Origin of the sequence: Pseudoalteromonas sp. PAB 2.2, from assembly GCF_001938575.1 — a bacterium.
Taxonomy (GTDB): domain Bacteria; phylum Pseudomonadota; class Gammaproteobacteria; order Enterobacterales; family Alteromonadaceae; genus Pseudoalteromonas; species Pseudoalteromonas lipolytica.
The window spans coordinates 1-92,276 of record NZ_LYPI01000021.1; the positions used below are offsets into that span (position 1 = coordinate 1).

A 92,276-nucleotide genomic window follows, 5' to 3' on the forward strand; every position below is an offset into this window, starting at 1 on the left:
ACATCTTTCGATGTTGAATTGACTGTGCTGAAATAAGTAAACTTATTTCCGTTGGTCACTCAGTTTAAATTGAGACTCTAAATTTGTTTGTCTTACTACCTAAGTAGCTCGACTGTTAGAACTCAATCTGTACGAGTGCCCACACAGATGATTGCTTTATATTGTTAAAGAACGTTGCGATTAAAGCGTTTCACTTTAACTCGCTAGGGCTGCGTATATTACGCTTTCCTATTTTTTTGTCAACACTTAATTTTGAGAAAATTTAATTTTTCGAAACTAAGTTTTACTTAACACTCTGAGTTGCTCTTGCCTCGCTAAGCGTTGCAGTCTGCCGTCTCAGTGGGGTCGCATTATAGGGAGATCCGAATTCAGATCAACTGTTTTTTTTACGTTTTTATGAAAAAAATGACTGTTCGTGCAAAATACGAACGAAACGGGTAAAAACAATACTAAAAAAGGCCCTGAAGGGCCTTTTTTAGTTATTTGATTATGAGCTTCCAACCAACTTTCGCTTGTAACTTGGACTCTAGTTGTAGCTCACTTGCCATTAGTGGGTGATATTTTAACCAATCACTATCAAATGTCAGTATAAGCGCATTTTTATCTACACTTAGACCTAGCGCTGGTAATACATCGTCTTGGCGACGCATCGATAAGATCACTGCGATCCGAATGATACGTGTTAAGCATTCAGCTAATTGCTCATTACACCCTAGATATGCAAAGCTATTTTTTGCAAGATCAGCCCTGTGTCCATTCGCTACTGCTGTAATAAGTTTATGCTCTGACTGTGAAAAGCCAGGCATGTCTGTGTTTTCTAATATATAGGCCGTATGTTTATGGTAAAGCTTATATTCGATTAGCAAACCAATCTCATGCAATTTAGCCACAGTCTTTAACAGTGCAATCGCATTACTATCCATTGATTGCCATTGGTTCATTACACTTATTGCCAGTTGTTCCGCAAGTTGCGCTACTCGGCACGCTTGTTTTTGATCAACATGGTAACGATTCATTAAACCATCAACGGTGCGTTTGCGAATATCATGATTATGTAGCTCAGGCACCATGCTATATAACACACCTTCACGCAATGCACCGCGCGCAAGCCCCATTTGCTTTATTTCTAACGATTCAAATAAAGCAATAAGAATTGCAAGTCCAGATACAAACACCAAACGACGCTCTTCACTAAGACCAGGTAATTCAAGATCAGCAATGGTGTCAAACGTGACTGACTGTTCTTTAATTGCTAACAGTTTATCTAGCGTTAGTAACTCATCCTGGTTTTGCGCAACCATAATCTCTTGAATGGCTTGAACTGTACCGGATGCACCACTGGCAATCTCCCATCCAGCAGCTTTATATTCAGGTACAATATCTTCAACAACATCTCGCGCTGCTTTAATAGCGGTATTGAAATTTTTGTTACTCAGCTTTTGATCTTTGAAATAGCGCTCAAGGAAAGTGACACACCCCATGTTGAGGCTCTTATAATGCAACGCGTCAAAACCTTTTCCAATGACAACCTCAGTGCTTGCTCCACCAATATCAATAACCAGCTGTCGACCACCACATGAAGACGTATGAGCAACCCCTTTATAGATAGTCTTTGCTTCTAACTCGCCACTTATAACATTGATTTTATGGCCAAGGATTTTCTCAGCTTTTTGTTGAAATACATCGGCATTAATAGCAAGGCGCAGTGTTGCGGTTGCAACAATGGTGATATTTTTCTTTGGTATATCTTGTAAACGTTCAGCGAACAAGGCGAGGCATTCCCAGCCTCGTTGCATGGCTTCAGTACTTAGAACATTGTTTTCATCAAGTCCTGCTGCTAGCCTTACTTTGCGTTTGACTCGGCCAATAGTTTGTAGGCCGCCAGCCATCGATTTGGCAATCAGCATATGGAAGCTGTTTGATCCTAAATCGATAACTGCATACACATTTTTTTGCGGTTGAAGTTGCCCCACCGTTCAAAAACCTCTAGTTACTACTACGTCTTAAACAACGGCCAGTTATGATGACCGTGATTTTTGGTAACTATTATTTGGTCGACGTCCGTTGTTATTACGATTACGTGGGCCTGTTGAATAGTTCCGCTTTTTCTGAATAGTAGGCTTTGTTAAATCATCAAGCAATGCACTTTTATCATAATGTGATAATGGAATGCTGTGCTCTATGTATTCTTCGATTTCGTGAAGATTATAAGCATACTGTTCGCAGGCAAAGCTGATTGCATGGCCTGATGCGCCAGCACGTCCTGTACGTCCAATTCGGTGTACATAGTCTTCACAATCATCTGGCAAATCAAAATTAAATACGTGACTTACTTCTGGAATATGTAAACCACGCGCTGCAACATCGGTCGCAACTAAAAAGTCTAAATCACCTTTGGTAAATTGCGCCAGAATTGACTGACGTTTTTTCTGGTTAACATCACCAGTCAATAACCCAACGCGATGCCCATCCGCCTTCATCCACGCATATACGTTTTCACAACTGTGTTTGGTATTTGCAAACACAATGGCTTTTTCAGGCCATTCTTCTTCAATTAAGGTTAACAACAACTTAATTTTATCATCTTGTGATGGATGAAAGAGCTCTTCCTGAATGCGCTTACCTGTTTTCACATCCGGTTCAATTTGTACATGCTCAGGATTAGTCATATGTTCAAATGCTAATTCCTGTACACGATACGATAAGGTCGCTGAAAACAATAAATTTAAACGCTCAGATGCTTCCGGCATACGTCTGAACATATAACGAATGTCTTTAATGAAGCCTAAATCAAACATGCGATCCGCTTCATCAAGCACAACAACCTCAATTTCGTTCAGGGTATAACAGCCCTGCTTATAAAGGTCGATAAGGCGTCCAGTCGTCCCAATTAAAATATCAACGCCTTTTTCTAGTTGTGCACGTTGTTTTTCATAATCTTCGCCACCATATACTAATCCTAAGTTAAGATTACAATGTGGCGCTAAAATTTTTGCATCTTTGTGTATCTGAATCGCCAGCTCCCGCGTAGGGGCCATGATCAGGGCTCTTGGATGTTTACTAGGTGCTTTGCTAGATTGTAATAACCGATGGCACGTGGCCGTTAAAAACGCCAACGTTTTGCCCGTACCTGTTTGTGCTTGACCCGCAATATCACGGCCCTCACAAATAAAAGGTAGGCATTTAGCTTGTATGGGTGTGCAATATTCAAACCCATTTTCGGTTAAACCGGCAACCACTTCCGGTGCGATAGCAAAGTCTGAAAACTTTTTATCGGTCAAATGTGTCTTAGTCATAGCGTTTAAGCATAACGTTTAAACTTGCAATAAGAAACAAGAGTGTTTAAATACGCATTAAATATTTCGCCTAACTTATCGGAGATCGCAATGAGCGAGAAAATTATTCAATTAACTGACGATAGCTTTGAAGCTGACGTACTTCAATCAGACAAACCTGTACTTGTTGATTTTTGGGCAGAATGGTGCGGACCTTGTAAGATGATCGCCCCAATTCTTGACGAAGTAGCAGGCGATTTTGATGGTCGTGTTACCGTTGCAAAACTGAATATTGACCAAAATGCAGGCACACCACCTAAATTTGGTATTCGTGGTATCCCTACACTTCTTCTTTTCAAAGATGGTCAAGTTGCAGCCACTAAAGTAGGTGCCCTTTCTAAGACTCAATTAGTTGAGTTTTTAGAAAACAACATCTAATGAAATAATAAAAAAAGGGCTTTTTGCCCTTTTTTTAGCTTTATTTTGTTTAAAGACTGGACGCCTTGCTAGTGACCTGCTAGTTTATAAAGCCAACTAATCCTTAGTTATACCAACAAACCTCACTCATGTATCAAACGACGATTTTGAGTATGACAATTGTAATAAAGAACCCACCAATATGCATTTACGCGAATTAAAAGACAAGTCTATCAAAGAGCTTGTAAACTTAGCTGAGTCCATGGGGCTCGAAAACGTAGCCCGTTTAAGAAAACAAGACATTATTTTCGCCATTCTTAAAGCACACGCAAAAAGCGGTGAGAACATTTATGGCGGCGGTGTATTAGAAATCTTACAAGATGGTTTTGGTTTCTTGAGATCATCTGAAGCATCTTACTTAGCCGGTCCTGACGATATTTATGTATCTCCGAGTCAAATCCGTCGATTCAGCATGCGTACTGGTGACTCTATTTCCGGTTTGATTCGTCCACCGAAAGATGGTGAACGTTACTTCGCTTTACTGAAAGTAAATGAAGTAAACTTCGATAAACCTGAAAACTCACGCACTAAAATCCTTTTTGAAAACCTTACTCCACTCCACGCAAATGAACGTTTACGTATGGAGCGCGGTAATGGTAGTACAGAAGACATCACAGCGCGTGTACTCGATTTAGCCTCGCCAATTGGTAAAGGTCAGCGCGCACTTATCGTTGCACCACCGAAAGCAGGTAAAACGATGCTTCTGCAAAATATCGCCCAATCGATCAGTTATAACCAACCAGACTGTGAGCTGATGGTATTACTTATCGATGAGCGTCCTGAAGAAGTAACCGAAATGCAGCGCCTTGTAAAAGGTGAAGTGATTGCTTCAACATTCGATGAGCCTGCAAGCCGTCACGTTCAGGTTGCTGAAATGGTAATCGAGAAAGCAAAACGCCTTGTAGAGCACAGAAAAGACGTGGTTATCTTACTTGACTCAATTACACGTCTTGCTCGTGCATACAACACGGTAATTCCTTCATCGGGTAAAGTACTAACCGGTGGTGTTGATGCAAACGCATTACATAAGCCTAAGCGTTTCTTCGGTGCGGCACGTAACGTTGAAGAAGGCGGAAGCCTGACAATCATCGCGACAGCGCTTATTGATACTGGTTCGAAAATGGACGAAGTTATCTACGAAGAGTTTAAGGGCACTGGTAATATGGAATTACACTTAAATCGTAAGATTGCTGAAAGACGTGTATTCCCTGCCATTGACTTTAACCGCTCTGGTACACGTCGCGAAGAGTTGCTGACTAAACCTGATGAGCTACAAAAAATGTGGATCTTACGTAAGATCGTACATGACATGTCAGAAATTGATGCGATGGAATTTTTAATTGATAAACTGTCAATGAGCAAAACCAATGACGAGTTTTTCGATTCAATGAAACGTCAATAATCACATTTGAATGTTTTAAGTAAATGCCTGTATTAAACAGGCATTTTTTTTGCCCAAAAGAAGCCCCTTTGATACCATTCGCTGCATTCAATACTCTATTTGAAGCAAGTAATACCCCTGCCTACTCTTTTGTTATTTTGTTGTTCTAAATAAGAAATATCTATCACTGATAACAACCACTGTCACTTAGCCACGTGGGTAAGTGTTATTTCAGGTTAATATAAGTTCATAATATAAATGGAATTTCATTGAAAGCTGTTCTATAAATAATGAGATGAAATGCTTAGGAACACTCAATGACGCGCATTAAAATAGCAATCGCTCTGTTTTTAACAAGCTTACTGGGGTGTATTGCTAGTTTTGCTGTGTTTGATTTCTCTACTTCGGCTCTACTTATACTCAGTCTCTTTATCTGTGGACCGTGGGCAGTAATGATTTATAGTCTCTATTCGACAGACAAGCAGCAGCTGGACTTCTTAAATGACTTTGCGACGAATATGACCGCAGAGCAAGGTATTAACTTCTCCTTTCGTTTTGATGAAAATAACCCTAATTTACCGCAAGCATGCCATGCATTAAATGAAAGTTTAACCACAGTAGAGCACTTGCTCGGAGAGATTTATTTTTCTTCTGCGCGATTGCTCCCTATGGCGGATGCACTAAGAGACACTTATGCCTCTATGACCCAAAAAGCCACGATTCAAGATGCTCACGGTGTCGATCTCGCCATTACAATAAAGCGTACCATTGACGTATCAAGAGAGCTCGATCGAAGTTTAGAGCAAATTTATCACGCGGTTTCTAATGCCACGAATTCCGTAAAACAAACCCGTTTAGACACTGATAAGAGTCAATCAAGTTTATTAAAACTCGCCGATAATATTAATCAAACAAGCCAACAAATTGTTTTGCTCAAGCAAGATAGCGACGCAATAGGTTCTGTGATTGAGGTCATTAATAGTATTGCCGAACAAACTAACTTATTGGCTCTTAATGCCGCCATTGAAGCAGCCCGAGCAGGCGAGCAAGGAAGAGGGTTTGCAGTAGTGGCTGATGAGGTTCGAAACTTAGCTGCACGCACAAGCAAATCAACACAAGAAGTTCGAAATATGGTTGCTAAAATTCAGCATAATACTGAGCAAGCGAATCAGTTGATGCAAAAGGCATTAAAAGAAACAGAGCACACCGTTAAGCTATCTGACGAATCAACACGTGAAACAAATAAAATAGAACAAGCGATGTTAGCCATCGATGCTTTATCAGAAAGTATTCACGCACAAGTTGCACTGCAAAGCCAAATGTCTGATGAAGCACAAGCAAGTATTGACTCTATGGTTGAAATTAACTCAGATGCATTATCCAGCACACAAATTCAAGCCGTTTCAAGTAAGGATCTCGTTAATCTCGCACATTCAATAGATAATAAGTTGTCGATGTTTAAAGTGACCTACCCTAGCATTGATTTAAAAAAGCGAGTAGACCGCTCACGATTCATCAATGACGAAGAAATAAAACAAGCTCAAGATGGTGATATTGAGCTATTTTGAGCTAAACGTGTGCAGTGCATAAGCTCGAGTAGTTGCGTTACTAAGTGATTAATTTCAAACGCTGTCTTGTTTTTTATGGCCAGCTCGAGTGCTAAAGCACTGTGTGCAATATCATCTAAGGCAAACATTTTTGCAGCCCCTCCAATTCGATGAGCATCTTGTTGTAAGCTCATTAAATCATCCGCTGAGAAATGCTGCTGAATCAAGTCCGCTTCGTAGGCAAAACTATTAATAAAGCTAGTGACAAGATCACGCGTATCGGGCATTGAATTAGCTAGTTGAGAGGTACTTTTACAATGCTTTGCAAGCTGCGTGTAAAACACTTTTTTATCGATTGGCTTAGCAAGATACCCAGTAAAACCCGCTTCTAAATAACCTTCAATTTGGTGGCTAATCGCATTCGCAGTTAATGCGTATACAGGTTGAGTAAAGCCACATTTTTGTAATAGCTTCAATGCGCTTAAACCATCAAGTACTGGCATTTGAATATCGAGTAACACCACATCTGGGAACTCTTTTAAACATTGCTCAACAGCCTGCTCACCATTTTCTGCTGTAATGACTTCTAGCCCCATAGATTCTAAATAACGGCAAATTAAGCGTCTGTTATCTGGGTGATCTTCGGCAAGTAATACTTTGCCTGACAATCCTTTAGAAGCTGAGTGTGTAATCGCTTGATTGTCATCAATATACGCCGCAGGCTCAAGTTCTTTACAGGGTAAGTAAAAAGAGAACTCACTGCCTTTATTCGCCTCGCTCTCAACACTGATGTACCCGCCCATCATCATCGCCAATTGCTGCGACAAGCTAAGTCCAAGCCCAGTACCACCAAAACGACGACTAATACTGTTATCACCCTGACTAAAGCAATCAAAAATTAGTTTCAATTGCTCAGCATTCATGCCAATGCCGGTATCTCTAATGCGAAACACAATGCCTTGCTCGACGCGCGATACATGTAACTCAACTTCTCCTTGCTGAGTAAACTTGATGGCATTCGCGCATAAGTTTATTAATATCTGTTTTACACGCGTAAAATCTAAGTAGCTGAAAAACTGCTCACCAAGTTGATTTTGAAACGCAAATTTTAATCCTTTCTCTTTCGCCTGACCGCTCAGCATAGAATGCACATCTGTCAGTAATTCCACTAAGTTGCCCTCTTCTAAGTTCAACTCAAGTTTATTCGCCTCAATCTTACTAATATCAAGTACATCATTAATAAGCTCTTTTAAGTGATCACTTTGTTTTTGAATAACCGCAAGTTCTTCATTCAACTTCTCAGGCTTATAAAGACCATTCATTAAATGATCGGTTTGACCAAGAATAGCAGTCAGTGGAGTGCGGATTTCATGGCTAATATTGGCAAGAAACTGACTTTTGATATCATTTGCACTACGCAACTGCTCTGCAATTTCTTCAAGTTCTTGGGTGCGCTTAGCCACCATTAAAGAGAGTTGCTCCTTCGCCTCTTTTTCAATCTTGCGTCGGTAAATAGTAATTCCTGTCACAACAATCATTACAAACAAAATGAACAGCATGATCGTTAGCTGGCGTTGTTTAGACATTTCGAGCGCTTGCACATGCTGATGTTGCTTAAGATCGACAATTTCTTGATTTAACTGACTGGCTTGAATTTGGCTTTGTAGTTTACCCAATGATTTTAAAAGCTGTTCATTTTTAGATGCATTCATTTTGCGAACAAAGCTATCAAAGTATGACACTGCACTTTCAAAGTCTCCTTGACCCGCTTTTATCAATGCATGCATACCCAAACCATCGAGTACTCTGAGCTCATCTTTATACTCTTTCGCCATACTAACAGATGTGTTAAGCGTGACTTCTGCTTCAGGTAACTTCCCTTGTAACAGCTCGATTTTCGCTTGTGATAATAATCCCGCTAACTCGAGCCCCTTATTATCAATTTGCTTTGCGAATTTTATCGCTTTTTCCGTGTGACTTAAGGCCATCTCAAGATCACCCGTTCGCAAGTACACGTTAGCAATGTTACCGTGTCGAGAGGACAGGTAGTATGCATCATTCATTTCTTGGTAATGGCGCAAAGCACGCTGGTAGTAATGCAATGACAGTTGATACTCACCAAGCTCTGAGTAAGCCACTCCCATATTGCCATAAGATTGAGCGATACCATCTTCATCATTAAGCTTTTGAAAAATAGCCAGTGCTTCTCGATACATATCCAGTGCAATATCGTAGCTAGACAAACGGATATAAATACCCGCTATATTGTGCAAAATATCCGCTTTATCTTGTGCTGTTCCATATTTATCGTAAATCGTTTTCGCTTGTTTATAATAATCAAGCGCTTGATTCATATTAAACATATTGAAGTAAGCAAGACCAATATTACTCAAAAGATTAGCTTCAGAAATTGGCTGCTCCATATTTCTTGCAACACTCAAGGCTCGCATATACGCACTCACGGCTTGCTGCATTAACCCTTGATAATAATAGGTCACACCTTGCATTTTAAGAGCTTGAAAATAACGTTGTGGATGCTCTTCAAAAGAGGTTGATGTTGCAGCCAGTTGATAGTGTTCCACTGCAGCAGAGAAATTATCTTTCTCCAGTGCAAAGTCAGCTAACTGTAGATAAACCTCTAATTTTTCATCGGATGTGATATTAGGTGCGGCTAGCAGCTTTATTGAAAGTTGTTTTTTCTCATCCCATTGCTGTGATTGCGTAAACTGCTCAAACAATGAGTGAGATGAAAAACTAGGAGACGTAAAAAACAAACAGACACACGCGAGCGTTGAATAAAGCAAGCTGAGGCGCAATGTGATGTACATATGTTTATATCCCTAAAAATCAACCAAGCGTGCATTAGCAGAACTCGCTAAAGCATCGCCAAATGCATTCCTTTAAACCTAAAACATGATCGTAGTTTCAATAACGCAGCTGTGTTAGCGTATATACTTTAAGATTACACTAAACATTGGCCTACGAACAATGGTTAACCCACTGATTGATGAGATTTTTTACCTTCTTCTACGACAGTCTACTTGGAAGGTGCATACGCTAGCCAGCGCGCTGGGAGAGACGAATTATCTTAAGCAACTCGATGAAGACCCGCAAAAAGACCTCTTTAAACGTAATTTTCTAATTATGAACGGATTGTATCAGTTACAAGCACAGCTAGCCCCGACCCAGCGATTAGAGATTGCATCGCTTCATATAGAGCTTATAGATACATACCCTACAGACCGTCCAGAAAAAGACGATCCGCTAAGAGCATATTATTTAGATTGGCAAAACTATGACACGTCACGAGACGCCATTGATGCATTACTTGACCAATTTTGGCAGCGTTTTAGCACACACAATCGCTTCTGTCTTACTCAAGTATCAGCTGAGCAACTTTACCCGATCATACAACACTGGCAACTCCCTGCAGATTATTCATATAGAGAGCTGCAAAAACGGTGGCGACAACTCGCCTTAAAGTATCACCCTGATCGACAAGGTTCTGCTACCAAGTTCAAAAAAATACGGCAAGAATATGAGCAACTCAAGGCGAATTGCTCACATTAATTTTAGCGCGTTAATCGACGAGCTCGTATTTTACGCTTTTTAATATTACCTTCTGTTAATTTACGCAGAGCAGGCTTAACAGCAGCACGCTCAACAGCAATAAAGGCAACATTATCAAGTACATTTATTTTACCAACTTGGTGTCCCGCGACCCCTTCTTTACCCGTTAGCGCCCCTAAAATATCACCCGCACGAATTTTCTGCTTTTTACCTGCATCAATCATAAGCGTTGCCATTGTAGGCTTATAAGCTGGCTTTTCTAATAAACTAAACGGCGGAATAGGCTCTGGTTCAAAATCTTTTTCATAGTGATCACCTATTTGTGCCACTTTAAACTGCTCAGCTTCACCATAAATTGAACAGGCAATCCCTTTTTTACCTGCACGCCCGGTGCGGCCCACACGATGCACATGTGTTTGAGGGTCATGTGCTAAGTGGTAATTCACCACCATATCCATATCATTAATATCAAGCCCGCGTGCAGCAACATCCGTCGCGACTAAAATTGAGGCGCTTTTATTAGAAAAACGAATTAATGTACGTTCTCGTTCTCGCTGTTCTAAATCACCATGTAATGCGACGGCACTAAATCCTTCAGCAAAAAGGTCATCACAAATTTGCTGAGTCTCAACTTTCGTGTTGCAGAACACCACACAACTTTCTGGCTGAAACTTTAACAGTAAAAGTTTTAAAGTATTAAAGCGCTGCTTGTTATTATCAAGTTTGTAAAAGTACTGTTTTATTGTGCTCTTTGCCTGCTCTTCTTCAACTTTGATCGTCTCAGGATTGCTCAATACACGCTCTGCAATTGCTGCTATTGATTTCGGATACGTCGCACTAAACAATAATGTTTGACGCTGGGCTGGAATGCATTCAACAATCGCATCTAAGGTATCTTGAAAACCCATGTCGAGCATTTGATCGGCTTCATCAAGCACTAAAGTTTCAACATCATCTAAGCGCAATGTTCCTTTACGAATATGGTCATCGACCCGCCCTGGTGTACCTACGATAATATGTGCACCATGTTCAAGCGAACCAATTTGCGGTCCAATTGATACGCCACCACACAAAGTAAGTACTTTAATATTGTGAATACTACGCGCTAACTTACGGACTTCTTCTGCAACCTGCTCAGCTAATTCACGCGTTGGGCAGAGAATTAATGATTGGATTCGAAAACGTTTAACATTTAATTTAGCCAGCACGCCTAAACTGAATGCAGCAGTCTTCCCTGAGCCAGTTTTAGCTTGGGCAATAATATCTTTTCCTTGCAAAATGACCGGCAAACTTTGCGCTTGCACTGGCGTCATTTGTGAATAACCTAAGGTCGATAAATTATCGATTAACTCTTGCGGCAAAGCCAACGATGAAAAAGCAGTAGCAGTCACAGTAACATTCCAAACTTGATAGTGGAGGGATATCCTCGAAGATTCAGAGGATCATAGCAGAGAATGGGTTTATTCTCTAAGTGAAAAGCCTTTCATACTGAAATTCATATTTGGTTACAGTTTGCAACTTTATAACTTGCTGCATTTGTTCTAGTTTGTAGTTATTACCAAGGAAGACACTATGCTACTTTTTAATACTGCTGCTGCTGATGTTTTTTACAAACAACCTAAAACATGCCCCCACTGTCAAAGCGAGCATTATTCATTAACCAATCACAGCAAGATACTGCGTTTTACTATTTTGCCAGTTATCCCACTATCAATCAGTTATCAGCGCCAGTGTGATGATTGTGGCTATATGACTCCCGTGTCTTGGTACGCACTTCCTACTTTAGAAATGCTCTCGATTATTAAGTACTTTGCCGGCGTGTTACTTTTAGGCTATTTTTTAATTCAAACTGTGCTTGGTGTTCATCAACAAACTACGAACGAAGTTAGTTATATAAATAAGCCAAAACTGTTCGACACGTATTTTGTCCACGCTGACAAATTTACCGACACCCCAAAACGGATTAATAATTTAAAAGTGGCGCAACTGGTTGAATTTGATAATGACAACATGACCTTTCGTGTCGGTAATTACACCTACAAATATAATAAAGACATTGAAATTGCTATGCGCACAAGCATGTTGGTCCAAGATAATTATTTCTCAAGTAAAACCATGACCTTTCGCAAAGAACAAATACAGCAATTTTATGAAGACAACAGCATTTACAAAATCATGCGCCCTGAGCTTTATAGCTTATTCGGAGGCTTTGTAATGCACCCACCAAAGCCGAAACCCTTATATACCGGCGTAAAACTTGATAAGCACAATCAAGAAGGTATCACTTATTTTAAAGATGGGCTTTACACAGAAGCGCTAGACAGTTTTACGCTTTCTGCAGAGGGGGGTTATTCGTGGGGGCAACTTAACTTAGGGCAAATGTATCGCGATGGTCAAGGCACTCAAAAAAGTCTAGAAAAAGCGGCCGATTGGCTCAATAAAGCCACACAACAAGGCAACCTTAAAGCTAAAATTGAACTTGCTGAATTATGCCTAAGCTACGACTGCAGTAATTTAAACACAGATTAAATCCACTTTTTATAACATCCAATAAAGTAAACCAATGAATAACAAACGCATTGGATATTTACACCAGAAAGGTTATGTTATAACATACTTTAACTAATGCATAATGAAGTGTAGATAGAAAGAGCAAAATAACTCTCCTGCTTTGTTTTAGGGGTTCTATGAGTGCCAGAAGACAAACACCTTTGGGTTTATATAGCTTAAAGGAACACCCTGCACATTAGCACGCTTACGTTCCCGTGCTAACTTCTTGCCGGCGAGGTTTCTCGCCGGCACTTTTTATTTAATTTCTCACTTTGTGCCACAACTCAACCACTAGCACCACCACAATCCCCGCAGCGACGCCAAGCAAACCATCAAATAAAATCGGTGTTACAACTTCCCCTGTTTTACCAAGATAAGTAAGTGCAAACTCACTCGCGCCTTGCTGAGCGTGATGCAACACAGGTATGCCGTGAACGAGTATGCCACCGCCAACCAAAAACATTGCAACTGTACCTGCGAACGCTAAAAAACGCATCAACTGAGGGGCTGCCGCGACTAAAAAGGTGCCTAATAACTGTTTAAATTTCCCGCCTGTTTGCTGGGCTTTTTGCAGCAAATACAAACCGGCATCATCAAGTTTTACAATGCCTGCAACGAGACCATAAACGCCGATAGTCATAATGATTGCAATAACCGTTAACACCAATGCTTGATTAACCAGTGTTGCACCGGCAACAGTGCCCAAGGTTATAACAATAATTTCGGCTGAGAGGATAAAGTCCGTGCGAATAGCCCCTTTCACTTTCTGTTTTTCGTATTCGTGCAAGTCTTGATGTTCGATGGCAGATTCATCTTCAGCTTTTGTGTGATCAAACAGCTTTTCAATAATTTTTTCAGCACCTTCAAAGCACAAAAATAAGCCACCTATCATTAAAAGCGGCGTAATAAGCCAAGGTAACCACACACTAATCAATAATGCGGCAGGCACCAGTATCGCTTTATTGATAAACGATCCCTTTGCAACAGCCCAGACTACGGGTAATTCTCTATCAGCCGTGACCCCAGTTACTTGTTGCGCATTGAGTGCTAGGTCGTCACCCAATACCCCTGCTGTTTTTTTAGTTGCGACTTTACTCATTGTCGCAATATCATCTAAAAGCGTTGTAATATCATCAAGTAAGGTTAATAAGTTAGTCCCAGCCATAGCAGCTCCTTGCCCATTAATTTCAATAACAACATAACTTATCCTGGTATTTTCACCAACGGTTAATTTTTCTTTGTTAGGCTTATAAATCCACACCATCTGAAGAAACACATTTCCAATGGTTTGGGTAGATTCATTAAAACAGGGGTGTTTCCATGATTAAGCCACTTACTTTAGGGCTCGCTTTAGTCACCTTGTGTGCTTGTGCCGAGCAAAGTGCGCCAAACAATTATAAGTGCGATGAAGAAATCGCGAGTATTACCGACATCAATGAAGAGCAAGCAACACTTTCATTTCAACAAGAGTCTTTTTTACTAAGCCGACAAGTCAGCGCCTCGGGTGTAAAGTACAGTAATGACACCGTACTTTTTTGGTCTAAAGGTCCTGAGGCTATGCTCATTTTGAGAGGTAAAAAATACCACTGTGCTCTCGCCCAATAAAACAGCGAATTCTCCCTGCTAAATTAGCTTAAAGATTGATTTTGAGTATAATAGCGACAGTTTTTTCAGCGTTTAAGCGACCAAAATGAAATACAAAGATCTTCGCGAATTTATCGAGTTATTAGAACAAAAGGGTGAACTAAAGCGGATCAAACAAGAGATTGATCCCTACCTAGAAATGACCGAAATAGCCGATCGCACCTTACGTGCTGAAGGCCCTGCCCTATTATTCGAAAATCCAAAAGGCCACTCAATTCCTGTACTTGCCAACTTATTCGGAACACCCAAGCGTGTTGCGATGGGTATGGGGCAAAATGATGTGAGTGAACTGCGCGAAGTCGGTAAGTTACTGGCCTTTTTAAAAGAGCCAGAGCCACCAAAAGGAATTAAAGAGGCGCTAGGTCAAATCCCCGTATTTAAACAAGTGTTAAATATGCCAGCTAAGGAAGTTAAAAAAGCAGCGTGCCAACAAGTGATTCTTGAAGGCGATGACGTTGATTTAACAAAACTGCCTATTCAACACTGTTGGCCGGGTGATGCAGCACCACTTATCACATGGGGTCTGACGGTCACCAAAGGACCTTATAAAAAGCGCCAAAACCTAGGTATCTACCGTCAGCAATTATTAGGTAAGAATAAAATCATTATGCGCTGGTTATCTCACCGTGGTGGCGCGCTTGATTTCCGTGAGTGGTGCAAAGAACACCCGAACGAGCCATACCCAGTGTCGGTAGCCCTTGGCGCAGACCCTGCCACTATTCTTGGCGCGGTAACACCTGTACCAGATACACTCAGTGAATACGCATTCGCAGGCCTGTTACGCGGTAGTAAAACCGAAGTGGTTAAATCTATTTCCAATGACTTGCAAGTGCCTGCAACAGCTGAGTTTATCTTAGAAGGCTATATTATGCCGGGTGAAACAGCCCCAGAGGGCCCCTACGGTGACCATACAGGCTATTACAATGAGGTAGATGAGTTTCCTGTTATGACAGTGACGCACATCACGCATCGTGAAAATCCAATCTACCATAGTACTTATACAGGTCGTCCACCTGATGAACCCGCGGTATTAGGCGTGGCATTAAACGAAGTCTTTGTGCCTATTTTACAAAAGCAATTTCCAGAAATTGTCGACTTCTATTTGCCCCCAGAAGGCTGTTCATATCGTATGGCTGTCGTGACCATGAAAAAACAATACCCAGGCCACGCAAAACGCGTAATGATGGGTGTATGGTCATTTCTTCGCCAGTTCATGTATACAAAGTTTGTCATTGTCTGTGATGACGATGTAAATGCACGTGATTGGAATGACGTGATCTGGGCGATAACCACACGCATGGATCCTGCCCGTGATACCACACTGATTGAAAATACACCGATTGACTATTTAGACTTTGCATCACCCGTCTCTGGCCTAGGCTCAAAAATGGGAATGGATGCGACAAATAAATGGCCTGGAGAAACCGATCGGGAATGGGGTGAGCCCATTGTAATGGACCCAAAAATTAAAGATCGTGTTGATGAAATATGGGACAGCTTAGATATTCTCTAAGCTGTGTCTGTGATAAACTGCTCAAAAATTAACGGTTGTGAGCGCACTCACAATCGGTTATGCGTCTCTGCTTTATAAAGGTAAACTATGCAAACATTACTCGCTGACGTTGTTGCGATCAGCCCGCTTACAGACCACGTACATAAGGTCATTTTGAAACCACAGCAACCTGTGTCATTCGAGGCAGGCCAATATATGCAACTTGTATTAGGCGAAAAAGATAAGCGTGCCTTTTCAATTGCTAGTCGCCCATCGCAAACTGAGCAAATTGAATTACACATAGGCGCATCAGGTGCGGATTCATATGCAATGCAGGCACTTGAACACTTACGTCACGCTCATACAGAACAACAACAGGTTAACGTTGAAGTTGGTTTAGGTGTGTCACAACTTCGCACTGAAGGCGAACGCCCTATCATTTTATTAGCGGGCGGTACGGGCTTTTCGTATGCAAAATCGATGGCTGATCACCTAGCTGAAATAGGCTGTGATCGCCCCGTGTTGTTTTACTGGGGTGTGCGTGAAGAATCGGCTCTTTATGCCCATGACGAAATGCAAGCTTGGGCAGAGAGTAACCCTCACTTTCAATACATTCCCGTTGTTGAAAATGCCCCTGCAAGTTGGTCTGGCAAAACAGGCTTTGTTCACAAAGCGGTCATGGCTGATATAGTGTCTCTTGAGCCATACGATATATATATGGCTGGCCGTTTTGACATGATTGGCATTGTGCGTGATGACTTTATTGCACATGGTGCAGTTCGTGAAAACATGTACGCAGATGCATTTGCATTTATAAAGTAAGTGCTCCTTTCTTGCTATGAAGGCACCCAGTTTACTGGGTGCCTTTTTTATTTGTTTTAACTCACACTTAAATCCATATAACGATTTCACAAACTGCATTTCCTTGACCATACTTTATGTAGAATAATGATGGGGAGAGACCCAAATGCTAAATACAAAAGTACAAGATTTTATGCAACGAAAGTTGCCACATATTACACCCGAAACCGAAATGACCACCGCCATTAGCGAGCTGCAAAAGTTTAAACTATTAGGCGCGCCGGTGTTTGATGATAATAAAGCTTTGGTTGGCTTTATTTCTGAGCAAGAATTACTACAACCACTAATGCAAAACAGTTATTTCTGCGATGGTGTGGTAAAGGTGAAACAGTTAATGCGAACAGATGTCGTCACCGTGAGTATTGATCAAAATATCATTGAGCTTGCCGACGGCATGAAGACCGGCAAACCCAAAAACTACCCAGTTGTTGAAGGTAACAAAGTGGTTGGCATGATCAGCCGTGGCGATGTGCTCAAAGCACTTTATGAGAACTATGTCTCGTGCCAAGAGCATCAAGTGTAAGTTTTGTAGCTAGCTGCTGCTCATTAGCGGTTTGCAGCTAACTCTCTTAAAGTGGCTTTATCGGCATTACTCAAATAAGCAATTTCAAGCGCATTCGCTTGTGCTTTTTCTATGTCTGTTTGGGTTAAGCCCGCGGCGGGCGCAGCGACACGATACTCATGTTCAATTTCAATGCCTTCTACGGCGGGATCATCCGTATTAATTGACGCCAAAATACCGTGATCTAAAAATGTTTTTAAAGGATGACTTGCCAATTCAGCCACTGTGCTGGTTTGAATATTACTGGTTAAACAAGATTCAATTCCGATGCGTTTATCGCGTAAATAGTCCATAAGTTTTGGATCTTCAATGGCTTTTACGCCATGCCCAATACGCGTCGCACCCAGCTGATTTATTGCCTGCCAAATACTGTCACTGCCTCGCGCTTCACCAGCATGAATCGTCGCGGCCAAATAAGCATCGTGTACTTGCTTAAAATGGTTAACAAACAACTCTCCGGGAAACCCCATTTCATCTCCAGCTAAATCAACCGCAACAAGATCGTTTTTAGATGCAAGCAGTGCATCCAGTTCTTGTTGGCAAATTTCAGTCCCGTACGTACGTGACATAATACCAATCAAATTCACTTTAATCGGGGCACCTTGGCAAGCACTTTTTACACCATCAACAACCGCTTCCACAACACCTTGTGGATGTAAGCCTTGGCTTTGCGCCATGTAATAAGGGCTAAAACGCAGCTCAGCATAATCAAGCTTTTGTGCTAATGCATCTTCAACATTTTCGACTGCGATACGACGACACGCATCATAATCTCCCAGCACTTTTACACCCCAATCAAGCTTTTGTAAAAACGCCACTAAATTAGGTTCAGGGTCAATCACCTGTACGTGCGGAATAAGTGCGTCAATATGGTCTGCCGGTAGCGCAAGATTAAACTGTCGACCCAAGTCTAAAATTGTCTGTGGTCGAACATTACCATCTAGGTGGCGATGAATATCAAGCAAAGGAAGTGTGATGTTGATCATAATTGGCACTCAGTTCAGTCAGTTTTCGCGGATCATACGTACCCGCGTTGATATTTCAAGTTTAGATGATTTTATTTACTTTATTGAGGTCAATTGTCTGCATTAATTCACTGATTTATTTTGTAAGTGATACCACAAGGTTTTAAACAGTTTATCGGCATCAATGGGTTTCGTTAAATATCCATCCATGCCACTGGCCAATCCTTTTTTCAAATCATCATCATGCGCATTCGCTGATAAGCCGATAATTGGTAGGTCATTTATTAATAATTCATTACGAATAACTTGCGTTGCTTGCAAGCCATCCATATTCGGCATCTGAATATCCATGAGTACTAAATCATAACTCTTTTCGCTAATCATCTTAATTGCTTCGTGACCGTCTTTGGCAACATCGGGAAGGCACCCTTTTGTTTTTAAAATAGCGCACGCAACATGCTGGTTGAGCGGGTTATCTTCCACTAATAAAATAGCCACATTCGCAAATGATATCGCCGAAATGTCAATTTCTGATAGCACGTCATCCGTGTGGATAACAGCCTCTAAAGGCGACTCAAACGGCACTGTGAATGTAAAGGTAGAGCCTTGCCCTTCAACACTCGTTAGGCTTATGTCTCCGCCCATTAAATCAATAAGCTTCTTACAAATGCTTAAACCGAGTCCCGTACCGCCAAAGCGGCGAGATGTCGAACTATCGGCTTGAGAGAATGGTTGAAATAGCTGCTCCTGCACCTCTTTTTTAATCCCAATGCCCGTATCAATGACGCTAAAATAAGTCATCTTATTTTCTTGCCAAATTCGTAACGTGATCTCGCCTTCAGGGGTGAACTTAACGGCATTATTAAGTAAATTAAGCAGAATTTGTTTCAACCGAATAGCATCTGTTTGAATCACTAATGATTCACTTCGGTCGTAATCAACCACAAAATTAAGTGAGCGTGAGTTCAGTTCAAACTGCATTAAATTACTGATCTCATTAATTAAGCTATTAATATCGACAGGTTCTTGGTGCAGCTCTAATCGCCCAGCTTCGATTTTCGAAAAATCTAGCACATCATTAAGAACGCGCAGTAACACGTTTAGCGCACCATCTGCTTGTTCGATATAAGCGCGGGCTTGCTGCCAATCTTGCTCTTGTAACGCCAAATAATGTAACCCTTTGATACCATTAATTGGGGTGCGGATTTCATGGCTCATATTAGCCAAGAACTCACTTTTAATTTGACTGGCTTTATCGGCTTTTAATTTTTCTTCTCGTAAGCTTTGTGTCTGTTTTGCCACTTGCTGTCGAATTTGAATATTCGTGCCCGTCACCGAGATTAAAAACGTAATCAGCAACCATACGAATAGCATGCCCACTATTTGCGCAAACCAATACACAAGCCATGAGGATTGCTTAACCGGCTCCCACAGCTTTACTTGCCAAACACGCTCACCAACAATGAAATTAAAATGCGCTATTACCTTTGTACCAACCCGCTGCGGACTGAATATTTCGGTGGGATTATCTCCATCCGTCATATCATAAAAACTGGCATCAATATCGGTGTTTTGGTTGTAGTTAAGCGTTTGTGCCAAAACCTCTAAGTTAACGACAGCCACAACATAACCTTTAAAACCAACTTGGTGATGTAAATCCGCATACACAGGGTTGAAAAACAACACTCCCCGTTCATTCCCGCCCCCTTGCATGAGCGAAATAGGTTCACTGACGGTGACACTTTTACTCAAGCGCGAATTGGTCAGCGCCTCAAAGCGGACCGCACTTGAGGCCAAGTCAAAGCCTTTCACTGCTTCATTTCCAATCAAGGGATGAATGTACTGCACTGGAAAATAAATATCGCGTTTGCTGACAGCTTGCCATTCACCTTCAGTATTTTTTTCTTTTACGTAATAGTCGTCACCTAACTCATCGCGCAGTAAGTTTTCGTAATTACTCAACTGTGAGTGAATGACTTTGGGTGCCCACTCAAATGCCGCTATTTCGCTGCTATCTTGCAATTGTCGAGAGGTAAAGCGCTTAAACTCTCTAAAATCAACGTCATCGCTGCTAGCAAAAAATGTCGCCAGTAACGCTAGATGAGACTGTATTTCACCAACACGGTGTTCTAAATTAGTCTTAATGGCACTTACTTTAGTCTGTTGACGTTGCTCGTCCTTGGCTTTTTTTACACTTGATGCACCATAAAAGCTGACACAAATAATCATGTAAATCACCAGGGACGGCACAATAATTTGAACACGTTGCTGAATGTGATTGTAACTAAACGCAGCCAGTACCAATGGAGTAAAAATCAGTACACCAATGCTGTCACCAATCCACCAAGCAACAAAATTGTTTAACGCCATATAATGGGGGATCACATCATTGATAACCAATAATGCAGTGCCTGCAGAGGCAGCTATTAAGCTACACAATGGACCGCCAATAATCAGCCCTTGTACGCTTTGTCTTAGTGAAGAAAGTTCGAGTGGATTTTTTACTAAATGGATAATAATGTAATACGCAAGCCAAGCTTGAAAAGTTGAGGCAAGGGTTACACCGATTGCTTGCAGCATTATCTGCCAATGCAAAATGTCGGATACGTTATCTAAATGAATTAAGTTAACCAGAAATGCACCCAGCAAAACCCCAGGGAGTGCTCGGTTTCGGCTGAGTAAAATACTGGCAAGAGCAATACCCGATGGAGGCCAAGCTGCAACAGCATAGCCATCGATTGCCAGTAAAGAATTGCTTAAATACCCCGTAAAAAAGTAGGCCAGAGCGATACTTATTGTTAGCGTAAACGCATTTTTCAAGCCATCACTCCTTAACTGGCAGTCATAAAATTACTGATACAGAACCAATGCTTTGTCTGGTTGCCCACTCTTACTGTAACTCAATACAGCTTGCTGTAAGTAGTCGTCACGATTCGTTGCGTTCAGTGCTTTATCAAACACACGTGCAGCTAAATCGTATTCGCCATGCGCATTGGCTAAACACGCAAGCGCAAGAAGAAGGTCGGTATTTTCGGTGTCTTTCTTCAATACGTCTTGCAAACTGGCCTGCAGTTTTAGCGCATCACCTGCTGCACTAGTGCGAAGAATACGAGCTAAGTCTTTATGTTGCAGAGGCTTTTTAATCATTTTAATTAAGCTTAGCTCTATTTTATTTAGTTTTCCTGCGCGCGCCATAGCTTTTAAGTAACTTACTTCTGCCATTGGTTTTAAGTTCTTTGTAAGTTGCTCAAAACGCTCGGTTAACGAGGTGTCAGCCTGCGCTGCAAAATAACGGTCAAACACCTGTTGCCATTCTTTTTCTGTGAGCACTTTTTTACGCAGTAATCGTGGCATAAAGTCATCAAGCGCAGACCATTTCTGCTCTTGAACTAAGACCTGAGCATACATTTTGAGCTCTAGGTTTGTTGCTTTTTTGCGCTCGGCTAACGTTTTTAATTCCGCAAAGATCGTGCTGCATTCACCGCTAGCAAGCCATAAATTAGCCACTTTTAATTGATTTGCTTGGTTGATTTTATCAAGATAGCTAATCGCTTTTTCACTGTTATTATTCGCCAGTGCAGCTTTGGCAAGCAGTGCATAACGTATATCGGTCCACGGCTCTGCGACACTGTTGTTATCCAGTGCTAATTCAAGCTCTGCGTAGTCGTTATTAATCAAACTCCATACGCCTTGTTCAATAGCCGCTTGTTTGCGCTCTTCACTGCGGGCAAAAAAACGATGGCGTGTATGGCTATATAACGACCATAAATAACGCACCAACTTATACCCTAAGTAAGCAATACCACACCCCAGCACAATAAGGGCTGCAACCCCCCATATAGTGCCCTCGATGGTCGTTTTATTGAACGCAATCAGTACATAGCCTTTTTGATCTATAAAAAAAGGAGCAATGCCTAAACAGACTGCAATCGCAATTATCAGCAATAAAAAGCGGATCATTGTGCCCACTCCTTCACCTGCTCCGTACTTTGCAATGACACGTTAGGATTAAAATCGAGTTGCTCTTTAGAAAGCTCAGTTAAATTCTTTAATGCAGCTTTAGTCACGGCATCATCTTGCTTAAAGTAGTCTTTCACAAGCGCATGTGCCGCTTCAACCGCTGTAAAGTACACACTACTTTGCTTGGTTAAAATCGCATCCTGTGCTTGTGCTAAATAGAGCCTTAAACGCTGTTTAACTAAATGACGCTCTTGTTCACTTAAAAACGGCGCCACAACCATGTCTTCTCGCGTACGAACCGTGACAAAAAAATCTTTGAATTGCAGCCACGACTTTGCAAGATTCTGACGCCATTCGCTGACATTTTCACTTAATTGATTAGGATCGTCCTGGCTGACTTCTTCAGGTAATGAAATCGCGTTAAATACCAACTCATCGACTTTTTGATTGATGCCATGCAGCTTTAAATAAATCGCTTCAACAGCCACTGGGTCAATGCCGTTCAAAGTTTGTAAGTCCTGATGAATTGCTTGGCGAATAGCCCCCGTACCAGGATGCTCTGCTAATAAGCTGTCTAATCGTGATAAAACAGCAGCCGCTCCCCGAAAGTCATGCTCAGCCCACAACTTAAACTCAGCCATACGCTGCAGACTGGTCACTTCTTGTGGGTTTAACGTATAGCTTTGTTGCTCAGCACGCTTTAAAGCGGCTTGCAGTTGTTGCTGAGTTTGTTCGGCATTTTCACGCAACGTATCCGCGACTTTTTGCTCGCTATTATACAAAGCTTGTTGCAGAGTTTGCTGAGCATTCTTGATGGCATCGAGTTGTTGCTTTAGACGTTGGTTTTCAGTTGTCAGCTCGTTAAATGCCAGAGTAGACTGCTGATCACTATTCAGTTTATGGTAAAACTCATAACCGACCGCTGAAGCAACGATAAGTGAAATCAACAGTGCCAAACTACCGGTTTTACTTATCCCTTTTTTATGCTGAACCACTTGGTTTGATGCAGGCTTAGCCGCTGCTGCCTTTTTTGCTGGTTCAGCCGCAGCAGGTTTGGCTGACTGTTTTAGATCTGATTCACTCATTTTGCTACCTTGCTGATTAATGCAGGCGAACATAGCGCTATCACTAGCCCCTGCAGCAATATGTATATGTGTTCTAATGACATTTTTTTGTTGTAGGTATTCAGCGATACGTTCACTAGCAACATAAAACTGACACCCCTTCAACCATGCCAACTGTGACTCATTTAAGCCATTAAAAATGGCATCAACAGCCGCATTACTTGTAATGACTATACCCTCTACACCCGCTGTTTGCCAGTGGTCCATCCACTTACCTGATTCGCTTTCTATGGCACGTCGCTTATAAACAACAAGTTGATTTAACACGGCACCACGTTGTTTTAATGTTTTTGCTATTGTGGTACGCCCACCTTCTCCTTTCACTAAAACAATATTGCTAAGCTCTACATCTTGCAGTGTTTTTAGTGCAAGTAAGCCCTCGGAGTCGTGTTTTTTAGGAACTGCTGCGCGTCGCCCAAATGCCTCATGTATCGCATCTGCCGTCTGTTGGCCAACCGCATAAAGCTGCGCAGTTTTGTTAATTGTGGGGGTAAGCTTTAATAATGCGTGAACGGCATCTTGTGAGATAAAAATAATTTTGTCGGCATTTTCAAGCGGCGCGAGTGCTTGACTACTTGGCGTAAGATAATCAAGCGTCAATACTGGGCACAGGGTCGTTTGATAACCCGCCTGCTGAAGCTCAAGTGCAAGCTCAGTGCCTTTTCCTTCTGGACGAGTTATCAAAATATGCATATTACGCGTCTCTGTATACGTCAGCTAAAATTTTGTCTGCACCTTGCGCCAATAACTTTTCAGCGAGTTCAATGCCTAACTTCTCAGCATCAGCTACTGGGCCTGTAACGTCGTCGCGCAGCATTTGACTACCATCAACCGCGCCAACTAAACCACGCAAATAAACGTGATCATCATTCACGAGTGCAAAAGCACCAATTGGCACCTGACAACCGCCTTCTAAGCGGCGATTCATAGCGCGTTCGGCATTAACACGAATACGCGTTTCTGTATGCTCAAGCGGAGCCAGTAACGCTTTAGTTACTTCGTCATCAATACGGCATTCGATACCAACTGCACCTTGACCATTTGCAGGTAAAGAGACTTCTGGCTCGATGAACGCAGTGATTCGTTCTGGCATTTCAAGGCGAATTAAACCTGCAGCGGCAAGGATAATTGCATCGTATTGGCCATCATCGAGTTTCGCTAGGCGAGTATTCACATTACCGCGTAAATCACGGATATCTAAGTCTGGTCGCGCTTCTCGAATTTGACATTGACGGCGTAAACTTGACGTACCGACGATTGCACCCTGTGGTAACGCATCTAAACTCTTAAAGTTGTTTGATACAAATGCGTCTCGTGGGTCTTCACGCTCACAAATAGTATGCAACGCTAACCCTTCAGGGAACTCAACCGGTACATCTTTCATTGAATGAACAGCAATATCAGCGCGGCCGTCAAGCATCGCTTGCTCAAGTTCTTTTACAAATAAGCCTTTACCGCCAATTTTAGCCAAAGGGGTATCAAGAATAATATCGCCTTGCGTTGACATTGGAACGAGTTCAACTGTCACATCGTCATGAAAGTGTTCTAGTTGGGCTTTTACAAATTCTGCTTGCCATAGCGCTAGCGCACTTTTACGAGTGGCAATTCGAACGCGTTTGATTGTCTGTGTCATGAAAAATCCAATTATTTATCTGGCTGAACTTAATCAGCTAAAATTCTAAATTCTTTTTGTGCTAGTAAAGTGCCTTGTGCGTCAACGACTTCAACACGCCACTCACCAAGCTGTTCTGGCATAATATTTTTTGTCGAGTAAGTGCGATAACGCGGACTGCTTACTGCTAATTCAATAGAGGCTAGCTGCTCATCTTGGTAATACCATTGATGACGAACCGTTTGCCCTTGCATATTTCTAAGCTCACTAAAGAAGCTCAAACTATGCGTAATGTCCGCTAATCTTACATCGTTTTTTAGAACATTGACTGGTTCTCGATCAACAACATCGGTGGTTAATACCGCACGGCTTACTTTATCTGTATCTATTTTAGCGCCAATGGCCACGCTGGCAACATGAGCTGATTGTGAAAACTGCTGCACTTTATTATTAGGTGCTAAAGCGAGCTGCTGTTCATCGTTATTTTCAGGCTTCGCTTCACTGTCTGTGGTCGTTTTAGCCGGTAATTGAGTGTCTTGAGAAGTAACGGTGTCAAGTGATTGCACGTGTGTTTTGGGCTTGAGAGACTCAGTTTCTGGCTCATTGGCCACACTATTAGGCACAAGGTCAGGGGTATTCACATCGGGCTGCTCTGCACTGTCCTCTGTGTTCTCGTTAACGTGCTCTGCTGCAAGATTATTATCAGGAGCTTGTAATACAGCGGTAGTCAACTCAGTGTGCGGCTCATCTTGTTCACTTTGCTCAGCACTCACAGCACCTACGAAGCTATATATTACAGTCGCCAGGGCCACTAAAATCACGCCACTGAACATAAAAATACGTCGCCAATGCCATTGGTACGTTACCGCTGTGGGTGATGTGCTTGCAGGCTCCGCCGAATTCATATTTGCTGTTATTACAAGTTTGTTTGTCATGTTGGCCTCTTCACAACCAAAAATTAACTTAAGCGAGCAATTAACCACGCTCGAATAGCCATCAGTTCTTCACCACACACCTGATGTGCCATCGGATAGTCTTGCCAGCTAACTTCCATGTTATTTGCGCTCAGTACGTCAAATGCTTGCCTGCCCGCGCTATGCGGTACAACATCATCCATACGCCCATGCGCCATAAATATATTTAACGCCTGTTGCTTAGCTTCGTCAGCCAACTTATCGGGTGCGCACATATACGTTGATAACGCCATGACACCTGCTAACTTATAATCAAGACGTGGAGCCAAATGCAGTGACACGACTCCCCCTTGCGAAAACCCTGCTAAAATAATTTTACTCGCGGGGATGCCTTTCGCTATTTCTTGATCAATGAGCTCAGCCACTTTAGCAGCAGACTCTCGTACGCCTTGTTCGTCGGCACGCTTATCTAAATCCATCGATTTAATGTCGTACCATGAGCGCATCGCCATGCCCCCATTAATGGTGACCGGTTGCACTGGCGCATGAGGAAACACAAACCGCACACCGAGCTCTTTCGGTATCGCTAACTGCGGAGCAACAGGGGCAAACCCCTCCCCCGAGTCACCCAAGCCATGCAACCAAATAACGGTTGCCTTATGCTCACCTTGCGCGGGGTATTCTACAAACCCTAAACTCATAACTCAGAACGCCACTCGATTGGTTGACCCGCTTGGCGCGAAGCCGCATCGCACATAAATTGCCAGAACTCAGCACCAGAACGATTATCAATCCACTTATCGTCTCGCAATTCAAAGTGATGACCATTGAATTTAGTTGCCACCCACACTTGGTGCAATGGCGCTTGTTTATTGATCACTATTTTGCTGCGATCTGGGAAGATGATTTCTAAAATACCTGATGCAGACTCGTAGTCTAAATCAGCATCACATTCATCGATTTGCTCTTCAATTGTTAGCATCAACGCATCGGCTAGTGTGTGGTATTCATGATCAGTCATTTTAGTGTCCTTTAACGGGCTTTAAGCCTAGATCTGGAGGCAGATTGTGTACATCAAGTGTAACAGGAATAAATTCATCCGCGAATAGCTGCATTTTTTAAATATTCTGTTACTCTGCGATTATAAAGCCAGCAACCGTATTAATCTAATGAAAGAGACTCATAGCCAAAAATTTAAAACAATTTTACCTCTTAGTGCCCTACTTATGCTCACTCTGGTGGGCTGTGGACAAAGCGGTGCGCTTTATCTTCCAGATGATACTGCAAAGCCAGCAGAATCTCAGCCACAGGCTGATCCATCCGAACAACCAGAGCAAAAACAGGACCAATAGATGGACTTTTTTAACTACAATAATAATCAGCTGTTCGCTGAAGACATCGCTGTCAAAGAGCTTGCCGACCAATACGGTACGCCCTGCTATATCTATTCACGTAAAACCTTTGAGCGCCATTATCTCGCTTTCGCCGAGGCAGCTAAATCACACAAAAGTTTAGTCTGTTACGCCGTTAAAGCGAATTCAAACATTGCTGTATTAAATATTTTAGCGCGCTTAGGCTCTGGTTTTGACATTGTTTCTAAAGGCGAGTTAGCTCGCGTTATTGCAGCCGGTGGCGATGCCAGTAAAGTGGTATTTTCTGGCGTTGCAAAAACTGCTGACGAAATTGCCTACGCGCTTGAATTGGGGATCAAGTGTTTTAACGTTGAGTCGGTTGCTGAGCTAGACCGTATATCAGAAGTAGCAACTTCACTAAACCGTGTTGCACCTATCTCGATTCGCGTGAACCCGGATATCGATGCCAAAACACACCCGTATATCTCAACCGGTTTAAAAGAAAATAAATTTGGTATTGATATTCAAACAGCGGTCAGCGTTTATCAATATGCAGCATCGCTTCCAGGTTTAAACATTACTGGGGTTGACTGTCACATTGGCTCACAGCTTACAGAAATTAAGCCTTTCTTAGCGGCTCTGGAAAAAGTGCTGACCTTAATCGAAGAATTAAAAGCCGTGAATATCACACTTACCCACCTAGATATTGGTGGAGGATTAGGCGTGCCTTATAATGGTGAAACACCGCCTCACCCAAGTGAATACGTTGATAAAATCACATCTCGCTTAGCTAATTATCAAGACTTAGAGCTTATTTTTGAGCCCGGTCGGGCCATTGCAGCTAATGCGGGTATTTTAGTGACCAAAGTTGAGTTTATTAAACAAAATCAAGACAAATATTTTGCCATTGTTGATGCCGGTATGAACGATATGCTGCGCCCATCTCTTTACCAAGCATGGCAAAAAATTGTGCCTGTCGAACCGCGCGAAGATGGCACGCCACGTCAAAACTACGACATTGTTGGCCCAGTGTGTGAAACGGGTGACTTTTTAGGAAAAGACCGTGAGCTTGCGCTACATGCTGGTGACCTACTGGCGCAACGCAGTGCTGGTGCATACGGCTTTACCATGAGCTCAAATTACAACTCACGTCCACGCGTCGCTGAGATCATGGTCGATGGCAAGCAAAGCCACTTAATCCGCCAACGTGAAACCTTAGAAAGCCTTTGGCAAGGTGAGAAAATTTTACCATAAACGTTTTTATAACCGCCCTGCTCTGTGGCATGATTAGCTCAGAGCAAATCCGAATTAGAGCGCTATGTTAGTTAATTTCTCAAAAATGCACGGCCTAGGTAACGACTTTGTTGTTATTGATAACATCACGCAGAATGTTTTCTTGTCACGTGATCAAATAAAGAAACTGGCAGATCGCCACTTTGGTATCGGCTTCGATCAATTACTTATGGTTGAAGCCCCTTACTCTCCTGATTTAGATTTTCACTATCGTATTTTTAATGCTGACGGCAACGAAGTGGAACAATGTGGCAATGGTGCTCGCTGTTTTGCGCGTTTTGTGCGCATGAAAGGCTTGACCAACAAACATAAAATTACCGTATCAACCAAGTCGGGAAACTTAACCTTATACATTGAAAAAGATGGTCAAGTAACCGTAAACATGGGCCACCCAGTCTTTGAGCCAAACAAAATTCCTCTCAAGGCAAGTAAACGCGAGTTAACTTACATTATTCGCACTGAAGAGCACACTATTTTTAGCGGTGCCGTGTCGATGGGGAATCCGCACTGCGTGTTAGAAGTCGACGACATTCAAACCGCAGAAGTCGCAACCTTAGGTCCACTACTTGAAAACCATGAACGCTTTCCACAGCGCGCAAATGTAGGATTTATGCAGGTTATTTCACAAGACCACATAAAACTAAGAGTGTGGGAGCGAGGCGTAAATGAAACATTAGCCTGTGGTACAGGGGCGTGCGCAGCGGTGGTGATTGGTCAAATACAAAGTAAACTGGCAAGCACTGTACAAGTTGACTTACCAGGAGGAAGCTTACAAGTGCGCTGGCAAGGTGAAGGTCATCCAGTAAGAATGACAGGGCCTGCAGAGCATGTATTCGACGGACAAGTGGCATTATGAGTAAACTAACAGAACAACATGTAGCTGAGTATTTAAAAGCACATCCCGACTTTTTAATAAATAATCCAGATGTTCTTGCGACACTTGAGTTGCAACAGCAAACGGCTGCTGCGACATCATTAGTGCACATTCAGCAGCGTCAGTTGCGTGAACACAACACCTTATTAAAAAATAAAATTGAGCAGTTAGTTGCACAAGCAAAAGAAAATGAATTGATTCATCGTTTGTTTAGCGAATGCCATCGCCAACTGTGGACTAACTACGACTTCAAAACGCTGGCAAATAATCTGCGCAATATTATTTGCACAAACCCGCTAATCAATGAATGTCAGTTAGTAAAGTATGAAAAAAAATACGATGATTTAATTGCTCACCGTTTACAAAATGACGGCATCTACTTAGGACGAGTGAATCAGCAAGAACGCGATTTATTATTTTCAGAATCAACCCAATCAACTGCCTTGTATTTGATTGGAAATAGCAACCACCCTGTCGCTATTTTGGCGTTTGGCAGTGATGATGTTAACCACTTTGAACCTGCTAAAGACAGTTTTTTTGTGCTTGAGTTCGTTCGCTCATTACAGCTACGGTTATTGGAACTTGCATGAGCGACGTAACAACGCCAGACCTCAATGAATTAAGCGATGCATGGCGTACGCCCATCCAGCTTTTTGCTGACTACTTACGTTACGAAAAACAATATTCGATACACACCATAAACCAATACACCAGCCAGCTCGGCTTTGCCGCTTTATATTTTAGTAAGCTCAGTGAGAACTGGTTTACGGTTCAAGGTGAGCATATTCGCCGCTACAGTATGCAGCTGCGCAGTAAACAGTTAAGTGGCCGCACCATTAGTTTAAAGCTCAGCTGTATTCGCAGCTTGTATAAATTTTTAAAAGCAAAGAACATTGCCAATCAGGCACATTACCATAACCCTGCTGAAGCTATTAAAGGGCCTAAATTCTCAAAACCCTTGCCGAAAAATTTAGACGTTGATCAAATGGCAAAATTGCTAGAATTACCCGATGACGATCCTCTCGCTATTCGTGATAAAGCGATGATGGAGTTAATGTACTCATCGGGCTTGCGTATTAGCGAGTTAGTTGGTGCCAACATACAAGATATCAATCCCCGAGAAGGCGAAATTTTAGTACGGGGTAAGGGCAACAAAGAGCGTTTACTGCCCGTGGGGAGTAAAGCGTTAAGTGCGTTAAAAGCATGGCTAAAAATTCGCCCACAATTTGCACACCCTGATGAAATAGCCATATTCGTCAGCAGCCAAAAGAAACGCATTTCAATACGTCATGTACGGTTGCGCATGCAAGAGTGGGGGATCAAGCAAGGTATCAGCTCACAAGTACATCCGCACAAGTTACGTCACTCATTTGCATCACATATCTTAGAATCGTCGGGTGACCTGCGTGCTGTACAAGAGTTATTGGGACACACTAGTTTGTCTGCGACTCAAGTTTATACACACCTTGATTTTCAACATTTAGCCAAAGTATACGACAACACCCACCCACGCGCTAAAAAGCGCTCAACACCCGAGTAATCCTGTAATTATGATCCGATTTAATCGTGCCTTATCGCCCGTTTCTGTTCTAAGTTTTGATTTAGATGACACCTTATACAACAATCATCCAATCATAAAATCAGCCTTACAAGCCCAAGCTGACTACTTAGCAAATATTGAGCAATGGCCTGCCGACAGTATGAACTACTGGCTGACATGTCGCGATAATGCATTAAAACAAGACGCAACCTTGGTTGACGATGTCACTCGTTGGCGACAAGCAGCCCTGTTATATGCAATGCAGGATCTTGGCTTTGAACACGACCTTGCCAAGCACCATGCCGAACAAGCATATCAGGCCTTTGCAGATGCTCGTAGTCAAATAACCGTTGCTGATGATGTGCTTGAATTACTTGAAAAGCTTGGCAGGCATTTTCGCTTAATCGCGATTACTAATGGCAATGTCGAGGTTGAAAAGTTTAATCTAAATGGGGTATTTGAGTTAGTGCTTCAAGCAGGCCCACATGGTAAAGCAAAGCCTCACGCTGCTTTATTTAATAACGCAGCGCAGTTATTAAATGTCGCTCACAGTGAAATTTTGCATATTGGTGATAGCTTAGACACTGATGTACAAGGCGCTAATAATGCGGGCTGTCAGAGTGTTTGGTTAAATAACCAAGCGACTAATTATCAATACAAAGGGCTGGCGGATATTGAAATTGAAGATATTTTTGCATTAAATCACTTAATTAAAGAGTAACTATTTTTACACGGTCTCGGTTGTTGCTAAAGTAACCCTCTAATCGTTGAGATTTTTAGGCAAAATAAATGAATACTCTGCTGAAACTTTTACTACTGTGCTCATTAAGCATTAATGGCTACTTTATTTGGCAGCTCAGTCGTCAAGAGACCACGGTGATAGCAGATAAACAGCAATTTACAGCAACTCAGGTTAATAGCGCTGTTCAACCTAAGCTATTTGAGCACGCCATCACATTGTTTAATAACCAACAATTCGATAAGGCTGTTGCCGCATACACGCAGCTCAAGGACAATTCACCGCAATACGCACAGCAACTTAAACATGCATGGCAACAAACCGTTGAAACATGGCTGCTAGAGCAGCACGAGCATATCAGCGAGCAATTTCTAAGCGCCTTTTTAAACAGTCATCCATACGATGCCGCCATGTTAAAGCTCGATGCAAAACGGTTAATTAATCAAGGTTATGTACAACAGGGTATTGTTAATTTGATGGCGCTAAGTGATCAATTAGACAGTAATCCGCACAGTGACCTCACTCAGCAAATAGAAGAGCTCACTACTTTACACAGCAATCACTTAATTAACACACAACATTGGCAGCAATTGCTCGAACACAGCCAGCAATGGTTAGAATACGCGCCCTATCATGCCTACTACTTATATATTCATGCATTGGCTTACTACCACTTAGGTGACTATGTGGCGAGTCAAATAAGTTTAGAGCAGTTACCTAATAACCATGCCTTTAAAACACAATCCGACCAACTTAGGCAAAAAATACAACATGCTTTGGCAGGCATTGAGAAAATAAAATTAACTCCCCGAGGGGCGCATTACCTTGTTAGTAGCGTTATTAATAATGAGATTGAGGCCACGCTCATGATTGATACGGGAGCAAGCTTTACCGTTATTGACCAAGCGCTATTGAATACACTCAGCGAACCGGCCCGCTATATTGACACCTTACACGTAAATACGGCGAATGGGCTCGTTGAAGCACAACGCTATCGAGTACAATCGTTTCGCATTGGCCAGCAAAAAGTTGATGATTTTGATATTTTGGTCATCAACAATCACACGGGCTTCGGCCTACTTGGTATGAACTTTTTAGAGAAATTTAAGTTTAATATCAATCAGCAACTGGATGAGTTAGAGTTAACAAAGACTATTTATTAAGGACGAAACATGACACTCAATGACTTCTTACAAAAATTAGCTGAAACACCCCATTTAATCGAGTTTACCGATACAATGGCGGTAATTGATCGTCATTATGACTTTACGCCCAGTGGTTTCAATAATCACGGACTCATTAGTTCAGCCAATGAGAATAATGGATCATGTAAAATCTTCGCGTTTGCCAAACTTAATCAACTCAGCAAACAAAACACCCTCGATTGTTTTGGCGCGTTTTACCGTGAAGACGTTGTTAAACACCCTGATGGCCAAGATCACATGAATATACGCACATTTATGCTCGCACCTGAGACTACGCCGTTTTTGGGGATCACCTTTAGCGAAGAAAATGTACTAAAAGCAAAATAATACCATTCCGCTTAATTAAGTGGTCTATTTTGAGGCAATAAAACCGCGTTGATAACAAGGCAAAAATTTAGTTATTTAGTTGTTCTAAATCAGAAATTTTTAACGCAGGTAGCGACTGGTTTGATCACTCAAAATGATTAAGTATTTTTGCGGATTGGTATAACTACAGCTTTTTTTCCATAAAATAACGGCAGCCGTTGAGTGGATAATTTGCCATTTGGTACACCACTTGGTAGCCGTTTTTTTCGTAGAAAGGTTTAGCTTGGAAATCAAGCGTATCGAGTTGAGCGACCGTTGCCCCAAGCGCAATAGCTTTGGTTTCTAACTCATGGAGCAAACGCGTTGCAAGCCCTTTACCTCGTGTAAAGTCGTCGCACCACAGCCAACTTATCAGCAGCCAGTTACCAAATACATAACCATGAATACCCGCAACAGTATCACAATTTTTATTTACGTATTTAAAACCTAACGGCACGCGTTCAGCATTAAAGTGCTGCTTATTAAATGCAACAACATGCGCCCTTAGCTCATCGTTTAGCTCTACCGAGTCATCACTTTTTAATTGATACATAGCATACCTATAAATGTTATGACTCAGTATAAGCGTTTAACGTATTCAGTATAAATGATTTTTTCCGTATGGGACTTCTAGCATGTTGCTCGCAAGTTTTCCTGGCTGGCCACACATTTCATCGTACGCACTGGTATGACGTAACACCATCTCACCATAGCTCAAATGATCAAGTCGCTTTTGAATATGCAGCGGGCTCAAATCACGGATAAACTCGCCTTTCTCGTCAGTAACATAGTACTCCACATTATTGATAACCACAGACACTTGATAAAGTGCCATTTCCAATGAGTGCACAATAACTTTTTGCAGTGGTTGGTGCGCTGCAAGTTCAGATAACTTAATCGCCATGTGAAATCCTCTTTGTGTATAGAGTTATCTATACGTGAATTTGGTATACTGTGATCAAATTAATTGTGCAAAAATCATCCATGGTAGAAAAAGTACGGCTTGCTAAATATATTGCTCATGCTGGCATATGCTCTCGTAAACAAGCCTCACGCTTAATTGACCAAGGCGTTGTAAGGGTTAATGGCCAAGCGGCAAATCATATTGACCATGTAAACGACGAAGATGAAGTGATTGTTGAAGGACAGACGATCACAGGAAAAGCACCAATGGTTTATTTTGCTTACCATAAACCCGTAGGCATTGATTGCAAACTCAATCGTAGCGATGCACAGAGCCTTATCCATTTTTTACCGAGCGAAACCCGCGTTTACCCCATTGGCCGCTTAGATAAAGACTCCCGCGGACTGTTAATACTGACCAATGATGGTGAGTTTTGTAACCAATTAATCCACCCAGACTTTCATCAGCCAAAACGCTACCTGGTCACGGTCGATAAACCGTTAAATCACACTTTCTGCCAAACAATGGCACATGGCGTGCCTGTCGATAAACACATCACTCTTCCGTGTGAAGTAACGCAAGTAAATGAGCAGCAGTTTATGATTATCTTAAGGCAAGGGCTTAACCGTCAAATTCGCAAAATGGCGCACTATTGTGGCTACAAGGTTATTGATCTTTATAGAATTGAAATTGCCAATTTATCTATCGAACAGCTCGGCCTTGCAGAAGGGCAAACAACCCGTATCGAAAAAACAGACATCATCTAACAAAAAAAGTTTGCATTATTTGACTACAGGTGTAATCTTTAATTAAAGATTACATATGTAGGCAATAAAATGATTGAACTTTCAAAAGCAGAATTCGAAGTATTAGATGCCGTGTGGCTCGATTATCCTGCGACAGCCAGCCAAGTTATTGAGCGTTTAAGTGACGATAAAGAGTGGCACGAAAAAACCATAAAAACCTTACTCAGCCGCTTAGTTAAAAAAGGCGCACTCAGCTTTGAAAAACAAGGGCGACTGTATAACTACACGCCTTGCATTGCGCGTGAAGAGTACACACTAAAAGAAAGCCAAAGCTTTGTTGAACGTTTCTTTAATGGCCGTATAGCCCCGCTGGTTAGCGGCTTTGCAAAGTCTGAACAACTTTCTCAAAACGACATTGATGAGCTTAAAAAAGTCATTAATGATTGGGAAAAGCAGCAAAAGTAAGGTGATGTCATGTTCGAAACGTTTTTTAATTGGCTATTAGAGCAGCAACTCTTTATCTCTTGCGCTATTTTATTTCTTATCCTTCTTGAGCGAAAGCTCCTCAGCCACGTATCTGCTCGCCTTGTTTATGCGTTATGGGCATTACTCCCTGCGTGTTTAATGTTGGCAAATTTGCCTGATCATTTAAAACCAATACACAATCAGTTCATTAGTCAGTTTACCATTACCCCATCTAATCCAGTGACGCCACAGCTATCACTGAGCTGGTTCGCTATTTATAGCCTAATAACAATTACACTTATGCTCTGTGCCGTGTACTTTCATTATCAGTTTCTCACTCGCTTAAAATTAAAGCCAATAGCGACCCCTAATGACAACTATAAAGGATTACGTTTTTATCAAAGTGAAAAAGTCAGTTCACCCTTAGTCATTGGGCTGATAAAAACCAAATTAGTCCTGCCATCTAATTACAACATTAATTACGACCAGCATGCTTTAGCCCTTATTTTGGAGCATGAGTGTGTCCACATTCATCGTAAAGATAATTTAATTAACGCGTTGGCGCTCATGGGCACCTTGTTAATTTGGTTTAACCCACTCGCCTGGTTGGGCTATGCCAGCCTGCGTCGATTGCAAGAGCTTTCATGCGATGAACACGTACTAAAAGATAAATCAACGGAACAACGAATTCTATACAGCAAGGCATTAGTGCATTGTGCAAGCTTTAGCACCGTGGGACTCATGGCTTACTCACAATACGGAGATAAAAACACCATGTTACAAAGACTCAACCAAATTAAACAACTCGATAATAGCTCGTTTATTGCAAAAACAGCACTTGTTATTTTTGCGGCCGGTATGCTTAGTAGCTTTGCAATTGCAAAACAGCCTGTGAATGCAGAGAAAGAAAAAGACTACCAAGCTGTGATGCGTGTAGAGCCTATCTATCCAGTGCAGGCAGTAGAGCAAGGAATAAGCGGCTCAGTTGTATTGAAATACGACATTTCACCCAGCGGGGCCACCAGCAATATCAGTGTTGTGAGTGCTGAGCCTGAGGATGTATTTAACCGAGAGGCTAAGCGCGCACTAAAAAAATGGCAATACGCGCCAACTGAATCAGGCTATAAAAATGTCCTCGTGCAGCTCGACTTTGCTTTGGATGAAAACGTTAAAGCGAAGGATTTAATTGAGAAAATTAAAGTGAGCTCTAAGTAATTAACGAGCACCAAAGACCCTAAAGCAAGCGCCTTTTTTAAGCCGCTTGCTTTGTGGTTTTTATAAACAGACTGCAATCATCGCCACGGCACAAACATAACCAACGAGCCAAACCAATGAACGCAGAATATCTTGGTTTATATAGTAAAAAATGCAGTACATAACACGTGAAACAACATGCATAACAGCCAATGTTTCGGTAACGTGATACACATTGTTAGTACTCATAACGACCGCTAAAGCAACACCAAAAACAATCAAAGATTCAAAACTGTTTTGGTGTGCAGCCAACGCGCGAGCGCCAAATCCTGTTAGTTTGCTCTGCTGCTCTCTTGGGTGTTTATTGTCGTATCCCGCAAGCTTATTTTGTGCAAATGCGACGGGCGCTTTCGCTAAATAAGGCAATAATACAGCAATGAGTGCACACAGTATTAATGTTGTCATAACGCTTCCCTATTCTGTTGTATACACCTACCCTAACGTAAACAGAAAAAAGCCGCTACCTTTAACGACACCGTCTAACACAGCTGATTTTTTCTCAAGTTGATCGATAAGCTAATGCGCTTATAACACGGCTTTGTTACTCTAACAGCCTCTCCCCATTAATTTATTTTCAATATGACTTGGATTTTCTTAACCATTTTTGCCGCCTTTATGCAGTCGTGGCGAAATGCATTACAAAGTAAACTCAGCGCACATGTCAGTGTAGCAGGGGTCACTTTGGCACGTTTTATTGTTGCAAGTCCTATTGCAGCGCTGTATTTATTGAGCCTTTATCGTTATCAAGCAACCGCACTCCCCGACTTCAACCCTGCTTTTATTGGTTATATTGTTGGTGCAAGTGTTGTACAAATTGTCGCAACCGGCTTAATGGTTAAACTGTTTAAAATGAACAACTTTGCTGTTGGAGCAGGGCTTGCTAAAAGTGAAGCTTTAATGGCCGCCATTTTAGGAGTGCTATTCTTTGGTTCTGCGCTGTCTTTGTTAGGTTGGTTTGGTGTATTTATTGGTGCCATTGCCGTCTTACTGCTCAGTGGGATTGCCAATGTCAAACACTTCAACTTAGGTACCGCGTTATTGGGATTGGCTTGTGGTACTTCATTTGCGCTTTCATCATCTTGGATCCGCGAAGCAAGTCTTAACTCAGGACTGAGTTTTCCGCATTCTGCAGCATGGGTTTTAGTACTTATTATTAGTCTGCAAACTGTTATGTTGTGTTTTTATATCGCGCTAAAAGAACGCGACACCTTTGCAAAAATGTGGCAACACAAAGGCACGACAACTGCCGTCAGTGTGTGTAGTTGTTTGGGGTCTATAGGGTGGTTTAGTGCCATGAGTTTACAGCATGTTGCGTATGTGAAAACGCTAGGGCAAATTGAGGTGTTCTTTACCATAATGGTATCAATACTGTGGCTTAAACAGCCGCTAAAACGCCAAGACACGGCAGGGCTCGTGTTAATTGCGCTCGCGGCTATACTCGTTATGCTTCCTTAAAAGAGCGGCAATAGCCGCTTTTTTAATGACTGATTTTAAGCGTGATCACACCACTTATAATCAGTAATACACCCGCGATGCGACCAAATGTGGCTGCATCGCCGTAAAACAAAATACCCACTAAAAAAGTACCTGCAGCACCAATGCCTGTCCATACTGCATAAGATGTCCCCATGGGTATTTGTTTTTGTGCAAGCCATAACATGAACCCGCTGGCGACCATAAACGCCACGGCAATCGAAATACCTAACCAGCGGCTTTCTTGATCTTGCGACATTTTAAGCCCAACAGGCCAGCCTATTTCTAATAACCCCGCCACAATTAAGTATAGCCATGCCATTAGTCGTCTCTCTTTTTCAGTATCACATCGTACAAGTCTTCACGACGGTCTTTTAAGTTACGCACGGTTCCTTCGCTGTGAAGAATCTTCAACTTATCCATGTCTAAATCACTGAATAACAGCATTTCGGTATTTGGGGTTGCTTCGTTTAATGTCGCATCGTGTGGAAATGAAAAATCTGACGGCGTTAATACTGCCGATTGTGAATACTGTACATCAAGGCTTTCAACTTCAGGTAAATTACCAACAGAGCCAGCAATAACCACGTAGCACTCATTTTCAATAGCACGCGCTTGTGCACAATGGCGCACACGTAAATAACTGTTTTTAGTGTCTGTCCAAAAAGGCACAAACAAAATATCTAGGCCTTGTTTTGCTAAAATACGCGACAACTCTGGAAATTCAACGTCATAACAAATTTGGATCCCCACACGCCCCGCGTCGGTTTCGAATACCGCAATTTTATCGCCGCCTTGAATAACCCAGTCGTTTTGTTCATGAGGCGTAATATGTATTTTACGCTGCTCATCAATTTTACCGCTTCGATGACACAAGTAGCTGACATTATAAATCTTATCGCCCTCTGCCAGTGGCATTGAACCGGTAATAATATTGGCATTGTATTCAACAGCCATACGTGACATCGCATCGCGAAAAGTTTCGGTGTACTCAGCTAAGTAACGGATCGCTTCTGTTTGATTGCTTTGCTCAGTTAAGCCCATTATTGGCGCATTAAAGAACTCTGGAAATAAAATAAAGTCGCTTTTATAGTCAGACACTGTATCCACAAAATATTCAACTTGTTTTAGCAGTTCTTCTACCGAGTCAACACAGCGCATTTGCCATTGTACAGCCCCTACACGCACTATAGATTTAGTTGATTCAAGCACAGTATCAGTGGGTTCAAACATAATGTTATTCCACTCTAACAACGTAGCGTAGCCCACTGACTCTTGGTCTTCAGGTAGGTATTTTTTTAGCAGTCGCTTTACCTGAAAATCATTCGAAAGCTGGAAACTGAGAATCGGATCATATAATTCTTTGTGATCAACTTTCTCAATGTATTCCATTGGTGACATATCACTGCTGTGATTGTAATAACGTGGAATACGCCCGCCCGCTAAAATAGCGCGTAAGTTATACTGACGACAAAGCTCTTTACGTGCGTCATATAAACGACGACCGAGTCGCATACCTCGGTGGGTCGATGAAATAACCACATCTAATCCGTATAACGCATCGCCTTCTGGATCACTAAAGACACGGTCATGACCATCAACAATATCTTCATAAGTATGGGGGTTAGAAAAACGCGCATAATCAACTTGCACACTCAGTGCTATCCCTACTAAAACGCCATCATCCACAATCCCGATTTGACCTTCAGGAAATTGATCAATCAGTCTGAAAATCGTATGGCTTGGCCACGCGCCCCCCAGCCCAGGATAGGCTTGATCCATTAAAGTTTTTATTTGTGGATACTGCTCTTTCGTTAAATTACAGATCGCTAAATGCGTTTTTTCTGCCGGCATACATACTCCTTTTAGGCACGAGAGGACAAACCAAGCGGCAATGTGCATACTATTCTCTCAACTAATTGATTCTAGTCTGCATCTTTTGCTTGTTATGCTAAACCCTAAGCTTAGCAAATATCAGGTGAACACGTGTTTAATCCTGCGCCCAAATTGTGAACTTTTTTACTGTTATCTATGTGAATAACCTAGAATAGCTGATCACTGCTGAAATTATCATCTATACTTACATTCTCCCTGTCTGTATCTATGAGGTTGGTTTGATAAAACATCTACTTAAACAACCTACGCAGACTGGATTAGAAGAAATTGAACATGTAAAGTTTCTCATCATTTCTAGAATTGCTTATTTTGCGTTAGCAGTTCATGCCTTATTAATACCAGCCTTTGCCCACATTGGAGCCAATACGCTTGCCATAGTAAACGTATTAAGTGTTTTTGCTTGGGGCGGTGGCATCTTTCTTATAAACCAAGGATTAACCTCATTAGCGCTGAGAGTATTTTGCCTCGAAGTGCTCATTCATGCAGTGGTGGTATGTGCAACACTGGGACTCAGCGCAGGGTTTCAATTTTATTTATGGACAATTTCTTGTATTTTAATGATCGACTATCAATTGCCGTTAAAACGCGCTGCTATTTATAGCTTTTTAATGATCATTACCTTTGCTTTGTTATACGTCTTTTTTGCCGAAGTAACCTATACCTTTTCCTACCCTGAACTCATTCCTCATATCAATGTGATCAACATCATTATCGCTGGATTACCCATGGTATATGGCATTGGCTTAATTAGAGAAATAACGATATCACAGCGAATAGAGCTGACAGAAATGGCCTCTCGTGACCCACTTACAAAATTGTATAACCGTCGTTTTGCAAAAAAACTCATCCTAGCAGCCCATAAAAAAAGCATTGAGAACGCTGATAACCTCTGCTTAGTTATGGCTGATATTGATCACTTTAAAAATATAAATGACAGCTACGGCCATGATAAAGGCGACACCATATTGTTGAATATTTCTGCCGCTATTCGTGCTTTTTTAACTGAAAATGATATTGCGGTACGCTGGGGAGGAGAAGAGTTTTTGTTACTACTAGGGCACACCAATCAACAACAAGCCTTTGCCAAAGTCGAAGCATTACGCCAGCAAATTGCAGCCATTAAACCGCATCAAGACTTTCCTGAATTAACCGTCACGATGAGTTTTGGCCTTATTGAATGGCAACCGTTAGCGTCGCTTGAGTGCATGCTGCAACAAGCAGATGCCGCATTGTATAAAAGCAAGCACTCAGGACGAAATAAAACCACCATCGCGACCGGACAAAGTAGCGTATTTAATAACATTGACGCCGTTAGTTAATCGCGTTAATCGTAATACTGTGTACGATATTTTGCGGCAACAGTGGCGTCAACTCGCTAGACACATAATCATTAAACCCTGCACGGTAAAACTCCGATAAAGGATGACCTGACTGACCTCCAGGAATCGCCATAATCGCATTTTCTAGATAACCTGGCTGTACGATAAAGCGCTGTGATGCGCCAAAACTTCGACCTTGTACTGCGGGCATAAAAGTATCGCCAAACCCCGGAGCCGTTGGCATATTCAACAGCTTTTTAAGCACTGGGATCTGCTTAGCGAATGGGTGTTCAATCACCAATTGATTCACTTTTCCCCACTCCCAACTATGTAAATTATTGCCATACTGCTTCGTTAATTTAGCGACGGTGTGATCGAATACTGCCAACATTTGCTGCTGCCAATCGCTGTACTTTGGATTTAACCAGTGTGCCGGTTTTTCCTCAATCAGTTGCCAAAGCGCAGGCTCTAAATCACGCTTTACATATTTCAAGCTACCGCCGTCTAACTTAAGTGTGTTTTCAAGAGGACTAAATAGGCTATTAATAACTTCGTCTCGATAACGTTTCACTAAGGTATAGCCTATTGAATCGCTACAAGCACAGGCTTGCCAGTTGTTAAGCGCTGTTAAGTAAACAGTATATTTATCACCGGCAGCAGTTAATTGATTAACAAGTAAATTATGCCAATCTTTTAAAAAGCGCGCTTCGTTATCGTGTTGTAAGTCATAAAAGTCTTGTTCGTTAAACTGTTGTTTTTCAAATAAGCGATCGCGAATTTGCGCTGAACGAGCCCCCATCGCATACGCTCCATTACCAAAACGCGCATGGTCTGCTGCAGAAACAACACGTGAATTACCCGTCCAAAGGCGACCACTCTCAGGGTTTTTAACAAAGGGGCGATCAGTTTCATTATCATGCCATTTGGGTGAGTAATCTTGCTCCGATACCGCAAGCTGATGAGGCACTTTACGTGCCGGAATAGCCCCCATATTTTTCCATGCCGCACTGCCCTTATCATCAACCACCATGAGGTTTTGCACCGGAATACCAACATACTCTGCAAGCGCTAAAGCGTCATCGACATTGCGCGCTTGCTCAAGCTTTAAAAGCGCCATGTTTACAGCATAATCATGATGGGCAACCCAGCTTAAGGCGTATGGCTTACCGTTAATCTCTGTCACAGGGCCATATTCACTCATCGTTAATGCATAATGCTCAGTGCTGCCATCATTTAAGAGTATGGGTTCGTCGATTTGCCATGTTTTTTCTTTTCCATCCAGTGCAATCCAGTCAGCAGTGTCGAGGTACCCATTGGTAAACCCCCAAGCGATTTTATTATTAGTGCCCACAACAATAGCGGGCGCTCCCGGTAATGATACCCCTGTAATTTGCTGCATTTCTCCCTTTAATGGGTAATTCAATTGCGCGCGATACCAAATGATTGGCACAGCAAACGACAAATGCATATCATCCGATAACATGGCCGACCCTGTGGCGGTTAAATCGCCTGTTACTGCCCAGTTATTACTGCCTACTTCTTGGTTTTCATCAATGTGAGTCATCGCCCACAGCGGCTCATTTAATGCGGGAATCTTGCCTGAATATGGGACTAATTTACTATTATCTAGCGCGGCTTGATAGGGACTCGGTTGAGTTATAAATTCAACCATTGCATTACCGTACCGTTGTTCAATTTCAATCAGTGTTTTATCACGCTCAAAGGTTGCCGTTTGCAAATCTAAGTACATACTAAAAATAATCAGTAAACTGTCTTCACTTTGCCAAGGCTTGGCCTCTGCGCCCGTTAAAATATACTCAAAACTGTCGAAACCAACTTGTGCATGCCCTTCATTGACTCCCGCTGTATAGGCTTTTAATAAAGCCTGATCTTTATCCGGTAACTGTGCGAGCATAATTTGGCTGCGTTGTCGCAATTGATGAAAGCGCATTTTTTTATCAAGGCCTAGAGCTGCTTTTCCAAATAGCTCACTGAGTTCACCCGCAGCATTTCGACGCAATAAATCCATTTGAAAAAAGCGATCTTGCCCATGCGCAAAGCCAAGTGCATAAGCAGCATCTAAACGGTTTTGAGCATGAATTACGGCTTGCCCCAGCTTATCGCGCTCAATTTTTACTGAGTGGGTAATTGCCGAGCTGGTTCCCCGACCATCTAAAGCAGGTAAACTTAAATTCAACACACCATAAGTGATCCCCGTAGCGAGTAGCCCCACTATAAGTAAGCTTATTAGTAACCATTTGATTATCTTAAACATGCCCAAATTCCTTGCGCGAAAGTAACAAATACATGGGTATAGTAACCCGTGCTTTGTGAAAAAATAGTGTTACGATACAAATAATTAAATTTAACGTGGACAGCTCAATTGTCCATTGTTAATTACGACAGAAATTGTCTATAGTAGGAAGATAGTATAATACGCAATAAGACTTATGCCGCTAGCGACTGAAAACGACAATAAAAAGCTAAGAAAACTCAGGCTCGCTTTCTGGTTTTCGCTCGCGCTAATTGTATTCATTGGTTTTGTATTAGATCACATTAATTACAACCGCGGAAAAGACGCCTTTCGCTCTCAAGAACTGGCTAAATTAAGCGCCTACCGTGCTGAACTTGAATCAATCCTCATTTCAAATATCCAGCTTGTTCGTGGCCTTGCGGTCGCGGTTGCTGCCGAGCCCAACCTTGATCAAACACGCTTTGCACAAATTGCAGCCCCTCTATTTGAGACCTCTTCAGAGCTTAGAAATATTGGTGGCGCGCCCGATATGGTTATTCGTATGGCCTACCCATTAGAAGGTAACGAAAAGTCGATTGGCCTTAACTTTTTAGAGAATGCAGCACAGCGCGATGATGCCATTAAAGCACGTGACGAGAATACCATTGTCATGGCGGGCCCATTAGAATTGGTGCAAGGTGGCCACGCATTAGTCGCCCGAATGCCTGTTTTTATGCCACCTGACCATAAATTTTGGGGCTTACTCTCGGTGGTGCTTGATATTAATAAGATCTACACCAACTCTGGCTTGGTCTCATTAGGTAATCATTACGACGTAGCACTACAAGGGCGAAACGGCAAAGGCCAACACGGTGAATTCTTTTATGGTCAAAAGCATATTTTAGAAAACACGCCACTCAGTTTCAGTATTACATTTCCGGGTGGTGAATGGCGCATGTATGCGGCGCCAAAAGCCGGTTGGAGCCCTCCTAGTTCAACAATATGGCCACTTAGGATAGCCATAATTTTGGTTTGTGCGTTATTTGCTAGCGCATCGCTATTTTTCTTAAAAATGCTAGAACGACAATACAAAAGCGAACGAATGCTTGAAACCATGAGCAGTCTTGCCAAAATCGGCGCGTGGTCTTTTAATCTTGAAACCAAAAGCATGTATTGGTCAGATATGACCAAGCAAATATTTAACTATCCGATAAATAAACAACCTGAATGGCCTACCAATTTTAACGGCTTTAAAGCGGGCTTTAGCCGCGACAAAATTCGCCACCTTTACGAGCAGGCGCTTAAACATGGCAAGAGTTTTGAAACACAAATTCAAATTATTAATGCAAAAGGTGATGCGGTTTGGGTTTTAGTCCACTGTGAGGCTGAGCATAAGAATGGTCGATGCATCAAGCTATTTGGCTCAATTCAAGATATAGATGCGCGCAAACTAATTGAACTTGAAAACCAGAAAATAGCACTACACAACGAAATTTTAGCATCTTTAACCGTGAATGATGCAGTCCTGACTGGCAACTTAAACCTGTCTAAGCATGTAATTGTGCAAGCAATTTGCCATGCGCTCAATGTCGACCGTGCAAGCATTTGGTTGTTTAGCGACGATAGGCAGTCACTCAACACTTTTGCTATTCATGATCAGAGCAACCCACAATTTAGTGACCCCATCTGTTTGCAGCAGGTTGAGGTGCAAAACTATTTTGATGCCATTAACAATAATGCCGTTATTAACGCCAGCGATGCTCAACAACATCCCTTTACTAAAGACTTATACACGGATTACCTTGATAAGTTTGATATTCGCTCTCTGCTTACGGTGATTATTCCTACAGGCAGTAAAACTATGGGGGTGGTATGTGCTGAAAAGTGCCATAGTCGCCAGCAATGGAGTAAAAACGAAGAAAGCTTTTTAATTGCCGTGGCTGCACTGATTGGTAGCCTACATGCCAGCCAACGTCGTATAGAAACCGAGCAACAACTGGTGCAAGCGAAAGAAGCCGCAGAGCAGGCTGTTAAAGCTAAAAGTGAGTTTTTAGCCAGTATGAGTCATGAGATACGCACGCCCATGAATGGCGTAATTGGGATGCTTAATATCATCAAGCAAACCAAGTTAGATAGCCAACAAAATCATCATATTCAATTAGCACAATCATCTGCTGAGTCGTTATTGCATATTATCAACGATATTTTAGATTTCTCGAAAATTGAAGCAGGCAAATTAGATATTGAAAATATTAGCTTTAATGTATCAAAACTACTGGGTGACACCGTTGAGTCATTTGCGATTAAAGCAGAGCAAAACAATACCAAGCTTGTGCTTGATGCCACCCAAATTACCCATGAATTTATTGTTAGCGATCCTAATCGTATTCGACAAATTATTAATAACCTACTCGGAAATGCGATTAAATTTACAAAAGATGGCGAAATAATCGTCATTGCGACGGTCAAACAGATTGACGATGCGATGTATTTAGATTGCTCTGTCGTTGATTCTGGGGTTGGTATTAAACCTGAAAAACAAGCCACATTATTTGATTCATTTACCCAAGCCGATGCTTCAACCACGCGCCGATACGGTGGCACGGGCTTGGGTCTTGCTATTGTAAAGCAGCTGTGTAAGTTGATGCAGGGTGATGTCAATGTGGTTAGTTCTTATGGCGAAGGCAGCACCTTTAACTTTTCCATTAAGGTAAAATTAGATTATAAAAAACAGTCCCTCGAGCCTAGCCATATCATTGATAAAAAACAGATATTAATTGCCGACAGCTGTACTCTAAGCAGTAATATTGCCAAAAAGCAGCTGCAATTATGGGGCGCAGAAGTCGAAGAAATAAACGACATGGCCAGTTTATTAAATCGCGCCAAACAACAAAATGGTCAACGTTGCGACGCCATTTTTGTTGATTATCAACTGTATATGCAAGCAAGTGCAGCCGAAAAACAGGCCTTTAAAACACATTTTAATGCAACCCGCTGTAAACGCATTTTAATGGCCCCGATGAGTCTGACAGAAAAACAAACAAGACAAACACTGAAAGTTGAGAGTATTATCTTTAAGCCATTAACGCCCTCTGATTTGTTTAACTCTCTTGCTAACGATAAATATATCGAGCAGCAACAAATCAATAAAGAAACCTTAGTAAAAAAAGTAGCAACGTACACTGTAAATTCGGCATCGCAAATATTGTTAGTTGAAGATAATAAAGTAAATCAGATGGTTGCAGGCGCGCTGCTAAAACAAGCCGGTATTAGCTTTGACATTGCCGAAAATGGCCTTGAGGCAATTGCAAAAATAGCAAACCGAGAACATATGCCCTACGAATTAATTTTAATGGATTGTCAAATGCCTGAAATGGACGGTTACCAAGCGACACGGGCAATTCGTAACGGCGATGCAGGCACAGCACATCGCGAAGTTAGTATTGTTGCGCTTACAGCTAATGCGATGCAAGGCGATAAAGAGCGCTGTTTAAACGCCGGTATGAATGATTATTTAACCAAGCCGCTAAACTTTGATTCACTTAATAAAAAACTATCCGTGTGGTTAGACACCCACCAAGAAAGAGAGTAAAACAATGCAATTATCTCCTAATCAACAACGCGTTATTGGCTGTTTACTCGAAAAACAAAGTACAACACCCGAACATTATCCACTGTCTTTAAATTCATTAACCAATGCCTGTAATCAAAAATCAAATCGGGAGCCTGTGCTCTCTCTTACTGAAGCCGATGTGCAAGACACGCTTGATGAGTTAATTGCATTACGCCTTGTCACTGTTGATGAGGGGCTGTCGGGTCGCGTGAATAAGTACGCGCACCGTTTTTGTAATACTGAATTCGGCAGCTTGCAATTTACCGAGCAGCAACGCGCCATTATTTGCTTGTTATTACTACGCGGCGCACAGACGCCGGGCGAATTAAGAACGCGCAGTAATCGCCTTGCTGAGTTTGCAAGCGTCAATGAGGTCGAAAGCGCTTTAAACTCTCTAATTGAGCAAGAGTATGTTACTCGCTTAGCGCGTGAGCCCGGTAAACGCGAAAGCCGTTATCAACATCTATTTGTTGATCCACAAAGTGTACATGAAATAACGCATTCAGCAGAGCCTGAACACGATCGTGTCGATGAAGTTGAGCAATTACGGGCTGAGATCGACGAACTTAAGCGACATATAGACACTATAAAAGCACATTTAGGGCTTTAATAAAAAGCAGACCCGTAACATAATACCCCTAGATTCAACGCCAAAAATAACATAAATAGGAGCTCTACCATGCGTGCCGATATTCTGGCAGAAATGAAAGTCCAACCCACGATTGACGTAAAAGCGGAGATCACTCGACGCGTCAACTTTCTTAAAAGCCGACTGCTTGCTGCGCACTCGCGCTCGCTAGTATTAGGTATTAGTGGCGGTGTGGACTCTTCAACCTGTGGCCGTTTATGTCAATTAGCCGTGAATGAATTGAACCAAGAGCATAACACCAACGAGTATCAATTTATTGCTGTGCGCTTACCGTACGGTATTCAAGCCGATGAAGACGAAGCGCAAATGGCCGTTGACTTTATTCAACCCAGCAAGCGCATGACCGTTAATATTAAAGCCGCTGTGGATGGCATGCATGAGCAAGCTATGGCGGCTGTCATCGGCGCTGGGGGTGAATTGCCTGAACAAGCAAAAATCGACTTCATTAAAGGTAACGTTAAAGCTCGCCAACGTATGGTCGCGCAATACGAAATTGCTGGTTTTTGCCAAGGCCTCGTTGTAGGCACAGATCACAGTGCTGAAAATATCACAGGGTTTTACACTAAATTTGGTGATGGTGCATGCGACCTTGCGCCATTGTTTGGTCTGTCGAAACGTCAAGTTAGAGCGCTTGCCGAGCACTTAGGTGCCCCAGCACTGCTCGTGCACAAAGCACCAACAGCCGACCTAGAATGTGACCGCCCAGGTTTAACCGACGAAGAGGCGCTCGGCTTAACGTATGAGCAAATTGATGACTTTTTAGAAGGGAGAGATGTGAGCAGTGAAGTAGAGCAAAAACTAACGGCGATTTACCTGCGTACACAGCACAAACGCCAAGCTATCCCCACTGTTTACGACGCGCTTTAAACTGCATTTAACAGCTCATAAACCGTAAATGACACTTCAAGGGCAATTAACAGCAATAAAAAGCCTATTAATTGCCCGCTTTTGACCCGCGCACACACATACGCCCCCAATGGCGCACCAAGCACAACCACAGGGATCGCGGCTAATAAATACGCTTCAATCTGCGCAGTAACTACGTTAAGAAAGAAATAGTTTACACAACTGGCCACCACCGAAGTCAACGCCATTATAATCACCGTGGTTGCTGTCGCACGTTGAATATTCGCATTGTATGCAATGACGAGCAGTGCAAATATGGCAATATCAGCCCCTGAACCAACTAACCCCGATGCAATGCCACCAATAACAGCCACCAGCGCCACTCGCGCTTTATTCACGGTAATATCAGTTTGACTGCAAATATGCTGGGCTCGTCGGTAAATACGCCACGCTAATGTGAGCGCAAAACACAACAGTAGTGAACTAAATACCCCTTTCACGACTAAGCGAGGCACGTAATCTGCAATAAACAGTAAGCTAAAAATAGCGCCCACAATTGCCAAAGGCGCAGCAATCAACACCACGTGCTTGTAATAGGCAATACGACCAAAAATAATTGTTAAAGCCGCGGCTGTCATACCAAAACTTTGAATCGCTAGAGAGAAAACTTTAGCTGTTGCAGGCTCTATTGCTAATACTTTGGTCATCACAGGAAACGCCACCGCCCCGCCCCCTAATGCAGTACCTCCGGCAACAAAGGATCCGAGAGCCATCGTGGCGGCAATACTCACTTGCGCCATAAAGTGACCCATTAGCCCGGTGGCTCCTTGAGAAAATAATAAGGAACAGTACACACTGATAATGAACAGCCATGGCATAAACCGTAACCAATGCCATGACCTTAAAAAAGCAAACATAAGCAGCTAGAAGAACCTCGAGTGCGATTATTATGCCTGACTCTTGAAGTTCAGCAAATGATCTATATAGAGATTAGATACGTAAAAGTTTGCTTACATGATTGCAGTAAAGATGAAATAGTTCTGTAATTTGGTTTATAGTTGTTACAGTAACGTACTCTTAATGCATACCTTATCGCATTAAAAAGTCTAAGGATTTATATTAATTTATGTCATCGCCCATTTTAATTACTGGTGCAGGTCAACGTATAGGACTTGCTTTAGCAGAGCACTTTTTAGCACAAGGGCAAGCAATCATTGTCACTTATCGCACACGTCATGAAGCGATTGATACACTTGCTGGAAAAGGGGCAACCTGCATTCATGCAGATTTTAATAACGACGAAGCAATTGCGCACTTTATTGAACAATTAAAAAGTCACACAAACCAGCTTAAAGCAATTATTCACAATGCTTCAAGCTGGGACTGCGAAGCAAATAATCACGATTATGCTGCCCTGTTCGACAACATGATGCGCATTCACGCGAAAGCCCCCTATTTAATAAATCTCGCTTCGGCAGACTTATTACTTAATTATCAAAAAAACACAGGACACCCTGCCGATATTATTCATCTTACTGATTACGTAGTTGAAAAAGGCAGTCCTAAACACCTTGCTTATTCTGCGAGTAAAGCCGCGCTTGATAACCTAACAAAGTCATTTGCTGCAAAATTTGCCCCAGCAATCAAGGTCAATGCTATCGCCCCTTCACTCATCATTTTTAATGAACACGATAGCGACGAATACAAAGCCAAAACATTGAAAAAATCGTTGATGGGTATTGAGCCCGGCTGCGCCGAAATTATTAACAGTGTAGAGCTACTACTTAACAGTCATTACATCACAGGCCGTTCGATGCCCGTTGATGGTGGCAGACATTTAAAATAACGAATTATTGAGAAACCTATGCACGATGATTTAAAAAAGAGTTACCAAGGCATTATTAGCGCTGTAGGCGAAGACCCTCAACGCGAAGGCTTACTAGATACACCTAAGCGTGCCGCAAAGGCGATGGAATATTTAACAAAAGGCTATCGTCAAACGTTAGATGAAATTACCAACAACGCGGTGTTTACCTCAGATGCTGATGACATGGTATTAATTCAAGATATTGAACTTTACTCAATGTGTGAGCATCACTTGCTACCCTTTGTTGGTCGTTGCCACATTGCTTATATTCCAAATGGTAAAGTACTTGGTTTATCAAAGTTTGCACGTATTGTTGATATGTTTGCGCGTCGCTTTCAAATCCAAGAGCAACTTACTCATCAAATAGCGAAAGCAGTTGAAGAAGTCACTGGAGCAAAAGGCGTGGGGGTGATTGTTGAAGCGAAACACATGTGCATGATGATGCGTGGCGTTGAAAAGCAAAACTCAAGCATGCGCACCTCAGTGATGCTTGGCAACTTTAGGGCTGATCCAAAAACCCGTAACGAGTTTTTACAACTAGTTAGAGGGTAATTATGGCCAATGCAATTATTAATGTAACGAATTTAAGACTGAGAACCTTTATTGGTTTTAACCCAGACGAGCGGGAAAAAAAGCAGGATGTGGTGATCAACTTAGAAATTCACTACCCGGCTGACCAAGCATGTGAAACAGATGCCGTTGATAAAGCGCTCAACTATAAAACCATCACTAAAGAGGTGATCAGTCTTGTGGAGCAAGGGCATTTTTTACTCTTAGAAAAACTCGTTGCAGAGATACTGGCAATTTGCCATGAGCATCAGAGCGTTCATTACGCTAAAGTGCGCGTTGATAAACCTCATGCTCTTCGTTTTGCTGACTCTGTGTCACTCACACTTGACTGGCAAAAAGACTAAAGCAACCCTTCTAGCCCAACCGCAAAGGCAAGCACGGCTAAATAACGTGCGCCTTTGCCAAGGGCAACTAATATCAAAAACACAGAAAATTTAACTCTAAATATTCCCCCAACCACTGTCAGAGGGTCGCCCACAACAGGCAGCCATGCAAACAACAAACTGTATATGCCGTACTTGTTAAATTGCGTTTCTGCTTTTTTAATTGATTTTTCAGACACCGGAAACCATTTACGGTTTTTAAAACGTAAAACTTGTGTTCCTAACCAATAGTTTACACAGCTCCCTAACACATTGCCTAAGGTGGCACTAAGCCACAGTAACCATAAAACGTAGTTGCCTTTGGCTACCATCGCGGTCATGACTAATTCTGAGGAACTCGGTAATAAGGTGGCTGAAATAAAAGCAGTAAAAAAAAGTGATAAATAGGCCATTGCACACCAAAAAAGACAAGCTCAGCACGGTTACTGAGCTTTAACAGTATATTGCAATCCCATTATTTTATAAATTCAATACTCAACGGGTAGTTAACGTCTTTACCATCATTGGCCTTAATTGCACTGACCACCACCATGATAAAAGCAAACACCGCAATCACAGGCAGTAAAATCACGCCAATCACTACAAAGATAAGTAAAAAACTCACGATGTAGGCGATCATCATGGTTAATTGAAAATTAAGTGATTTACGGCCATGCTCGGCGACTAATGGCATTTCATCCTTTTTAGCAAGCCACACTATAAGCGGACCAATCACGGAACCAAAGGGGATCAACAGCCCTGCAAACGAGCTTAAGTGGCATAACATCGCCCAAGTGCGTTGCTCTTTATTACATTCCACTAATTCAACTTTTTGATTATCTTCCATTTTATCTCCTTGTTGTATTGTTTTCGTTTTTCATTTGCCTATATTATGAGGGCAGATTAAAAATTAAACGCTCACGATGCAAATGAAAAAAACACGCATAACACTGATACTCTGTAGTTTTCTAGCAACCGCTTGTTCTTCAAACGGAGCAAAGCAAGCTACGACCCCAGCGTTACCTCAAAACGATTACGTCACGTTTATTAAACCAGGCGGATCATTTAAACATAGCCAATTTACTGATATTGAAAACTATATCGTACAACTTAAGAATAAGAAAAAACTAATTATTTTATTTGCCACCTGGTGCGCTGATTCTCAGCGTACTATTGAGCAATTACAAGCAAGTCCATGGGTCAATAATTCTGAACTGCAAATTATTGCGATTGGCCGTGAAGAAAATTCCACGTCGTTGGCACAGTTTAAACGTGACTACCATCTTAACTATCCGCTTATCAGTGATGAAAATCGCACAATTTATAATGCCTATGCAAACAAAGGGATTCCTCGCCTATTGCTACTCGATGAAGATAACCGACTGATTCAAGAAGAAAATGGCGAAGATGTATACGCCCTTGAACGGCTACTTAATTTGCTGTGATAAAAAAGTGATAACTTCGTGAGGCTTTCTTGATATTGCGCTTTGATACTGTTTTTAAATCATCAAAAACAGGAAAGAACAATGAAAGCTTTACCTTTATCAATGTTAGCAGCCAGCGCTTTGACTAGTTTTTTAGGCCAAGCGGCTGAACTGGACATTAAACTGACCAACCTCACCCAAGGGTTACATTTTACCCCAGTGCTCATTGCAGCCCACAACAGTGAACATAAGTTATTTAACGTAGCAATGCCTGCCTCAACGGCATTACAAACAATGGCTGAAGGCGGAAATTTAGAGCCTTTAATTAATGAAGCGACTGCTGCAAGTAGTGACATGGTTGCGAATCCTGCAGAAGGCTTATTAGCGCCTACCAGTTCCACTATGGCCACATTAACCACCAGCGATGGCAACAATTATTTATCGCTAACTGCAATGTTACTCCCCACCAATGATGGTTTTGTCGGCTTAGATAGCTGGATGATTCCATCGCAAGCAGGAACTTACACCGTGTATTTAAATGCTTATGATGCGGGTACAGAAGCCAATGATGAACGTGTTGTTGAGGGTGCGGGTGCGTTAGGTGTTTTAGGTATTCCTGCGGCACCTGGTGGGAATGCTGGTAGTGGAGCAAGTGGTGTAACAAGTAACGAAAACAATACCATGGTACACATTCATCCAGGTAACTTAGGTGATGACGACCTCGAAGCGGGTATCAGTGATCTTAATAATACAGTACACAGATGGCTTAACCCTGTTGCGATGTTAACTGTAACCGTGAAGTAGGAGGCCGTTATGCGCTTTTCAAAAAGCTTAATTATACTCGCGCTGGGTGTAAGCCTCGCAGCATGCAGTGATTCAGATAACAATGATGTGGAAGTAAAACCTCCCGTGGTTGTCACTCCGACAAGCTACGAATTTACTGTGACAATAACCAATTTAACCGCCGCACAACCTTTTTCTCCTGTTGCCCTTATCGCTCACACAGAGGGTATGCTATGGCAAATAGGAAACTCTGCTTCAGAGGCATTAGAAAGAATGGCCGAGGGCGGTGATAACAGCCAACTATTAACCGTTGATTTTGCAACACACGCTCAGAGTGCTGAAAGCCCACTACCTCCGGGAGAGCAACTTACTCTTACACTCACCACGGAGCAGCTTGAATCATTAAAGATTAGCTTAGCGACAATGTTGGTGAATACAAATGACGCTTTTACCGGTCTTAATGCTATAGACGTGTCTTCGTTAGCTGTTAATGAATCACTTTCTCGCCATAGTCATGCTTATGATGCTGGTACAGAGACCAACTCAGAAGCACATGGTACGATCCCAGGTCCTGCTGACTCAGGAGAAGGTTTTAACGAAAGCCGAGATGATATCAACAGTGTAGCAATGCACCCTGGTGTTGTTAGCCAAGATGATGGTTTACGAAGTTCAGTGCTAACGAACCAACATAAATTTGATAACCCTGTTGCTCAGATAATCATAACGCGGACGCAATAATAATAGCACCCACTTACGCTGAGGGCATAGGGAGGTGCCTTAGCGATTTGGATATGACTATGCGCACAGAAAAAGTATTAATTGTTGAAGATGACCGAACTATACGACACTTGATCGCCACCCAGTTACAAAGCTTAAACCTACACATTGATGAAGCATGCAGTGCTGAATCAGCGATTAAAAAGCTTGCTAGCAATCACTATGGGCTTGTATTACTAGATATAAACTTGCCGCAGATGGATGGATTAAGTTTATGTCGAAAAGTTAAGGAACATTACCCAACTATCGCAGTAATTTTACTAACCGCTCTTAGCAGCGATATGGATAGAGTTATAGGGTTAGAAATGGGAGCAGATGATTATATTTGCAAACCTTTTTTCGCCAGAGAGTTACAGGCACGTATAAAAACCCAACTACGCCATCGCGCACAGCTTCTTATGGCACAATCAAGTAACGAGCAAACTGAGAAACAACCCATAATACAACTAGGCAAACTGCACATAGAATTTGCCAGCCACCAAGCAATTAACTTAACCGCCACCGAGTTTGATTTACTGGTGTATTTTGCCAAGCACCCGAACCACGTATTTAGCCGACAACAATTACTCGACCAAGTGTGGGGTTATCAACACAGTGGTTATGAGCATACAGTGAATTCACATATCAACCGTCTGCGGAGTAAATTTGAGCAATACCATCAAACACCATTTATAGAAACCGTCTGGGGTGTTGGCTATAAACTAAACCCTCGTCAGTTGAGTGCCAATTAATGCACTCGATGACCTTATATCAAAAGCTCGCATGGTCGTTCATATTTATTTTTAGCCTGTTGTGTGCACTGGTATTCAACTGGAGTAAACAGCTGGAGCAAAGCGCCCAAGATCATGCACAACAAAACCTGCATTTACAGTTAGCTGAGCACCTAGTGAATGACAATCCATTAATTAAACAAGGTGTCTATGACTATAAAGCTTTGGAGAACTTATTTCATACCTTGATGATCCTCGGCCCGGCTTTTGAATTCTACTTTGTTGATTCAACCGGTAAGTTACTGACCTATTCGGCTAAACCTGGGCAAGTAATTAAACAAAAAATAAATCTCGTCCCTATCAAAGAACTAATTAATAAAACGAGTACAACACCGATTTACGGTGATGATCCTCGCAGTAATACCCAAAAAATATTCTCTGCCGCGCCGGTTTATAACCAACAACAATTGCAAGGTTATTTGTACGTGATTATTGGTGGTCAAACCTTTGATACTTTACTTAATAATATTAAAAGTAATGACATTCTTAAGATTGGTGCAATAGGGTTTGTAGTTGCAGTCATTACGTTACTTATTATCATGCTTATTCTCTTTCGATTTTTTACCTTACCCCTCACGCAGCTAAATAACGAGATTTGCCAAATTAGAGCGGCAAATTACAGCTTAACAAAAATGACACAAAGCCCACGCTATTCGGGTAACAATGAAATAGGTAACTTAAGCAAAGGAGTTCATGGCATGTTGTCTCGCATTGATGATCAATTAAAATCGTTACAACAGGCAGATAAACAGCGCCGCGAGTTACTCACTCACCTTTCGCATGATTTAAGAACACCGCTTGCTTCATTGCACGGATTTATTGAAGTAATAAAAAAACCCAAAAGTCATTTGAATGAACACGAAAAACAGCACTACTTAAGCCTTGCTATGGATAACTGCCAGCAGTTAAAACTGTTAATAGAACAAATTTTCGAACTAGCGCACTTAGAAAGTGGCCAAGTAAAAATAAACACAGAAACCTTTAATCTAGGAGAGCTTATTTATGATTGCCTGGCCAAGCTAGCATTAACTGCACAAAAAGCCGGCATAACTCTCCAGGTTATCCCTGAAATCTGCGATTTCACCGTGACCACGGATATTGCCAAACTAGAACGTATATTAACCAACCTGATCGAAAATGCTATTCGCCATACTCCGGAAAAGGGCACTGTCTCAATTAGCGTGTCACAGCAAAGTGAGCAACTTTACGTCACAGTATCAGACACGGGTATCGGCATACACGAAGACGAGTTACACGCGATCTTTGAGCCACATTATCAAGCACGAAACAGTATAAAACGAGGAACATTAGGGCTAGGGTTAGCAATATGCAAGCACTTACTAACCCTAATGGACAGTAATATCGAAGTGAAGAGTACCTTAGGGAAAGGCAGCCAGTTTCGCTTTAACTTATCAAAATAGGCATCAATAAAAGCGCATTGATGCCTTTTTGCTTATTGTTGATAACCCGCTAAATCAAGCATAAAGGCATAGTACAAGGCGGTGTCTTGTAAGCTTTTAAAGCGTCCCGACGCCCCTCCATGCCCGGCTTCCATATCTGTTTTAAACAGTACTAAATTGTTATCTGTTTTGTATTCGCGCAGTTTAGCAACCCACTTTGCAGGTTCGAAATATTGCACCTGCGAATCATGTAACCCTGTAGTGACCAACATATGAGGATAGGCTTGTTTTTTTACTTGATCATACGGTGAATATGACAGCATATAATCGTAAAATACTTTTTCATTCGGATTACCCCACTCGTCATATTCGTTGGTTGTTAGTGGTAAACTTGTGTCTAACATCGTGGTGACTACATCAACAAATGGCACTGCAGCAATCACCCCGCTATAAAGCTCTGGCGCTTGATTAACGACCGCCCCCATTAATAACCCTCCGGCACTGCCTCCCATGGCAAATATGCGTTCTTTGTCACCATACTTTTGTGCAACTAAAGATTTAGTTACATCAATAAAGTCATTAAACGTATTTTTCTTATGAAGTAATTTGCCATCTTCATACCAAGGGCGACCAAGCATTTGAGAGCCACGAATATGTGCAATCGCAAACACAAAACCGCGGTCGAGTAAGCTCAAACGCGAGCTCGAAAAACGCGGATCCATCGTCGCACCATACGAACCATATCCGTATTGTAAAAGAGGGTTACTGCCATCTTTTTTAAACTTATCTTTACGATAAACAAGGCTGACCGGTACATCAACACCATCACGGGTTGTTACATAGATACGCTCAGATGCATAGTTACTTGGCGTAAAGTCACCCAAAACGTTGCGCTGCTTAAGCACTGTTTTTTCGCCGCTTATAAGGTCGATATCGTAATGGGTATCTGGGGTTGTCATACTTGAGTAGTAAACACGTAAACGAGGATTATCCAGCTCAAAATTTCCATAGCTATCAACCATATAAGTTGGATCATTAAAAACAATCACTTGTTCATTTTGGTTTCGTAAGTCACGAATAGTTAAACGGGTTTGCCCCATTTCACGTTCCTTGTATACCAAATGATTCTTAAATAACTCGATATCTTCAAGTTTAACGTTATCCCTACCCGCAATCACCGTTTGCCAATGGCCTTTATCATGCGCTTGTGATTGATGTACCTTCATTAATTGAAAATTAACGGCATGTAGATTGGTGACTATGTAGTACCAATCCCCGTGCTTTTTAATACTATATTCAAGTTCTGGTTCACGCTCAATGAACCGCTTCGGCAAAGTACCTGTGTCATTTGCATCAATAACAGAGACACCAGAAGCACTAGTACTTTCATGATAAATATAGATTTTTTGATGGTCTTTACTCTTACCTATGCTGGTGTAATAGCGAGTATCTTTTTCTTCGTAAACCAGTTCATCATCAGCTTGTGGGGTGCCTAATGTATGGCGATAAACCTGATAACCTAATAACGTTTGTGGATCTTTTTTAATGTAGTAAAAAGTGCGGTTGTCATTTGCCCAAACAACATCTCCCTCACTCCCTTCTATCGTATCTTCCAGTCGCTCACCACTGACCAAGTCTTTCACTCTAATGGTATAAATACGCCGACTTAAAGTATCTTCACCGTATGCCAATAAATGCCCATTAGGGCTTACCTCTAAGCCTGTTACAGCAAAGTAGTCATGCTCTTTAGCAAGCTCATTAACATCCAATATGACTTGTTGGTTGTTACCATCACTGGATTTGCTTCGCACATAAATTGGATACTCATCATCACCTCGCGTCTGCGATGAGTAATAATAGTCTCCCTTTTTGGTAGCCACAGAGTTATCGTCTTTCTCTATACGACTTTTAAGCTCATTAAAAAGTGTATCTTGCAGCGCTTTTGTATGCGCCATCGTGCGATCTACGTAAGTATTTTCAGCAGTGAGGTGGGCAATTACCGCCTCATTTTTACGCGCATCATCACGCATCCAGTAATAGTTATCGACACGCGTATCACCATGAATACTCATTTCATGGCGAATTTTTTTTGCAATAGGTGCCGCTATACCTGCATTTTCTGTGATACGTGATTGCTCAATATTATGTGCGGTATCAGGGACTTTATTACACGCCGTTAAAACGGCAAATGAGAGTGCTGCAAAGCAGAGAGAGTAACCAACGTTCATGAGATTCCTGTTGTATTTTTTATTATTCATCCTCCAATATAAGTAAAAACAGAGCAAGATATAAGCATGCTTTGTGAAGCAATGTAAAAAGGGAGCCGAAGCTCCCTTTATTAATTACAAATCAAGTCATTACTTTTGCTTGCGACGGCGCATAAATGCAAACGGTGCAGCTAGTAAAGTTAACCATGCTAATGAACCTGAATCATCTTTATCATCATCGTCATTACTACGAATGTCATTCACTTCAACTTCAACGTTTACTGCGTCTGACATATTGCCGGCAGAATCAACAGCAATTACAGAGAATGTAAATTCACTTTGGAATTCATAATCAAGCTCGCTCGCAACACTAATAACACCATTAGTATTAACAGTAACTAAGTTGCTACCCGATACGATAAATTCAACAACTGGCGTTTCATCTGAATCAGGATCAGAGAACTCTAACGTGCCAATCACAGTACCTAAAGCAACATTCTCATCAACAGAGAAGCGTTGTCCTGAAGCTATAACAGGCTTAGATTCTGCTGGGTCTTCTGTAACTTCAATAGTAACTAGAACAGCCTCAGACATATTTTCAGCACTGTCTATCGCAGTAACCATTAATTCGATAACTGGTGTTGTATCAAAATCAATTTCACCTACAACAGTCAGGCTGCCCATTTCATCAATAGCAATACCATCATGACCTTCTACTGAGTAAGAAACAATTGGCGTAGTTTCAGCGTCTGGATCAGATGCCAAAACAGTACCAATCACTGTTCCTGACACTGCATTTTCTTGAACAGTAAACATTTGACCCGCTTCCACAACTGGCATCATTTCAGCGGCTTCATCTGCTAAGTTATTAACCATTACTGTAACCATAGCCGGTTCAGAAATATTGCCAGCAGAGTCAGTTACCACAACTTCTATCTCTATAGACACAAGTCCTGCGTCGAAATCAAGCATTGCTTCATCCATTACAACAACATCACCTTCAGAAGTTACTGAAACAGCTGTTGAATTGGAACTGAGTACAATAAACTCAGAGATAGGGTTTGCAAGATCTGCACTGTATGTTGCTTCAAGTGTGCCAATAACAGTACCTGTCGATGTATTTTCATCAACGCTAAACATTGCATCAGAAAGAACTGGGGCTGAATTTGCGTCATCACGAGGTGTTGCTACAAATGCTTTAGAACCTGAATCAGACAGGATCATGAAGTCTGCACCTGCGTTTAATAGCGTTGCTGATGCACCAGGCTCAACTGAGCTTACTGCTTCACCAGCTTCATTCACAAGTACAGCATATACATCATTAGAAGCATCAGTAAACGTATATGTTCCCATTGCAACATCGCCTGCACCTGTAGCGATTGGTGTCCATGTTTCTTCCTCTGTACGGAAGCGAACATTTGCTGAGACTTTACCAATATCTTCAGCAGTTAAACCAAAATCACCCAAGCAGCTTTGCATTGTTAAGTGATTATTACCAATGATTTGATAGATATTATTCAGCGCGCCAGAGCTGCTTCCATAACCATGTGTAAAGGTAATTGCAGTACCAGGCTCAACATCATAGAACCACTCAAGTTTACCATTTTGAACTGTTACATCGTATGTACCATCTTGGTCTATATCGAAGTCAGCCATAAAGCCACCCACATAAGAGTGAGTGATACCTTCATTCATCACTACCGTAGTTAAAGTAACAAAACCGCTTGCACAGACTTCTGTTGGCACAGCAAACGTCTCAATTGACGCGCCCACTAAATCAAAGCGTTGGTCTTCATCTATTTCATCAGTCATTACTGTTGGTGCAAATACTGGTTCAAGTGCCACTGCACCAGTATTGGTTAACGTATGAGCAAGGCCATCTTCTGTCATCACAGGGGTAAAGCTCATTGCAGCGTTTGCTTTTGGTAATACGTGATACACAAGGTGGAATGCTCTTTCACTACCATCAGAGAAGACTAACGCACCATCAAGCTCTAAGTTTGTTAAATCAGCAGTGACTGCTTGCGAGCCAATGTTATCATCAGTCAATGTCCACTCTGGTAACGTAGTAGGGTCAATCGTTGCTGTCACATCAAATGATAGCGTTTGACCTGCAGGAACAGTGATTGTCTCTGGGTAATCTAATGAGAATGAACCACGGTCAATATCGTTTTGATAACGCTGTTCTAAAGAAAGCGAATACACTTTGACTTCATTCGAGAAGTTCTTAACTTGTACCGTTTTTGTTAATTTAACTGTTTCTGATGCATTCACTAAACCAAACGAAAGAGCCGCTTGTTTGGTATCTGCTGCCCAAGCAGCAACAGGTAAGTTTGCAGCTTTATTAACATCAACTAAACCCGCACCGATGTAACTAATTGGCGCAAGTTCAGCATCTGGGTTAAGTGCTAATGGCTCCATTGTTACGTTTAAGTTAGCGGTATTCATTAACGTTGCTTTAATTTCAAGTGCATTGCGCTCTGGTAATGCTTCTTTCAGTAAACTCACTGCACCAGCCGTGATAGGACCAGAAAACGAAGTACCTGTAGCGCCTGTTAAACCATCACCAAGACCTGGGTGAGCCGTCATAATGTTCACGCCCGGCGCGGTAATTTCTGGTTTTAATAAACCGCCCATTGATGGACCACGTGATGTAAAGTCTGCAATTGCACCAGACAATACTAAACGCTCAACAGTTAAGTTAAATGTTCCACCCGCTTTAAGCGCAGCACCTGCTGTAAATGTTACACCTACAGAAGGAATTGTGACTGCTGCATCGGCACCGCCCATAGGTGCTGGCGTGCCATCATCTGTATTATTTGCAATGACAACGAACTCTGCACCTTTTGCTTGAGCTGCTAATACTTTAACTGTGAATGCACACGCACCACGGTCAATAATCACACCTTTGCCAGTAAAATCAACGTCATCAGCAAATGCTTCACACGCTGTTTGATTTGCTTCTGGGTAAACTAATTCAATGTTGTCATTTGTGTAACTAAATGCAGTTTGTGGACCGAAGCTAGCTGGTTGAACAATGGTTTCTTCATCGTTAACTGTACCGCTAGCAACTGACTGCTCTTCTGTAGGGTGAGTCATTGCTCCAACAGACAACGCATTCTCTGTTGTACTCGGACCACCAACAATAAATGGGTATGCACCATCATTACCCGCTGAAATAACCACGTTAGTGCCTAGCTTTACAGCCTCATTAATGAAAAGTCCAACCGCGTCGTTAGCAATGTCACCATAGTCACCACCTAAAGACATATTAATGACATCTACACGATCAGAAATATCACCATCACCATCAGGGTCCATCGCATTCTCTAACGCAAGTAATTGCGCCAATCCTGGACAGTTAGCAGCACACACTGAATAAACAAATAAATCAACATTTGGTGCAATGCCATTCACAGAGTGAGATACATGCGTACCATGGTTTGTCGTTACATCTATTGGATCCGCATCATTATTAATGTAATCGAAACCACCAAGCACTTTTCCTTGCGGCCAATCAACAGTTGTAGGGTCTGCAATGGCTGCTTCATAGGCAGCTTCAGTGCCTTCACCACCAAATGCAGTGTGCGTATAATCAATACCTGTATCTAGTACAGCAACACGTACACCTTGACCCGTCGCTAAGCCATTCGCTACAAGTGGAGTCGCTTCAATATAGTCAGCACTATCAGCTACATGTAATTTGTAATCATAGACGGGATAAATACCTTCAACTTGCGAGTTTGAAAGTAATTTTGCGATATCTTGTTTGTTACCATTCAGTACAACCGAGCTTACAAGTGTTGATGTCTTAGCTACAACTTGAACGGGTAAGTCCATACTCTGAATAGCTTGCTCTACACTGGCTTGTGCTAATTTGGCTTGTGCTTGAACTGAGGCAACATCTGCCCCTAAACTTTTTGCATTAATAGTTGCTGGCACATTTAATTTAACTAACCAACTAGTCACTTCACTGCGAGTATTTTGTTCTTTTTTACTTACCGCACTCGGTTTAATTAATTCTTTACCTGCTAGATTATATTTTGAAAAATCATTCGCTTGCGCGCTGGCACATAGTGCACTAGTCACAGCTAAAGCAACGGCTGTTCTTTTTATTAGATTATTAGACATGGGTTCCCCTGGGATATGTTATGTTATCGTCTAAATAGTGATTGAAACTACGTTTCAGTACCAATATAAAACGTAAACACAAACCAGAACAACATCTCGATTACATTATGGTTACATTACAACCTACAAAAGGTGCCAATGTTAGTCTACCCCATTGTTTTAATTGAGCTTTGACATCATAAATTTGATGTAAACGTTTGTAAACGAAAGTAGTATTTTTAGAGTAGAGTAAGGCACAATGAACTCAGAAGTCATTAACATACTAACGATGGCAAAGGTTATACAAACCGCTGTCGCTCCAGTCTTTTTAATCACCGGTATTGCGGCAACCTTAGGTGTTTTATCAAATCGTTTAGCGCGTATTACAGACCGCGCTAGGCAGTTAGAGCGAAAGCTAAAAGTCAGTACCGACGAAGAGTTCAATAAGTCACTGACCACAGAGTTAAGAGCCCTGCTAAAACGTTCTCGCTGTATTCATATTGCATTTAGTGCAAGTGTATTAAGTGCTTTGCTCGTGTGCGCCGTGGTTATGTGTTTATTTTTATCACACATTCACTCTATCAACTTAAGTGTGACCATTGCGAGTTGCTTTGTGGCTGCGATGGCACTGCTCATTTGTGGCTTTTTATCGTTACTTGGCGAAGTTTTCTTAGCAACACGTAGCATGCGACGCGGGATGATCTTCGCTGACATTGATATTAATGATTAAATTAAACTTAAGTTAAGATTAACCGCATTACACTTGAATAAAACACCTAGCTAAGATACAACTCAAACAGTTTATCTTTATGACATCTAAAGGGGCAAAAGGAATGAAATTAAAACACTTAGTATTAGGTACCATGTTATCGACACTGGCACTAGGCGCAACAGCAAGCACCGTATTCGAAGAACCTAGCGACGCGATTGAATACCGCCAAGCTGCGTTTTCTATGATCCGTGTACAAATTGGTGATATGGGCGACATGTTAAAAGGAAAAGTCCCTTTTGATGCTGAGCGCTTCCAAATGCGAGCAAATAATGCTGCCGCTTTATCAAAAATGCCATGGGAAGCATTTGTTGCAGGTTCAGACAAAGGCGAAACATCAGCGCTTCCCGCGGTGTGGAGCGATAACGACACTTTTATGAAAAAAGCAGTCGCTTTCCAGCAATATGCGGATGAACTTGCGGTTGCAGCAAAAAGTGGTGATCAGAAAGTAATTGGTAAAGCATTCGGTGCGTGGGCTAAAGGATGTAAAGACTGTCATAAGTCATTTAAAGACTAGTCAACGACATTAAAAAAGGCGCTGTCTGCGCCTTTTTTAACACTTAACTCACTCAACTCACTTAATTAAACAAATAACTTAATGGCTCAGCACCCCATGTGGTAAAAAGTACCACTAAACACAGCGCAAAAATAACGAATGCAAGCAAGGGTGATTTTGTCACAGGCTCAGTCACAGAAACTTGCTCACTACTGCCCGTCAGCATTGGTTTAACGAGGTTCTTGCCTTTAATGCGATATATCACAATCGCAATTACATGCAGCACAATAGCATACAGCAAAATATCAAAGTTCAGGTGATGTAACCAACCTGCAAACTCAACCGTGTCCGTAGATACATATTTAACAAGCGGTCCATCGGTAAGTATGTCATCGCTGGTCATCAATCCTGAGCCTAGTTGCGCCAAAATTAATATAAAAAACGCAATGACCATATAGCTGCCGGCAGCCCCGTGACCAGCTTTATGCTCATTATTTTTAAATGACTTAATTGCCGCAATCGGTGAATGTATCAATGAGGACAGCTTGGCCGTTTTACTGCCAATAACCCCCCATATAAGACGCGTGATTATGAGCGCTAGCGTGAAATACCCGGTTGCAAAATGTAGCTCCAGCATGCCTTCTTCAGCACTAAAATAAAGCGTTGCAATTGCAACAACTAATAACCAATGAAAGCTTCTTATAAAGCCATCCCATACTTTCACTTTAGACATGATAACGCTCCCTATGAAATATACTCAAAGCACTTAAAAAGACCAGAACCGGTAAGGCATTGGGGTATACATTATTGCAAACTTCGGTTATTTTGACACGCCTCTATTACAGGTGTTTTGATCTGAGCCATAACAACAAGTAAGAGCGATAAAATGCAAAAACCTATTCTCAAAGCGTTATTAAAAGGCTTTTTCGACATGCTCCCGCTATGTTTAGCCGTCATCCCATGGGGCATTCTGTGTGGCTCTTTAGCAATCCAAAATGGTTTTAGTGCGTTTGAAACACAAGCAATGTCACTACTCGTATTTGCCGGTTCTGCGCAGTTAGTCGCGATTGAATTAATGGCTGGCAATACACCCTTACTCACTATTTTATTTACCACGCTTATTATAAGTTCAAGACACTTTTTGTATGGCCTAGCCATCCGCCATAAAGTCATTGATCAACCATTTGGTTGGCGTTTACCTGTCAGCTTTGTTTTAACCGATGAGTTATTTGCTTTTTCGCATCACCCTAAAGCCTACCAAACAAAGCTGCGCCTTATTTATGCTTTAAGTGCTGGCTTTAGTTTTTATATCGCATGGAACATATGGACATTGCTTGGTATTGTTGCTGGCAGCTTATTGCCCGATTTAACAAACCTAGGCCTTGATTTTGCTATTGCCGCCACTTTTATTGCATTAGTGGTGCCAGGGGTGAAAAACCTCGCAACACTTGCCACCGTCGTCACCGCAGGAGTCGTTGCAACCCTCCTTAAAAGCCACGGTTTTCAGTTATGGTTAGTAACAGCAGCATTGATTGCTATGTCGGTTGGTTACGCAATTAGCCGCTGGCAAGCAAAAGAGGAGCATAGTGCATGATGACCACGATTGTATTAATGGCGTGTATTACTTTTTTTACGCGTTACTTGTTTCTACACCGCGCTTTGCCTTTTAAGGTAGGCCCTAAAATGCAGCAGTTTTTGAGTTTTAGTGCTCCTGCCGTGCTCACTGCTATTTGGGTGCCCATTGTATTTATTAATGATGAAGGGATTAATTTAGATTGGCAAAATCCCTACCTAAGTGCTGCGGTACTTGCCGTTATTGTGGCTTACAAAACACACAACATTTACTACACAACACTGGCAGGGATGGGATTATTTATAATCTTGAGCTAACGCAACTTATACGCTGGCGAGCAAAATAGCGCGGCTTTTCTCAAGTGTCACTTGCTCACGCTCACCCAGAGCAGTCATGCCATGGCGCTCTAACTGCGCAACAAGCTTATCTGCCACACTGTCGTCTAAGTTATAATCGCTCAAACGTGTTGGCATTTTAACACTGTGGAAGAAAGCTTCCGTTGCAGCTATCGCGTGTTCAATTGCCGCCTCTTCATTGGTAATATCCAGTCCCAGCACACGTTCTGCATATTGTAGTAACTTACCGCGCTTAGTGTCTTTTTGCTCAGCCATCATGCGTGGTAATACAATCGCTAGGGTTTGCGCATGATCAAGGCCGTACACTGCTGTCATTTCATGCCCTATCATATGTGTTGCCCAATCTTGAGGTACGCCCGCACCAATCAACCCATTTAATGCCATTGTTGCTGACCACATAATATTAGCGCGCACCTGATAATTTTCTGGCTCTGAGAATGCTTTAGGCCCTTCTTCAATGAGGGTCATTAAAATTCCTTCGGCAAAGCGGTCTTGCAACTTTGCACCTACATCATACGTAAGGTATTGCTCCATAGTATGTACAAATGCGTCAACAATCCCGTTAGTCACTTGGCGCTCTGGTAATGAAAACGTTACTGCGGGGTCAAGTACCGCAAAACGAGGGCGCACATACTCACTGGCAAATGGAAGTTTATCGTGAGTTTCAAGGTTTGAGACAACACTAAAGGTATTCGACTCAGACCCCGTTGCAGGCAAGGTCAGTACCACACCGAGTGCAACCGCCGATTTTACTTCTGCGCCGTTTGCTAAAATATCCCAAGGCTCACCCGTGAATTCAGCCGCAGCGGCAATAAACTTACTGCCATCAACCACAGAACCCCCACCTACAGCCAGAATGAAATCAATCTGCTTTTCTTTAACAAGCTCTACGGCTTTCATACAGGTTTGGTAACTTGGGTTTGGCTCAATACCTGCAAACTCAAACCACGTATGCTCACTTAATGCTGCTTTAACCTGATCATAAACGCCATTTTTCTTAATGCTGCCACCACCATAAGTGACGAGTACTTTGGCATTTTTAGGGATTTCTGACTGAATCTCTTTAATCTGTTGCTCACCAAAATGAATCTTGGTTGGGTTTTCAAAACTAAAATTTAACATGTGGCTTCCTCATCGTTGATGTGAGTTTTTATCAGTGAATAAACCATTTTAGTTATTTTTATATAGGGATAAAGCGGTAAAATAGATAATCACTTTTGCAGTAATGCAATAATAATTAACGTAAACTCACACTAGCTAGAAATCTTAGGATATGAATATGTGGCAAGGTTTAGACGAATTTTTATATGTTGTTGAGCAAGGGAGCTTTACCCATGCAGCCAAGGCGATGGAGGTCTCTACTTCACATATTAGTAGGCAAATTCAACAACTTGAAAACCGCTTAGGGTCAGTCCTTTTTCAGCGTACCACGCGAAAAATAAGCCTGACAGAGGCCGGAAAAGAATATGCGATCAAACTTAAAGCAATCCGGCAAGAGCTTATCGATGCGAATAACCAGTTACAGGGTGAGCAACGCCAACCTAAAGGGCTTATTCGTATTACAGGTGCCGGTGAATTTGTTGCCAATCAAGTTGCACCGAAAGTTGCCGAATTTGTCAAACGCTACCCAGAGGTCGAAGTCGAAATCGACTTCAATAGCCGTAATGTCAATTTAGTTGAAGAGGGCTTTGACTTAGCCGTTCGTTTTGGCCGCATGGAAGACTCCAATCTTATCGCCAGACCTCTTTGCAAGCGAATAATGACGCTTGTCGCAAGCCCTGAATACCTAGCCAACCATCCACGCTTAACGCACCCTTATGAGTTGACTGAACACAATTGCCTAATCGCGATGAGAAAACGTTGGCGTTTTAACATTGATGAACACATCAAAGAAGTCCGTATAAATGGCAATTGGCGCAGCAATCACCCTCAAGCCATTTTAAGTGCAGCTATTGCTGGCATCGGAATCGCACATTTGGCACACGACATTGTTGAGCCCTATATTGCAAAAGGGCAACTTGTAACAGTGCTGGATGACTTTCAAGTCAGCGACAACGCCTCTTGGTTGGTGTATCCGCGCAAAGATCTCTTGCCTTACCGCGTACGTTTACTAATTGAGCACCTTACCAATGAATTCGCTGAATAAAATTCACACTTTCAGAAATAAGGCAAGCGGGTTAGAATCAATCAAATAATAATAAAAAGTCACTATTATGAACGAATTTTATCAACTCTCAGCAACCAACTTACAAGGCCAAACGGTTCACTTTTCTGATTTCGAAAATAAAGTCGTTTTAGTCGTCAATACAGCGAGCAAGTGTGGTTTTACACCACAATACGAAGGCCTGCAAAAATTGCACGAAAAATACCATGATCAAGGCCTCATTATTATCGGCTTTCCGTGTAATCAGTTTGGTAAACAAGAGCCCGGTGACGCAAAAGAAATTAAGGAAGGCTGCCTCATCAACTATGGCGTGAGTTTCTTAATGATGAGTAAGGTGGATGTCAATGGTGAACATGCTCACCCTGTCTTTAGGCACCTAAAATCAGAACTACCGGGCTTTATCACCCGTAAAATAAAGTGGAACTTTACAAAGTTTCTGATTGGTAGGGATGGTAAAGCAATTAAACGATTCTCGCCCCTCACTAAACCAGAACACATCGAGTCTGCAATTATTACGGCACTGAGCAAATAAACCTCGAATCAAAAAGCAATAAAGAGGCAATAGCCTCTTTATCTAAATTTATGCTTAGTCGTTCATGTACTCATCAAAGTCGTCTTCGCCTAAGTTTCTGCGCAAGCGTTTTTGCTCAAGATAGTCTTCCAACTTCTTCTTAACGCGTTGCTTTTTCTTGTCGTGTTGATTACGCCCGACCATTTCGTACTCGTCTTCAACAAAATCGTCATCTAGCGCATCATAACTAAATGTCTTACCCACAACCCACTCCATAAAGTGTTTGAGACCAATTCAGGAGATTAAAATTTGCTCTGTGAATTGGCAAAGATTAAAAAGCTCAGTGGTTATTTAGTATGTAAAAAACCACCAAAATAAAGCCACACCGCCATGCTAAAGTGGCGATATGTCAATATTGTGAATAAATAGCGCTAAATTTGATTTCTGAAAAGTGAGAGTTTTTTATCGTTTCGATAAAACACATTTATCCACGTATGTTTTTTAGTTAATTTGACTAAAAAATGGTTAAAAAACCAAACAGATTTCATTTTAAAAAACCACAAAAACAACATAACTCAATGAAAATAAACACAATAAAAACCTTGGCATTAAGTTTGATTATTTATTTTCGTCATTTCAAACAGGAAAGAAAAAAATGAAAAAGTTATTGTTAGTAAGTTCTTTATTTATCGCAACCAGCGCTATGGCTCATAACGATAATGATACGCATATTTCATTCAGTGGTGAGCAATGTGATGTTGAGTTCAAGAACGATGTTCGCATCACGCCAAACGAATTAGAAGTGTTCACTGCTGATAACCGCACAATGAAAATCATTGATCAAAATAACTTATACATTGATGGCGAAAACATCTCGCTGAATGCATCTCAACAACAAGCTATTGCAAATTACTCAGATAGCTTACGTAGCCAACTACCCGAAGTGGCAAACATTGCTCTAGAGGGTGTGAAAATTGCCGGTGTTGCAATTGAAGAAGTGGCAAACGCATTCAACATTAGTGGCTTTGATGACATCTCGGAATTAATGGATGAGATTAGTGTAGAAGTGCAAAATACCTTTTACCAACAAGGTGCATTCACCATGGGTCAGCAAAGTTTTGAAAAGTTTGGTCAAAATTTTGATGAACAATTCGACCAACAAATTGAGTCTGCAGTTGAATCGGCAATGATGCAATCAATGGGCAGTATTTTAGTTGCGCTAGGCTCTGAGCTTCTTGGCTCGGGTGGTGACATGGACACGTTTGAACAGCGCATGGAAAACATGGGTGAACAAATCGAAGCGCGTGTAGAAACACAAGCAGCGCAACTTGAAAAACGTGCCGACGCATTGTGTGGCAGCTTTGCCGATATTGCTCACAAAGAGCAACAGCTCGTTGCTTTAGTGCCACAACTCAAAGAATACCAACTGTTCACGTTCAAACAGAACACCCTGTAATGCATTAACATCCCTGAACCAATCTACTTGGTCTTATGGCGCAGAGCTTGCTCTGCGCTTTTTTTATTTTTTTGCAAGTACGGTTAGTTGTGACAACGTTTTGACTGCGTCTTCCAAACGCTCTGACCAAGGCAAACCATAGCTTAATCGAAAACAGCTGCGGTATTTTTTCCCCGCCGAAAAAATAAGCCCAGGAGTAATACTAATCCCCGCATCTAATGCTAAATGGAATAGTTTAACGGCATCATATTGACTCCCTAAGTCCACCCAAATAACACACCCTCCCTGCGGGTTACTAATACGTGCACAACTTGGCATATATTGCTGCAGGCACCAAATCATTCGCTCTTTGTTGGCACTTAGTCGCTGGCGTAATAAACGAATATTTCTGTCGTATTCACCACTGGCAATAAATTCATACAAGGTCCATTGATTGATCAATGGCGCTGAGCAGCTCAAGGCTCGTTTAAAACGTCTGGCTTGTTCAGCAAACTGGCCCGCAATAATCCAACCAATCCGATAACTCGGTGCAGCCGTTTTTGAAAATGAGGCGCAGGTGATCACCAATCCTTTTTTAGAGTAAGCCTGCGCTGGTGTAGCACGTTTTGCGGTGTAATGTAGGTCACCGTATACATCATCCTCTATCAGCACAACATCACGAGCCTCGAGTAAAGCGACCAGCTGTTCACGCTTACTATCAGGCATAAAACTCCCCACGGGGTTATTCAATGAGGTAGAGAACACGCATGCTCTTATATCATGCTCATCTAGCGCCTGCTGTAAGTCATCTAACCAAATGCCTTCATCTGGGCATAGTGGGATTTCCAGCGCTTTCAATCCTAAACTTTCAATTAACTCAATGATGCCAAAGTAACAAGGTGATTCAATCGCAATCACATCACCAGGTTTTGCCACGCATTTTAGTGCAATGGCAAGCGCTTCTTGTGCCCCATTGGTGATCACCAATTCATCGCTCGCCACACCAATTCCGAAATCTAAATAACGATGAATCAATTGCTTTTTTAACGGAGCAAAGCCATCCATCGGCCCATAATTAATTACCGTAGCTCCGGCCAATGTCATCACTCGGCGCATCGTTCGTGCTAATGCTTTATCGGTGGGTGCCGCAGCAATTGGATTAGCAATACCAAACGGGACAACATTGGCTTTGTGAATTGCGCTATAAACTTGCTCTATCAGCGCTTGCTTGTTGACAGTCATTGGCTCGCGGCTTAATTTCACGCGCTTGGGTCTTGATTGATTTAACTGCGATGATTTTAAAAAGTATCCCGACTTCTCTCTCGCTTCAATCAACCCTTGCCCCTCAAGAAGCTGATAGGCCTGCTTAACGGTAGGAATACTGACATTAAGCTTTTCAGCCATTTTTCGCAATGAAGGGAGTTTTTCACCGGGTAATAACGATCCCTGTGACGATAAATCTCTTACTAACTGAGTCACTTGCTGATACAAGAACTCACTGTTACTGCGACTGATCACTTGTGACATAGCTCACCAAACTGTATAGGTTGCATTTGTAGTTTTCTGTATATGTTAAGTATACAGAATCAACTTAAAATAAACACACTTACCCTATTTAGGCAATAAAGATGAAAAGCGCCGCTCTTTACCTTGCAACTGTATTGATCTGGGGATCAACGTGGCTGGCTATTGAGTTTCAACTAGGTGATGTCGCCGTTGAAATTTCTTTGTTCTATCGTTTTGCGATTGCCGCCATTTTAATGTGGGCATTTGTGTTATTTAAAAACCTGCCGATGCGTTATTCATGGCGTGATCATGGTTTTTTTACCCTACTGGCATTATTTAACTTTGGTTTGAACTACCTAACACTGTATTGGGCACAAAATTACCTTAGTTCTGCCATGGCCTCCATTGCATTCTCAATGCTATTAGTGATGAATATTATTAATACCCGACTGTTTTTTTCGAAACCAATCGCCAAGCGAATTTACGTTGGCGCATTGTTAGGCGTTTTGGGTATCGCCAGCTTGTTTTGGCCACAAATTCAGCAGTTCGACTTGAGTAATGGTACGTTGGTCGGGTTACTACTTGCGCTGTCAGGGACCTTTGTGGCTTCATTAGGTAATATGATCAGCGTCCGCAATTCTCAGCGTGATATTGGCGTTATGCAGGGGAATGCATGGGGCATGCTTTACAGTGCTATTGGCTTAGCCGTGTATGTATTAATAAGCGACGTGCAACTGACATTCACTGCACCTGCAAGTTACTGGGTATCGCTACTTTACTTAGCCATATTTGGCACTGTCATCGCATTTGCTTGTTATTTTGCGCTATTGAAAAATATTGGTCCCGAGCGCGCCAGTTACGTCATTGTATTATTTCCTCTGGTGGCAGTCGTACTGAGTACATTGTTTGAAGGGTTTGAGTGGCAAACCAACACATTTATAGGGTTTAGTTTAGTGCTATTTGGCAATGCCATTGTATTAACGCCCACACAACGAATTAAAGCGTTTTTTGCTACAAGAAATAGCCTGCAAAATCGCTCTGTCCCCAGTTAGAAGTGATTATGTCACCTCTAACACCAAGCGCCTGCTAAAAATAGCAGGCGCTTTTTTATGGTAAATGAAAACGTAATGCTTGGTGATACATGACAACTTTTGCAGGTGTCACACCGACCAACTCGCCATCAGCCTCTATTAGCAAACCGGCAGTGTGTATTTCGGCACGAGACAAACGGCAGTATTGAAGCTCGTTTAAGTTATGATGTTTTACAAAAATGAGATGTAAAAAACTGCGTAAATTCTTCACTAAGTTACCTGCTGGCATGCGATAACACTCAAGCTCTCCATCATTCAATATGGCATGAGGCGCAATTTTTAAGCCTCCACCAAAATAATGATGGTTAGCAAATAAAGTCACTAAATTAGTGAACTCTTCATGCTTGTCGGCAAATATCCCTGATAAAGACTTTGCGTGAAAAGAAAATAACTGTTTAATGCCCTGCCATAGATAACCAAACGCAGTAAACCGCTCCACTTGATTTAATTGACTAACAACATCCGCATCAAAACCGACCCCAGCCACATTAATAAAATACCGCTGATTAATTTTCCCAACATCAATTAACTGAGTATGGCCTGAAAAGACAGCGTCTCGCCATTGTTGCGGCTTAAAAGCAAAGCCTCGCGCAAAGTCATTACCGGTCCCTGCTGGCAATAAGGCAATTGAACAATCACAACCAAACAGTGCATTAATGGCTAAATGCAGTGAACCATCGCCACCAATAACAACAGCCTGATTAACGTGCTTTGCAAGATTCGCAATTGCTTTATGGTCACTTTCAAAGTGTCCCGTGGTAAAGAAAAGTTGCGGCTCAATGTGCCGTAATGTGCATTCGTTTAATAACCATTCGACACTTTGCTTAGTATTTTTTTTGTCACTTGGCTTTATTATTATTAACATCAACTATCACTTCATCTTCTTAGCAAGAAACCTCTTTTTATTCAAATTAAATTAATCTGAATAAATACTCAATTTGAAACTTTAAAAACGCATAAAACAAAGTTTCAAAATCTAAAAACTCTTATAAACAAGGGTTTTAGAGCGAACTCCCTTAGCATAATTATTCAAAAAACAATGAGACACGTAACTTAACCCACCGTTAACAAGGCACATTCAGATGAGAAAAAGTTATCCGGTAGACTCAAATTTTATCGTTTTATTTTTGTTCACTTTGCCTGCAAAATACCCATGTTTTCAACCAAACAAAATCTGGAGCAAAGTAATGAACCCAATTAACACTTTAAATCAAAATGCTGCAACTCATGTTGCCGTAAAACCAACTAACCGCAAAGCAAAAATGTTGGCAAAACTTAATCGCTACGGCAAAAAGCTAGCGCTTGGCGGTGCAGTACAATATAAGTAATCCCCAACCATGGTTACTTTTTAGGTGCAGCAAACACCCAACCACTAACGAAGCATCTTCTTTAGCTCCTCGTTTGCTGCTCCCCTCTTTTTAAAAGCACTAAAACAGCAAAAATTTAAAGCTTTTTACAAAAAACACCGTCTTTACGCTCAAAAAACAAGCAAACGAACTTTTTCCTATTTACACAACCGATTCAGCTAAGTATTATTCTCTCAACACTTTGTGGAGAGATGGCAGAGTGGTCGAATGCACCGGTCTTGAAAACCGGCAGGGGTTTGTAGCCCCTCTAGGGTTCAAATCCCTATCTCTCCACCACTTATTTTTATTTGTTGATAATTATCAGCAAGTTACAATCTGAATTATGCGTTGGAGAGGTGGCCGAGTGGCCGAAGGCGCTCCCCTGCTAAGGGAGTATAGGGTTTGTAGCTCTATCGAGGGTTCGAATCCCTCCTTCTCCACCATTTTATTATTAAAAACCGCTTTTTAGCGGTTTTTTTATGCCCAAAAACTTGCACCTTTTATTGTTAATCATGCATGCTAAGTCTCAGTTAAATTATCGGTGAGACGCCATGATCAGTTCAGCTTTGTTAACTTTAACATTACTGTTAGGCGCGAATAGCAGCCAAGCAACTGTCTATAAATGCATGATAAAGGGTGTTGCCACTTTCTCAGAGCAACCCTGTGGAAAAGACGCCACTATCATAAAAATCAACCTTCCCCCTAAACAACTCACCGATAATACAAAAAAACAGCCTGAGCTAAGCGTTGATGACTACCTACAAGTCCAAGAAATCGATCGCAAAATTCAACAACTAGAATTAGAACGTAAAAACCTAAAGCAACAACAGCGCGAACGAATAGAAAAACTTAAGTTAATGACTCAAGATGCGGCGAACAGATTAGGTGCAGATTCGATTGACGATGCAATAAGTAAACAAAGTAAGCGCATAAATTCATACTATGAAAACCAACTTACGCAATTTGCACAACAGATAAAACAATTAGAAGAGCGTAAAAAGCAACTGAAAGGCACACAAACCCCCTAATTTTCCTAAACTGGTCAGGCATGATATAACAATTGAGACGGGTTAATTAAGGGAGCGAGGGTAATGCACATACACACAATCGAAGGCTATATTCAAAATATTTACTTAGTTGAATATCCCGACAAACTAATGCTACTCGATGGGTGTTGCCGCGCTGATGTCGACACCGTATTTAACTATATTACCGAACAACTCAACCGCCCTCTGACTGATTTAAAACTGATTGTTGTGACTCATATGCACCCCGATCATGCCGGTGGCGCCCATGCCCTAAGAAAACTAAGCGGTGCAAAAATTGCGACATCTAATGCACCGGGGCAATGGTATAAGGGCCTTGATGGTATTTTAATGCACTTGACCGATATCGCTCTTGCATGGTGGGTTGCAGGTCGGCTAAACAAAGAAAGACGCAATCTTTGGTATAGCCGATATCTAGATGCCGACTATTACTTAGCAACCGACTCTACCCTGCCGAATTTTGATGACTGGCAAGCACTGCATACGCCAGGTCATACCGACCGCGATATTAGCCTGTACCATATTCCCACAGAGCGAATTTACATTGCCGACTTACTCGTAAAAGTGAAAGGGCAGCTTATGCCACCCTTTCCTGTGTTTTATCCTAAACTGTATTTAAACTCTTTATTAATGCTAAAAGCCCTTAAACCTCAACGCATTATGTTTGCGCACAGTAATGAAATGCATATTGATGACATCGATTTCGAACACATTTTAGCGCTGGTACCTAAAAAGCCGATGACACACTGGCGTTCTGTAAAGGCAAAAGCGCGACAAGCACTTAATCTAAAACGCTTTTCACAGTCTTAATAAAGTCATTTATATCATTGCCGTCATTATAAACATGGGCTGAGACCCTTAGCCCTAAATGACGTTCATCAACAGCGATATTAGCCTCATGCAACGCCGCTTTAACCGTCTGTTGTTTACGACCAAAATGCATGATTGCCGTGCCGGAGCATTTATCTGCTGCACTTGGCGAACGCATATATTCACTCAGCTCAGCATGCAACGTAGCAAGCATTGCTAAGTTATGGGCGCGTACTTTATCAATGCCTAAATCGGCAAAGTAGCGAATACTATGCGCAGCTAAAATACACGGTGCGACTGATGGCGTTCCTCCCCAAAAACGCAGTGCCGTATGATGATAAGTAAAATGCTTGATATCAAACTCAAATGGATTTTGATGAGAGAACCAACCAACATCTTTTGGCTGACACAATGCAAGTTGATGACGATTGACCCACAAATAAGCAGCACCTGGGCCACCGCACAACCACTTAACACTCGAGCCAAGCATAAAATCGGGGTCAAGTGCTGTTAAATCCACCTCTAAAATACCTGCCGACTGAGCGATATCTATCAGGCTTAGCGTATTGGATTGCTTTGCAATTTGAATGATTTCAGCAATCGGAGCTTGCTGGCCAGTATTTGAATACACATGACTCACAAACACTAAATCGAACGCTTGCTTAGCCAAATATGATTGCCAAACCTGAGCATCGGTTAAATCCTCATCAGCGCCAATAAACACAATTTCAGCGCATTCAGGGAGCGCTTTTTGCATCGCAAATCCCATGCTAGGAAAATCACTTTCTGCCATTAATACTGTGCAGTTTGTCTGTTGCAAACGCGGATGCGACATCACTAACTTTGTTAAGCCACTCGATAAATTCACTTGTGGGCAAAATAGCTCTGCATCCGAATTAAACAGCCGCGCTAAGCTTGATGTAAATGCCTCAACGCCATGTAACCATTGCTGCCAAGGCTCTTTATTTTCATTTTGCCAAGCGGCAAAAAAATGCTCATGAAAATACGGCTCTGCCGATTTTAAAGCGCGGCCCACAGAATGATTTAATAAATAGCTTCCTGGGGCGAGTATAAAGTCATGTTTACGCATTACTTAATCCACTGTTTTAGCTTAGTTAAATCATCGTAGCGAGTGCGGATATCGTCGCGCTTTGCTGCGGCTCGGCGATCACGTAATTGCTCAAGAGAGTTAAGCAACACATGTAACGGTGGCCCACTCGCCGTGACTTTATCCATATGTTGTTGCTGCATTTTTTGTGATGGCTGTGCAATGTACTTACTCACGAGTTGATTATGATGACCGATTGCTGTGTCACCATGCAATTTACAAACTTGAATAAATAACTTTAAGTTTGTTTGCAGCCATTCACTATCTCGTTCAGTTTCTGCGGCTAAAAAGTCATCCATGATACTCGTCATCCGCATGCTTTCACGCAATATTTGCTGATCTTCTGGCATCATGTATAAAAATTTATCCACCAGCATTTGCGAATAGCTTGGCTCGTTAGCAAAACAAAGTCCAAGCAACATATCAATCACATTAATGCCTGCAAAATCACCGGCATTTGCACCACGATAAACCTCTTTCCCTACGCGATAGGGTTTGTAATAAGGGCGCACACAGTAAAAGAAACGATCAGTATCGAGTTTGTTATACAGCGCATTATTTGACTCGATGACATCCAGTAATGCATGTTTGGCTACAGCTAATAAATCGGCGGCAATTGGGTGCGAAATTCCTAATGGTTGAATTTTTAGTAACGCATCTGCCGCACGTTTGTAAGCCAAAATTCCTTTGGTGTTGTAATCAACAAAGACTTTTTCATCTTCAAGATTTGTAAAGCGCTTATAAAGACCATCAACCGCTTTATTGTGGGTGGTTAAATGAGCAGTCGCAAAGCGTGGTGTAACACCAATGGATGCGCCAATGTGCATAGCAAGTGCCGACGCATCAACCAAGGGAGAAGTGGTTTCGCGTGAGGGTTCAGTAATTTCATGGCGACGACATGCAGCCATAAATAAGCCAACATTGCCTAATAAATCAAAGGCATTATCAAAACCTTCGTCGGTATTGCCTTCTGCTAATAAGGCACGAATATGCTCATTCCCTTCCTGCTCTAACTGGTGCTTAAGGTGTTCGCCAACGCCTTCTACATTCGCTTTATCGTCTTGTTGCCAATATAGTTTTTCTAGTTCGCTATTGATCTCAACAAATCGGGTACGCAGCCAGCTATCAAATGCCTTGGTGTTCTCAGTCACAGGCTTACTCCAAAATAAATATATTGCGATAATGTTAACAGAGTTCACTGAGTGCTAATCGCTAAAATATAAGCTAGAATTTGTGATAATTAGTGAAAATCACTCAAATAGAAATGAAACTAGACAAAAAAGACCAACAATTGCTCAACGCACTACAAGATAATGCACGTACATCTGTGTCTGAGCTTGCTCAATCAGTCAGCCTTTCTGATACTCCTTGCCTGCGCCGAATTAAGAAGCTTGAATCAAGTAATGTGATTAGTGGTTATCATGCTGCAATTAACCCCAAAGCGGTTGACTTAAATGTCTCTGTTTATGCGTTTGTACGCTTAAATCAAAACTCAGTTGCTGCTGCAGAGCAGTTTGAACAGCAAGTGGAAAAGCTTGAACACGTACTGGAATGCTCGGTTATTTCAGGCAGCTATGATTATTTATTAAAAATAATTGCCGCTGATTTAGAAAGCTACGAAAGTTTTGTAAAACATAAATTAGGCAGTATCAATTGTATTGCCAATATCGAATCGACGGTGGTATTAAAGCAAGCATTCACTAAACGCCATTTACCTTTAGCGTGACGCTGCGTACTTGCAATACGACAATAACGCGATAAGCTGAATACTTAAAAGGACTCTTATACAATGAAATTCATCAACTTAGTTGCCTTTATTCTCATTCTTTTTGGACTCGGCAGCCCCCCATTACAGGCACAGCAAGAAACGTGTTTAACCCAACTGGAAGATGAAAATCTCATGATGAAAAGTAAGCGCGAAGGGCTTTTCAGAGAACCTCTTCCTCGCTCACACAGCACCTTTAGTTATAACACCGAGCAAGCGTATAGTGACTACCTTACAGCTGCTTACCTTGAAATTAGCAGCGAAAATCCCCGCGCAACGCTGCCTTGCCCAGTCTATACCGACATCTATAAGCTACTCGTTGCGCAAGGATCACGCCCTGCAAATGCAACAGTAGCAGATTTAATCAGCCCTTTTGAGTTAACACAAAAACAGAGCCGTAAGGCAGTGCTATTAATCCATGGCTTAACCGACTCACCTTTTACCTACCATGATTTAGCTCAAGTGTATTATCAACAAGGTTATACGGTACGTACCCTGTTATTACCAGGGCACGGTACAGCACCAGGAGCACTCAAAGAGATTAATGCCGACGACTGGTACAAGGCGAGCACTTACGCTATTGAACGCACGTTAAAAGATTTTGATCAGGTCATTTTAGGGGGGTATTCAACAGGTGCAGCAATGATCATTGATTATTTAACCCAAGGTCCCGTTGATAAACACATTATCGGCGCGATGCTGTTTTCACCCGCGACTGAGCCCCATAATAAAAATGGCTGGCTAGCCAAGTGGGTTAACGCGATACCCTTTATAAACTGGATAGATAAAGATGCCGATCTCGATTTTGCAAAATATGAGTCCTTTCCATTTAATGCCGCATCAGCCAGTTATGAAGCCATGAAGCGCATCAGCTTAGATAAACTAAAACACCGTTCACTACCTGATGTTGCTTTTTTTAGCACCTTTAGCGATGTTGATACCACGATTGATAATCAAGTAACGTTTAAATTATTAGCTAAGCTACACAATCCCAAAACTCATAAAAACAGCCAACTTAATCGCCTTGTTTATTACGGTGATGATAAAAATATACCCAATAGTTTTCCAGCCGATTACCCGATAATTAGCGATGACTGCGACACCGAAGACTGTAAAAATATTCAAGGCATGTCACATATTGGTATCGTTAATAAACCAAGCAATCCACACTATGGCCGCACTGCCCGCTATCGAAATTGTGGCAGTTATTTAGATGACGATACTCTATATAAAGCCTGTAAATATCAGCCTGAAATTGTTATTGGTGAGCGCACAGCAGAGAATTTAGCGAAGTATAAGCCATTTGCAAGACTCACCTTCAATCCATATTTCGATAAGCTCAGCTTGCACATCACAGACTTTATTAAAGACGTTGAAAGAGCCTCTGAACAATGAGCCAATTTAGTCACCGTTGGTTTAATCAAATAACGGATATTGATACGACAATTTGGCAGCATTTTTTTCATGATGCCCCCTTTACCGATCATGCTTTTTTAGCTGCGCTTGAGCACAGTGGCTGCGTGAGTAAAAACACAGGTTGGCAACCAATGCACCTGGCAATTTACCAGCAAAAACATATCGTTGCTCTACTACCTGGGTATATAAAGTATCACTCTTACGGTGAATATGTGTTTGACTGGGCATGGGCAGAGGCGTATCAACAACATGGTTTAGATTACTACCCCAAATGGTTATCTGCCGTGCCTTTTACCCCCATTGAAGGTCAAAGACTGAGCATTAACCACCCCAATCCAGACAGTGTTTATAATTATTTAACGCATGTATTAACGAATACTGCGCACGATAGGCAATGGTCGGGCTGGCATATCAACTTTTGCCACCAGCAACAGGCTGAATCACTAAAAAGCGATGCTGTTATGCTACGTCAAGGCGTCCAGTTTCAATGGTTTAATCAAGCATACTCTCACTTTGATGATTTTTTAGACTCACTGACAGCACGCAAGCGAAAGTCGATAAAAAAAGAGCGTGCCAAAATCACTCAACAACACATAACCATCGAGTGGAGAGAAGGTAACACTATAAGCGCTCAGGACATGCAGCTCTTTAGCCACTTTTATAGCCAAACTTATATTAAACGCTCAGGTCACACAGGTTATTTAAATAATGCGTTTTTTCAACGACTACGAGATACAATGCCCACACAGTTAGTATTAATGCTTGCTAAACAGGCTGATGAAGTTATCGCTGCGACTTTAAGCTTTAAAGATAAACAGTGTCTGTATGGTCGCTACTGGGGCGCAAATGATGAAATCGACAGTCTGCATTTTGAGCTGTGTTATTACCAAGGGATTGAATACTGCATTGCCAATAAGCTAAAACAGTTTCACTCTGGAGCACAAGGTGAGCATAAGATAAGCCGAGGGTTTCAGCCCGTTTACACTTACTCAGTACACCATATTCAACAGCCTGATTTTGCTGCGGCTATCAACGATTTTATCGCCAGAGAGCGCCAACACATGGCACTCTATAAAGCACAGTGCGATACCCTACTGCCGTTTAAACAGCAGTAATTGGTTGTTAGCTGGCATTTGTACATCTTCAACAAACATTAAGCCTGCCTGCTCTGCAAGTTGGCAAATAGCTTCAAAATCACGTATTGCACTGTTTGCATCTTGTTGCTTTAAAAAGGTATCAAATTCAGCGTTACTGGTACTTGTATAATTGCCTTGGTATTTAAATGGCCCATAAATACATAACTTTCCTTGGTGGGCTAAATGCTTTTCAACCCCTTGAAAGAAACGCTCAACCAGCGGCCAGCTAATAATATGCAGTGTATTAGCGGTATAGATTGCGTTCACGCTATCAACAGGCCAAGCATGCTGTAAATCTAGTGACAAAGGGGCATGCAAGTTAGCTAACGATGCTTCCTGATGCCATTGTAAAATACCTAAGTGATTCACCTCACGATCGCTGCATAGCCACTGCAAATGCGTTAAATGCTTGGCAAAGTGCACACTATGTTGCCCTGTACCTGAGCCAATTTCGAGTACATTTTCTACATCGGCAAAAAAGTCTTTTAATACGTGAAGAATGGGTGATTTGTTATTTTCACAGGCTTGAGAGAATGGTTTTTCCATACCAGTTTTTGCACCATGTTTGGTAATTAATGCACAACAGTAAAGCAAAAATCCACAATAATGTCGCGCTCTATTGCATTAAAAATAATTTAAATTCATTTAATTCAAAGGATTATATTTTATAAACATGATTGGTATAGCTTATGCAAATTCAGTAATGAGCAAACCAATAGGAGCAATATAATGTATATCTCACCTTACACTGCTGTCGATGCAGCCATTGCCGCGAGCGAGCGTGCAGAAAGCGAAAAAGCCGCCTTAACAAGTTGTGATGACAGAGCAACCGTGATTGATCTTCTTTCTCAATGCAATAAAGAAAATGTACAGGCGCCGAAAAAACATGAAACAGACCAGATTTTTATTCTTGGTTATAATTAAACTTCTGCAGTTAATCTATTCAGTCTTAACACCGTCATATAAGACTTGCACTAAAACCGATTAGCTGTAATGATAATAGTTATCATTACAGCTAATCGGTTTTCTTATGTACTCTCACAATGCTATGCTCAATTATCAGCGGCAAATGAAATGTGTTTGTCAAAGACCGGGGCTTCATGCTCCAGCGTTGGTTGCGGGCTATATTGAAGCGGGATTAAACATCGCACGCTATTACGAAAAACATCAAAGCTTTATTTTACAAGAATTGTATTTAAGGCGTACGTTTCATGAACTACTTGAGAAAATGTGCGATTCTCTAGTTCACAATGCTATTCGTAAGCAATGTTTAGCTCAACTCTACAAACCGCAGCTCGCGTTAAAGCGTTACTACAAAACTCATAACTGTATTGAAAAATATTTTTGCTTAGAGCGAGAAGCCTGCGTTCTAAGTCAAGAGTTTAACCCTATTTAGGAGTGTTTATGAGCAAATTTAGAACCGAATCAGATAGTATGGGTGAGCTACACGTTCCCGTAAATGCCTTGTATCAAGCTCAAACTCAACGTGCTATCAACAACTTTAAAATTAGCGGCTTGACCATGCCAAAGCAATTTATTACTGCCCTTGCCTACATTAAGCAAGCAGCGGCGCAGAGTAATGCAGCGCTAGGACATTTGAGCCAAGTAAAAGCGAATGCGATTGAACAAGCCTGCCAAGCCATCATTGATGGTAAGCACTTTTCGCAGTTTCCTGTCGATGTATTCCAAACCGGCTCCGGCACCAGCTCGAACATGAATGCTAACGAGGTTATTGCCACACTGGCAACGACCCTTGCTAATGAGCCAGTACACCCGAATGATGACGTCAACATGGGGCAAAGTTCTAATGATGTGATCCCCACTGCAATTGCCGTCAGCAGTGCAATTAATATTATTTACGAGTTATTTCCTAAACTAGACAAGCTGAGCCAACGCTTACAGAGTAAACAAGCTGAAGTGGGTCATATTATTAAAACGGGGCGTACTCACCTAATGGATGCAATGCCCGTCAGTTTTGCGCAAACACTCTCAGCATGGCAATGCCAAATCGATAACGCAATGACAGGCATACGCCAATCACTTGAGCGTGTTTGCGAGCTGGCTCAAGGAGGCACCGCGGTTGGTACTGGTATCAATGCAGACCCTGCATTTTCTGCTACTTTTTGCCAACACCTAAGCGAAAACGTAGGTATCCGTTTCAGTCCAAGTAAAAACTTTTTTTACAACATTGGCTCACAAGATGCCATTGTTTCATTATCTGGACAGCTCAAGGTCTTAGCTGTGGCGCAAATGAAAATAGCCAATGACTTACGCTGGATGAACTCAGGTCCACTTGCTGGTCTAGGTGAAATTGAATTAGAAGCTTTACAGCCCGGTTCATCGATCATGCCTGGTAAAGTGAATCCTGTGATCCCAGAAGCTGCCGCCATGGTCAGTGCGCAAGTCATTGGTAACGATGCCACCATTACAGTAGCAGGTCAGGCCGGTAATTTTGAGCTTAACGTGATGTTACCCGTGATTGCATTAAACATACTGCAAAGCATTGAGCTGTTGGCAAATAGTAGTGAGGCACTTGCCGATAAAGCCATTGCCAGTTTCAGTGTTAATCAAGACAATGTTGATAAAGCATTAGCTAAAAACCCTATTTTAGTCACCGCACTTAATCCGGTGATCGGCTATACGAAAGCCGCTAAAATTGCCAAACTGGCCTATCAAGAAGGTCGCCCTATTATTGATGTTGCCGCTGAGCATACTGACATTTCACGCGAAGAATTGAATACATTGCTCGACCCTGCAAAGCTTACAAAAGGTGGCTTATAGCAATTAAACCTGTACACAACGTAGCTCTGTAATGACAGAGCTACTTACTGAAAGACAACGTTTTTATTGCCCCTCTGAGTGCAAAGTGTATGATGGTGAGTACTTATTCAACGATTTATAGGTCCATTATGCGCTTTTCACTTTTAGCTGTATTATTTCCCGCGCTACTTACCGCGTGCTCTGATGCAGCAACAACCAAACAAACCGAATTACAAGCAACAACCAGTAAACTTGAAAATGCACCTCAAGCAGTTGAAATAAGCAAGTCGGCACCCGAAAAAACAACAATTACTGCTGCCCATCAACAGCTCAAACAACTCATTCAAGACCCAAGCTGCGATAACAGTAGCCAGTGTAAAGTACTTCCTGTTGGTAGCCGTGCATGCGGCGGCCCAAGCAGCTATGTTGTGTATTCAACTAAAACAGCCAATAGCAGTGAAGTTGAGAAAATAGCCCAAAAAATCACGAGCCTTGAAAGCCAATACAATGCTGCCAATGACGTTATGAGTATTTGTCAGCATCTAACGGCACCAGGCACACAGTGTTCTGCAAATACTTGTGTTAAAATCGATGGCTCAGCGGCAAGTGTATACTAAGGAATAAGCAATAATGGTTCGTTCATCGACTTTCAATAAACTTTTCATCACCACAACGATGTTGGCAGCGCTTGCATTAACAGGCTGTGAGAGCACCTCTGTTGGCGGCTCTACAGGTGTTGATTTAAGTGATTTAAATGAACAACTGGACGAGATCGTAAGTAACAATAGTTGCAGTGCAAGCTTCCAGTGTAAGGTGTTAGAAGTAGGTGAGCGCGCATGTGGTGGCCCAAGCCGCTATGTGGTTTATTCAACGCAAAACACCCCACAAGAGCAGGCCGAGCAGCTGGCTGAGCAGATCACTTCATTAGAAAAAGATTCAGAGCAACCGTTAAGTGTTAACGACTGCTCGCCGGTTTTGCCTGTACAATCTTTGTGTATTTCAGAGCAATGCCAAGCAATCGAAGTTAAGTAAATAATGTCATAAGGCCGGATACAATCACCACACTGATGATACACACTCCGGCCTTATAAATGTAGTGCACATGCATCGTGTTGTGCACCCAGTAAGCATAAATGTAACGCACAAAGTAACTTGCGGCGGTGCCAAATAATGCAAAAATAACTAAATACGCAATTAAAATAATATCCACAACACGCCACTTCTTTAAAACATCTCCCCCTCAGTGTAAGGGCTTAATGTCACAAAGGCAAAACTACCCCCCTTATTTACGTTGGCTGTGGGCAATCAATAGCTCTGCAACTCGCTGCTTTACCGCACGTTTATCATCTGCATCAACACCAAAACGCGCAGCTAAAAGAGCAATTTCTTCATCATTTAAATTAAACGATAAGCGTTGTCTGGTTTTTTTAGACTTAACGTCGAGCTCAAGAATTTTCCGAATCATATCTGATGGGGTCAGTTCTTGATCAATTGCTTGCTTTTTAATTGATTTTTGTACTTCACTGCTTAGATCAAACGCCATTTGCGTGGCGCGAACCGCTTGCTCCTGACGCTGCCATTTTGCTTTTGCATCACTCACTTGGCATCCCCAGGAAATAAATCAACAATATCACTGATCGGGCGTGTTAACGTGAGTGATACCTCGGTTTCACCACCTTCCCAAATTTCTATGTTCAAGCCATAACTCTCGTCATCCGAGCTTAAACAAATCATTTCGCATGGTTCACCGCCTTCATCTTCGTAGTGAGGTAATGGTTTATTGCGATAATCTTTATTATGAAAATAACATACATAGGGCGCTTCAGTTTGCTTGTAGCTCTTAGCTAAAAAGTGGCTAAAACGTTCAGGGGTGTTTTGCACGCTAATTGTGGTTAACTCATCTTCATCGAAGATACGTGCAAACTCATCAAGCGTAAAGATTTCGTCTACATCATCGCGTTGAATTTTAATCGCAAAGTTTGCCCATTGCTCACCATCATCAGATTCAATTTGCAAGAACACCACTTGGCCCGATTCACTCTCAAGAACGAGCTCATACTCAGCACTGCGTTGGTACTGATACGTTTGTACATCAATAACACGTAATGTCTGCCCCTTTAACCAGTTTGGATAAGCAAACGAATCAATCACGCTCAGCATATCACCTACTTGTAATTGGCTAGGTTCAGTTAATTGGCGCTCTGGGGCTTTTTTAGATTTGAAAAAGTTAAACATTGGCTGACTCCTTGTTGAAGCAAAAAAGGTAACCCTGTGCATGGGTTACCTTTTGTCTTTCCGCTAATAAAATTAGCTGTTTTGCTTAGCTTTAATGCGCGCCAAAATGTCTGCACTTTTAGGGTTAGTATCACCAATACCCGCTTCAGCCATTTTCGCTTTTAAATCATCGCCATTCGTATCCGCTTCTAACTGCTTAGCTGCACCAAGTTGATCTTGACGGTCTTGTTGGCGCTGTTTAATGCGCTCTAATGACTCACGCGCTGATGTCATTGATGAGCTGTTTGTATTCAGTGTGCTGTTTACTGCCATCGTTGCTTGTTGCACGCTTTCAGTTGTCTTAACCATCGTTAATTGACGTTGGTTCTCTTTAATCGACTTTTCAGCTTCTTTTACTTGCTGTTTTAGTGTCACAATGTGATTACTAAAACCGGCTAACACGCCTTCATGCTCTGCTTTTTCTGTTTCAAAGTCACCGATTTTCTCAGCAATCTCAAGCGCTAATGCTTCATTGCCTTTTTCAAGCGCTTGGCCTGCATAGGCTTCATGTTCAGCAATAGAGGCATCTAACGCACTAATTTTGCGCTTTGTTTGCATCTCTTTTGCCATCACTTCTGTTAGGCTTTTTTTAGCACGTTGTAACGCGTTTTGTGCATCAGCAATTTCTTGTTCGAAGATACGGATACCGTTTGCATCAACAATCGCTTGCCCTGCTTCACGAGCGCCACCACGTACAGCTGTAAATAGTTTCTTTAAAATACTCATAATCTTAACTCCGGAAATTGCTAATTAATCGTTTAAATAAATCGTCACGGCTTCAAGTGCATCAATCGCATTATCAGCGAGTGTTACCAGCTCATGGGTAATATCATCAAACGATGAATTAACCGACAATGCACCAAAAATAGCGTACTTATCATCAATCTTTGCAAATGCGCTTAATGGAATAGGCACGTTCAAACGTAATAAGGTTTCGTTTAACTTATCACGCATATCTGCTTTTACTTCGTCCTCTGCAAACAAGTAGCTAATACACAGTAGCTGCTCCTCGGTTTGCGTAACAAAGATAGGTAACTCATCATTCCCATCGACGATAACTTGCAATACATCTTGTTCGCCTGGGTTGGCAATCAAGAAAGACTCAAAGCTCACACCTTCTGTTTCAAAAGAAGCCAGTTTGATTGATAGTTCATTTAATTCCATGTCTCACCTTTTTACGTTTTGACATATTATGTCTGAGTTAAGATTTGCATAGCCGACATATTATGTCAACTATAAAATATCAATTTTTGTACAATTCGGTTTCAACTTGCCACGCTTGACGATAATAATCATACAGAGTTCCAGAACCTAATCTATTGACTTCAATTGTATTTACTTGTTCAAAATAATGATTCGGAAAAACAAAAGATGCCAATAAATACTCTTTACTTACCCAGCGAGAAGGTACTGGTAATTTGTCTGTTTCGCGAATTCGGCTACTCGCAGGCTTGCCTGTGGTGGTAGCAATAGTCCATCCCCATTGGCCAAATGAAGGGATATTTTGCTGGTATTGCTCTACGTAATTAAAACCGGCAGCCCTGACTGTTTTGGCAATGCTTAAGAACGCCTTTTTGGCGTGATAAGGAGACGTTGACTGCACTGCCATTGCACCATCTGGGGCTAATAACTGACGAACATGATTATAGAAATAATCACTGTACAATTTGTTTAAGTCAGGATGATTAGGGTCTGGTAAGTCAATTAAAATGGTGTCGAAACGCTCTCCTTTCGCAAGCATAGCTTCAACTTCCAAAAAGGCATCTGCAATACGGATTTGTGCTCGAGGATCGCTCATCGAGTGATTATTCAGCTCAATTAAGCGTTTTCTGATAGTCTCTGGCGCATCATAGTCGCCCACATCATTACCAAATAAGTTTAACAGCTGACCATCTAAGTCAACCAAGGTGACATGCTTTACTGGCCACTTTAAAACATCGCGAAGTGCCAACCCATCACCGCCGCCTATAATTAACACACGGTCATGGCGATTTGAAGCTAGCATCGCAGGATACACCAGCATCGAATGATAAATTTGCTCATCAACGCTTGAAAATTGCAAACGACCATTGAGGTATAAATCTGTGATCGCAGTTGGTTGATTGCGACTCAAACGCTCGGTTAACACCAAGTGCTGATACTTAGTTGCTTGCGAGTAGATGACTTTATCTTTATATAAAACGTTACTAAGATTTTTCATCCAGCTCGTACCAAGCACTAACACAAAAGCGAAAAATACTAATAGCAACACGTGACACATTAATAACACCTTCGCAAAACGCACGTGTTGATGGTAACGCCATAAAAAGATCAGCCCGGCAATAATATTAAACAATGCCGTCCAAGCAGCAGCCTGCATGATTGGCATTGCCAGCATAATACTCACCCAAATTGCAGCACCGACCCCAGCGCCAATATAATCAGCACCGTAAATTGTACCCGCGTTATTCTCTAAAAAACGGCCATAAACTTGCTGACGAATACGTGCTATTAACGGGATTTCCATACCGATTAAAAGCCCAAGCAACAGACCAAACACATAAGGTAAAAAACGAGACCACTCTTGTAGCTTTTCAAATACATAGCCATCCAGTACGGTATCTGCTGGTAAGTTAAAGATGCTAGAGAAGAGATGAGGTAATGAATAACTAACAGCTATCACACTGGCAATTGCTAAAATACACCCCATACCGACTAAGGCAATGATACTTTCAAGCCATGCAAATGCAGTAAATGCGTCTTTAAACCAACGCGCTAAAAATGCCCCGATCCCCATTGCCACGATCATTGTGCCTATCATGGCATAAATGGCGCTCTCAACAGAGCCAAGAACACGCCCTGCATAATGCGATAGTAGATATTCATAAATTAGGCCGCACCCAGCGAGTACGGCCATCACAGTAATTAATAAAAAATCATGCCCAAGTAGAGAGGCTCTACTTGGCGAAGCCGCTGTATGTGACACTTAATTAAGCACCTAACAACGTGGCCATGGTAGAGCCTATAGCAAATGATACCGCAGCAGAAATTGCCGCTACACCGACATTCTTCTGGCGATTAACTTCATCGGAAATATCACACCCTGCTAAAATGATTTTAATCGTTAGTAAGTGCAATAAAATAAAGGCTACGATACTTAGCGCGGCACTCAATGCCCAATACCCTAAGCTTGCTCCAATATTATCCGCAGCGTACGGGGCTATGCCTGATGCTGCTGTAAGCGCTAATGCACTGCCCACTAAGAAGCCTGCATAACGAATTCCCACTGCTAAGTTACCGTCAATCACCGCTTGCTGTAAGCAATCACCACTGCGATTTGTACGTTTGAACAGCTGAACTCGGTATTGGCTCACCAACAACATGGCGATACTGCCAATCACAAATGCGGCTATTACTATCGGAAGACCATGCCACCCCTCAGTAGCAACCCAAAATAAAGCTGAACGAATAACAATGGCAACACTAACAACATGTCCAAAATCAATAAGTGCAGCTGTTGCATTACCTTTGACGATTTCGTCATGCAAACTCACTTTACGCAGCGCCACTTTATCTTGGAAGAAATGACCAAGCTTAATGAGCGCAATCGCCATTACACCATAGCCCAGCATTTGTAGTGCTTCTTGTTGTAAACTGACTGCAAATGCACCACTGCTCACACCGCTAAGTACAATGGCTAACGCAACAAGCCCTGCTGCAAAACTAATACCAAACGCAAAGTTGTCACGTTCCGTAATCTCATCATTGGCATGTAGATTAGATACCCAGCCTTTAATAAACTTTAAGCTTACAAATAAGGCGATAATGATTGCAAAGTCGATTGCTAAAGCTTGCAATGACCACGTTGTTATTCCATTAAATTCATACATGTGTTGTAACTCCGATGGTTATTCTTTTCACTACTTACCGCGGCTAATGCCACGTGATGTTCTGCTCGAGCTATTGCGTAATGACCCGGAGCTTTTACTGTAACTACTACTAGAAGCATAGCTACTACGTGTGCGTGGCGGCGTATAGCTGCTACGGCTTAACCCTGATGCACCGCTTCGCTTGGTTGCATACGGGCTAGTGAATTGTTTACCTTGACGTTGATAAGACTGGCGTGTTCGTGTCTCAACAGTTTGTTGTGCCTTAATTTGTTTAGGGCTCGAATAACGATAACGGCCATAGTCATTGTAATAGCTGTATTTTCTGTTGCGGCTCCAACGACCATATTCAACACGATCAAACACATCACCGAGCATGCGATACATACCATACCAAACCCAAAAGCTAGTGCCGCTACTATTGGTTTGCCATTGGCCGTAATTAGGGTTGCCAACAAGCTGATTTCCTACGCTTTCACCTTCTGCAGCCTCACTAATTGCCCCAACACGCGCAAGCGCACCGTTTGACATATCGGCGAGCATATTTATTGGGTCAGTTAAAGCGTCTTGGAATAAAGACGGTTTTGCGGCGTCACGAATTAAATCAAGTTGATGAAGGGTGTCTTCATAAGGCGGAATTAAGCTCGTTGCTTTGACATCCGCTAAACGCTGTTTAAGCCCACTGTAAATAGCACCTTCTCGGGTTGCATCAAGGCTAATAACACGCGCAATTTCAGAAAGTTGTGGTTGCTGCTCCGTGAGGACCTTTGCATACTGTTTAAGTAAAGTCGCATTACGAAGAGAGCCATTATCAAGCGCAGTACCCAACTGATTTAACTCTACTTCAGCTTTTTCTATGGATTGTTGTATTGTTTGTTTCAGCTGCTCTTCCTTCGACTCACAGCCCATAAGCAAGCTTACCAAACAAAACAGGCTAATAAGTTTCCAAGCTTTTATTTGAGACATTCATGTCACCTGATTGTGGTTAAAAACCCAATTAGTTTTACATAGCTCAGGTACTAAACCAAGATGAAAATTGCAACAAAGGGTAAATAGGGTGGTAATTCGTCAGGCAGCTTGCCAAGTGAAGACTCATTATTAATAGATGAGAATGAATGCTTGATAAAGTAGGCCTATTTTAAAGATTTGAGCCCACGACTCCATTCACTTTTGATTTGTACATCGTGATTAAACATCTGATTATAAAGCATGGAAACGGCTTTAGCAGTGAATATCAGTGGTTATGCATGAAGAGCATATCAGACTCTTTCGGCACTCAAGTACCTCCTACTACGCGCTAATTTGGTTAGCGTAAAGTGAAGTAGCCAATTTTAGAGCCTTCAACCTTGTCATCATGATTAAACATCGTTATTAAGAAGTGTAGGAACGGCTTTAGCCGTGAATGTCAGTGGTTATGTATGAAGGGCATATCAGGTACTTCGGCACTAAAGTGCCTCCTACGTCTCTTCACCTTGCGCTTATGCGTCTTTTATCTCTGTATGCTATCTCAGTATGATACTGGACGATTATCTCTGTATGGTACTGGACGATTTAGCCCTGAACGCAAAAAACCCGCTGCATTGCTGCAACGGGTTTCTCTAATTAGGAGCCTGGCGATGTCCTACTTTCACATGGCAAATGCCACACTATCATCGGCGCTGTTTCGTTTCACTACTGAGTTCGGCATGGGGTCAGGTGGGTCCAAAACGCTATTGTCACCAAGCAAAATGCGTGGAAAGGATTCTCGACAAAGCGCATCGCGCTTACGAGTCCTTTGCGCAAGGTGAACTGATTTCGCATTAAGCGCTGCGGTTCACCCTACATAAAATTCGGAAATCTGATAATCGTAAATCTACTTTAGTATACTAACTTCTGTCTGTTACGCTGTCATAAAACGC

At 41.9% G+C, this 92,276-nt stretch carries 91 protein-coding genes, 2 tRNA genes and 1 rRNA gene; 53 read left to right on the top strand and 41 right to left on the bottom strand.

Annotation, left to right across the window (positions count from 1 at the left end):
- Positions 1-479: 479 nt before the first annotated feature.
- Both gppA and rhlB read right to left on the bottom strand, forming a co-directional pair.
- Positions 480-1,973 (bottom strand): guanosine-5'-triphosphate,3'-diphosphate diphosphatase, encoded by a 1,494-nt coding sequence (gppA, locus tag BWD47_RS17395; protein ID WP_036974452.1) that lies wholly within the window; start codon positions 1,971-1,973, stop codon positions 480-482.
- Between the two features lie 45 nt (positions 1,974-2,018).
- Positions 2,019-3,296: an ATP-dependent RNA helicase RhlB gene (gene rhlB, locus BWD47_RS17400; protein WP_036974450.1), complete on the bottom strand. Its 1,278-nt coding sequence runs from the start codon at positions 3,294-3,296 to the stop codon at positions 2,019-2,021.
- 90 nt (positions 3,297-3,386) lie between these two features.
- Between rhlB and trxA the strand changes: the two genes are divergently transcribed.
- The 3 genes from trxA to BWD47_RS20340 all read left to right on the top strand — a co-directional run bounded on the left by trxA (position 3,387) and on the right by BWD47_RS20340 (position 6,701).
- The gene (gene trxA / locus BWD47_RS17405; RefSeq protein WP_036974472.1) at positions 3,387-3,713 is read left to right on the top strand and encodes a thioredoxin TrxA; all 327 of its coding nucleotides are present in this window, start codon (positions 3,387-3,389) and stop codon (positions 3,711-3,713) included.
- Positions 3,714-3,894: 181 nt separating this feature from the next.
- On the top strand, positions 3,895-5,154 hold the full coding sequence (gene rho / locus BWD47_RS17410) for a transcription termination factor Rho (RefSeq protein WP_083633683.1): 1,260 nt from the start codon (positions 3,895-3,897) through the stop codon (positions 5,152-5,154).
- A 296-nt stretch (positions 5,155-5,450) separates the two neighbouring features.
- Positions 5,451-6,701 carry a methyl-accepting chemotaxis protein gene (locus tag BWD47_RS20340; protein ID WP_065978896.1) on the top strand — a complete coding sequence of 417 codons (1,251 nt, stop codon included), beginning with the start codon at positions 5,451-5,453 and terminating at the stop codon, positions 6,699-6,701.
- Here BWD47_RS20340 and BWD47_RS17420 read toward each other — a convergent pair.
- Positions 6,674-9,508 carry a tetratricopeptide repeat protein gene (locus tag BWD47_RS17420; RefSeq protein WP_075594382.1) on the bottom strand — a complete coding sequence of 945 codons (2,835 nt, stop codon included), beginning with the start codon at positions 9,506-9,508 and terminating at the stop codon, positions 6,674-6,676. The two genes, BWD47_RS20340 and BWD47_RS17420, sit on opposite strands and share 28 nt — an antisense overlap.
- Before the next feature lie 160 nt (positions 9,509-9,668).
- Between BWD47_RS17420 and BWD47_RS17425 the strand changes: the two genes are divergently transcribed.
- Entirely contained in the window at positions 9,669-10,250 is a 582-nt protein-coding gene (locus BWD47_RS17425; protein ID WP_075594383.1) for a DNA-J related domain-containing protein, read from the top strand.
- A gap of 2 nt (positions 10,251-10,252) precedes the next feature.
- On the opposite strand, the gene dbpA is transcribed toward BWD47_RS17425, so the two are convergent.
- Positions 10,253-11,641 (bottom strand): ATP-dependent RNA helicase DbpA, encoded by a 1,389-nt coding sequence (gene dbpA / locus BWD47_RS17430; RefSeq protein ID WP_036974444.1) that lies wholly within the window; start codon positions 11,639-11,641, stop codon positions 10,253-10,255.
- 181 nt (positions 11,642-11,822) lie between these two features.
- On the opposite strand from dbpA, the gene BWD47_RS17435 reads away from it, so the two are divergent.
- Positions 11,823-12,779 (top strand): tetratricopeptide repeat protein, encoded by a 957-nt coding sequence (locus BWD47_RS17435; RefSeq protein WP_075594384.1) that lies wholly within the window; start codon positions 11,823-11,825, stop codon positions 12,777-12,779.
- 280 nt (positions 12,780-13,059) lie between these two features.
- Here the strand turns inward: BWD47_RS17435 and BWD47_RS17440 are convergent, their stop codons facing one another.
- Positions 13,060-13,965: a DUF808 domain-containing protein gene (locus tag BWD47_RS17440; protein ID WP_036974469.1), complete on the bottom strand. Its 906-nt coding sequence runs from the start codon at positions 13,963-13,965 to the stop codon at positions 13,060-13,062.
- Positions 13,966-14,120: 155 nt separating this feature from the next.
- Between BWD47_RS17440 and BWD47_RS17445 the strand changes: the two genes are divergently transcribed.
- The 4 genes from BWD47_RS17445 (at position 14,121) to BWD47_RS17460 (ending at position 17,320) form a co-directional block, all read left to right on the top strand.
- Positions 14,121-14,405, top strand: coding sequence for an MliC family protein (locus tag BWD47_RS17445; protein ID WP_227006855.1), 285 nt, complete (start codon positions 14,121-14,123; stop codon positions 14,403-14,405).
- Between the two features lie 85 nt (positions 14,406-14,490).
- Positions 14,491-15,957, top strand: coding sequence for a 4-hydroxy-3-polyprenylbenzoate decarboxylase (ubiD, locus tag BWD47_RS17450; protein ID WP_036974440.1), 1,467 nt, complete (start codon positions 14,491-14,493; stop codon positions 15,955-15,957).
- Positions 15,958-16,044: 87 nt separating this feature from the next.
- Entirely contained in the window at positions 16,045-16,758 is a 714-nt protein-coding gene (gene fre / locus BWD47_RS17455; protein WP_075594385.1) for an NAD(P)H-flavin reductase, read from the top strand.
- Between the two features lie 145 nt (positions 16,759-16,903).
- Entirely contained in the window at positions 16,904-17,320 is a 417-nt protein-coding gene (locus BWD47_RS17460) for a CBS domain-containing protein (RefSeq protein WP_036974436.1), read from the top strand.
- Between the two features lie 23 nt (positions 17,321-17,343).
- Here the strand turns inward: BWD47_RS17460 and add are convergent, their stop codons facing one another.
- From add to cyaY, 8 genes are all read right to left on the bottom strand, one after another.
- A complete protein-coding gene (gene add / locus BWD47_RS17465) occupies positions 17,344-18,345 on the bottom strand; it encodes an adenosine deaminase (RefSeq protein ID WP_075594386.1) in 1,002 nt (333 codons plus the stop codon).
- Between the two features lie 102 nt (positions 18,346-18,447).
- A complete protein-coding gene (locus BWD47_RS17470; protein WP_075594387.1) occupies positions 18,448-21,144 on the bottom strand; it encodes a CHASE domain-containing protein in 2,697 nt (898 codons plus the stop codon).
- Between the two features lie 30 nt (positions 21,145-21,174).
- The gene (locus BWD47_RS17475) at positions 21,175-22,284 is read right to left on the bottom strand and encodes a heme biosynthesis HemY N-terminal domain-containing protein (protein ID WP_065978890.1); all 1,110 of its coding nucleotides are present in this window, start codon (positions 22,282-22,284) and stop codon (positions 21,175-21,177) included.
- Positions 22,281-24,101: a uroporphyrinogen-III synthase gene (locus tag BWD47_RS17480; RefSeq protein WP_075594388.1), complete on the bottom strand. Its 1,821-nt coding sequence runs from the start codon at positions 24,099-24,101 to the stop codon at positions 22,281-22,283. The genes BWD47_RS17475 and BWD47_RS17480 overlap by 4 nt, the downstream gene beginning before the upstream one ends.
- Before the next feature lies 1 nt (position 24,102).
- Complete coding sequence (hemC, locus tag BWD47_RS17485; RefSeq protein ID WP_036974425.1) at positions 24,103-25,041, bottom strand: hydroxymethylbilane synthase; 939 nt, start codon at positions 25,039-25,041, stop codon at positions 24,103-24,105.
- 29 nt (positions 25,042-25,070) lie between these two features.
- A complete protein-coding gene (locus BWD47_RS17490; RefSeq protein ID WP_036974464.1) occupies positions 25,071-25,955 on the bottom strand; it encodes a DUF2914 domain-containing protein in 885 nt (294 codons plus the stop codon).
- Between the two features lie 23 nt (positions 25,956-25,978).
- Positions 25,979-26,635 (bottom strand): alpha/beta hydrolase, encoded by a 657-nt coding sequence (locus BWD47_RS17495; protein ID WP_075594389.1) that lies wholly within the window; start codon positions 26,633-26,635, stop codon positions 25,979-25,981.
- A complete protein-coding gene (gene cyaY / locus BWD47_RS17500) occupies positions 26,632-26,955 on the bottom strand; it encodes an iron donor protein CyaY (protein WP_075594390.1) in 324 nt (107 codons plus the stop codon). Before cyaY ends, BWD47_RS17495 begins: the two co-directional genes overlap by 4 nt.
- A 148-nt stretch (positions 26,956-27,103) precedes the next feature.
- Here cyaY and BWD47_RS17505 point away from each other — a divergent pair, with 148 nt between their 5' ends.
- The 8 genes from BWD47_RS17505 to BWD47_RS17540 all read left to right on the top strand — a co-directional run bounded on the left by BWD47_RS17505 (position 27,104) and on the right by BWD47_RS17540 (position 33,264).
- A complete protein-coding gene (locus tag BWD47_RS17505; RefSeq protein ID WP_036974419.1) occupies positions 27,104-27,286 on the top strand; it encodes a lipoprotein in 183 nt (60 codons plus the stop codon).
- A complete protein-coding gene (gene lysA / locus BWD47_RS17510; protein WP_065978886.1) occupies positions 27,287-28,540 on the top strand; it encodes a diaminopimelate decarboxylase in 1,254 nt (417 codons plus the stop codon).
- Positions 28,541-28,604: 64 nt separating this feature from the next.
- The gene (gene dapF / locus BWD47_RS17515; protein WP_036974416.1) at positions 28,605-29,435 is read left to right on the top strand and encodes a diaminopimelate epimerase; all 831 of its coding nucleotides are present in this window, start codon (positions 28,605-28,607) and stop codon (positions 29,433-29,435) included.
- Entirely contained in the window at positions 29,432-30,043 is a 612-nt protein-coding gene (locus BWD47_RS17520) for a DUF484 family protein (protein WP_036974415.1), read from the top strand. The genes dapF and BWD47_RS17520 overlap by 4 nt, the downstream gene beginning before the upstream one ends.
- Entirely contained in the window at positions 30,040-30,993 is a 954-nt protein-coding gene (locus tag BWD47_RS17525) for a tyrosine recombinase XerC (RefSeq protein ID WP_036974413.1), read from the top strand. The genes BWD47_RS17520 and BWD47_RS17525 overlap by 4 nt, the downstream gene beginning before the upstream one ends.
- Positions 30,994-31,003: 10 nt before the next feature.
- A complete protein-coding gene (locus tag BWD47_RS17530; protein ID WP_036974411.1) occupies positions 31,004-31,714 on the top strand; it encodes an HAD-IA family hydrolase in 711 nt (236 codons plus the stop codon).
- Positions 31,715-31,782: 68 nt separating this feature from the next.
- A complete protein-coding gene (locus BWD47_RS17535; protein WP_075594391.1) occupies positions 31,783-32,895 on the top strand; it encodes a TIGR02281 family clan AA aspartic protease in 1,113 nt (370 codons plus the stop codon).
- Between the two features lie 9 nt (positions 32,896-32,904).
- The gene (locus tag BWD47_RS17540; protein ID WP_074989623.1) at positions 32,905-33,264 is read left to right on the top strand and encodes a HopJ type III effector protein; all 360 of its coding nucleotides are present in this window, start codon (positions 32,905-32,907) and stop codon (positions 33,262-33,264) included.
- A gap of 163 nt (positions 33,265-33,427) precedes the next feature.
- Here BWD47_RS17540 and BWD47_RS17545 read toward each other — a convergent pair whose 3' ends face one another.
- Both BWD47_RS17545 and BWD47_RS17550 read right to left on the bottom strand, forming a co-directional pair.
- The gene (locus BWD47_RS17545; RefSeq protein WP_036974409.1) at positions 33,428-33,835 is read right to left on the bottom strand and encodes an N-acetyltransferase; all 408 of its coding nucleotides are present in this window, start codon (positions 33,833-33,835) and stop codon (positions 33,428-33,430) included.
- A 45-nt stretch (positions 33,836-33,880) separates the two neighbouring features.
- A complete protein-coding gene (locus tag BWD47_RS17550; protein WP_075594392.1) occupies positions 33,881-34,186 on the bottom strand; it encodes a DUF6482 family protein in 306 nt (101 codons plus the stop codon).
- Positions 34,187-34,266: 80 nt separating this feature from the next.
- Between BWD47_RS17550 and BWD47_RS17555 the strand changes: the two genes are divergently transcribed.
- The 3 genes from BWD47_RS17555 to BWD47_RS17565 all read left to right on the top strand — a co-directional run bounded on the left by BWD47_RS17555 (position 34,267) and on the right by BWD47_RS17565 (position 36,612).
- A complete protein-coding gene (locus tag BWD47_RS17555; protein ID WP_075594412.1) occupies positions 34,267-34,953 on the top strand; it encodes a pseudouridine synthase in 687 nt (228 codons plus the stop codon).
- Between the two features lie 69 nt (positions 34,954-35,022).
- A complete protein-coding gene (locus BWD47_RS17560) occupies positions 35,023-35,397 on the top strand; it encodes a BlaI/MecI/CopY family transcriptional regulator (RefSeq protein WP_036974407.1) in 375 nt (124 codons plus the stop codon).
- 9 nt (positions 35,398-35,406) lie between these two features.
- A complete protein-coding gene (locus tag BWD47_RS17565) occupies positions 35,407-36,612 on the top strand; it encodes a M56 family metallopeptidase (RefSeq protein WP_036974406.1) in 1,206 nt (401 codons plus the stop codon).
- Positions 36,613-36,672: 60 nt separating this feature from the next.
- On the opposite strand, the gene BWD47_RS17570 is transcribed toward BWD47_RS17565, so the two are convergent.
- A complete protein-coding gene (locus BWD47_RS17570; protein ID WP_065978879.1) occupies positions 36,673-37,056 on the bottom strand; it encodes an MAPEG family protein in 384 nt (127 codons plus the stop codon).
- Positions 37,057-37,230: 174 nt separating this feature from the next.
- On the opposite strand from BWD47_RS17570, the gene BWD47_RS17575 reads away from it, so the two are divergent.
- The gene (locus tag BWD47_RS17575) at positions 37,231-38,106 is read left to right on the top strand and encodes a DMT family transporter (protein ID WP_083633684.1); all 876 of its coding nucleotides are present in this window, start codon (positions 37,231-37,233) and stop codon (positions 38,104-38,106) included.
- A gap of 22 nt (positions 38,107-38,128) precedes the next feature.
- On the opposite strand, the gene BWD47_RS17580 is transcribed toward BWD47_RS17575, so the two are convergent.
- Both BWD47_RS17580 and BWD47_RS17585 read right to left on the bottom strand, forming a co-directional pair.
- The gene (locus BWD47_RS17580) at positions 38,129-38,446 is read right to left on the bottom strand and encodes a multidrug efflux SMR transporter (RefSeq protein WP_036974404.1); all 318 of its coding nucleotides are present in this window, start codon (positions 38,444-38,446) and stop codon (positions 38,129-38,131) included.
- Entirely contained in the window at positions 38,446-39,978 is a 1,533-nt protein-coding gene (locus BWD47_RS17585) for a carbon-nitrogen hydrolase family protein (protein WP_036974402.1), read from the bottom strand. Before BWD47_RS17585 ends, BWD47_RS17580 begins: the two co-directional genes overlap by 1 nt.
- 260 nt (positions 39,979-40,238) lie before the next feature.
- On the opposite strand from BWD47_RS17585, the gene BWD47_RS17590 reads away from it, so the two are divergent.
- Positions 40,239-41,339 (top strand): diguanylate cyclase, encoded by a 1,101-nt coding sequence (locus BWD47_RS17590; RefSeq protein WP_256719419.1) that lies wholly within the window; start codon positions 40,239-40,241, stop codon positions 41,337-41,339.
- On the opposite strand, the gene BWD47_RS17595 is transcribed toward BWD47_RS17590, so the two are convergent.
- Positions 41,332-43,614, bottom strand: coding sequence for a penicillin acylase family protein (locus BWD47_RS17595; protein WP_075594393.1), 2,283 nt, complete (start codon positions 43,612-43,614; stop codon positions 41,332-41,334). The genes BWD47_RS17590 and BWD47_RS17595 overlap by 8 nt on opposite strands.
- A 175-nt stretch (positions 43,615-43,789) precedes the next feature.
- Here BWD47_RS17595 and BWD47_RS17600 point away from each other — a divergent pair, with 175 nt between their 5' ends.
- From BWD47_RS17600 to nadE, 3 genes are all read left to right on the top strand, one after another.
- Complete coding sequence (locus BWD47_RS17600; protein ID WP_075594394.1) at positions 43,790-47,164, top strand: response regulator; 3,375 nt, start codon at positions 43,790-43,792, stop codon at positions 47,162-47,164.
- 4 nt (positions 47,165-47,168) lie between these two features.
- Positions 47,169-47,795, top strand: coding sequence for a YceH family protein (locus BWD47_RS17605; RefSeq protein WP_065978876.1), 627 nt, complete (start codon positions 47,169-47,171; stop codon positions 47,793-47,795).
- A gap of 69 nt (positions 47,796-47,864) precedes the next feature.
- Positions 47,865-48,701, top strand: coding sequence for an ammonia-dependent NAD(+) synthetase (gene nadE, locus BWD47_RS17610; RefSeq protein ID WP_074989619.1), 837 nt, complete (start codon positions 47,865-47,867; stop codon positions 48,699-48,701).
- Here nadE and BWD47_RS17615 read toward each other — a convergent pair.
- Entirely contained in the window at positions 48,698-49,492 is a 795-nt protein-coding gene (locus BWD47_RS17615) for a sulfite exporter TauE/SafE family protein (protein WP_227006857.1), read from the bottom strand. The genes nadE and BWD47_RS17615 overlap by 4 nt on opposite strands.
- 314 nt (positions 49,493-49,806) lie before the next feature.
- On the opposite strand from BWD47_RS17615, the gene folM reads away from it, so the two are divergent.
- From folM to folX, 3 genes are read left to right on the top strand one after another with little or no spacing between them, the layout of a single operon-like run.
- On the top strand, positions 49,807-50,526 hold the full coding sequence (folM, locus tag BWD47_RS17620) for a dihydromonapterin reductase (protein ID WP_036974391.1): 720 nt from the start codon (positions 49,807-49,809) through the stop codon (positions 50,524-50,526).
- Positions 50,527-50,544: 18 nt separating this feature from the next.
- Positions 50,545-51,099 carry a GTP cyclohydrolase I FolE gene (gene folE, locus BWD47_RS17625; protein ID WP_036974389.1) on the top strand — a complete coding sequence of 185 codons (555 nt, stop codon included), beginning with the start codon at positions 50,545-50,547 and terminating at the stop codon, positions 51,097-51,099.
- Positions 51,100-51,101: 2 nt separating this feature from the next.
- On the top strand, positions 51,102-51,461 hold the full coding sequence (gene folX / locus BWD47_RS17630; RefSeq protein ID WP_036974387.1) for a dihydroneopterin triphosphate 2'-epimerase: 360 nt from the start codon (positions 51,102-51,104) through the stop codon (positions 51,459-51,461).
- On the opposite strand, the gene BWD47_RS17635 is transcribed toward folX, so the two are convergent.
- Together BWD47_RS17635 and BWD47_RS17640 are read right to left on the bottom strand one after the other, a co-directional pair.
- The gene (locus tag BWD47_RS17635) at positions 51,458-51,892 is read right to left on the bottom strand and encodes a YqaA family protein (RefSeq protein WP_036974386.1); all 435 of its coding nucleotides are present in this window, start codon (positions 51,890-51,892) and stop codon (positions 51,458-51,460) included. The genes folX and BWD47_RS17635 overlap by 4 nt on opposite strands.
- Positions 51,893-51,954: 62 nt before the next feature.
- The gene (locus BWD47_RS17640; protein ID WP_036974384.1) at positions 51,955-52,326 is read right to left on the bottom strand and encodes a DUF4870 domain-containing protein; all 372 of its coding nucleotides are present in this window, start codon (positions 52,324-52,326) and stop codon (positions 51,955-51,957) included.
- Between the two features lie 82 nt (positions 52,327-52,408).
- On the opposite strand from BWD47_RS17640, the gene BWD47_RS17645 reads away from it, so the two are divergent.
- The 5 genes from BWD47_RS17645 (at position 52,409) to BWD47_RS17665 (ending at position 56,654) form a co-directional block, all read left to right on the top strand.
- The gene (locus BWD47_RS17645) at positions 52,409-52,924 is read left to right on the top strand and encodes a TlpA disulfide reductase family protein (RefSeq protein WP_075594415.1); all 516 of its coding nucleotides are present in this window, start codon (positions 52,409-52,411) and stop codon (positions 52,922-52,924) included.
- Between the two features lie 81 nt (positions 52,925-53,005).
- Entirely contained in the window at positions 53,006-53,707 is a 702-nt protein-coding gene (locus BWD47_RS17650; protein ID WP_075594395.1) for a spondin domain-containing protein, read from the top strand.
- 9 nt (positions 53,708-53,716) lie between these two features.
- Entirely contained in the window at positions 53,717-54,424 is a 708-nt protein-coding gene (locus tag BWD47_RS17655) for a spondin domain-containing protein (protein ID WP_075594396.1), read from the top strand.
- A gap of 59 nt (positions 54,425-54,483) precedes the next feature.
- Positions 54,484-55,194 carry a response regulator transcription factor gene (locus BWD47_RS17660; RefSeq protein WP_075594397.1) on the top strand — a complete coding sequence of 237 codons (711 nt, stop codon included), beginning with the start codon at positions 54,484-54,486 and terminating at the stop codon, positions 55,192-55,194.
- A gap of 8 nt (positions 55,195-55,202) precedes the next feature.
- Entirely contained in the window at positions 55,203-56,654 is a 1,452-nt protein-coding gene (locus BWD47_RS17665) for an ATP-binding protein (protein WP_075594416.1), read from the top strand.
- A gap of 32 nt (positions 56,655-56,686) precedes the next feature.
- Here BWD47_RS17665 and BWD47_RS17670 read toward each other — a convergent pair whose 3' ends face one another.
- Both BWD47_RS17670 and BWD47_RS17675 read right to left on the bottom strand, forming a co-directional pair.
- A complete protein-coding gene (locus BWD47_RS17670; protein WP_075594398.1) occupies positions 56,687-58,861 on the bottom strand; it encodes a S9 family peptidase in 2,175 nt (724 codons plus the stop codon).
- Positions 58,862-58,990: 129 nt separating this feature from the next.
- Entirely contained in the window at positions 58,991-62,971 is a 3,981-nt protein-coding gene (locus BWD47_RS17675; protein ID WP_075594399.1) for a S8 family serine peptidase, read from the bottom strand.
- A 238-nt stretch (positions 62,972-63,209) separates the two neighbouring features.
- Between BWD47_RS17675 and BWD47_RS17680 the strand changes: the two genes are divergently transcribed.
- Both BWD47_RS17680 and BWD47_RS17685 read left to right on the top strand, forming a co-directional pair.
- Positions 63,210-63,680, top strand: a complete 471-nt coding sequence (locus tag BWD47_RS17680) for a DUF2721 domain-containing protein (protein WP_036974373.1) — start codon at positions 63,210-63,212, stop codon at positions 63,678-63,680.
- 103 nt (positions 63,681-63,783) lie between these two features.
- Positions 63,784-64,236, top strand: a complete 453-nt coding sequence (locus tag BWD47_RS17685; protein WP_036974371.1) for a cytochrome c — start codon at positions 63,784-63,786, stop codon at positions 64,234-64,236.
- A gap of 61 nt (positions 64,237-64,297) precedes the next feature.
- On the opposite strand, the gene BWD47_RS17690 is transcribed toward BWD47_RS17685, so the two are convergent.
- Positions 64,298-64,948 carry a cytochrome b/b6 domain-containing protein gene (locus BWD47_RS17690; RefSeq protein ID WP_036974369.1) on the bottom strand — a complete coding sequence of 217 codons (651 nt, stop codon included), beginning with the start codon at positions 64,946-64,948 and terminating at the stop codon, positions 64,298-64,300.
- Positions 64,949-65,101: 153 nt separating this feature from the next.
- Here BWD47_RS17690 and BWD47_RS17695 point away from each other — a divergent pair, with 153 nt between their 5' ends.
- Together BWD47_RS17695 and BWD47_RS17700 are read left to right on the top strand one after the other, a co-directional pair.
- Positions 65,102-65,809, top strand: coding sequence for an AzlC family ABC transporter permease (locus BWD47_RS17695; RefSeq protein ID WP_036974367.1), 708 nt, complete (start codon positions 65,102-65,104; stop codon positions 65,807-65,809).
- Positions 65,806-66,105: an AzlD domain-containing protein gene (locus tag BWD47_RS17700; protein WP_036974365.1), complete on the top strand. Its 300-nt coding sequence runs from the start codon at positions 65,806-65,808 to the stop codon at positions 66,103-66,105. The genes BWD47_RS17695 and BWD47_RS17700 overlap by 4 nt, the downstream gene beginning before the upstream one ends.
- Before the next feature lie 6 nt (positions 66,106-66,111).
- Here the strand turns inward: BWD47_RS17700 and BWD47_RS17705 are convergent, their stop codons facing one another.
- Complete coding sequence (locus BWD47_RS17705; RefSeq protein WP_036974363.1) at positions 66,112-67,266, bottom strand: iron-containing alcohol dehydrogenase; 1,155 nt, start codon at positions 67,264-67,266, stop codon at positions 66,112-66,114.
- A 157-nt stretch (positions 67,267-67,423) separates the two neighbouring features.
- On the opposite strand from BWD47_RS17705, the gene BWD47_RS17710 reads away from it, so the two are divergent.
- Positions 67,424-68,290, top strand: coding sequence for a LysR family transcriptional regulator (locus tag BWD47_RS17710; RefSeq protein ID WP_051501983.1), 867 nt, complete (start codon positions 67,424-67,426; stop codon positions 68,288-68,290).
- Positions 68,291-68,357: 67 nt separating this feature from the next.
- Positions 68,358-68,840: a glutathione peroxidase gene (locus BWD47_RS17715; RefSeq protein ID WP_075594400.1), complete on the top strand. Its 483-nt coding sequence runs from the start codon at positions 68,358-68,360 to the stop codon at positions 68,838-68,840.
- 54 nt (positions 68,841-68,894) lie between these two features.
- On the opposite strand, the gene BWD47_RS17720 is transcribed toward BWD47_RS17715, so the two are convergent.
- Complete coding sequence (locus BWD47_RS17720; protein WP_036974357.1) at positions 68,895-69,083, bottom strand: PA3496 family putative envelope integrity protein; 189 nt, start codon at positions 69,081-69,083, stop codon at positions 68,895-68,897.
- Between the two features lie 391 nt (positions 69,084-69,474).
- Here BWD47_RS17720 and BWD47_RS17725 point away from each other — a divergent pair, with 391 nt between their 5' ends.
- Complete coding sequence (locus tag BWD47_RS17725; RefSeq protein WP_065978869.1) at positions 69,475-70,275, top strand: YggN family protein; 801 nt, start codon at positions 69,475-69,477, stop codon at positions 70,273-70,275.
- A 63-nt stretch (positions 70,276-70,338) separates the two neighbouring features.
- Here the strand turns inward: BWD47_RS17725 and BWD47_RS17730 are convergent, their stop codons facing one another.
- Positions 70,339-71,772, bottom strand: a complete 1,434-nt coding sequence (locus BWD47_RS17730) for a PLP-dependent aminotransferase family protein (protein WP_075594417.1) — start codon at positions 71,770-71,772, stop codon at positions 70,339-70,341.
- A gap of 110 nt (positions 71,773-71,882) precedes the next feature.
- On the opposite strand from BWD47_RS17730, the gene BWD47_RS17735 reads away from it, so the two are divergent.
- Complete coding sequence (locus BWD47_RS17735; protein WP_036974353.1) at positions 71,883-72,812, top strand: DMT family transporter; 930 nt, start codon at positions 71,883-71,885, stop codon at positions 72,810-72,812.
- Positions 72,813-72,867: 55 nt separating this feature from the next.
- Here the strand turns inward: BWD47_RS17735 and BWD47_RS17740 are convergent, their stop codons facing one another.
- The gene (locus BWD47_RS17740; protein WP_075594401.1) at positions 72,868-73,716 is read right to left on the bottom strand and encodes a diacylglycerol kinase family protein; all 849 of its coding nucleotides are present in this window, start codon (positions 73,714-73,716) and stop codon (positions 72,868-72,870) included.
- Positions 73,717-74,038: 322 nt separating this feature from the next.
- Here BWD47_RS17740 and BWD47_RS20155 point away from each other — a divergent pair, with 322 nt between their 5' ends.
- The 5 genes from BWD47_RS20155 to BWD47_RS17765 all read left to right on the top strand — a co-directional run bounded on the left by BWD47_RS20155 (position 74,039) and on the right by BWD47_RS17765 (position 76,053).
- On the top strand, positions 74,039-74,179 hold the full coding sequence (locus BWD47_RS20155) for a hypothetical protein (RefSeq protein ID WP_162898013.1): 141 nt from the start codon (positions 74,039-74,041) through the stop codon (positions 74,177-74,179).
- A 224-nt stretch (positions 74,180-74,403) separates the two neighbouring features.
- Positions 74,404-74,494, top strand: a tRNA-Ser gene (locus tag BWD47_RS17750).
- Between the two features lie 53 nt (positions 74,495-74,547).
- Positions 74,548-74,640, top strand: a tRNA-Ser gene (locus tag BWD47_RS17755).
- A gap of 108 nt (positions 74,641-74,748) precedes the next feature.
- The gene (locus BWD47_RS17760) at positions 74,749-75,225 is read left to right on the top strand and encodes a DUF4124 domain-containing protein (RefSeq protein WP_075594403.1); all 477 of its coding nucleotides are present in this window, start codon (positions 74,749-74,751) and stop codon (positions 75,223-75,225) included.
- Positions 75,226-75,288: 63 nt separating this feature from the next.
- The gene (locus tag BWD47_RS17765) at positions 75,289-76,053 is read left to right on the top strand and encodes an MBL fold metallo-hydrolase (protein WP_075594404.1); all 765 of its coding nucleotides are present in this window, start codon (positions 75,289-75,291) and stop codon (positions 76,051-76,053) included.
- On the opposite strand, the gene BWD47_RS17770 is transcribed toward BWD47_RS17765, so the two are convergent.
- Positions 76,025-77,143 (bottom strand): aminotransferase class V-fold PLP-dependent enzyme, encoded by a 1,119-nt coding sequence (locus BWD47_RS17770; RefSeq protein ID WP_075594405.1) that lies wholly within the window; start codon positions 77,141-77,143, stop codon positions 76,025-76,027. The two genes, BWD47_RS17765 and BWD47_RS17770, sit on opposite strands and share 29 nt — an antisense overlap.
- A complete protein-coding gene (locus BWD47_RS17775; RefSeq protein WP_036974345.1) occupies positions 77,143-78,312 on the bottom strand; it encodes a monodechloroaminopyrrolnitrin synthase PrnB family protein in 1,170 nt (389 codons plus the stop codon). Before BWD47_RS17775 ends, BWD47_RS17770 begins: the two co-directional genes overlap by 1 nt.
- A 113-nt stretch (positions 78,313-78,425) precedes the next feature.
- On the opposite strand from BWD47_RS17775, the gene BWD47_RS17780 reads away from it, so the two are divergent.
- The 3 genes from BWD47_RS17780 (at position 78,426) to BWD47_RS17790 (ending at position 81,457) form a co-directional block, all read left to right on the top strand.
- Complete coding sequence (locus tag BWD47_RS17780) at positions 78,426-78,887, top strand: Lrp/AsnC family transcriptional regulator (protein ID WP_036974343.1); 462 nt, start codon at positions 78,426-78,428, stop codon at positions 78,885-78,887.
- A gap of 63 nt (positions 78,888-78,950) precedes the next feature.
- Positions 78,951-80,321, top strand: a complete 1,371-nt coding sequence (locus tag BWD47_RS17785; RefSeq protein WP_075594406.1) for a carboxylesterase — start codon at positions 78,951-78,953, stop codon at positions 80,319-80,321.
- Positions 80,318-81,457 carry a GNAT family N-acetyltransferase gene (locus BWD47_RS17790; RefSeq protein WP_065978865.1) on the top strand — a complete coding sequence of 380 codons (1,140 nt, stop codon included), beginning with the start codon at positions 80,318-80,320 and terminating at the stop codon, positions 81,455-81,457. The genes BWD47_RS17785 and BWD47_RS17790 overlap by 4 nt, the downstream gene beginning before the upstream one ends.
- On the opposite strand, the gene BWD47_RS17795 is transcribed toward BWD47_RS17790, so the two are convergent.
- Positions 81,434-82,024: a DUF938 domain-containing protein gene (locus BWD47_RS17795; protein WP_075594407.1), complete on the bottom strand. Its 591-nt coding sequence runs from the start codon at positions 82,022-82,024 to the stop codon at positions 81,434-81,436. The genes BWD47_RS17790 and BWD47_RS17795 overlap by 24 nt on opposite strands.
- Positions 82,025-82,207: 183 nt before the next feature.
- Between BWD47_RS17795 and BWD47_RS17800 the strand changes: the two genes are divergently transcribed.
- The 4 genes from BWD47_RS17800 to BWD47_RS17820 all read left to right on the top strand — a co-directional run bounded on the left by BWD47_RS17800 (position 82,208) and on the right by BWD47_RS17820 (position 85,270).
- Positions 82,208-82,402, top strand: coding sequence for a hypothetical protein (locus tag BWD47_RS17800; RefSeq protein ID WP_036974335.1), 195 nt, complete (start codon positions 82,208-82,210; stop codon positions 82,400-82,402).
- Between the two features lie 480 nt (positions 82,403-82,882).
- Positions 82,883-84,259, top strand: a complete 1,377-nt coding sequence (locus BWD47_RS17810) for a lyase family protein (RefSeq protein ID WP_074989604.1) — start codon at positions 82,883-82,885, stop codon at positions 84,257-84,259.
- A 128-nt stretch (positions 84,260-84,387) separates the two neighbouring features.
- A complete protein-coding gene (locus tag BWD47_RS17815) occupies positions 84,388-84,855 on the top strand; it encodes a hypothetical protein (RefSeq protein ID WP_036974330.1) in 468 nt (155 codons plus the stop codon).
- A gap of 13 nt (positions 84,856-84,868) precedes the next feature.
- Positions 84,869-85,270: a hypothetical protein gene (locus BWD47_RS17820; RefSeq protein ID WP_075594408.1), complete on the top strand. Its 402-nt coding sequence runs from the start codon at positions 84,869-84,871 to the stop codon at positions 85,268-85,270.
- On the opposite strand, the gene BWD47_RS17825 is transcribed toward BWD47_RS17820, so the two are convergent.
- The 9 genes from BWD47_RS17825 to rrf all read right to left on the bottom strand — a co-directional run bounded on the left by BWD47_RS17825 (position 85,263) and on the right by rrf (position 92,101).
- Positions 85,263-85,448, bottom strand: a complete 186-nt coding sequence (locus tag BWD47_RS17825) for a hypothetical protein (protein ID WP_036974327.1) — start codon at positions 85,446-85,448, stop codon at positions 85,263-85,265. The genes BWD47_RS17820 and BWD47_RS17825 overlap by 8 nt on opposite strands.
- 72 nt (positions 85,449-85,520) lie before the next feature.
- Positions 85,521-85,838 carry a hypothetical protein gene (locus BWD47_RS17830; protein ID WP_036974326.1) on the bottom strand — a complete coding sequence of 106 codons (318 nt, stop codon included), beginning with the start codon at positions 85,836-85,838 and terminating at the stop codon, positions 85,521-85,523.
- Positions 85,835-86,473, bottom strand: a complete 639-nt coding sequence (locus BWD47_RS17835) for a hypothetical protein (RefSeq protein ID WP_075594409.1) — start codon at positions 86,471-86,473, stop codon at positions 85,835-85,837. The genes BWD47_RS17830 and BWD47_RS17835 overlap by 4 nt, the downstream gene beginning before the upstream one ends.
- Positions 86,474-86,545: 72 nt before the next feature.
- The gene (locus BWD47_RS17840; protein WP_036974322.1) at positions 86,546-87,238 is read right to left on the bottom strand and encodes a PspA/IM30 family protein; all 693 of its coding nucleotides are present in this window, start codon (positions 87,236-87,238) and stop codon (positions 86,546-86,548) included.
- A gap of 24 nt (positions 87,239-87,262) precedes the next feature.
- The gene (locus BWD47_RS17845; RefSeq protein WP_075594410.1) at positions 87,263-87,676 is read right to left on the bottom strand and encodes a YjfI family protein; all 414 of its coding nucleotides are present in this window, start codon (positions 87,674-87,676) and stop codon (positions 87,263-87,265) included.
- A 79-nt stretch (positions 87,677-87,755) separates the two neighbouring features.
- A complete protein-coding gene (locus BWD47_RS17850) occupies positions 87,756-89,477 on the bottom strand; it encodes a polyamine aminopropyltransferase (RefSeq protein ID WP_036974318.1) in 1,722 nt (573 codons plus the stop codon).
- Positions 89,478-89,481: 4 nt separating this feature from the next.
- Positions 89,482-90,381, bottom strand: a complete 900-nt coding sequence (locus BWD47_RS17855; protein ID WP_075594411.1) for a DUF350 domain-containing protein — start codon at positions 90,379-90,381, stop codon at positions 89,482-89,484.
- 30 nt (positions 90,382-90,411) lie between these two features.
- Positions 90,412-91,344, bottom strand: a complete 933-nt coding sequence (locus tag BWD47_RS17860) for a hypothetical protein (protein ID WP_036974313.1) — start codon at positions 91,342-91,344, stop codon at positions 90,412-90,414.
- A 642-nt stretch (positions 91,345-91,986) separates the two neighbouring features.
- A 5S ribosomal RNA gene (gene rrf, locus BWD47_RS17865) occupies positions 91,987-92,101 on the bottom strand.
- Between the last annotated feature and the right edge of the window lie 175 nt (positions 92,102-92,276).

Excerpts from the sequence above, each read along its gene's own strand:
- BWD47_RS17560 (WP_036974407.1), top strand. The coding sequence starts at position 35,023 with ATGATTGAACTTTCAAAAGCAGAATTCGAAGTATTAGATGCCGTGTGG.
- BWD47_RS17600 (WP_075594394.1), top strand. The coding sequence starts at position 43,790 with ATGCCGCTAGCGACTGAAAACGACAATAAAAAGCTAAGAAAACTCAGG.
- BWD47_RS17710 (WP_051501983.1), top strand. The coding sequence starts at position 67,424 with ATGTGGCAAGGTTTAGACGAATTTTTATATGTTGTTGAGCAAGGGAGC.
- BWD47_RS17670 (WP_075594398.1), bottom strand. The coding sequence starts at position 58,861 with ATGAACGTTGGTTACTCTCTCTGCTTTGCAGCACTCTCATTTGCCGTT.
- BWD47_RS17765 (WP_075594404.1), top strand. The coding sequence starts at position 75,289 with ATGCACATACACACAATCGAAGGCTATATTCAAAATATTTACTTAGTT.
- BWD47_RS17790 (WP_065978865.1), top strand. The coding sequence starts at position 80,318 with ATGAGCCAATTTAGTCACCGTTGGTTTAATCAAATAACGGATATTGAT.
- BWD47_RS17695 (WP_036974367.1), top strand. The coding sequence starts at position 65,102 with ATGCAAAAACCTATTCTCAAAGCGTTATTAAAAGGCTTTTTCGACATG.
- BWD47_RS17495 (WP_075594389.1), bottom strand. The coding sequence starts at position 26,635 with ATGAGTTTAGGGTTTGTAGAATACCCCGCGCAAGGTGAGCATAAGGCA.
- BWD47_RS17575 (WP_083633684.1), top strand. The coding sequence starts at position 37,231 with ATGACTTGGATTTTCTTAACCATTTTTGCCGCCTTTATGCAGTCGTGG.
- BWD47_RS17595 (WP_075594393.1), bottom strand. The coding sequence starts at position 43,614 with ATGTTTAAGATAATCAAATGGTTACTAATAAGCTTACTTATAGTGGGG.
- BWD47_RS17480 (WP_075594388.1), bottom strand. The coding sequence starts at position 24,101 with ATGCATATTTTGATAACTCGTCCAGAAGGAAAAGGCACTGAGCTTGCA.
- BWD47_RS17605 (WP_065978876.1), top strand. The coding sequence starts at position 47,169 with ATGCAATTATCTCCTAATCAACAACGCGTTATTGGCTGTTTACTCGAA.
- BWD47_RS17490 (WP_036974464.1), bottom strand. The coding sequence starts at position 25,955 with ATGACAAACAAACTTGTAATAACAGCAAATATGAATTCGGCGGAGCCT.
- BWD47_RS17420 (WP_075594382.1), bottom strand. The coding sequence starts at position 9,508 with ATGTACATCACATTGCGCCTCAGCTTGCTTTATTCAACGCTCGCGTGT.
- BWD47_RS17715 (WP_075594400.1), top strand. The coding sequence starts at position 68,358 with ATGAACGAATTTTATCAACTCTCAGCAACCAACTTACAAGGCCAAACG.
- BWD47_RS17770 (WP_075594405.1), bottom strand. The coding sequence starts at position 77,143 with ATGCGTAAACATGACTTTATACTCGCCCCAGGAAGCTATTTATTAAAT.
- BWD47_RS20340 (WP_065978896.1), top strand. The coding sequence starts at position 5,451 with ATGACGCGCATTAAAATAGCAATCGCTCTGTTTTTAACAAGCTTACTG.
- cyaY (WP_075594390.1), bottom strand. The coding sequence starts at position 26,955 with ATGACTGATCATGAATACCACACACTAGCCGATGCGTTGATGCTAACA.
- BWD47_RS17570 (WP_065978879.1), bottom strand. The coding sequence starts at position 37,056 with ATGACAACATTAATACTGTGTGCACTCATTGCTGTATTATTGCCTTAT.
- BWD47_RS17680 (WP_036974373.1), top strand. The coding sequence starts at position 63,210 with ATGAACTCAGAAGTCATTAACATACTAACGATGGCAAAGGTTATACAA.
- BWD47_RS17795 (WP_075594407.1), bottom strand. The coding sequence starts at position 82,024 with ATGGAAAAACCATTCTCTCAAGCCTGTGAAAATAACAAATCACCCATT.
- BWD47_RS17665 (WP_075594416.1), top strand. The coding sequence starts at position 55,203 with ATGACCTTATATCAAAAGCTCGCATGGTCGTTCATATTTATTTTTAGC.
- BWD47_RS17475 (WP_065978890.1), bottom strand. The coding sequence starts at position 22,284 with ATGATCCGCTTTTTATTGCTGATAATTGCGATTGCAGTCTGTTTAGGC.
- BWD47_RS17520 (WP_036974415.1), top strand. The coding sequence starts at position 29,432 with ATGAGTAAACTAACAGAACAACATGTAGCTGAGTATTTAAAAGCACAT.
- BWD47_RS17615 (WP_227006857.1), bottom strand. The coding sequence starts at position 49,492 with ATGGGTCACTTTATGGCGCAAGTGAGTATTGCCGCCACGATGGCTCTC.
- BWD47_RS17690 (WP_036974369.1), bottom strand. The coding sequence starts at position 64,948 with ATGTCTAAAGTGAAAGTATGGGATGGCTTTATAAGAAGCTTTCATTGG.
- BWD47_RS17425 (WP_075594383.1), top strand. The coding sequence starts at position 9,669 with ATGGTTAACCCACTGATTGATGAGATTTTTTACCTTCTTCTACGACAG.
- BWD47_RS17460 (WP_036974436.1), top strand. The coding sequence starts at position 16,904 with ATGCTAAATACAAAAGTACAAGATTTTATGCAACGAAAGTTGCCACAT.
- BWD47_RS17780 (WP_036974343.1), top strand. The coding sequence starts at position 78,426 with ATGAAACTAGACAAAAAAGACCAACAATTGCTCAACGCACTACAAGAT.
- BWD47_RS17435 (WP_075594384.1), top strand. The coding sequence starts at position 11,823 with ATGCTACTTTTTAATACTGCTGCTGCTGATGTTTTTTACAAACAACCT.
- BWD47_RS17785 (WP_075594406.1), top strand. The coding sequence starts at position 78,951 with ATGAAATTCATCAACTTAGTTGCCTTTATTCTCATTCTTTTTGGACTC.
- BWD47_RS17740 (WP_075594401.1), bottom strand. The coding sequence starts at position 73,716 with ATGTTAATAATAATAAAGCCAAGTGACAAAAAAAATACTAAGCAAAGT.
- BWD47_RS17535 (WP_075594391.1), top strand. The coding sequence starts at position 31,783 with ATGAATACTCTGCTGAAACTTTTACTACTGTGCTCATTAAGCATTAAT.
- BWD47_RS17635 (WP_036974386.1), bottom strand. The coding sequence starts at position 51,892 with ATGGCCTATTTATCACTTTTTTTTACTGCTTTTATTTCAGCCACCTTA.
- BWD47_RS17685 (WP_036974371.1), top strand. The coding sequence starts at position 63,784 with ATGAAATTAAAACACTTAGTATTAGGTACCATGTTATCGACACTGGCA.
- folX (WP_036974387.1), top strand. The coding sequence starts at position 51,102 with ATGGCCAATGCAATTATTAATGTAACGAATTTAAGACTGAGAACCTTT.
- BWD47_RS17735 (WP_036974353.1), top strand. The coding sequence starts at position 71,883 with ATGAAAAGCGCCGCTCTTTACCTTGCAACTGTATTGATCTGGGGATCA.
- BWD47_RS20155 (WP_162898013.1), top strand. The coding sequence starts at position 74,039 with ATGAACCCAATTAACACTTTAAATCAAAATGCTGCAACTCATGTTGCC.
- BWD47_RS17855 (WP_075594411.1), bottom strand. The coding sequence starts at position 90,381 with ATGTATGAATTTAATGGAATAACAACGTGGTCATTGCAAGCTTTAGCA.
- BWD47_RS17525 (WP_036974413.1), top strand. The coding sequence starts at position 30,040 with ATGAGCGACGTAACAACGCCAGACCTCAATGAATTAAGCGATGCATGG.
- trxA (WP_036974472.1), top strand. The coding sequence starts at position 3,387 with ATGAGCGAGAAAATTATTCAATTAACTGACGATAGCTTTGAAGCTGAC.
- BWD47_RS17705 (WP_036974363.1), bottom strand. The coding sequence starts at position 67,266 with ATGTTAAATTTTAGTTTTGAAAACCCAACCAAGATTCATTTTGGTGAG.
- BWD47_RS17530 (WP_036974411.1), top strand. The coding sequence starts at position 31,004 with ATGATCCGATTTAATCGTGCCTTATCGCCCGTTTCTGTTCTAAGTTTT.
- fre (WP_075594385.1), top strand. The coding sequence starts at position 16,045 with ATGCAAACATTACTCGCTGACGTTGTTGCGATCAGCCCGCTTACAGAC.
- folE (WP_036974389.1), top strand. The coding sequence starts at position 50,545 with ATGCACGATGATTTAAAAAAGAGTTACCAAGGCATTATTAGCGCTGTA.
- ubiD (WP_036974440.1), top strand. The coding sequence starts at position 14,491 with ATGAAATACAAAGATCTTCGCGAATTTATCGAGTTATTAGAACAAAAG.
- BWD47_RS17650 (WP_075594395.1), top strand. The coding sequence starts at position 53,006 with ATGAAAGCTTTACCTTTATCAATGTTAGCAGCCAGCGCTTTGACTAGT.
- BWD47_RS17555 (WP_075594412.1), top strand. The coding sequence starts at position 34,267 with ATGGTAGAAAAAGTACGGCTTGCTAAATATATTGCTCATGCTGGCATA.
- BWD47_RS17860 (WP_036974313.1), bottom strand. The coding sequence starts at position 91,344 with ATGTCTCAAATAAAAGCTTGGAAACTTATTAGCCTGTTTTGTTTGGTA.
- add (WP_075594386.1), bottom strand. The coding sequence starts at position 18,345 with ATGATCAACATCACACTTCCTTTGCTTGATATTCATCGCCACCTAGAT.
- BWD47_RS17700 (WP_036974365.1), top strand. The coding sequence starts at position 65,806 with ATGATGACCACGATTGTATTAATGGCGTGTATTACTTTTTTTACGCGT.
- lysA (WP_065978886.1), top strand. The coding sequence starts at position 27,287 with ATGGACTTTTTTAACTACAATAATAATCAGCTGTTCGCTGAAGACATC.
- BWD47_RS17725 (WP_065978869.1), top strand. The coding sequence starts at position 69,475 with ATGAAAAAGTTATTGTTAGTAAGTTCTTTATTTATCGCAACCAGCGCT.
- BWD47_RS17505 (WP_036974419.1), top strand. The coding sequence starts at position 27,104 with ATGAAAGAGACTCATAGCCAAAAATTTAAAACAATTTTACCTCTTAGT.
- nadE (WP_074989619.1), top strand. The coding sequence starts at position 47,865 with ATGCGTGCCGATATTCTGGCAGAAATGAAAGTCCAACCCACGATTGAC.
- BWD47_RS17810 (WP_074989604.1), top strand. The coding sequence starts at position 82,883 with ATGAGCAAATTTAGAACCGAATCAGATAGTATGGGTGAGCTACACGTT.
- rhlB (WP_036974450.1), bottom strand. The coding sequence starts at position 3,296 with ATGACTAAGACACATTTGACCGATAAAAAGTTTTCAGACTTTGCTATC.
- BWD47_RS17445 (WP_227006855.1), top strand. The coding sequence starts at position 14,121 with ATGATTAAGCCACTTACTTTAGGGCTCGCTTTAGTCACCTTGTGTGCT.
- BWD47_RS17660 (WP_075594397.1), top strand. The coding sequence starts at position 54,484 with ATGCGCACAGAAAAAGTATTAATTGTTGAAGATGACCGAACTATACGA.
- BWD47_RS17845 (WP_075594410.1), bottom strand. The coding sequence starts at position 87,676 with ATGGAATTAAATGAACTATCAATCAAACTGGCTTCTTTTGAAACAGAA.
- BWD47_RS17820 (WP_075594408.1), top strand. The coding sequence starts at position 84,869 with ATGGTTCGTTCATCGACTTTCAATAAACTTTTCATCACCACAACGATG.
- BWD47_RS17540 (WP_074989623.1), top strand. The coding sequence starts at position 32,905 with ATGACACTCAATGACTTCTTACAAAAATTAGCTGAAACACCCCATTTA.
- BWD47_RS17800 (WP_036974335.1), top strand. The coding sequence starts at position 82,208 with ATGTATATCTCACCTTACACTGCTGTCGATGCAGCCATTGCCGCGAGC.
- rho (WP_083633683.1), top strand. The coding sequence starts at position 3,895 with ATGCATTTACGCGAATTAAAAGACAAGTCTATCAAAGAGCTTGTAAAC.
- BWD47_RS17840 (WP_036974322.1), bottom strand. The coding sequence starts at position 87,238 with ATGAGTATTTTAAAGAAACTATTTACAGCTGTACGTGGTGGCGCTCGT.
- BWD47_RS17640 (WP_036974384.1), bottom strand. The coding sequence starts at position 52,326 with ATGGAAGATAATCAAAAAGTTGAATTAGTGGAATGTAATAAAGAGCAA.
- BWD47_RS17655 (WP_075594396.1), top strand. The coding sequence starts at position 53,717 with ATGCGCTTTTCAAAAAGCTTAATTATACTCGCGCTGGGTGTAAGCCTC.
- BWD47_RS17580 (WP_036974404.1), bottom strand. The coding sequence starts at position 38,446 with ATGGCATGGCTATACTTAATTGTGGCGGGGTTATTAGAAATAGGCTGG.
- BWD47_RS17585 (WP_036974402.1), bottom strand. The coding sequence starts at position 39,978 with ATGCCGGCAGAAAAAACGCATTTAGCGATCTGTAATTTAACGAAAGAG.
- BWD47_RS17565 (WP_036974406.1), top strand. The coding sequence starts at position 35,407 with ATGTTCGAAACGTTTTTTAATTGGCTATTAGAGCAGCAACTCTTTATC.
- folM (WP_036974391.1), top strand. The coding sequence starts at position 49,807 with ATGTCATCGCCCATTTTAATTACTGGTGCAGGTCAACGTATAGGACTT.
- BWD47_RS17835 (WP_075594409.1), bottom strand. The coding sequence starts at position 86,473 with ATGTTTAACTTTTTCAAATCTAAAAAAGCCCCAGAGCGCCAATTAACT.
- BWD47_RS17550 (WP_075594392.1), bottom strand. The coding sequence starts at position 34,186 with ATGGCGATTAAGTTATCTGAACTTGCAGCGCACCAACCACTGCAAAAA.
- BWD47_RS17675 (WP_075594399.1), bottom strand. The coding sequence starts at position 62,971 with ATGTCTAATAATCTAATAAAAAGAACAGCCGTTGCTTTAGCTGTGACT.
- hemC (WP_036974425.1), bottom strand. The coding sequence starts at position 25,041 with ATGACACAGACAATCAAACGCGTTCGAATTGCCACTCGTAAAAGTGCG.
- dapF (WP_036974416.1), top strand. The coding sequence starts at position 28,605 with ATGTTAGTTAATTTCTCAAAAATGCACGGCCTAGGTAACGACTTTGTT.
- BWD47_RS17440 (WP_036974469.1), bottom strand. The coding sequence starts at position 13,965 with ATGGCTGGGACTAACTTATTAACCTTACTTGATGATATTACAACGCTT.
- BWD47_RS17815 (WP_036974330.1), top strand. The coding sequence starts at position 84,388 with ATGCGCTTTTCACTTTTAGCTGTATTATTTCCCGCGCTACTTACCGCG.
- BWD47_RS17760 (WP_075594403.1), top strand. The coding sequence starts at position 74,749 with ATGATCAGTTCAGCTTTGTTAACTTTAACATTACTGTTAGGCGCGAAT.
- BWD47_RS17645 (WP_075594415.1), top strand. The coding sequence starts at position 52,409 with ATGAAAAAAACACGCATAACACTGATACTCTGTAGTTTTCTAGCAACC.
- BWD47_RS17545 (WP_036974409.1), bottom strand. The coding sequence starts at position 33,835 with ATGTATCAATTAAAAAGTGATGACTCGGTAGAGCTAAACGATGAGCTA.